The organism is Streptomyces sp. NPDC126510, from assembly GCF_040302345.1.
Classification (GTDB): domain Bacteria; phylum Actinomycetota; class Actinomycetes; order Streptomycetales; family Streptomycetaceae; genus Streptomyces.
In genome coordinates, this window is sequence record NZ_JBEORR010000018.1 from 57,672 (window position 1) to 170,737 (window position 113,066).

The window sequence follows — 113,066 nt, forward strand, 5'->3', positions numbered from 1 at the left end:
ACGCTCCTGATAAGGCGTCACGAAAGTCAGCGGCGAGCCGGTGTGAGCCCCGGAACACCTGGCGACAGCTGACCGAGAATGCGAACGGTTGTACGCTCCGGGGATCGCCCTAGACCTGCACCAAGCGGGCAGGGAGCCGTCTTCCAGGAGTTCAGCATGCTGCGCACCATGTTCAAGTCCAAGATCTAGCATCAGGACGTATGCGCAGGTCAGGGCCCTGTTGGCTCACCTTGGGTCAGCAAACGGTCAGCATGTGTCGCAGCCGGGTCTCCGATTGCTGACCTCCCGCTCGCTGCGCATACGCGGGTGCATGATCACTGACTTGCGCTCGTAATGTTCGAAACTCGCCCGACAGCCCTCGTGGCATGGGGGGCGTGCCTAGAACACGGCGGCCGCTGAAGGCGGACGACATCACTCCTGCGCATTCGGGCGGACCGCTTCCGCGTCGCCCTCGTCCCCAACGTGGCGTGAAGTGCTCGCGTTTTTGAGTACCTCCCGAATGCCTTTGCCAAGAGCCGCCGATTCCTGGCGAAGGCGGTCAACGTCCGATCGCGGTGCTGCCGTGATTGTTTGAAGTGAGACTCTTGTTAGTGAACGCGCCCAATTCTTTACAGCGGGGCGGGTCAAGTCGAGGTAGCGAGGGCCGCCATGAACGGATGGGCCAGCCTCAGTCTGGGCCTTGTCGGGCGAACACGCTCTCGGGTGAATGCTCAGTCGGCTGTGACCGTGCTTCGGTGACGATTACGGCCAGTGCATCGGTGCTCCGCACTTCGTCGAGGCGCTCCTTCACGCCACCATGGTCGGGACCGACCGAGTCGTCGGTTGTTATTCGTCGAGGACAGAGGGCGGGTATGGACATCCGGCAGCTGGAGTACTTCCTTGCGATTGTTGATCGTGGGGGCTTCAACCGTGCGGCGTCGGCTCTGTACGTGTCGCAGCCGTCGCTGTCGCAGGCCGTGCGGGCGCTGGAGCGTGATCTGGGCTCGGAGCTGTTCCATCGCATCGGGCGCAGGGCTGTGCTGACGGAGGCGGGAAGGGCCCTGATCGAGCCCGCCCGGGAGGCCGTACGGAGTCTGGAGACGGCGCGGGCGAGTGTTGCGGCGGTGCATGAGCTGCGTGAGGGGCGCCTGGATGTGGCGGCGATGCCGTCGCAGGCGGTGGAGCCGCTGACGAGCTTGGTCAGTGCCTTCAGCCGCCGTTATCCCGGCGTTTCCGTGGCGATCAATGCGGCGTTCAGGTCGCGTGATGTGATCGACATGGTGCGCACGGGTGCGGTGGAGCTGGGGCTCTTGGCGTCCGCCGGTCCTCTTTCCGACAAGGAGGTCGTCTCCCATGCGTTGGGGCGGCAGCGTTTTGTCCTGGTGGTACCGGCCGACGGCCCGTTCGCCGGCCGGACGGCGGTGGAGTGCCGGGAGCTTGCGGGACAGCGGCTGATCGTCGGGCAGTCGGGTACCGGGATGCGTGCCTACGTCGACGCGCTGCGGGAGCAGGGCATCGAGTTCGCCGTCGCCGTCGAGACCGAGCACCGGGTCTCGCTCATGCCCCTGGTGCTGGCCGGGGTGGGGCTGGCGGTGGTCACGGATTCCTGGCGGGGCCTCGCCGGGCGGCTGGGCGCCCGTGTCCTGGACATCGAGCCGGAGAACACCTTGGACATCGCCCTCGTCGCCCGCCGCGGCAGCCTGTCGCCCGCAGCCGCCGCGTTCGTCACGGCCGCGACCTCGCCCACCGACAGGTGATAGTCCCCGCTTATAAGGCAGATCCGCTTTGCGTCTTGGACGCCCCACGGACCGCCCTGCTGCAATCGACGCCATGACGACGAACCACCGGATCGCCCTGATCCCGGGCGACGGCATCGGCGCCGAGGTACTGCCCCCAGCACAGCAGGTGCTCCATGTTCTCGGCCGCCGCCACGGCTTCAGCCTGTCCTACACGTCGTACGACTGGTCGTGCGAGCGGTACCTGCGGGAGGGCGCCATGATGCCCGCCGACGGGATCGACCAGCTGCGCGACAAGGACGCGATCCTGCTGGGCGCGGTGGGATACCCGGGGGTGCCCGACCATGTCTCGCTGTGGGGGCTGCTGATCCCGATCCGACGCAGCTTCCGCCAGTACGTCAACCTCCGGCCCATCCGTGTCTTCGAAGGCATCGACAGTCCGGTGCGCGGCGCACGGCCGGGCGAGGTCGATGTCGTCGTCGTGCGCGAGAACGTGGAAGGCGAGTACAGCGAGGTCGGCGGCCGACTCAACAGTGGCTTCCCGGACGAGATCGCCGTGCAGGAGGCCGTGTTCACCCGAGCCGGCGTCACACGCCTGCTGGACTACGCCTTCACACTCGCCTCCCAGCGCGGCGGCCGCCTGACCTCCGCGACCAAGTCGAACGGCATCATCCACACCATGCCGTTCTGGGACCAGCTCGTCACCGAGCGGGCCGCCTCGTTCCCGCAGGTTGCCTGGGACCAGGAGCACATCGACGCGCTCGCGGCCAAGTTCGTCCTCGAGCCGGCCCGCTTCGACGTCGTCGTCGCCTCCAACCTCTTCGGCGACATCCTCAGCGACCTCGCGGCCGCCGTCGCCGGATCCATCGGTATCGCCCCGGCGGCCAACCTCAACCCCGAGCGGGACTTCCCCTCGATGTTCGAGCCGGTGCACGGCTCCGCACCCGACATCGCGGGCCAGGGCATCGCCAACCCGCTGGGCGCGATCTGGTCCGCGGCCATGATGCTCGACCACCTCGGCCATCCCGCCGCGGCCAGGGACATCACGGACGCGATCGCCGTGGTCCTGGCCAAGACCGATATCCGCACCCGTGACCTGGGCGGAACCGCGACCACCGCCGAGTTCACCGACAAGCTGATCGAGCTCCTCTGAGCCATCTCGCCCTGCCTCAAGGTGGCACACAGCGTTGACCTGCAGGTTTCCCGGGCTGATAGTGAACGCCACTCCCACGGGACGAACCGGAAGAAAGGAGCGACCTCATGAGCATCCCCAAGCGCGTCGCCGTGATCGGCGCCGGCAGCATGGGCAGCCAGGCCATGTGGCGACTGGCCGCCCGCGGAGCCGAGGTCATCGGCTACGACCGGTACGCACCGGGTCACGACCGCGGCGCGGCCGGGGGCGAGAGCCGCATCTACCGAGCCGCCCACCTCGGCGAACCCGGGTACATTCCGCTGCTGCGGCTCGCGGACCGGATGTGGGAGCAGCTCCAGGAGGAGACGGGCCGGTCGCTGCTACGCCGCAGCGGCAGCCTGGTGATGGGAGAGGCCTCCTCACCGTCCATGAGCCTCCTCCTCTCCACCAGCACCGCCCATGGGCTGGATCACGAGGTACTGGACCGGGAGGAACTCGCCCGCCGCTACCCCCAGCACCGGCTCCCGGACGGACACACAGCCGTCCTCGACCGGTTGGGTGCCGTCATCAGGCCGGAGGCGTCGATCCAGGCCGCCGCCGCCAGGGCCGAGCAGCTGGGCGCCCTGCTGCACCGCTACACCACGGTGCGCGAGGTCGTCCCCGCGGCGGGCGGCGGGGTGCGGGTGGTCACCGACCAGGGCACGGACCACGTGGACGCCGCCGTGGTGACCGTAGGCCCGTGGATCAACACCCTGCTCCCGGGCCTCCCCCGGACCATCGACATCCGCCGGGTGATCTGCTCCTGGCACCTGCCCACCCGGCACGACTGGTTCGCGGGCGGTGCCCCTTCCTTCGTGCGCGCCACACCCCACGACTGCTTCGGGATCCCGTCGCCCGACGGCATCTCCGTCAAGCTCGGTCTCTCCTTCAAATACCATGCGCCCGTGCCCGAGCCCGAACGGCTCGACCGTACGGTCCGCCCCGAGGAACTCGGCATCTTCCGCGAGCTCATCGGTGAACTCATGCCCGACCTGAACCCCGACCCCATCAGGATGTCGGCGTACATGGAGGGCTACACCAAGTCCGGGAATCCGCTCGTCGGCCATCTCCCCGGCGAGGACGACATCATCGTCATGGCCGGTTTCTCCGGCAGCGGCTTCAAGTTCTCGCCCGCGATGGGGGAGATCGCCGCCGACCTGGCGCTCGACGGCGCCACGGAGCACCCCGTCGACTTCCTCGCTCCGGCAGGAGTCGGCGCCGCCTGACCCCCGGCGGTCGCCGACGGCATCACCACGCATCCGTTCGCCCTGTCATGAGCATGCCCGAAAGGGCCGCGCCGGCCGTATCCCGTTCTCCGAAGCAGCAACAAGAAAGTGAGCACTTCCATGCCTATTCCCTCGTTCCAGTTCCGCCCGAAGTACGTCTCGTTCGACTGCTACGGCACGTTGATCGAGTGGCCGATGACCCCCATCACGCGTGAACTCGTCGGCGACCAGATCCCCGCCGAGCAGTGGAACCAGTTCGTCAAGGAGTTCCGCGGATACCGCTACGACCAGGTCCGCGGCGAGTACTACCCCTACGAGCAGGTGCTGCAGGACTCCTTCGAGCGGGTCTGCCGCAAGTGGGGTGTGAAGGCCGCCCCGGACGCGGGCAAGCGGTTCGCCGACGGCGTCCGCAGCTGGGGCCCGCACGCCGACGTGCCGGAACCCCTGAAGAAGATGGGCGAGAACTACAAGCTGGTGATCCTCTCGAACGCCGGTGACGCCTTCCTCGAGGAGAGCGTGCCCCGGCTCGGTGCGGACTTCCACGCGGTCTACACCGCGGAGCAGGCCGGCTACTACAAGCCCCGCTACGCCGCGTTCGAGTACATGCTCGACCAGCTCGACGCGTCCCCCGAGGACTTCGTGCACGTCTCCTCGCACACCCGCTACGACCTGATGCCGATGCACGACATGGGCTTCCGCAACCTCGTCCTCCTGGACCGCGGCTGCGACCCGGTCACCCACGGATACGACTACGTGACCGTCAAGTCCCTGAACGAGCTCAACCAGATGCTGGGCATCTGACGCGCGACGCACACCCAGTCACCCGGCACCTTCTCATCCCCCGTATCCCCAGCGTTCCCCAGGAGGCACCGCCATGGAAAGCAACCGGACAGGCCGTAGAACCGTACCCCGCACCGCAGGCACTGTGGCCGCCGCCATGCAGGTCAACAGACACGTGAGCATCCCGATCGTCACGACGGCCCTGGCCCTCGCGCTCGCCGCGTGCGGGGCGAGTGGCACCGGGCAGACGGTGGGGGCGAAGAGCACGAAGCAGGGCGGGGGATCGGGCTCGTCGGCCGAGCACACCGACGACATCTCGGTCGGTGTGAAGCCGGACGCGAAGGCGGTGAAGCTGCTGCCCGCGGCGGTGAAGGCCAAGGGCACGATCTCGGTGGCCATGGACCTGGCCTACCCGCCCACCTCGTTCATGGCGTCGGACAACAAGACCCCGATCGGGTTCAACCCGGACATGTCCCGGCTGATCGCCGCCAAGCTCGGCCTGAAGCTGCAGATCAACAACGTCAAGTTCGACACCATCATCACCGGCCTGCAGGCCAACCGGTACGACTTCACCGCCTCCACCATGGGCGCCACGAAGGACCGGCTGAAGGTGCTCGACATGGTCGACTACGTCAACGCCGGGACGGGGGTGTCCGTCCCCTACGGGAACCCGCAGAAGCTGACCACCCACACCCTGTGCGGGCACCGCGTGGCTGTCGCCTCCGGCACCACCGCGGAGCTGCAGTGGCTGCCCCAGCTGTCCAAGCAGGACTGTACGAGCAAGGGCAAGCCGGCCATCAAGGCGGTGACCCTGCCCAGCGTGAACGACGCTCTCACCCAGCTGGTCTCCAAGCGGATCGACGCGGTGATGAACGACTTCATCGCGCTCGAGTGGGCGGCCACGCAGCAGCCCAAGACGTTCGACGTCCTCAAGCCCCTGGTGGCCACCAAGCCCGCGACCGTCGCCCTGAAGAAGGACTCGCCGCTGACCCCCGCGGTGCAAGCCGCCATCCAGTCGATCATCGACGACCCGAAGTACGCCCAGGCGCTTGGCCGCTGGGGTTTCCAGGACCTCGGGATCAAGACTGCGGCCATGGCCGTCCCGCAGGACTGACATGTCCACGGATCTGATCGGTACGAAGACCAGGAGCCGACCGGTGTCCCAACTGCTGGCCGAAGAAAAGAAGCGGATCACGCCGAAGCGTCCGCGCGACTATGTCGCCTGGGTGGTCGCGATCGCGATCGTCGCCGCTCTGCTGTGGACCGCGGTGACGAACGAGAACTATCGCTGGCCGGTGGTGTTCGACTACTTCACCACTGAAACCATCCTCAACGGGCTGCTGATCACGCTGCTCCTCACCGTGGCCAGCATGGGTCTGGGCACCCTGCTCGGGCTGGTGCTGGCGGTGATGCGCATGTCGCACCAGCGGCCCGTCTCCGGGCTGGCCCAGCTCTACATCACCTTCTTCCGCGGCACCCCGGTACTCGTGCAGCTGATCTTCTGGTTCAACATCGCGGCGCTGTACCCGCACCTGTCGATCGGCATCCCCTTCACCGACATCTCCACGCCGGTGAACGTGAACGCGATCATGACTCCGATGACCGCGGCCGTAGTGGGGCTCACCCTGAACCAGGCCGCGTACATGTCCGAGATCATCCGCGGCGGGTTCGCATCGGTTCCTCGCGGACAGCACGAGGCCGCGGAGTCCCTGGGCATGTCGGGGTTCACCAAGCTTCGGCACGTGATCATCCCGCAGACCATGCCGGCGGTCATTCCGGCCACCGGCAACCAGGTGATCGGCATGCTCAAGGAGACCTCGCTGGTGAGCGTGCTCGGCGTCGCCGACCTGCTGCAGAGCGCACAGGCGATCTACGCCCGCAACTACCAGACGATTCCGCTGCTGATCGTGGCCAGCCTCTGGTACCTGATCATGACGCTGGTGCTGAGCGTGCCGCAGTCCATGATCGAGCGCTGCTTCTCCCGCTCGACCCGGGCGCGGCTGACCCCGGCCGCCACCTCGGCCGAGCCCGGGGGCGGCCAGCCAGTTCCCACCACGAGGGAGTCCCTGCTGTGAACGCCGACGGAACGATCGTCGCACGCAAGCTGTGCAAGAGCTTCGGACGTCACCAGGTCCTGCGTGACATCGACCTCACTGTCGCGGCCGGGGAGATCTCCTGCATCATCGGGCCCAGCGGATCGGGCAAATCGACACTGCTGCGGTGTATCAACGGGCTGGAGACCGTCGACCGCGGTGTCCTCAAGGTCAACGGTGAGGACTTCGGCTACGTCGAGAAGGACGACGCCTACCACGCGGTGCGCCCGCAACGGCTGGCCGAGCAGCGCGCCCGCATCGGCATGGTCTTCCAGCAGTTCAACCTGTTCCCCAACATGACCGCCGAGAGAAACGTCATGGCCGGACCGGTCCTGGTGCACAAGAAGGACCGCGCCGCCTGCCGGGAGCGGGCGCGAGAACTGCTGGCCAGGGTGGGCCTTGAGGGGTGCGGCCACAAGTACCCCGCCCAGCTCTCCGGCGGCCAGCAGCAACGCGTGGCCATCGCCCGCGCGTTGGCGATGGACCCCACCATCATGCTGTTCGACGAACCCACCAGCGCCCTGGACCCCGAACGTGTGGGCGAAGTACTCGCCGTCATGCGCGACCTCGCCGGCAACGGCATGACCATGCTGCTCGTCACCCACGAGATGGGCTTCGCCCGCGAGGTCGCCGACGAAGTGCTCTTCATGGACGAAGGCATCGCCGTCGAACGCGGCGACGCCCGTGAACTATTGGGCAATCCCCGTGAGAAACGAACCCAGGCGTTCCTCGAAAGGGTGCTGTAGCAGTGACACCGACAGGCCTCAGCGGTTCCGGCAGCGAGGTTGGAGAAGCTGCTGGTCGACTGCGGCTGACGTGACACTCGCACCCTGCCGGTCCTGGTCTTCGACGCCCGCCAGTTCGACGTCGACCCGCTCGTCACCGCCGTCAGCGGTCCTCGTCGCCCTGGCGACCCTGGCCCCCCTTGGTCGCCTCGGCGGCCACCGGGGCGGCCGGAACGTCCACCCCGTAGAACCCCTCACCTGAGCCTTGCGCCGGCACGAGCCGCGCCACCGCTGACAGCGCCGTCGGCCCGGGCCCTGGTGATGTCGGCCGCCCCTCACTACGAAACTCCCCGCAGAGGACCCGAAATGAAGACGATTCCCTACTGGATAGAAACCGCTGGGGCATTTCCCGACCGGTCCGGCAAGCCGCTGACCGAGGACACCGACCTGGTGGTCGTCGGCGCCGGCCTGACGGGTCTGTCCACCGCTCTGCACTCCGCCCGCAAGGGCGCCCGTGTCACCCTCGTCGAGAAGGGCCAGATCGGCTCCGGTGCCTCCGCGCGCAACGGCGGCATGGCCAACCTGGGCTTCACCATCGGCGTGGGTCAGGCCATCCGCCGGTACGGCCACGAGCGGGCCCGCGAGATCTACAACTCCTACGGCGAGGCCGTGGACACCGTCGAGCGGCTCGTGAACGAGGAGTCCATCGACTGCCAGTTCCGCCGCGTCGGACGCCTGGGCGTCGCCTCCCGCCCCGCGCACTTCGAGAGCAAGAAGGCCCAGCAGCGCGACCTGGCCAAGTACTTCGGACACGAGACGACGCTGATCGGCAAGTCCGAGCTGCGTTCCGAGATCGGCTCCGACGCCTACCACGGCGGCCTGCTCGACCCGTTCAGCGCCGCCCTGCACGTCGGCCGCTTCGTGCGCGGGATGGCCGAGGCGTGCGAGCGCACCGGTGTCGAGATCCACGAGCGCAACGCGGCCATCGGCGTGCGGCGTACCGCCGCCGGCCGGTTCGAGGTCAGCACCGAGCGCGGTGTGATCCGTGCCGGGCAGGTCATGATGGCCACCGACGCCTACACCGACAAGAACTTCCCGTGGCTGCGCCGCCAGCAGGTCTGCGTGGGCAGCTTCATCATCGTCACCGAGCCGCTGGGCGAGGAGCTCGCCCGGGACATCATCCCCAAGGCCCGCCTCATCGTCGACTCCAACAAGGTCTGCCACTACTTCCGGCTCACCCCGGACAACCGGCTGCTGTTCGGCGGCCGCGCCCGCTTCGCGCCATCCGACCCCACCTCGGACAAGAAGAGCGGACAGGTTCTGTTCCGTGAGATGTGCGCGATCTTCCCCCAGCTCTCCCGAACGAAGATCGAGTACGTGTGGGGCGGCTCCGTCGGCTTCGCCATGGACCGCATCGTGCACGCCGGGCAGAGTGCGGACGGCGTCTACTACTCCATGGGATACGCGGGCCACGGTGTGCAGATGGCCACCCACATGGGGCAGGTCATGGCCGAGGTGATGGACGGCCACCCCGAGGTCAGCCCCGTCCGCGACATCGCCCCGCCCCGCATCCCCCTCTACAACGGCACCGCCTGGTTCCTGCCCTTCGCGGGCGCCTACTACAAGACGCTGGACCGCATCCGCTGACCGATCGACAGCCGGCCCGGGCAGCATCGGCAGCCAAGGAGGTCCGCCGCCGACCGCGCGTGGCCCAACTGCTCAGTACAAGGGCCTGTTGCTCCGCCAAGAGGCTCGCCGACCTGCTGCGCGCCGTGACCGTGGAGCGCAGCCGTCAGGCCCTGGTCCCAGGTGCACGTTGAGCCTGGTCGAACTCGACCCGGTGACGCTTGGTGTGTCCGTTCTCGATTCGCATCGATCCCGAAACCAACAGAGGAAAAAAAGCATGTCGCTCCTGAAGACCATCGACACCGATCCCTCCTTCGCTCCCAGCGAGTCCGGCCCGCTGCCGGAACGCTTGATCTCCGGCGACCCGACTTACAAGACCTGGGCCCAGGACACCGCCCGTGAGGGAACGATCAACACGGGTGTCTGGGAAGCGACGCCCGGCGAGACGCGCTCGATCAAGGGCGAGACCTTCGAGTTCTGCCACATCCTTTCCGGCGTCGTCGAACTCACGCCGGAAGGTGGTGAGCCGGTGATCTACAAGGCAGGCGACAGCTTTGTCATGAAGCCGGGCTACGTCGGTGTCTGGAAGACCATCGAAACCGTGCGCAAGATCTACCTGACCGTGTCGTAACGCCGACGCGCGACGGGGTATGTGCGATGGGACCGGCGGCTGCCGCCCGGTCCCATCCGTACTGCTCGGCGTCGCCGCCAGTTCTCCAGCGCCTCGCGCAGGCGGCGGCGGAACAGGGCGGCCGGCTCGACGGAATGGTCCGGCCGAGCGTGCGAAGCACCGTAGGGGCAACGGTGCGCACCACCAGCAGAAAGCCACCGGCAGCTTCAATCCTCGTGATCTCCCTGCACGGGATCGATCTGCGACGGACAAGTGTGGAGAACTGCAACCGATCAGGCGCGAGAAGCGTTCGGCCATATCCGCGTTCGGCCACAGAGAAGAGTGAAGCCAGCCGAAGACCGCTGGTGCGGTGCGCTCCTCTCCAGGGTCGTCAGCATGGAGGGTGCGGCTACGGCCTGGGCGGTGAGGCGGGCAGGTGGTGCAGCTTCATGCGGATCGTTTGCGGCTCGGCGACGACGAGTTCCGGCTCGTCGTGCGGGAGAAGGAGCAGGGTCCAGTTTGATCCCTTTCACGCGGTCCTCGACCTCGGCGTGACCACGGTAGAGGTCGGGCGGTCAGCTTCTTCGCATCCCGCCGTGAGGGCTTGAGCCGGCGCTCGGCGTCCTGGTAAGGAACCATGTCGCCGCGGGTCCCTTGATCTCGTGGACCTTGCCGTCCTGCCGCAGCGCGGCCATCCCCACCTTCGCTGGCAGCAGCGCGATGGTCTGCTCGTCCGTGGCGTTGACAGCCCAGCCGGTCACCCAGCGCACCCGGCGCCGGCTCGGGAACAGCTGTTCGCACTCAGCGGCATGTGACCGAAGCTGCCTTTGAAGGTGCCCGCCGCGTCCGCGTCCAGGACGTACCAGTTGGCCAGCTCGCGGCCGCACACCTAGATCCATGGGAAGCCGCCGGGTCGCAGGGCGAGCAGCGTCCACACCACGCGGCGGATCGCGGCGCGGGCGCGCTCGATCCATGCCCGCGATGAGGCGTCGATCGCCGCCGAAGCACGGCGCAAAGTGCTCTCCGAGACCGGTCGGCCGAGCACTGCCTGCCAGTGGTACTGGAGTTGCTCGGCCTCCAAGATGTTCGTCGTGCCGAGCATGATGGCGCAGGCCGGCTGAACCAGCGCCGTGCCCCTGTCCCGCCGGCCTGGACCGGTGCCCCTCGGCAATGCCGCATTCAGGGAAGTGGCCAGGCCGACGCGGTCGGCAACCTTCCGCAGGAGCACCACGCCCGCCTGGCCGATCAGGTTCTTGCCGTCGGCCCGCACGGCCAGCCGATGATCCCAGCCGGTACTCTTCGCCCGTCGGATGCCTAATCCTCGCGATCTTCTTGATCTAGAAAGTCCAGATCGTCGCAGGTGGGAGGTACCCTTTTGTTTTCAGGGTGTTATTCCTCCGGCCGCGCCGCTGCCCGGGAGTCGCGCTCGGTGCGGAAGGCGGTCATCGCACCACGTCGGTGATGTGGTTGATGCAGACGACTTTGGGCTGGGTCATCTCCTCGAAGGCGAAGCGCACGCCCTCGCGGCCCATGCTGCCGTATTTGAAGCCGCCGAACGGCATGGCGTCGAAGCGGTAGTCGGAGGAGTCGTTGATCATGACGCCGCCGGCTTCCAGCAGCCGGGCCGCGGTCAGGGCGCGGTCCAGGCGGGAGGTGAAGATGCCCGCGTGGAGGCTGTAGTCGATGGCGTTGGCTTGCTCGATGGCGTCCTCGAACGATGTGAACGGCTGCAGCACGACGACCGGGGCGAACACCTCCTTCTGCCAGACCGAGCAGGTCGCCGGGACGTCTTCCAGGACGGTCGGCGCGTACAGGGAGCCGGTGACCTCGTTGCCGCACAGCAGCACCGCGCCCTGGGCCACCGCCGTGTCGACCTTGGCCCGGGTGGCGGCCGCGGCGCCCGGGGTGATCATGGGGCCGACGTCGGTGCGCTCGTCGAGCGGGTCGCCGACGCGCAGCAGCTGGGTGCGGGCGACGAAGGCGTCGCGGAAGCGCTCGTAGACCTCGGCCGCGATGAGGATGCGCTGGGTGCCGATGCAGTTCTGGCCGGCGGCCCAGAACGCGCCGGAGACACAGGAGGCCACGGCCTCGTCGAGGTCGGCGTCGTCCATGACGATGACCGGGGCGTTGCCGCCCAGGTCCATGGCGAGTTTCTTCAGGCCGGCCGTGCGGGAGATGGCCTCACCGGTGGCGAATCCGCCGGTGAACGACACCATGCGCACGTCCGGGGCGGCCACGATCGCGGCGGCGATATCGGCGTCGCCGTTGACGACGGTGACGATCTCCTCGGGCAGGCCGGCCTCGATGAGGGTGTCGACGAGGCGCAGGGCGGACAGCGGCGTCAGCGCGGACGGTTTCAGAATGACCGCGTTGCCCCCGGCGATGGCCGGGCCGAGCTTGTGGGCGACCAGGTTGAGAGGGTCGTTGAACGGCGTGATCGCGGCGATGACGCCCAGCGGCTCACGGGTGAACCAGCCCTGCCGTTTCTCGGAGCCCTCGTAGGAGTCGAAGGGGATCACCTCGCCGGCGTTGCGCCGTGCCTCGGCCGCGGACAGGGACAGGGTGTTGACCGCGCGGGCGACTTCCTTGCGGGCCTGGGTGATGGTCTTGCCGGCCTCACTGACGATCAGCTGGGCGAAGGACTCGGCACGCCGCTCGACCAGGTGGGCGGCGCGTTCCAGGACCGCGGCCCTGGAGGCGCGGGACAGAGCGGCCGCGGTGCGTCGTCCGCACCTGGCCTGTTGCAGGATGGTGCCGACGGCGCCCGCGCCGACGGTGGGCACCGAGGCGATGACCTCGCCGGTGTAGGGGTTGTGCACGGGCGCCGTGTCGGCGCCGAGCTCGATGCTGGGGGGTACGACGGTGTCAGACACGGTGAGTCTCCTTAAAGAACGGGGCGCGTGGGCGCGGCGTAGTCGTCGGCGTGGCGCTGGCGGGTTGCGATGAGGTCCGACAGCTGGGCGTAGGCGGTCTCGATGCGCCCGGCGCCCGGCCCGGACGCCGTGACGGTGCCGAGGAGGCTCGGGTCGTGGACGTCGATCGTGCCTCGGGCGCCCGCCCGCTCGGCCGCCGCCGATGCGGGCCACGGCCTCATGGGCGGCGGCCCGGGCGGGCGAATCGGCGGTGAGGAGTTGTGTGGTGGAGGTTTGGCCAAGGTGACCAGGTCAGGGTCGAGGCCCTACCGCTCATCCTCATGCGCCTTCTGCTCGGTGGCTGCGGAAGTCGTCGAGCCAGCCAAGACCTTCGCTCGTGCCGGCGCGGGGGCGGTACTCGCAGCCGGTCCACCCGTCGAAGCCCAGCTCGTCGACCACGTCGAGCAGGTGGCGGACGTTGAACTCCCCCCGGTCGGGCTCACCCCGGTCGGGCACGCCCGCGATCTGCAGATGACCGACCCGGCCGGTCGGCAGGTCGCGGCGCAGTGTCGTGGTGAGGTCGCCCTCGACGATCTGGCAGTGGTAGAGGTCGAGCTGCACCTTGAGATTGTGGGCTCCCACCTCCTGCACCACGGCGTGGGCCTCGGCCTGGGTGCTCAGGAAGTACCCCGGCATGTCGCGGCCGTTGATCGGCTCGATCAGGATGTCGACGCCTGCCGCATCGGCCCGTTCCGCGGCCCAGGCCAGGTTGGTCAGGTACGTGTCGCGGTGCTTGGCCCGCTCGGCCGTTGTCGCGTCCGGTCGGACCAGCCCGGCCATCAGGTGCACCCGAGGGCAGGCCAGCGCCGCCGCGTACTCCAGCGCCCGGTCCACCCCGGAACGCACCTGAGCCTCACGTCCGGGCAGTGCCGCCATCCCGCGCTCTCCGGACTCCCATGCTCCTGCAGGCGCGTTGAAGAGCACCTGCACCAGGCCGTGCTCGTCGAGCCGGCGGCGCAGCTCGGCAGCGTCGTACGCATAGGGGAAGAGGTACTCGACCCCCGGGAAGCCATCAGCCGAGGCCGCGGCGAAGCGGTCGAGGAAATCGTGCTGGTTGTACATCATGGACAGGTTCGCTGCGAACCTCGGCATGCTGGCTCCTGTGTTCCGGCCGGGGGAGGCCACGGTCAGTGGTTCAATCACCTCGCTCCGCAGCCTCCCTGCCATTGCGTGGTCTCAAAGGCCCTCCCTGTGGCATGGGCAGGTTCAGCCGTCTGCTCGTGCAGCACACGCACCGCGTTCTCCGTTCCGCTGCGCGGGCTGGAGAGCACGGGCTTGCCGACCGCTTCGGCGATCGCGGGAGCCAGCGGTGCCATGGACGCCTGGGCCAGCACGATCACGTCGGCCTCCTTGGCCAGCGCCCGTGCCCCGGCCAGCACCATCGCGTCGTGGCGGTCGCGGTCACCGGACATCAGCACCGAGAAGGCGCCCTCGCAGAGCAGCTCCTGGACGGTGATGTCGCGGCCGGCCACCCGGGCCTTCTCCTCGACGAGGGCACGGGTCGGCGGCAGCGTCGTGGGGACCGTGGCAAGGACGCCGACGGCGTCCGCGGTCTCGACCGCGGACGCGGTCATCGCGTCGTCGATCTTGACGATCGGGACGGAGACGAGGCGTCGGGCCACGTCGATGGCCGGGCCGACCGAGGAGCAGGCGGAGAAGATGACGTCGGCGCCCGCGGCCTGCGCGGCTTGGGCCAGGTGCACCATGCGCTGCGTGCTGACAGGCGAGATCTCGCCGTCGCGCACCACGGCTGCGAGCATGTCGCTGTCGACGAAGTGCAGGACCCTGGCGTCCGGCGCGAGTTCCGAGAGGTACTCGTTGATGACCGAATCGGCGTCGACGAACAGCAGGCTGGTGTGCAGTACGGCGATCGTGGCAGTGGTGGACATGATGTCTCCAGCAGGGTGTGTTGTCGGCCCGCGTGCCCAGGAGGGCACGAGAGTGCGGGGCAGAGCGGTGCGAACCGCGCGCAGCGCACGGCCGGGAGGGTGGACGACGGTCCCGTATCCGCCGGTGCGGTGCGGCTCCAGGCGGCGGGGACGAGTTCAGGTCATGCGTCTGCCCCCTCGGTGCGGGGGCTCAGGCGGCCGATGACGTCCAGGGCGGCGTCCCGGACCGCGTCGCGGCCCGCCGCCCACAGGGAGACGACGTCGGCGCCGGGCAATGCGGACGGCAGGGTCACGCGGGTGGCCTCCAGGTAGGCGCGGCGCAGTTCGGCGTTGACGTTGACCTTGGCGACGCCTCGGGCGAGGGCGCCGTGCAGTTCCGCGACGGGCAGACCGCTGGCGCCGTGCAGGACGAGTGGGACCGTTACGGACTCGTGGATCGCGGCCAGCCGCTCCAGGTCCAGGCGGACCGGGTGCTTGGTGAAGCCGTGGACGTTGCCGACGGCGACGGCGAGTGCGTCCACGCCCGTGGCGGCCACGAATTCGGCCGCTTGCTTCGGGTCGGTCATCGCCGCGGTGTGCGCGACGGCGTCGGTGGAGACGTCCTCGTCGCCGGGGAGGGCACCGAGTTCGGCCTCCGCCCAGGCGCCGTGGTCGCGGGCCCGGCGGACCGCCTCCTTCGTCAACGCGATGTTCTCGACGAACGGCAGGTGGGAGCCGTCGACCATGACGGAGGTGTAACCCGCCTCGAGGCAGGCGGTGATCTCGTCCAGGTCCCGGCTGTGGTCGAGGTGCACCCCCAAAGAGGCCGTGGAGCGTGCGGCGGCGTCCAGCGCCAGCCGCATCAGGGCCTCGCGCCCGGCGTACTTGAACGAACTGGAACCCGCCTGGATGACGACCGGCTCTCCGGCGGCCTCGGCGGCGGCCGTGACGCCCTGGACCGTCTCCAGGTTGTAGGCGACGAACCCGGGCAGGGCGTGACCGGCCGCCGCCGCCTCCTTCAGGGCATCGGTCCCATGCAGCAGCATCAGGCACTCCTGAGCAGGTCGAGGGCATCGGCGAGGGCGTCGGCGCCCCCGACGTTCCCGGCGAAGACGATGTAAGGGATGCCGGCAGCGGGGCCGTCCACGGGCTCCCAGAGCGAGACGATGCCCGGCAGCAGCGTGCCCCGGGCCCAGGCACGGCGGATCCCAAGGCCGTGGGTGGCGGTGTCGCTGGAGGTGATACCGCCCTTGGCGACGACGAAAGCGGGCCGCCGGGCGGCGTTGACCTGGCGCACGGCCTCAACGAGCGCGGCGGAGACCCGGCGGGAGATCGCCAGGCTGTCGTCCGCGTCGGCACCCGTCACCAGCACCCGAGAGGTACGGATCACCGAGTCGGCCGAGTCCAGCGCGCCGGCGGCCGCGGTCGCGACCTCGGCGATGTGGGCGTCACACCGCTCCTCGTCGAGCAGCAGGGCCACGTCCAGCTCGTACTCGGCGATCCCGCCGCGCTCCCGCAGCCGGTCCAACTGCCGCGTCGTCAGCGCCACATGAGACCCCACGACAATGAGACCGTGCGGCGCGTCGCCGCGCGGCGGGCGCAGTTCGGCCGGGGTGAGCGGTGCCCGCCCGGCCTGTCCGGCGCGGGCCCTGACGAAGGACGGCCCGACCCGGTACAGCAGCCGCATGCCGTTCCCCTCCGCCTCCGCGAGGGCCAGGGCGAGCACCCGCAGGTCGTCGTCGCACACCGCGTCGACCACGGCCGTACGTCCGCCGCGCAACGAGGACAGCAACCGCGCCGTGTGCGCCGGACCGCCGCCGCGCAGGTCGTCGAGCGTGACGCGCAGGACCTCGTCCGCGGGGACGCGTCCGCCCGTCTTCTCCTCGACCCACTCGGGCAGCGACGAGCTGCGGTAGCCAAAGGTGGCGTCACGGGCGAACTCGCTCGTCCCGACCGGGAGCAGTCCGTCGGCGGTCCGCATCCAGTGGTTCGAGCCGACGGTCAGCCGGCCCGCCTCGATGTAGGCGGGGACCAGCACCACGCCGTCTGGAGCTTTGCCGTCCAGGCTGGTCAGCTCTTCGGCGAGGACGTCGGTTTCCAGCGGGAAGTGGCCGCGCAGCGTGGAGTCGCCGCGGTTGGCCAGGACGTAGCCGGTGCCCTCGGACGCGGCGGCCGCGTGCAGGGCGCGGACCACCTCGCGGTTGCGCGCGGCGGCGTCCTCAGCAGACAGGCTGCGGGTGTTGGTGAGGACGAAGAAGACGGCGCTGTCCTGGCGCAGCGCCCATCGCAGGTCGTCCACCGTCCAGGACGTCAGGACGGGCACGTCGGCGACCGTCTGGGTGCCGGTCGGATCGTCGTCGAGGACGACGAGACGGGGGCCGCCGGATATCCGGGCGGCCACTTCCGCGGCGCTCACCTCGCGCACCGGGGGCAGCCCTTCCAGCACCGCCGCCTCGGGGACGGGCAGCGTCTGGGCATGGAGGGGTAGGGGCATGGCGAATTCCTGCTCTATCACGGGTAGTTGGGAGGGGGAACGTCAGTCGAGGTCGCGCTTACTCACGTCACACCAGGGCCTGACCGGGTCCCGCGACGGCCTCGGGACGGAGCAGCTCGGCGAGGGCGCCGGCGGGCAGCAGGCCCTTGTCCAGGACGAGTTCGGCGACCCCGCGTCCGGTAGCGAGGGCCTCCTGTTCAGGCGTGCGGGTGCGTGGGGTGCGGCAAGAGGGAGAGTGAGCACGACCCGCCAGGGAAGGACGACTCGTCCTTCGCCTTGTCGCAAGCGCCGCCGGACGGCAGGAACCAGGCGGTGCCGCCGTAGCAGGGGACGGGCGCCTTCGGCCATCGCCGGGCGGGCGGCAGGACCTCGGCCCGGAGGCCGTCACCGGGGGCGAGGGCGAGGCGGTGGTTCTGGTTCGTCATTGGCCGATTGCAGCAGCGGGCCGGGCAACACGTCCAAGACTCAATCCCGATGTGCCTTATAAGGAGGCCTTATAAGGAGGCCTTATAAGGTCCAGGAGGTGTCGCCGCGGGGGACCAGCGGGCCCTCGCGGCCGTGGCCCACCCGCAGTCGGCGGAGCCCGCCTGATGACGCCTCACAAACGTCAGCAACGGGTCAGTGTGAGCCCTGGAACACCTGAGCACAGCTGACCGCACATGTGAATCGTTGTACGCTCCGAAGACCGCCCTTGACCTGCAGAAATCAGGCAGGGAGCAGACAAAACGGGGGTATCGCCTTGCTTCGTAACATGTTCAAGTCCAAGATCTAGCGGTTGGGTGTTTCCGCAGCTCAGGACCCTGATCGCCGCCTCCGGGTCAGCAAAAGGTCAGCATCGGGCCGGACGGGTTCCGGCTTGCTGGCCTGCGCCCGCGGCAGGGGGCTCCCGCCGCACCCATGAGCACCGCCTGGACCGGCCGCGGGAAGCCGGCCTGCCCGAGGAACACCTCGCACGCCTGCACTCACCGATCGGACTCGACCCCGGCGCCCGCACATCTGAAGAGACGGCCATCTCCATCACCGCGGAGATCGTCGCCCACACCCGCAACGGCACCGGTCTGCCCCTGTCCCGAGGCGCCGGTCCCATCCACCACTCCGTCCCTGGGGCCCAGGGACCGTCACATGCCGCGTCCCTGGCCGCGTGACAACGCGCCGGCGAGCCGTCGTGGCTCGCCCTGAGAGTCAGAAGAACCGCCGAGTCGGCGCTGCACGTACTCCATGCCGGAGCAGGGCCCGCAGTGGCTCGCCAGGCCGGATCTGTTCACCGATGACGAGGTCGTCCGCCTCATCGCCATCGCCGTCCGTCGATTCGCCACCCAGGAGGTGCGCTTCACCTACGGTGAGCCGCTGTTGCGCCCCGGCCTGGCCGGCATCGTCTGAGCGTGTGACTCCCAACCTCACAGCCGTGGCGGCTGTCCGGCTACCGTGGACTCAGCCCTCGCTGTGAGCGTCATCCCCCGCGGTCGCCTGGCCCTTGTCGGACTCTCCGCAACGGCTCGGTGAAGCCGGGCGTGGCCATGCCCGTCCGCGTCCGCCATCGGTGGACGAGCGCCCGGGACACGATGAGGACGACCAGTGCGTCGAACAGGTGCCAGAGGAAGTGTGTGCCCAGCGGGAAGGAGCCGCAGACGCTCTCGTCCACGGTACGGGCGAGCAGCGCGACCGCGAAGCAGGCGGTGGCCCATGCGAACGTCTCGCTGTAGGAACGCAGAGACGCCGCGCGTGTGGTACGCAGGTGGGCCGTCAGTCCGATGAGGAGCAACAGCACCGGGACGTAGGTGCCGGACTTGTTGGGAACGTGCGCTCCCGCCGCGGCGACGAAGGCGCCGAGGAAGCCGACGAAGCCGGCGACACCGAGTAGGCACCGCCTCCAGGACAGACCGTGGAACCAGTGGAGAAAACCGGCCAGGTACCAGAGGACGAACAGCCCGATCGGCGCGACGTCGAGGATCTGGGCCCACCGCGTGGCCGCGGTGTGGAACGCGAAGCTGCCCAGGCCGATGCAGGACATCAGCGGGACGGTGAAGCCGACGCTCACGGGAATGGCCCGATCCGGTGTGAGTCGGTCCTGGCCGAGCATCCGCCAGACGGCCCACGCCGCGACCATGAAAGGCAGATTGCTGAGCGCGTTGACGGGTTCGGACCAGAAGGCGGTGGACGCGCGTTCGCAGTACTGGAAGACGTGTTCGTTCAGGTTCATCGTCCGCTTCCTGTCGTTTCCCTGCTCAGTTCTCGGCCCACACAGGCATCCTTCTGCGACGGCGGACTGCCTTCGCCGGACGACAGGGCGACACCGAGCCGGCGGAATCCGGCAGCGGTCCGGCCTGGCCGTGATCACCGTGGGGACGGCGGGGGGACGGGCCTATCCGGTCAGCAGGGCGGTGATGGTGACGCGCACGGCCTGGAGCGCGGCCGGGTCCCCGGAGGTACGGCTGAGCAGGAGCGCGCCTTCGATCGCTGAGAGGAGCACGAGTCCGAGCCGGTCTGCATCGTCCGCCGGATATCCCTCGTCGCGCAGCGCGGACGAGAGCGTGGCGCCCCATGCGGCGAATTGGGCGGCAGCCGCACGCTGCAGGGGCCCGCTGGCCGTGGGAGCCTCCAGAGCGAGCGGGGCGACGGGGCATCCGTCCAGGCCGTCGCTGGCCTCCAGCGCGCGGATCAGCCACGTGATCCATCGATCCAGTGCGGCGTGCACGCCGTCGGAGCGGTCCAGCAGCGCTTTCAGCGCGGCCCCGACCTCCTGCCCCGCCCCTTCCACCACCGCTACCGCAACCTGTTCCTTGCCGCCCGGGAAGTGGTGATACAGGGAGCCGGTCACCGTGCCGCTGTCATCGAGCAGTTGTTTGACCCCGGTCGCCGCGTAGCCCTGCCGCCGGAACAGCCGCGCCGCGCTCTCGACCAGCCGGTCTCGTGCCTGTTGGCTCACTTGACACCTCCTGTTAGAGCGATCATTCTAGCCGTCCATCCGCATTAGAACGACCTCTCTAGCAGCCCAGGAGGACGCATGCGTGCGCTCTGGTACGTCCGGCCCGGTCAACTTGAATGGCGGGAGTCGCCCGAGCCACAGATCACCGACCCCGCAGCGGCGATCGTGCGGCCGGTCGCGGTCGCCACCTGCGATCTCGACGGCTGGCTCGTCAGGGGGGAGATCCCGGTGGCCGGCCCCTTCCCGGTGGGCCACGAGTTCGTGGCGGAGGTGGTCGAGGTGGGAGAGGCCGTCACCGGCATAGCCCCTGGCGACCGGGTCTCGGTGCCGTTCCAGATCAGCTGCGGGCGGTGCGCGCCCTGCCGCGCGGGCCGGACCGGCCGCTGCCGGTCGGTCCCCGCCGGTTCGGCCTACGGCATGGGGCCGCTCAGCCACGGCCTGCAGTGGGGAGGCGCGGTCGCCGACCTGGTCCTCGTGCCGTATGCCGACGACATGTGCCTTCCTCTTCCCGCCGGCCTCGACGCCGCCGCGCTGGCCGGGCTGTCGGACAACCTGGTCGACGGCTGGCGGACGGTAGCCCCCTATCTGGGTGGCCCGGGCGAGACGGCCGACGCCCGTGTGCTGGTCTTCGGAGGCGGTTCCGGCGGCCTCTACGCCGCGGGCATCGCCGCGGCCCTGGGCGCCGAGGTGACCTACGTCGACCGGGCCGAGAGCCGCTGCGCGATCGCCGAGCGACTCGGCGCGCGAGCGATCTGCGAGCCGGCCGGCAACAAGTACCCGTCCCATCCCATCGTCGTCCACACCAGCCAGGACCAGAACACCCTCCGTACCGCTCTGCTTTCCACCAGTTCGGCCGGGGTGTGTACGGACACCGGGATCTTCTTCAACGGCGATGTCCCGCTTCCCTTGCTGGAGATGTACACCAAGGGCGTCACCTTCGTGACGGGCCGCATCGACGCACGCGCCGCCATGCCCGCGGCTTTGGACCTCATCACCTCCGGCCGCCTGGACCCCAGCCCGGTGGTCGGCGAGACGGCACCCTGGGGCGAAGCACCGGTCGCCTGGGCCGAACACACCGGTCGTCTCGTGCTGACCCGAACCTGACGCATGACTGAGGGAGGTCCACGCCGGGCGGACGGGCCGGCCCGGTCGGGCGTCCCCGCGGAATCTGCCGGGAACTCCGACGCGCCGCATTACCGGAACATCCAGCACGCCGGTCCCGGCCCTACGGTGCTGGCGGGGCGACCGCTGTCCCCTTCAAGGCGCCGGAACTTTGCGATGCTACGTCCGAGGAGTGGAGGACTGGATGTCTGCTGACGTCTTGTCCGGTGAAGAGGCGACGTCCGGGCTGGACCCGCGTGCCGAGTTGAGGCAGTTCCTGCGTTCTCACAGGGCTCGGCTCAAGCCGGAGGACCTGGGGCTGCCGTCGTACGGGCGGCGCCGGGTTCCCGGGCTGCGGCGTGAGGAGCTGGCGCAGTTGGCGGGGGTGTCGTTCGCGTACTACTCGCGGCTGGAGCAGGGCTACGGGGACACCGTTTCTGCCGAAGTGCTGGGCGCCGTTGCCCAGGCTCTGCGCCTGAGCGAGCAGGAGCGCGATCATCTGTTCCGGCTGGCCCAGCCCGAACGGCAGAGCACCCCGCAGGCCACACCTCCTGCGCCGCAGCAGCTGCACCCCGCCACTCAGAACTTGCTTCACGTGCCCGGCGTACCTGCTTACGTCGTGGGTCGGCGTATGGACATCCTGGGGTGGAACCGACTCGCGACCGTCGTGTTCGGGGACTGGGCACACCTGCCGCCGGAGGAACGCACCTGGCCCCGGCTGTTCTTCCTGTCGTCCACGACGCTCGGCGACGGCCGCCAGGCCAAGCGGCCGACACTGCTTCCAGTGGCCGCGTCCGCTGGAACACCTCCCCAACGGTGTGATGCTCCGGGTTGTGACGACGCCGGTGGCACCTCGCGCCGAACTCCCTGCAGCGCACGGTAGTCGGACACAGCAAGGCCACCCAGGCCGAGCCGCCGTTGCCGTGCTGCCAGTGCTCGTCATCGGCGGCATGCTCGCCGCCAATGTCAGCCCGGCTGCCGGAAAGGGTGACCCCATGACCCCCATGACCACCCGGCGAAGCCGAGGGTGAGGGACTCGCGGCCGACCTGGACGGGGCGGTCCCGCAGCGGCCGTATGAGATCGCCGGAGGCCCCGCAGGGCGAACAGGCAGCAGCCGTGTTCCGGGAGAGCGCCATCGCCATGGCCGAGGTCTCAGCAGGCTGAGAGGGCCACCCGGCGAAAAGAGCATCGACCAGGCGGTAGGCGTTCTCCCGCGCCACCGGTTCCATGGCGCGGCTGCGCGCGACCAGCTCGTCCGGATCGATGCCGAGCCTCGCGCACTGCTGCGCGCCGCCGAAGTCGACCCAGCGCCGGACGACGGCCGGGGTGGCCTCGGGGTGGAACTGGACGCCGAGCGAGTTCCCCACCCGGAACGCCTGCGTGCACACGGAGTTGCGGGCCGTCTCCTCGGCGCCGGGCGGGGGGACGCAGCGGTCGTAGTGCCACTGTCGCGGTTGCGGTGGGAGCCGCCAGGCTAGCGGGTGGAGGCCCGGTGGGCTCGGTTGAGCCGGTCCGCCAGTCGCCCCAGCTCCTCCACCAGCTCCGCGGGCTCGTGCACCATGAAGTCGTGGCCGAGCAGCGCCAGGTGCATCACCATCTGCGGGAGCGAGTCAGCGCCGATGGTCAGCAGGCAGCTGTCAGGGTCGGTCGCTTCGATGATCCCGGTGCCCAGCGACACCCGCTCGGCGACGGTGGCGGCCGGCGCCCGCACCAGGATGCGTGCGCGGTGACGGTAGGGCGCGGCGGTGACCGCGTCGGCTACGTAGGCCGCCGCGTCGGGCGGGTCGCGGGGGACGAACCGGGCCCCCGTCGAGCGGGGATCGTCGATGCGGTCCACGCGGAAGGTGCGCCAGTCGTCCCGGTCCTGGTCGCGGGCGACCAGATACCAGCGGCGGCCTGTGTGCACCAGCCGGTGCGGCTCCACCCGGCGGGAGCTGGTTCTGCCGTCGTGGGCGCGGTAGCCGAACGTGAGCAGGTGCGGGGCCTGGCACGCCTCGGCGAGCGCCGTCAGCACCTGCGGGTCCGCCGTGGGCGCCTGGCTGGTCAGGGCGATGGTGGTGTCCCGGAGGGCGGCGGTGCGCCGGCGCAGCCGCACCGGGAGCATCCGCTCCAGCTTGGCCAGGGCCCGCAGTGACGTCTCCGCGATGCCGGTCACGGTGTGACTGGTGGCCGTGCGCAGGCTCAGTACGATCGCGACCGCCTCGTCGTCGTCGAGCAACAGCGGCGGAAGCGTCGACCCCGCGCCGAGCCGGTAGCCGCCGGCGACTCCCACTGTGGCCTGGACCGGGTAGCCGAGCTCGCGGAGCCGGGCGATGTCCCGGCGCAGCGTCCGGACCGTCACCTCCAGCCGCTCGGCGAGCTCCGGGCCGGCCCACTCGGGCCGGCTTTGCAAAAGGGACAGCAACCGCAGCAGGCGTGCCGATGTGTCGAGCATGACATCAAGTCTGTCAGCAAACGAGGACAGAAACTGACCTCGATTGGGGCTAGCGTGCAGATATGAAGGCACGGACGGTCTGGATCATCCTCTTCCGCGGTGTTGGCGGCGCGACGCGGCTGCCCGTCGCTCCGCTGCGCCGGAAGCTCGCCGAGGCGGGCTTCCAGAAGGTCGCCACCTACATCAACAGCGGAAACGCGATCGTGGGGAGCGACCTTGCGCGGGAGGCGGTGGTGGAGCGAATCGCCGGCATCTGTGCGCGCGAATTCGGCTTCGAGAAGGACATCCACGCCGTCTCGCTCGCCGAATGGGAGGCGCTGATCGAGGCCAACCCGTTTCCGGACGCCGTCGCAGTGCCGAAGTTCCTCCTCGCGGCGGTCCTGGCCGGGGATCCGGAGCCGGAGAAGGTCTCCTCGCTGCGCGCCTCGGCGGCGCCCGGCGAGGGGTTCGCCGTCATCGACAAGGTCACCTATATCCACACGCCCGGCGGCTTCGACGGCCGGAACCTGGCGGCAAGGTTCGACAAGGGCATCGGGGTGCCCAACACGGCGCGCAACTGGAACACCGTGCTGAAGCTGGCCGAGCTGGCGCGTGCGGCCGCCACTTGACGTCGCGTCAGCCGTGATGCCGGTCCAAGCCGTCAAGGAGCACGTTCACATAGCTGTCTGATCCCGTCCGTCCCAGAGATCCATCGATAGTTCGCGCAGGAGACCTCGCGCCGAACTTCCGGCCGTCAGCGACGACGAGCTGTTCCCCTGTCGTTCCCCTTTGCCCGTCCCCAAGACCGAAGTCCCGAAGGGGGTACACCCATGTCTCAAACAGCCGCAAAGGCTCTCGCCCCACCGGACGCCAACCGCTGGAAGGCGCTCTTCTTCATCGCGCTCGCCCAGCTGATGGTCGTCCTCGACTCCACCATCGTGAACATCGCGCTGCCCTCGGCCCAGCATGACCTGGGCATCTCGGACGGCAACCGGCAGTGGGTCGTCACGGCCTACGCCCTCGCCTTCGGTGGCCTGCTCCTCTTCGGCGGCCGGATCGCCGACCTGTGGGGCCGCAAGCGCGCCTTCGTCACCGGCCTCGTGGGCTTCGCCGTCGCTTCCGCGCTGGGCGGCGCGGCCACCAACGAGGCCGTGATGTTCGGCGCCCGCGCCCTGCAGGGCGCGTTCGGCGCCCTGCTCGCGCCCGCCGCGCTCTCCCTGCTCGCCGTGATGTTCACCGACGTCAAGGAACGCGCCAAGGCGTTCGGCATCTACACCGCGATCTCCGGCGGCGGCGCCGCCATCGGCTTCATCCTGGGCGGCGTGCTCACCGAGTACCTGGACTGGCGCTGGACGTTCTTCGTCAACATCCCCTTCGCCCTGATCGCGGCGGCCGGCGCGTATTTCGTCATCCGCGAGCCCGAGGGCGGGCGCAACCCCTCGCCGCTCGACATCCCGGGTGTCGTGCTGTCCACCCTGGGCCTGGTCTGCCTCGTTTACGCCTTCACCCGCGCCGAGACCGACGGCTGGGGCGACTCGACGACAGTCGGGCTGTTCGTCGCGTCGGCGGTGCTGCTCACGGTCTTCGTCCTCGTCGAGGCGAAGTCCAAGGCGCCGCTGCTGCCGCTGCGTGTGCTCACCGAGCGCAACCGCGGCGGCGCCTACCTCTCCCTCGCCCTCGCGATCACCGGGATGTTCGGCACCTTCCTCTTCCTGACCTACTACCTGCAGATCGTGAAGGGCTACTCGCCGATCAGCACCGGCTTCGCCTTCATGCCACTGGTCGTCGGCATGACCACGGGCGCCTCTCAGGTCGGCGCCCGGCTGGTGACCCGCCTCGCGCCCCGGCTCGTGATGGGCCCCGCTCTCCTGGTCGCCGCGCTGGGCCTGTTCCTGCTGACTCAGCTGAAGACCGGCTCGTCGTACGTCGCGCTTGTGCTGCCGGGAATGCTGCTGCTCGGTCTCGGCATCGGTACGGCGACCATGCCCGCCATGTCACTGTCCGCCCAGGGCGTCGAGCCGCGGGACGCCGGTGTCGCCTCCGCGATGGTCAACACCTCGCAGCAGGTGGGCGGCGCGATCGGCACGGCCCTGCTGAACACGATCGCCGCCTCCGCGACCGCGTCCTACCTCACCGACCACATCGCCGGGGCGACCAGCAGGCCGCAGCAGCTGGTCCAGACACAGGGAATGGTGCACGGCTACACCATCGCGATCTGGTGCGCCGTCGGCATCCTCGTCCTGGCCGCCGTCATCGCCGTGACCTTCGTCAACACCGGCCGTCCGGGCGGCACCACGGCCGCCGGGACCGGCGAGGCCGTCCAGGACGAGCCGGCGGCGCCGGTCATCGCCCACTGACGGCGCCTGGCCGGCCGTACCCGGCCATCACAAAGATCAATCAACAGTTCGCAACAGGAGACCGTTATGACAAGCCTGGACGTAAAGCCCTTCACCATCGCGATTCCCGAGGCCGAGATCGACGACCTCAAGGACCGCCTCGCCCGCACCCGCTGGCCGGACACGATCCCCGGCTCCGGCTGGACCCACGGCATCGATTTGGCCTGGACCCAGGACATGGCCGCCTACTGGCGCGACGGCTTCGACTGGCGCAAGCAGGAGGCGGCGCTCAACGCCTTCCCCCAGTTCACGGCCACCATCGACGGCCAGACCATCCACTTCATCCACGTCCGCTCGCCCGAGCCGAACGCACTGCCGCTGATCCTGACCCACGGCTGGCCGAGCAGCTTCGCCGACTTCGCCGAGATGATCGGCCCGCTGACCGACCCGCGTCGGCACGGCGGCGACCCGGCCGACGCCTTCGACGTGGTCATCCCCTCCATCCCGGGCTTCGGCTTCTCGGGCCCGACGCAGGAGCCGGGCTGGGACAGCGCGCGCATCGCCAGGGCCTGGGACACGCTGATGCACGGCCTCGGCTACCCGCACTACGTCGCGCACGGCGGCGATGTGGGCTCGTTCGTCACGCGCCAGATGGGGATCGCACAGCCCGACGGGCTGCTCGCCATCCACGTCCTGGAGATCTGGGCCTTCCCGACCGGCGCACCGGGCGAACTGGACGGCCTCACCGGTAACGAGAAAGAGCGCATCACGGCCATGGCGGAATTCAACGACCTCTCCAGCCACCAACGAGTCCACCAGACCCGGCCCCTGACCCTCGCCTACGGCCTCAGCGACTCGCCCGTCGGCCAGCTCGCCTGGATCAACGACCCCCTCATGGGCCTCGGCCGCTTCGCGCCCCCCGAGCCGCGCGACCGCGACGTACTGCTCACCAACACCTCGATCTACTGGTTCTCCAAGACCGCCGGATCGTCGGCACGCTGGTACTTCGAGGACGCCCGAAGCGGTGCCGGCGACCCCGAAACACCCAACCCGACCCCCACCGGCCTCGCCCTGTTCCCCTACAACTTCCAGTCGGTGCGCAAAATCGCCGAACGCGCGAACAACATCGTCCACTGGTCGACCTTCGACCGCGGCGGCCACTTCGCCGCACTCGACGTACCGGACCTCCTCGTCGGCGACCTCCGGCAATTCTTCCGCCACTACCGCTGACCACATCCCCCAAGGTCCACCTCCGAGATGGGAACTCAACGCGCGCGACGCTCGCTCGGAAGTTGTTGTTGCAGCGGGAAACGCTCGGAGTCGAGGAAGCCGTACGGCGCGTGGTCGCGCCGCAGGCGTAGCAGGGTGCCTCGCCCTCCCTCGCGCTGTGGAACCCGGCTCGCCGGCTGCGACGCGGCCTTCGCAGGCCACGCGGTCGTCAAGTCGGGCCCGCGCCGGTGGCGACGTGGCGCAGTTCGCGCTGGTGCAGCGAGGCAGGGTCCGCAAGGCACTACAGGTACTCGCCGGTGACCGCCCTGGTGTCCTTCTCGTCCACTTGCGCCGGCGCTATGGGCCTCGGCTTCGGCACCGTCGTCATTTCCGACACCGAGACCGAAGCCGCAGCCCACTCCATCGCGGCGGTCCTCCGCGTGACCTGCTGCGTCACCATCACCCGCGCCCCGCGAGCGGGCTGGTCCTAGGCCGGCAGGACAGCCGGTTAGGCGATGTCGGTGCCCGACAGATCGAGGCACATCGTCCGTGGGCAGGGGGTCTCCCGCATCTTTGATGGCTCATCAGGTAAGTCAGCATCCGGTCAGCATGAGTCGCCGGGTTTTCCGGAGGATTGCCTGAACAGGCGCCGGTGCGGCGCGAAAGCCCAGGCGTGAAGCCGTCTCGCCCGAGCGGAGCGATGTTCCTCACAATTCTCGACCGGCGTGTCCCGGTGTACAGTCGACACCGCCCTTGACCTGCACAAAGCAGGCAGGGAGCCGTCTTTCAGGAGTTCAACATGCTGCGCACCATGTTCAAGTCCAAGATCCACCGAGCCACCGTCACCCAGGCCGACCTGCACTACGTGGGATCCGTGACCATCGACGCCGACCTGCTCGACGCCGCCGATCTGCTGCCCGGCGAGCTCGTGCACATCGTGGACATCACCAACGGCGCCCGGCTGGAGACGTACGTCATCGAGGGGGAGCGCGGCTCGGGCGTGATCGGGATCAACGGGGCCGCGGCCCATCTCGTCCACCCCGGCGATCTCGTGATCATCATCAGCTACGCCCAGGTGACGGACGCCGAGGCGCGGGCACTCGTCCCCCGGGTCGTGCACGTGGACCACGACAACCGGATCGTGGCCCTGGGCGCCGACCCGTCCGAGCCGGTGCCCGGCTCGGACCAGCAGCGCAGCCCGCAGGCCGTCGGGGCCTGACGGACGTATCCGAAGCAGCAGAGCAGAGGAGGAGCGTGTCCATGAGCGACCCGGAGATCCGCGACGACCGTGCGGCGGGCCGGCTGGAGGCCGTGTCCGGCGGTGAAGTCGTCGGCCGCATCGAGTACTTCGTACTCGAAAGCCCCGAGCGTGCGCTCGTGCCCGTCCACACGATCGTCGAGCCGGCCCACGAGGGCAAGGGCATCGCCGGTTCGCTCGCACGCGAGCTGTACGCCGTCGCCGGCCGCGAGCACAGCGCCGTCGCCTCGCTCTGCCCGTACGTCACCAAGTGGGCCGAGCGCCACCCCGACGAGGCCTCGCCGGCCGATCAGGACCTGCTCGCGGCGGCGAAGGACTGGCTGAGGGCCCATCCCGGGCGTTTCTGACCCGGTCCAGCTCTCCGCGGGCGGCACCCCGCCCCCACGTCCCTGTCCCTACCTGGTCCATGCGGGTCCCGCTGCCCGCGGCGGCACCCCGCCCCGGCCTCCCTACCCCCACCTGGTCCATGCCGGTCCCGCGGGGGAGTGACTGCGGAGGCGGGTGGCCGGGTAGGCGGGGATGAGTCCAGAGCCGGAGCCGACCCACTGGCTGGAGGACCTGATGACGAACCCGATTCCCGATCCCGTGCCGCCGGCGCCGACGCCGGGTCCGGATCCCCAGCAGCCGGACCCGCACCCCGACCCGGTGCCGAACCCGCAGCCCCCGCCGGGCCCGGAGCCGACCCCTCCGCCACCCGCGCCCACCCCGCCGCCGGGCCCGACCCCGCCGGCGCCTCCGGGCCCCGACCCGGTGCCGGGTCCCGACCCGTCGCCGATCCCGCCGGGACCGGAGCCCGTACCGAACCCGGAGCCCGGCCCGCCACTGTCCTGACCCCTGTACGCGAACGGGGCGGTGGACGGCCACTCGTGCCGTCCACCGCCCCGCTCACCTTACGGAGCGTGCAGCGCCTACGCGGAGGTCTCCGACCGGTCTCCGCCCCACAGCGTGTGGAACGAGCCGTCGCGGTCCACCCTGCGGTACGTGTGCGCACCGAAGTAGTCCCGCTGCCCCTGCGTCAGCGCCGCCGGCAGCCGCTCCGCGCGCAGGGCGTCGTAGTAGGCGAGGGCCGCGGCGAAACCGGGCGTCGGGACACCCTGCCGGGTCGCGGCGACCAGCACCTCACGCCAGTCGTCCTGGGCGTCCGCGATCTCCTGCGCGAACGTCGCGTCCGACAGCAGGCTCGGCAGGTCCGGCCGGGTGTCGTACGCGGACCGGATCCGGTCCAGGAACGCCGCGCGGATGATGCAGCCGCCCCGCCACAGCGCCGACACCGCACCGAGGTCGATGTCCCAGCCGTACTCGTCGCGGGCCGCGTCGATCTCGTGGAAGCCCTGCGTGTACGACACGATCTTCGACGCGTACAGCGCCTGCTCGACCCGGTCCGCGAACGCCCGGGCCTCCGCCTCGCTCAGCGGCTGCGCCTTCGGGCCGGCCAGCTCGCGCGAGGCCTCCCGAAGTGCCGCGTGGCCCGACAGGGACCGCGCGAAGACCGCCTCGGCGATACCCGACACCGGCACACCCAGGTCCAGGGCGATCTGCACCGTCCAGCGGCCGGTGCCCTTCTGCTCGGCCTGGTCGACCACGACGTCCACGAACGGCTTGCCCGTCTCCGCGTCCACGTGCGACAGCACCTCGGCCGTGATCTCGATCAGATACGAGTCGAGGCGGCCCCGGTTCCAGGTCCGGAAGATCTCCGCGATCTCGGCGGGGGAGTACCCGGCGACGTCCCGCAGCAGCTGGTAGGCCTCGCCGATGAGCTGCATGTCGGCGTACTCGATGCCGTTGTGCACCATCTTCACGAAGTGCCCGGCACCGTCCGGACCGACGTGCGAGACGCACGGCGAACCGTCGGCCGCCTTCGCCGAGATCCTCTCCAGCATCGGGCCGAGCGAGTCGTACGACTCCTTCGGGCCGCCCGGCATGATGCTCGGCCCGTTCAGCGCGCCCTCCTCGCCGCCGGAGACGCCCATGCCGACGAAGTGGATGCCCTGCTCGCGCAGGTCCCGCTCCCGGCGCCGGGTGTCCGCGAAGTGCGCGTTGCCACCGTCGATGATCATGTCGCCGGGCTCCAGCAGCGGCGCGAACTCCTGGATCACCGCGTCGGTCGGCTCACCGGCCTTCACCATCACGACCAGGCGCCGCGGCCGCTCCAGCGCCGCCACGAAGTCCTTGGCGCTCTCGCACGCGACGAACTTTCCTTCGCCGCCGAACTCCTCCACCAGCGCGTGCGTACGTGCGGGCGTCCGGTTGTGCACCGCGACCGTGTAGCCGTTGCGGGCGAAGTTGCGGGCGAGGTTGCGGCCCATGACCGCGAGACCGGTGACGCCGATCTGCGCTGTACTGCTCATTCGGTTCGCTCCTAAAGACCTCGGTATCGGTGCTGCCGGTGGGGCCCCACAAGCATGCCCCCGTCGACCATCCTGACGTGCCGCTACTTCGTCCGCACGCGCGGGTCGCACGACATCGCGCAGGCTGATACGGACGGGAGCCCCGTCGCACTCAGCCGACGCACGCGTCCCCGCGCACGGCGCACCCGCGCACCGGGTGCCGTACACGGTGCACCGCCGAGGCGCACGTCGCGCAACAGGGGCCTCATACCGGCCATTTGGGCTCCCGGGCGGCGAAAAGGCGTCTTGTTCTGGCCGGTTCGCAGCGCTTACTTTTGCCCCTCCTGACGCATGTCTAGGGGGGCTTTCGATGGCCGTACGCGGCCGGCACCGCCGGTATCAGCCGAACAGGATCAACCGCGCCTCACTCACCGTCACGGCGGGCGGCGCGGGCATGGCACTGCCGTTCATGGGCACCGGCGCCGCTCAGGCGGCGGACATGGACACCTGGAACAAGGTCGCCGCCTGCGAGTCCACCAGCAACTGGAGCATCAACAGCGGCAACGGTTTCTACGGCGGACTGCAGTTCACCCAGTCCACCTGGGAGGCATACGGCGGCCGGGCCTACGCGGCGCGCGCGGACCTGGCGAGCAAGGACCAGCAGATCGCCGTCGCCGAGAAGGTGCTCGACGGCCAGGGCCCGGGCGCCTGGCCGGTCTGCTCCGTGCGGGCCGGACTGACCCGGGGCGGCGGCGAGCCCGGCGTCCGGCCGGCCGCCGAGCGCACGAAGCAGAGGGAGACGAAGCCGAAGACCTCCATCGAGGACGTACGGCCGCAGTCCACGCCGCAGTCCCGGGCGGGCAACGCCGAGATGTACACCGTGGTTCACGGCGACACCCTCTCCGGCATCGCGGACGACCAGGACGTGCGGGGCGGCTGGCGGGGCCTGTACGCCGCCAACCGGTCGGCCATAGGGCCCGACCCCGACCTGATCGTGCCCGGCCAGCGCCTCGCGCTGCGCGGCGAGGGCGCCACGAAGACGCGCCCGGCGCACAAGCCGGCCCCGTCGGCCGGGCCCTCGACGAAGAAGCCGGCACAGGACCGTGCCCAGGAGCGGTCGAAGGAGCGGTCGCAAGACCGCGCCAAGGACGCGAACAAGGAGCGGGCCGGCCGGTCCACGGCCACCCGGCAGGGCCTCGTCGCCCCCGTCGGCGCCTCGCTCGGGACGCCCTACCGCAAGGCGGGCTCCTCCTGGTCGAAGGGCTACCACACCGGCATCGACTTCCCCGTGCCCACGGGCACCTCGGTCAAGTCGGTCGCGGCGGGCAGCGTCGTCAGCGCGGGATGGGGCGGCTCGTTCGGCTACCAGGTCGTCGTGCGCCACGCCGACGGCCGGTACAGCCAGTACGCCCACCTGTCCGCGATCTCCGTGCGGGACGGGCAGCCGGTGAGCGCAGGCCAGCGTATCGGCCGCTCCGGTTCCACCGGCAACAGCTCGGGCCCGCATCTGCACTTCGAGGTGCGGACGGGGCCCGGTTTCGGTTCGGACGTCGACCCGGTGGCGTACCTGCGGGCCGGCGGCGTCAGGATCTGACGCGTATGCGGTGCCGGTCGACCGTGGGGAGCGGGACGTACGGGATGCCGTGGAAGGGGACGTAGGAGAGCGGGCGTTCGTCGTCGGCGGCTGCCGCCGGCGGCTCCCCGCTCTCGTACGCGGCATCCGCAACGGCCGCCGCGGCCGACCCCGGCCTTGATGCGAGCACCGCGACCGGTGCGTCCGGCTCCGGCACGAAAACCGCGAGCGGTGTCTCAGGCCCGGATACGACAACCGTCGCCGACCGCGGTCCGGGCCCGGGCACGAACACTTCCGCCACGAGCGGCCGCCCACCGTCGGGCACGGACTCGACCATGGCGGGGACCGGCCCCGACAAGGCCACCGGCTCGGACGCTGCGACCCGCTCGGACCCGGCCACAGGCCGGGGTGCGACCCCAGGCTCCGGTGCTGTGACCGGCTCGAGCACAGCCACCGGCCCGGGTGCCGCGTCCGCCGGCTGCCCCTGCGTGAGCCGCTCAGCCGTCAGCAGGATCAGGCCACCCGCCGCCACCACACCGCAGCTCAGCGCGAGCGCCGTCCCCGTCGTGCCGTAGCGGAAGGATTCTCCGAACATCGTGATGCCCACCGCGGCCGCCACCACCGGGTTGACGACCGTCAGCGTGGCCAGCGGGGCGGCGAGGCCGGCGCCCCGGTAGGAGGCCTGCGACAGCAGCATGCCGGCCGTGGCGAGGACGCCGATCACGGCGAGGGAGGGCACGTCCGCGCCCGACACACCGCCGGTCCAGTCGACGGCGACGGTCTTGGTGAACACCGAGGACATGCCGAACGCGATGCCGGCACCCGTCGCCAGCAGCATGCTGCGCACCGCCGGGTGCCGGTGCGCGGCACGGGCGGCGATCATCAGCGAGACGACCACACCGGCGGTGACGACGGCGACGGCCACCCGCTGTGCGGTGTCCAGCGACCGCGCGTCGGACGCGGCGACCAGGGAGAGCAGACCGGCGAGCCCCACCGTCGCCATGATCGCGCCCCGCCAGGCCGTGGCACCGGCCTTGCGGCCGACGAACAGTGCCGCCATGGGCAGCGCCACCACGATGGTCAGCGCGCCGAGTGGCTGCACCAGGCTCAGCGGACCGTAGGCCAGAGCCACCACGTGCAGCAGTCCTCCGAGGCCGTTCAGCCCGACCGCCGCCCACCAGCCCGGCCGGCGCAGCGGCGCGTACTGCTCGCCCGGCGAGGACTCCGCCACCCGCTCCTGCACGATCGCCCCGCCCGCGTAGGCGAACGCGGAGACGAGCGACAGCAGGACGGACAACGCGAGGGCGCTCATCGGCTGCTCCTCTGCGTGAGGCGGGGGCGATCGGCCCGGCGCGGCGAAAGGGGGGCTTTCATGACCAACACCCTGCCGTGTCCAGGTCTTCCCGTCGTCGTCCCTGAGCACTCATTGGGTCCTACTGCCGATGGAGTACGAGGGGAGCACCGTCATCCCCAGGGTGGGCGGGTCCGGTCGGGGGCCACCGGGTCGCGTCCCTTAGGGGTCTTGGTACTACTGCTCTTCGTGGACCTCGACCCCGACCTCGCCGCGCTCCGCCCGCTCGCCGGCTTCTTCGTGCTGCGCACGGATGGAGCACCGGCCGGGTCCCTTCCCACTCTCGCACAGGCGTATGCCACAGCGGCACCGGAAGTGTCGGTAAATCCCCTGATTTTTCGCGTACGGAAGGTCGCGACCGCTCTACGTGCCCCGGAGCCGCGTGTCGCCGCGTCCGTGACCCATCTGGGCCTCGCGGCCCGGCTCTGGTCGATCGCCCTCGGCTGCGCCGCGCTGTACGGGCGCGTCCCCGATTTGGACCCCCGGTGGCTGCACTGGGACGTCGACGGCAGCGCCCCCGACGACCTGTGGCTCACGGACGTCAGGCCCCTCCCCGGTGACGCGCCCACGGTCGCGGAGGTCGTCCTGGACGGCCACCTCGTCCCCCTGGCGGCGGCCCTGCGCGCCCGTCACGGCCTCGCTCCCGGCCTGCTGCGGGGCAACGCCGCCTCCGCGCTGGCCGGCGCCGCCCGTGCATTGGACCGCTGGGCCCGGCGACACGGCCGTACGGACGTCGCCGCCCGGGGCCGCTCCCTGGCCGCGGAACTCCTCGCCCATCCGCGGCTCACCGGCGCCGGAACCCTCACTGGTACCGCCTTCCGGCGCCGCAGCTGCTGCCTCTACTACCGGGTTCCCGGAGGGGGCGTCTGCGGCGACTGTTGCTTCCCACGACCGCCCCGCTCTTCCCCACGCGCCCCATCTGGGTGACCATGAAAGGGAACGGCCGCTGAGAGCAGGGAGTTGCGGGTGCGCGTCGGACTGCTGACCCGGGAGTACCCGCCGGACGTGTACGGCGGTGCAGGTGTCCATGTGGAGTTCCTCGCACGCGAGCTGCGACCACTGGTCGACCTGGACGTGCACTGCTGGGGCGAGGGCCGCGCCGACGGTGTGCGGCGGCACCGGCCCTGGTCCGCGCTCGACGGCGCCAACGACGCGCTGCGCACGTTCTCCGTCGACCTCGCCATGGCCGCTGCCCTCGAAGGCCGCGAACTGGTCCACTCCCATACCTGGTACGCCAACCTCGGCGGCCACCTCGCCAAGCTCCTGTACGGCATCCCGCACGTGATGACCGCGCACTCCCTGGAGCCCCTGCGCCCCTGGAAGGCAGAGCAGCTCGGTGGCGGCTACGACCTGTCCAGCTGGGCCGAACGCACGGCGATCGAGGCCGCCGACGCGGTGATCGCCGTGTCCGGCGCCATGCGCGAGGACATCCTCGGCTGCTACCCGGCGCTGGACCCGGAGCGGGTACACATCGTGCACAACGGCATCGACACCACGCTCTACCGTCCCGACCCCGGCACGGACGCGCTGGATCGGATCGGCCTCGACCGCTCCCGCCCGTACGTGCTGTTCGTCGGCCGGATCACCCGCCAGAAGGGCGTGCCCCACCTGCTGCGCGCGGTGCGCGACATCGACCCGGCCGCGCAGGTCGTGCTGTGCGCGGGCGCCCCGGACACGCCGGAGATCGACCAGGAGTTCCGCGAGCTGTTCGGTGAGCTGAGCGGGGTCCGCGACGGGGTGTTCTGGATCCCGAAGATGCTGCCGCGCCCGGAGGTGATCCAGCTCCTCACGCACGCCGCCCTCTTCGTCTGCCCGTCGGTGTACGAGCCGCTCGGCATCGTGAACCTGGAGGCGATGGCCTGCGGCACGCCGGTGGTGGCCTCGGCGGTCGGCGGCATCCCCGAGGTCGTGGACGACGGCACGACAGGGCTGCTCGTCCCGCCCGGCGACGACTTCGAGGCGGGACTCGCCCGGGCCATGGACACCGTCCTGGGCGATCCGGCGGCCGCCCGGCGGATGGGCGAGGCCGGGCGGGAACGCGCGGTCGGCGAGTTCGGCTGGGACGCGGTGGCCCGCCGCACGGTCCGGCTCTACGAGGAGATCGTCAAACAGGCTTAGCGGGTACTGCTCAGGGGCAGGCATCGGGAAATCGGCGTGAGGGGAGCGGCCATGCGTGGTGGTGGTCCTTCGGTCCTGGGGATCGTGCTGGCGGGCGGCGAGGGCAAGCGGCTGATGCCCCTGACCGCGGACCGGGCCAAACCGGCGGTGACCTTCGGCGGCACGTACCGCCTGGTCGACTTCGTCCTGTCCAACCTGGTCAACGGCGACATCCTGCGCATCTGCGTCCTGACGCAGTACAAGTCGCATTCACTCGACCGGCACATCACGACCACCTGGCGGATGTCCAACCTGCTGGGCAACTACGTCACGCCCGTGCCCGCCCAGCAGCGCCTCGGCCCGCGCTGGTACCTGGGCAGCGCCGACGCGATCCTGCAGTCGCTGAACCTCGTCTACGACGAGCAGCCCGAGTACGTCGCCGTCTTCGGCGCCGACCACGTCTACCGCATGGACCCGCGCCAGATGCTCGCCCAGCACATCGAGAGCGGCGCGGGAGTGACGGTCGCCGGCATCCGGGTGCCGCGCACCGAGTCCTCGTCCTTCGGGGTGATCACGCCGGCCTCGGACGGCCAGACGGTGGAGCGCTTCCTGGAGAAGCCGACGGATCCGCCGGGTCTGGCGGACGATCCGAGCTGTGTCTTCGCCTCGATGGGCAACTATATCTTCACCACCAAGGCCCTCATCGAGGCGCTCAAGAGGGACGCGGAGGACGCGTCCTCCGTGCACGACATGGGCGGCTCGATCCTGCCCCAGCTCACCGACCGGGGCGAGGCCGCGCTGTACGACTTCAGCGCCAACCACGTGCCCGGCGAGACCACCCGTGACCAGGGCTACTGGCGGGACGTGGGGACGCTGGACGCCTACTACGAGGCCCACATGGACCTGATCGCCGAGCGCCCCGCCTTCAACCTGTACAACCGCAGCTGGCCCATCTACACGCACTCGTACCAGCTCTCGCCGGCCCGCTTCAACGCGGGCGGCATCGCCAGCGAGTCCATCATCAGCGCCGGCTGCCTGGTGCGCGGGCAGGTCACGCGGTCCGTGCTGTCGCCGGGTGTGGTGGTCGACCCGGGGGCCGTGGTGCAGGGCTCGGTGCTGCACGACAACGTGCACATCGGCCGGGGCGCGGTGGTGCGCGGCGCCGTCCTCGACAAGAACGTCGAGGTGCCGCCGGGCGCGACGATCGGCGTCAACCCGGAGCTGTACACCGTGTCCAAGGGCGGGGTCATCGCCCTGGGCAAGGGGCAGTTGGTCACCTGACGCCGGACGGGCCGAACATATTGTCCGGACATACGCGTGGCGCGGCGGCACCGTCGGTCCATGACGCCTCCCGGGTGACTCCCACGGGGTGCCCGGCGACGCAACCTGTGCTGAACTGACGGCACATGCACCATAAGTCCCGCCCCTTCCACCGGGGCGGGACTTAATCTGCTGTTAACTGTACGTAGCCTGATCGTACTTGACCGTAATCGGCTGGGGGCGGTTGACTGCTGGCCCACCCGTCGTCGACGCGAGGCAAGCCCTTGACTGCTGATCTACTCGCTCCTCTCGACCTGGCGTTCTGGAACCTGGAGTCCGCCGAGCACCCCATGCACCTCGGCGCGCTCGGGATCTTCTCGGCCCACTCGCCCGCCGCGGGCGCCCACGCGGCGGACCTGCTCGCGGCCCGGGCGGCCGGGGTCTCCGGGCTGCGGATGCGCATCCGCGACGTGTGGCAGCCGTTGCCCTCGGCCCTGCGCCGGCCGCTCGCCTTCGGCGGCGCGGCCCGCGAGGCGGACCCGGACTTCGACCCCCTGAACCACGTACGGCTGCACGCCCCCACCGCCGATTTCCACGCGGTGGCGGGCCGCCTCATGGGGCGCCCCCTGGAGCGCGACCGCCCGCCCTGGGAGGCCCATGTCCTGCCGGGCGAGGACGGCGTCTGCTTCGCCGTGCTGTTCAAGTTCCACCACGCCCTGGCCGACGGGCTGCGGGCGCTCACCCTCGCCGCGGGCGTCATGGACCCCATGGACATGCCCCCGCCCCGGCCCCGCCCCGCCGCACCCCCGCGCGCTCTCGTGCCGGACGTGCGCGATCTGCCGGCGATGATGCGCGGCGCCCTGTCCGACGTGAGCCGCGCCCTGGACATCGGCGCCTCCGTCGCCCGCTCGTCCCTCGACGTGCGCTCCACCCCCGCGCTCACCTGCGAGCCGAGCGGCACCCGCCGCACCGCCGGGGTGGTGCTCGACCTCGACGACATCCACCGCGTCCGCAAGACCGTCGGCGGCACTGTCAACGACGTCCTCATCGCGGTCGTCGCGGGCGCCCTGCGCCGCTGGCTCGACGAGCGCGGCGACGGCAGCGAGGACGTGGCGCCCCGCGCGCTGATCCCCGTCTCCAAGCGCCGCCCGCGTACCGCGTACCCGCAGGGCAACCGGCTCTCCGGGTACTTGATACGGCTTCCGGTGGACGATCCGGACCCGCTGGCCCGTCTGGCCTCGGTCCGGGACGCCATGGATCGCAACAAGGACGCCGGCCCCAACCGGGGCGCGGGTGCCGTCGCCCTGCTCGCCGACCACGTCCCCGCCCTCGCCCACCGGCTCGGCGGGCCCCTGGTCGGCCAGGCGGCCCGGCTCTGGTTCGACCTGCTGGTCACCAGCGTGCCCCTGCCCAGCCTGGGCCTCAAGCTCGGCGGCCACCCCCTCACCGCCGTCTTCCCCTTCGCTCCGCTGGCCCCCGGCCACTCCCTGGCGGTCGCGGTCTCGACGTACCGGGGGAGCGTCCACTACGGCCTCGTCGCCGACGGCGAGGCCGTCCCTGACCTCGACCTGTTCGCCACGGCCGTCTCCAGGGAGGTGGCGACACTGATCAAGGCCTGCCGGTCGTGATCAAGACGACTTTGGCGGTGCGGCCCGGCGCTCCGTAGAATTCGCCCTTCGAATGCGGGCGCGACCGGCGCGCCACGACGGCAGAGCAGGGAACGACAGCGGCGATGACGGTGACACAGGACGGCCCGCAGGCCATGGACGAGGCCGGCGGGCTCTCGTACGGACCCGGCATCGACCCCGAGCGCCTGGCCGTCTGCCTCAGCGTGCTCGAGGAACTCGACAAGCTGGAGGTCGACCACCCGGACGCCATCGCGGTGCGCCGGGCCACGGCGGGCGTCTACCGCACGGTCAAGCAGCGCCGCCGCCAGGAGCGCCGGGCCGCCAAGACCGCCCACGACAAGGCGGTCACGGAGGCCACCGCGACCGGCTCCGCCCAGCGCATCGACGACGAGACCGAGGGCCTGCTGCCGTCGTCGGCCACCGAGGAGGGCAGGGTCGCGGGCATACTCCAGCGCCCCCGCTCCTGCTACACCTGCAAGACCCGGTACGTGGAAGTCGACTACTTCTACCACCAGCTCTGTCCGGACTGCGCCCGCGTGAACCGCGAGAAGCGCGACGTCCGCGCCGACCTCAGCGGCAAACGGGCCCTGCTCACCGGCGGCCGGGCCAAGATCGGCATGTACATCGCGCTCCGGCTGCTGCGCGACGGCGCGCACACCACGATCACCACGCGCTTCCCCAAGGACGCCATCCGCCGCTTCAAGGCCATGGACGACTCCGCGGACTGGATGCACCGCCTGGAGGTCGTCGGCATCGACCTGCGCGACCCCGCTCAGGCCGTGGCCCTCGCGGAGCAGGTCGCCGAGGCGGGCCCGCTCGACATCCTCGTCAACAACGCGACACAGACCGTGCGCCGCCTGCCCTCCGCCTACGCCGCGCTGGTCGAGGGCGAGAGCGCCCCCCTGCCCGCCGGTGAGCTGCCCGCCCACCACGTCATCGGCGCCTTCAACTCCGGCGCGGTCGACGGCATCGCCGCGCTGCCGCTGGGCACCAGCGGCCTCGACGCCCAGAAGGTCGCCGATCTCGCCCTGGTCGCGGGCAACGCCAGCGTCGAGCGGCACCTGGACGGCACGGCGATCGACGCGGGTGGTCTCGTGCCCGACGTGGTCGACTCCAACACCTGGGTGCAGACGATCGAGCAGATCTCGCCCGTCGAGCTGCTGGAGACGCAGCTGTGCAACTACACGGCGCCCTTCATCCTGATCAGCGCGCTCCGGCCGGCCATGGCCGAGGCCGCGAAGAAGGCGGAGAGCGGGCGCGCGTACGTGGTGAACGTGTCCGCGATGGAGGGTGTCTTCGGGCGCGGGTACAAGGGAGCCGGGCACCCGAACACCAACGCCGCGAAGGCCGCGATGAACATGGTGACGCGGACCAGCGCGCAGGAGATGTTCCAGACCGACGGCATCCTGATGACCTCGGTCGACACGGGCTGGATCACGGACGAGCGGCCGCACTACGACAAGCTGCGGCTCGCCGAGGCCGGGTTCCACGCGCCGCTCGACCTGGTCGACGGTGCGGCCCGGGTCTACGACCCGATCGTGCGGGGCGAGGCCGGAGAGGACCTGTACGGGGTCTTCCTGAAGGACTACGCGCCGGGTAAGTGGTAGGCGGGGCCCTGTCGGACGTCAGCGGGCGGCGTGGGGGCGGGCCGCGCAGTTCCCCGCGCCCCTGAGTCGGTCATGCAGGGCCCCGGGCGACGAGCACGGCGTTTCCCTCCAGTGGCGCCCGTCAGTCCAACGCTTCGAGCCGGGAGTTGCGGGCCGGGCGCGTACCGCGTCGGCCGGGCGTCCGCTGCGCAGCTCCACGCCTCGGTCCCCCGCAGGACGGCCGTTGCCGTACGGCAGCAGAACATGGCGGGCTTTCGACTCGGCCAACGGCACCTGAGCTGCGCACCGTCCGAAAAGCGCCGTCGTCGACGTACGCCGTTCGAGTGATTCACGAAACGCCGGAATGGCCACGAATCGGTACGTAAACCTGAGTTGAACGCGGGATGACGCGCGATCGTTACCGGTTGTTTTCAGCCCCATCGAGCGGGGCCCTGCTCATTTGGTTAGTCTGATGCGGACGGACAGCAGCACGGGGTCCTACCCACACCCACGGTCCGTCATGGGACCAGCCGGTTCACCACGGCCTGCTCTCCCGTGAGTCGACCGGCGCCACCGCGTCCGAACTGCATTTGGCATAGAGGCCCGAGTGGGCGTCAGGCGCAGCAGGACCGGCGCGTACGTCCCGAGGGTGACCGACACATAAGGAGTGCGCGGTGACACCGGAGAAGACGAATCGCGATCAGCGCCCCAAGGAACGCGGCGAGCGCGCCGGCCGACGGGCCGACGAGCTCGGCAGCCTCGACGTGTGGGCCCGTTCGGCCCCGATCCGCCTCGCGGGCTACGAGGACGACCTCGCAGAGCCTCACATCCTGCCCAGCGTCGACTGACATCGGGCGCACCCCTCCGCGACCTCCGAGCGCATGGCCGTGCCAGACTCGCGACCATGCTGATCAGGGAAGCAACGGCTGACGACTGGCCTCGCATCTGGCCGTTCTGGCACCGCATCGTCGCCGCGGGCGAGACCTACGCATGGGACCCGGGCACCTCCGAGGAGGAGGCCCGGGTCCTGTGGATGAATCCGGCGAAACGCGTCTACGTCGTCGAGGACGACAGCGGTGCCGTGGTGGCCTCCGCCTATCTCACCCCCAACTACGGTGGCCCCGCCGCCCGTATCGCCAACGCCGGCTTCATGGTCGACCCCGGCCAGGGCGGCCGGGGCTACGGGCGGGCCCTCGCCGAACACCTCCTGATCGAAGCCCGGGCCGCCGGCTACCGGGGCATGGTGTTCAACGCCGTCGTCGAGACCAACCCGGCCGTGTCACTGTGGACCACCCTCGGTTTCACGATCCTCGGTACGGTGCCCGACGCGTTCGACCACCCCCGGCACGGCCGGGTGGGGCTGCACATCATGCACCGGGCGTTGTAGGGCGACCGGGAGGGCGCGGTTCTCAGGGGCGGGCGTACGGCCGGATCATGATCTCCATGTTGTGGCCGTCCGGGTCGTCGAAGTAGGCGCCGCGACCGCCGAAGAGGTCGTTCACCCGGCCGGGCCGGGTGTGGTTCGGGTCGGCGTAGTAGGTGACGCCGATCGCCTCGAGACGCTCGATCATGCCGTCGAACCGGTCCTCGGGCACGAGGAACGCGTAGTGCTGCGGCTGGATCGGCTCGTCGGTCTTCTCGTAGTAGTCGAGGGTCACGCCGTTGCCCAGGTCCAGGGGCAGGAACGGGCCGAAGGGGGCGCCCACCTCCAGGCCCAGGACGGCCGCCAGGAAGTCCACGGACAGTTGGCGGTGGGAGGCGTAGACGACGGTGTGATCGAGGCGGGCGATCGCGGCCGGCGGTTCGGTGGCATGCGGGGTGTGGGACATGCGTGGGTTCTTCTCCGAGTCTCGGGATCCGTGAGGAAGCGCCCAGGGGCGCGGGGACGAGGACACGAAGACGAGAGGCGGGGCGCGTGCCCTCTCCGGCTCTCGGGCGGGCCCGGGCGGGGTCACCCCCGCCGCGCTCACTCCGAGGCCGGGCGCCTCACTCGTGCATGGCCTACGGCCGACCCGGCAGTCACCCGGCCGACCCTAGTCCATCGGCGCCGTACGCTGCCACGGGTTTCGCTCCTCCAACTGCCCGGCCAGAGCCAGGAGTCGGGACTCCGTGCCGGGGCGGCCCACGAGCTGCACGGCGCACGGGGCGCCCGAGGGGAGGGTGCCGAAGGGGACGGACATGGCGGGCCAGCCGGTCAGGTTCCACGCGGGTGTCAGGGGCGAGTAGTTCGTGTTCGCCAGTACGTTGCTCAGCCAGCCCCGCTCGTGCCACGGCCCGGCCTTCGGGGAGCGGCGGGCGAGCGCGGGCGTGAGCAGCACGTCGTGCTCGGTGAAGAACGGCTCCAGCCGCCGGCGCAGCCGCTCGCGGCTCGCCCCGGAGCTCACGGTGCGCAGGAAGGGCCGGCCGAGCCGGGCGTGGACGCGGGTGCGTCGGGTCAGCAGCCGGGGGTCGAGCGGCCGGGCGTCCGCGGCGGTGCCCGCCGTCCAGTGGGTCAGGGAGGTCGTGGCGAGTGACATCGGGTAGGGCGGGTCGGCACGCCGGACCTGGTGGCCCGCCCTCATCAGCAGCCCCGCCGCGTCCCGGGCGGCCGCCGCGTAAGGACGGCTGATCGTGGAGCCGGCCAGCGGGCTGCGCAGCGACACGGCGATCCTGAGGACGCCGGGCGGGGGCACGAAGCCGGGCTCGGTGCCGGGTTCGGTGCCGGCGAGGACCGAGAACATCAGGCGGGCGTCCTCCACGGTCGTGGCGAGCGGCCCGTTCTCCGCCATGCCGAACCAGGTGCTGTCGCCCTCGCCGGTCGGGATCACTCCCTGCCCCGGCTTGATGGTGACCAGGCCGCAGTTGGCGGCCGGTATGCGCAGGGAGCCCATCCCGTCGTTGCCGAGCGCGATCGGCACCATTCCGGCGGACACGGCCGCCGCGCTGCCGCCCGACGAGCCACCCGCCGAACGCGTGGGGTCCCAGGGGTTGCGGGCGATGCCGAGCACGCCGTCCGTCGTGCCGAAGACGCACAGTTCGGGGACGTTCGTCACCCCCACGACCACCGCGCCCGCCGCACGCAGCCGGGCCACCGTCACATGGTCCCGCGCAGCCGGCGTGTCCGGCGTCGCGGCCGAGCCGATCCGCCGGGACTCACCGCGCACCGCGAGGTTGTCCTTGACGGCCACCGGCACTCCGGCCAGGGGCAGTTCGGCGAGGTCGCCGCGCGCCGCCACCTCCTCGGCCTCGGCCAGGGCCGCCTCGGCGCGCACCGCGCGGAAGGCGCCGACCCGGCCGTCGAGCCGCTCGATCCGGGTGAGGTGCTCGGCCACCACCTCGCGGGGCGTGACCCGCTTCTCGCGTACGGCGGCGGATATCTCGGCGGCGGTGCGGCCGGCCCACGTGGTCACAGTGGCTCCTCGGAGGGGAGAGGGCGGACTTACTGATGAGTACGTTGGGAGAACTGTGCACCCGGCGAGCACCGTGCGTCGAGGTCGCGACCGGACCGATGCCGTGAGGGCGGCCGGTTCAGCGCAGGTGGCGTGCGAGGAAGGCCTCGGTGACGTCCATAGAGGCGGCCCACTTGGGCCCGAACGTGTGCCCCTCGCCTGAGACTGTGCGGAGTTCGACGTCCTTGCCCGCCTTCTCGAACGTGCCGGCGGCCTCGCGCGACCACGTCAGGGGGCAGGTGCTGTCCTCTGTGCCGTGCTGGATCAGCAGGGGCTCTCGCACGCGATCGGCGTGGCTGAGCGGGGAGACGCCCCGCCAGAACGCCGGGTCGCCCTCGGGTGTGCCGTGCTTCTCCTCGATCTCGTCGACGACGGGGTCGCCGTCGGGCCGCTGGAAGTGGTCGATGTTCTCCTGCGGTCGCGCGCTGACCGGGGCGTACGCCACCGCCGCGTCGAACAGGCCCGGCGCCACGACCAGCGTGTTGTACACGACCCCGCCGCCCATGGACCGCCCGAAGAGGCCGATGCGGTCACCGTCGATCTCCGGGCGCCCGGAATCGCGCAGGGCCAGGGCGGCGCCGATGACGTCCTCGGTGTAGCCGAGGCGCAGGTTCACGTCGTTGTCCGGGTCCTTGTCGGAGCCGGCGTGATTGCGGTAGTCGGTGTGCAGGACGACGTAGCCGTCACGGGCCAGGCGGTCCTGCTCGCGCGGCATGCCCTGGCCGCTGACGTACACGTCCGGGTCGATGTAGCCGTGCGCCAGCACCAGCGCCGGGAAGGGGCCCTCGCCCGCGGGGATGTTCATGATCCCCGAGATCGTCAGGCCGTTCGCCTCGTAGGTGACGGCGTAGCGGGTGTAGGCGGACGTACGGTCGAGCACCGCGCCGAGGCGCAGGCCGGAGCCGGTGTGCTCGCGCTGCATCAGGGCCTGGAGGGAGACGGGATCGGCCGGGGTGGGGGAGGGGGAGGCGCGGGGGCCCTCCTCGGCGGCCCGGGCCGGTGCCGTGGAGGTCACGGGCGCGTCGTCCTCCCCACCGCCGGTGCAGCCCAGCGCGACGGCCAGCAGCAGTCCGGCGGCCGCGCAGGCGGTGCCCCGAGGCCGCATACGCCCAGTGTGACGCGGCGGAGCAGCGCGGGACAGGGTCGGCCTACGCGCGAAGCCCCGCACCGGGCCCGTATGGCACAGGTCACATACGCGCATGTCACATCGAGATCAGCCGCTGCCTCATAGGGGTGTACGCACCGACAACGGCAGAGGAGCTCACCATGAGCGCACGACTGGACGTCTTCGCCATCCCGAGCGCGAGCAAGCTCATCAAGCAGTTCTACTCCCTGGGGCGGCTGGTGGTGGAGTCGCCGCTGCCGGCCGCCACCCGGGAACTGGTCTCGCTGCGCACGAGCCAGATCAACGGATGCGCGGTCTGCGTCGACATGCACACCAAGGAAGCCACCGCGGCGGGCGAGAGCTCCGTACGTCTCCATCTCGTCGCGGCGTGGCGGGAGGCCACGGTCTTCACCGAGGCCGAGCGAGCCGCGCTGGAGCTGGCCGAGCAGGGGACCCGGATCGCCGACGGAGCCGGCGGCGTGCCGGACGCCGTGTGGCGGCGGGCCGCCGAGCACTACGACGAGGAACAGCTCATGGCGCTGGTGACCCTGATCGCCTTCATGAACACCGCGAACCGGCTGAACGTCATGCTCGAGCAGCCGGCGGGCGACTACAAGCCCGGTCAGTTCGCGTAACCGCCGGGGCCGGGGCGGGGCCGCCGTTACGGCCTCTGCCCCTGTCCCGCCAGCCGCGTCGGCGGCAGGTACTCCCTTACGTACGTTCGCTCCCAGCACGCGCCCGTCGCCCGCAGCTCGCGCCACGTCGTGTAGCGGTAGCGGAACAGGCGGGCGCGCACGTACCGAGGGGGTGCGTCCGGCGGGAACGGCGAGCGGCGCAGCAGCTTCAGGGTGTCCCGGTCGTTCTCCAGCAGCCGTTCCACCAGCGTCCCGAACCAGGATTCCGCGTAGGCGGGGGAGAGGGCCGCGAACCACATCAGCCAGTCGAGTCGCAGATGGTAGGGCGCGAACTGGCGCGGCCAGCGCCTCGGATCGCCCGGCTTGCCCCTGAACTCGTACTCCCGCCAGCCCGAGTCCGTGTGCGGCACATCGTCCGCGGTGCCCTCCACCACCACCTCGTACCGCACCCGGCTCACACTGCCGAACGCCCCGTAGGTGTTGACCAGATGGAGCGGGTCGAAGGAACGGTTCATGACCTGGCGCCGGGAGACCATGTTGCGGACCGGCCGGTAGCCGAGGCCCAGCAGCAGCGCCGACACCGCGAGCACCACGGCGACGTACCACGGCGGGGCGTCGGGGACCTCCGGCGGATCGGCCGGGAACCGCACCGCCGACAGGGCGAGCGCGATCGTGATCCAGTTCAGCCAGGAGAAGTTGCCCGACAGCACCAGCCAGAGCTGGGTGAGGATCATCAGCGACGCGGCGGCCGCCGCGACGGGCTGCGGGGTGAACAGCAGGAACGGCACCACGAGCTGGGTGACGTGGTTGGCGGCCACCTCGACACGGTGCAGGGGCCGGGGCAGATGGTGGAAGAACCAGCTCAGCGGGCCCGGCATCGGCTGGGTCTCGTGATGGTGGTCCAGGCAGGTGAGCTTGCGCCAGCAGGCGTCGCCGCGCATCTTGATCAGCCCAGCGCCGAACTCCACGCGAAAGAGGATCCACCGCAGCAGGAACAGCACGACGACCGGCGGCGCCACCTCGTCGTTGCCGAGGAACACCGCGAGGAATCCGACCTCCAGCAGCAGCGACTCCCAGCCGAACGCGTACCAGGTCTGCCCGACGTTGACGATCGACAGGTACAGCGCCCACGGCACCAGCCACAGCAGCATGCCGCCCCACAGCGGCAGCAGCGAGTCCAGCCCGGCCAGCAGCGCCGCCGCCACCGCGCAGCCCGCCCAGGCGCAGAGCGCGAAGAAGCGGTCCGAGTAGTGCCACTGGAACAGGCTCGGCGCCCGCTTGAACGGCACCCGCTCGACGAACCGCGGCACCGGCAGCATGCCGCGCCGACCGATCAGCGCGCGGAACTGCAGCGCCGCCGTCAGGAACGCCACCAGGTACATGGCCGCCAGTGCCCGCTGAAAGACCAGCCGGGTCAGCCAGTAGTCGGATGCGGCGAACCATTCCACGGCCGTTCGGCCCTCCTTCCCGTGCGGCGCCGGGCCCGGGCGTCACGCTCGGTGTCCCGTCACTGCGGTTGCGTGACCAGAGCGACCGGGGCAAACAATAGTCCCGGGCCGACGTCGTACGGGACAGCCCCGGTCCGCCCGGCGGAGCAGGACTGATTTTCCGACGACAGGGCCGCCGACCGCATCCCCGGCGGCCCCACGGGCGTCTTCAGTGACCGAGGGTCGATCCGGCGCAGCGGCTCGTACACTCGGCACATCCGCTCGAAGAATCGGACGAACCCTGGCAAGGTGGGCCCATGGCTGATCGGGGAGCGAGAGCCCTGTCCCTTCCGGACGACTGGCCCGCCCACCCGGACCCGATCCTCGCGCTCAACCGGATGGGCAGCTTCGACTGGGATCTGGACACCGGCCTGATGCAGATGGACGCCCAGGCCCACGAGGTCTTCGACGTGCGCTCCGACGAGTACGACGACCACCCCGAGACCCTCGCCAAGCGCGTACCGCCCGACGAGTCCCGCCGCCTGGACACGGCCGTCTCGCAGGCGCTCAAGGACGGCAGCGAGAACTACGGCGCCTACTTCCGCATCCGCTGCCGCGACGGCAGCCTGCGCTGGACCCACACGCAGGGCTACATCCGGCGCGACGACACCGGCCGTCCCCGCCGCATCATCGGCATCATCCGGGACGCCACCCAGGAACTCGGCGAGATCGACGCCCGCCGCGACCAGGCCGCCCGGGACGAGGCCCGCCGGCAGCAGACCAGCGTCGTCGAGCTCACCACGGCCGCCCTCGCCCACGCCCGCACCGTCCAGGACGTCATCGACGTCCTCAAGGACACCCACGGTCTCGTCCACCTGGGCGCCACCAGTCTCGTCATGGGCCTGGTCGAGGCCGGCCGCATCCGCCTGGTCGCCGAGGGCCCCGCGGACAGCTTCGTACCCGGCACCCGCGTCACCCGGATCGACGAGCCCTACCCGATGAGCGAGGCCGTGCGCACCCTCGGCCCGTGCTTCATCGAGTCGCCGGAGGAGTTCGCCGAGCGCTACCCGGTCCTGTGGCCGCACATCACCGGCCTCGACATCACCTCGGCCGCCTATCTGCCGCTCATCGTCCAGGCCAGGCCGATCGGCGCCATGGGCCTGCTCTACAGCGACCGGTACGGCTTCACGTCCGAGGAGCGCAACATCCTCGTCGCCCTCGGCAGCAGCATCGCGCAGAGCCTGCAGCGGGCCATGTTCTACGAACAGGAGATGGACCTCGCCCAGGGCCTCCAGCAGGCCATGCTGCCCCGCACCATCCCGAGCGTGCCCGGCGCCGACGTCGCCGTGCGCTACCGCGCCGCCACCATCGGCGGCTCCGTCGGCCGGGACATCGGCGGCGACTGGTACGACCTGATCCCGCTGCCCGGCGGCCGGGTCGGTGCCGTCATCGGCGACGTCCAGGGCCACGACACGCACGCGGCCGCCGTCATGGGCCAGCTGCGCATCGTGCTGCGCGCCTACGCCGCCGAGGGACACCCCCCGGCCACCGTGATGGCCCGGGCCTCCGTCTTCCTGCACGAACTGGACACCGACCGCTCCGCGACCTGCCTCTACGCCGAGGCCGACCTGTCCACCGGCGTGCTCCAGATGGTCCGGGCCGGCCACATCGATCCGCTGGTGCGCCACCCCGACGGATCCTGTCGCCGCGTCACCGTGCCCGGCGGGCTGCCGCTCGGCCTCTCCGCCGAGTTCGGCCGCCTCGAATACCCCGTGACCACCATGGAGCTCGACCCGGGCGACACCCTGCTGCTGTGCACCGACGGTCTGGTGGAGCAGCCCGGCGCCGACCTCGACGACGGCATGCGCACCCTGAGCGCGCTCGTCGCCACCGGCCCCGACGACGTACGGGACCTCGCCGAGCGGCTCATCGACGTGGCCGCCGAGCGCGGCGGCGACGACGACGTGGCCCTGCTCCTGCTGCGCCGGCGCGGACCCGAGGGCCCGCAGTCGGGTCGCCCGCTCCAGCGGCGCGTGGCCCCCGGCGACCCCGGAGCCCTCGCCGAGACCCGGCACATGATCCGCACCGCGGTCGCCGCCTGGGGAGCGGGCGATCGCGCCGACGAGATCGAACTGGTCGCCGACGAGCTGATCACCAACGCCCTGATGCACACCGAGGGCTCCGCGCTCGTCACCCTGCGGGCCTTCACCGGCTCCGAGCCCCGGCTGCGCGTCGAGGTCGCGGACTCCTCCAGCGCCCTGCCGCGCCGGCGCGAGGCGGGCGAGTCGGGTGTCTCCGGGCGGGGCCTGCTCCTGGTCGAGCTGCTCACCGACGTGTGGGGCGTGGAGGCCCGGGGCGGCGGCAAGGCCGTGTGGTGCGAGTTCGTGGTGCCCGGCCGGGACTGACCCCACGTGGCACTCTGGACCTATGCCGGAACTCCCCGAGGTCGAGGCGCTCAAGGACTTCCTGACCGAGCACCTCGTCGGCCACGAGATCGTACGGGTGCTGCCCGCCGCGATCAGCGTCCTGAAGACGTACGAACCTCCCCTGTCCGCGCTGGAGGGCCACGAGGTGGCCGCCGTACGCCGCTACGGCAAGTTCCTCGACCTCGCGACCGCGGACGGCCCGCACCTCGTGACGCACCTGGCCCACGCGGGCTGGCTGCACTGGAAGGACCGCCTCCCCGACGGTCCGCCGCGCCCGGGCAAGGGCCCTCTCGCGCTGCGCGTGGCCCTGGAGACCGGCGCCGGGTTCGACCTGACCGAGGCCGGTACCCAGAAGCGGCTCGCGGTGTACGTCGTGGGCGACCCGCAGGAGGTCCCGGGCGTCGCCCGGCTCGGCCCGGACCCGCTCGCCGACGACTTCGACGAGCGGCGCCTCGCGGAACTGCTGGCCGGTGAACGGCGGCAGCTCAAGGGGGCGTTGCGCGACCAGAGCCTGATCGCGGGCGTGGGCAACGCCTACAGCGACGAGATCCTGCACGTGGCGAAGATGTCGCCCTTCAAACGGGCGGCGTCCCTGAGCGAGGAGGAGACCGGACGGCTGTACGCGGCCCTGCGCGACACGCTCACCGAGGCGGTCGAACGCTCCCGGGGCGTGGCGGCCGGGCGGCTCAAGGCCGAGAAGAAGAGCGGGCTGCGCGTGCACGGCCGCACCGGCGAGCCCTGCCCGGTGTGCGGCGACACCATCCGTGAGGTGTCCTTCAGCGACTCCTCGCTCCAGTACTGCCCGACCTGCCAGACGGGCGGCAAGCCGCTGGCGGACCGCAGGATGTCCCGGCTGCTGAAGTGAGCGGGACCGGGTTTCGCGGCTACCGGGACGGCGGCGACCACTCGAACATCAGGATGGTCGCGTCGTCCCGCAGTCGGCTCGTCGGCGAGTCCAGGATGGAGTGGATGAGCCGCCGCAGTGTCTCGGACGGCAGCTCGCCCGCGGCCGTCGCCCCGATGATGTAGTCGGCGAACTGTTCGAGCCCGAACTCCGCGCCGTCGGCGGCCCTGGCCTCCGTGACCCCGTCGGTGTACATCAGCACCCGGTCGCCGGGCTGCAGCGCGATCTCGTGCGTCTCCCGCCTCCGCTCGGTGAGCAGGGACGGCATCCCCATCGGCAGGTCCGGCTCGCGCCGCATGGCGTCGACCAGCGGCCGCCGGTCGCGGATGAGCAGCGGGGTGGGGTGCCCGCAGTTGACCCACCGCAGCATCCCCGAGGCCAGGTCCAGCTGGGCCAGGACACCGGTGCAGAACTGGTCCGGGAGCCACTGCGACAGGGCGTCGTCGACGCTCTCCACCAGCTCGGGCAGATCCGCCCCGGTGCGCCGGGCGTTGCGGCACGCGGCCAGCGACACCGCCGTGGTGAGGCCGGACGCCAGGTTGTGCCCCATGGCGTCGAGCACCGTGACGTGCAGCGTGGTCTCCGTCAGGGAGTGGTCGAACGCGTCGCCGCCGAGTTCGTAGGCCGGCTCCAGCACGGCCGTGGACACGACATGTGAGGTGCCGATCGTCCGGGGCGGGAGGAAGGCCCGCAGCATCTCGGCGGGCAGGCGCATCGGCCGGCTGCGCAGACGTCGTACGAAGGAGTCCTGGTACGCCCGCGCGGACGTGATCATCATGGCGACCAGCTTCGCCAGGGCACGGCCGCGGCGCAGCACGTCGGGTGTCAGCGCGGGGGAGTTCACCGCGATGACGCCGAGGCGTTCGGCGCCGTCCACGAGCGGGATCCACGCCGTCATGCCGCCCGTCTCGGACACCGCCACGCGCAGGGACTGGGTGCGGTAGGTCCAGCCCGCGAGGGAGCCGTCGACGAGCAGGGGGGAGGCCGCGTCGGTGAGCGGTACCAGCCGGCGCTGCTGGATGTCCGAGAGGTAGACCACGGAGCTCTGGAGCCCGAGGGCCTTGGTGCAGCGGGCCGCCGCCATGGGCAGATCCAGGGTCGCGTTCTCCGGATCGGCGAGGAACTCCTCCAGCCGGCCGCCCCCGGCCTCTGCCGTCACCTCGTCTCCCCTCGCCGGGACCGCGGGCACCCCGCGCTCTTCCGGGTGCGTCGTCCAGCAGTCTCACACCGGGACCCGCCCGGCGCCCGGCGGCAGGGGCGGACGGATGGTCAGCTCGGCTGGATCCTCCACAGGACCTCGCCGGCCGCCGAGCGGATCTCGTAGCGGGCGATGTCCTCCGCATGCAGGGAGGAACTGGCCATCATCGTGTTGGGGTGGTCGTCGTGGCCGGGTCCGTGCCAGCTGGTCGCGGTCTCCTCGGTGCCGTCGTGGCCGATGATCACCAGGTGGCAGGCGCGCGGGCCCGAGCCGTCCTTGACCTTCAGCTCGACCTGGCTGCCCGAGGCCTCGTCCTCCGTCGTGACCTGCGCCCACACTCCCGTCCGTGTGTCGGTCGCCGCGACGGTCCGGGGCTGCTCATCGGCGCTACCCTCGGCCATCATCGCGATGCCGGGGACCGACGCCGCGAAGACGACCGAGGCGGCCAGGGCGAACAGCAGACGTCTGCGCCCGGCCCGGCGCCGTGTCGCCACCTCGGCCAGCAGCCCGTCCAGCATGCGCGGCCCGGGCTGCGCCATGGGGTGCACGAACCGTGGTGTCGACCGCCGGTACAGCATCAACTGCCGTGTGGTGGGGCCGAATTCCGTCACCTCTGCAGCGCACCGAGGGCACTCCATGAGGTGGTCCTCGAAGCGGAAGGCCTCCGCCTCGTCCAGCACGCCGAGCGCGTAGGCCGCGACGTCGCGATGCCTCTCCAGGGACCTCATGCCGAATCCTCGTGCCGTTGGGTGCGGGTGGGGTTACTCCTTGCTCCCACCGGTACGGACCAGGCAGCCGAATCACTCAAGCCGGTGACACAATCGCAACCAAAGGATTCGGAGCCCTCCGGCTCCCGGATTGGTCCGGGGCCGCAGAAATCTAAAAAAGATGGATCGCGAGGTGTCCCAGCGGCAGTCCGAGCTGCCAGGCGGGCGTCCAGACCTTCGGTCCCTCGTCCTCACCGGCCACCGGAGCGCCGCCCGGGACCGCGTTGAGATCGGGCGCGAGCAGTTCCGTCTCCTGCAGCCAGCGCCAGGCCTCCTCCGCGAGATCCAGGTCCGGCGCGGGCCGGCCCGACGACGCGGCGCCGGCGACGAGCTCGGCCAGCCGCTCACGCACCCACTCCTGCCACGGCTGGTCGTACGCCGTCAGCGACAGCCACGTCTCCAACTGGGTGACGACCCGGATGCCGGACAGCTCCCCGTCGGTGTCGGACAGGAAGATGGTCAGCGCCAGGGCATCCCGCCCGGCACGGAACTCGAAGGACGTCGGCGGCATCAGATCGCCGGTCCGCAGCAGCTCGTCGGCGATGTACTCGGCGTACAACCACGCCATGGGGACGGTCAGTTCGCCGTCGGCACCGTCCGTGTTCCCCTGCTCTTCGTCCAGCATCCCTTCCTGCCTTCCTCCGGTACGTGCGCGTCGCCCGACACCGGGTTCCGAGGGCGCTGACGGCCCCCTCCGGAACACGGATGGGAACAGCCGATTACTCAACCGGGGTCATCGGCAAGGCGCTTTACGGAGGCTTGACCCACCCATTGGTTTCATCGCAGGTCGGTGGCGTATCCCGGGAGCACCCTGCGCAGGGCACGCAGCGCGTAGTACGCGCGGGACTTCACGGTACCGGGCGGAATCCCGAGGGCCGTCGCGGCTTCCGCCACACTCGCCCCCTGGAAGTACACGAGCACCAGGACTTCACGGTGCTGCGGAGTGAGTGTCTTCACAGCCTCGCGGACATCCAGCATCGCCGCCGCCCGCTCGGCGTGGTCGGCGATGACCCGCGCGTTCTCCAGCACCGCGTCGCCGACCTCGGGCGGACGGGCCTGGCGGGCCCGCCGGGCGTCGATCGCGAGCCGCCTCGCGACGGTCATCAGCCAGGGCCGCACCGAGTCGAAGTCGTCGGCGCGCAGGGCCTCCGGGTGCTGCCAGGCACGCACCAGCGTCTCCTGGACCAGGTCCTCGGCGCGCTGCCGGTCGCCGTCGCAGAGCCGCAGCAGCAACGCGAAGAGGGGCCGGCCGTGCTCCCGCTGCAGTGCGGCGAGCTCGTGCTCGGCGGTCGTTCCGTTCGTGAGAGTGGATCCGGCCGTCATGGCCGTATGCCACCGCAGGGCGCGGCCCCGGCACAGGGCACGTACCCGGCTGTGCGACGGACGGTCGATCGCGTCGACGAACGGTTCGACGAACGGTCGCGGCACCCGGCCATGCGGGTGCCGGACGGGCTGATGAGCGTGTCGGAGACGCGTGGGACACCAGGAGCCTTCTTTCCTGATGGTGCGTAAATATGACCACAACGCCCACAGTGGGGTGAATGCATGCTCACGCGCAGTCGACAGATCGCCCTGGCCCTGACCGTCCTCCTCGCCGCGGGCGCCGCCTGCCAGGCCCGCGGCCACGACGAACCCGACCGCGGACGCCCGGCACCGGCCGCCGGGTCGCGCGGGTTCACACTGGTCGCCTCCGGTGACGTCCTCCCGCACAGCACGATCATCGACCGGGCCCGCTTCGACGCCGGCGGCACCGGCTACGACTTCCGGCCCATGCTCGCCGGGATCCGCTCCGTCGTCGCCCGCGCCGACGTGTCCCTGTGCCACATGGAGACCGTCTACGGCGCCAACGGCGTGTACACCGGCTACCCCACGTTCAAGTCCCCGCCCGAGGTGGCCGAGGCCCTGGCCGCCACCGGCTACGACGGCTGCTCCACCGCCTCCAACCACACCCTGGACGACGGTGCCGACGGCATCCGCCGCACCCTCGACGCCCTCGACCGCGCGGGCGTCCGGCACGCGGGCTCGGCACGTACCGAGGAGGAGGCCCGCACGGTCACGGTCCTCGAGGCCGGCCCGGCCGAGGTCGCCCACCTCGCCTACACCTACGACACCAACGGCATCCCGCTCCCCGTGGGGCAGCCCTGGGCCGTCAACCTCACCGACGAGGCGAGGATCGTCGAGGACGCCCGGGCCGCGCGCCGGGCCGGCGCCGACGTGGTCGTGGTCTCCCTGCACTGGGGCACCGAATGGCAGGACGCCCCCGACGACCGGCAGCTGAACCTGGCCGGGAACCTCACCGCCGCGCGCACCGGGGGCCGCCCCGACATCGACCTGATCCTCGGCACCCACGCGCACGTCCCGCAGGCCTACGAGAAGGTCAACGGCACCTGGGTGATCTACGGCATGGGCGACCAGATCGCCGGTGAGATGACCAACCACGAGGGTGCCAAGGACCCGCGCGGCAACCAGTCCACCCTCGGCCGCTTCACCTTCGCCCCGCCCGCACGGCCGGGAGAGCGCTGGAAGGTGACGAAGGCGGAGTTCGTCCCCCAGCTCTTCGACGTCGACGCCGGCCGGGTCGTGAACCTCAACCGGGCACTCACCCAGGGCGCCGACGTCCGAGCCGTCCGCGACCGCATCCGCGACATCGTCCTCAGCCGCGGCGCGGCGGAGGACGGACTGGTGATGGGGGAGTAGCGCCTCCTGCGACTGTGGTTCGGCCGCCTCGCCGATCAGCGGGAACCCGGCGATGGCGGCCGGCCCCACCGTGACGGTCCGGGACGGATGGCTGCCTCAGCCCGACACGGCGTAACTCAGGTCGTGCGTCACGAGCGACACCGGCTCCATCCGAAGCCACACCGAACCGCTCGTCCCACCGCTCCTCGGCCGCCCCCAGATAGCGGACGAGCTTGCGCCGCCCCCGCTCGACGTCGAACGGCAGCAGCTCGGCGCGGCCCCGGGCGATCACCTGCCGCACCAGCCCGGTCGCCGGCTCGCACTCGTCCACGACCAGCGCGACCTCCGGGTCGGCCCGCACCCGGTCGAACAAGCGGGCCCAGGGACCGGTCAGGACCAAGAAGGCGCCCTCCTCCCACAGAAACCACACGGGCCGGACCGTCGGCCCGTTCGTGGCGAGGCGCGCGGTGAGCGGCCGGCGCAGGAAGGCGTCCACATCGAAGGCGTGAGGAGTCATCGCAGCATCCTCGGGCCCCGGTGCTGCCCTGCCTACCGACCGGAGACCTAGGTCCCGCTACGGCACCACCGTCACCGGCCACCGGCCCGCCTTCACCAGGCGTACCGCCACCGAGCCGACGATGCGGTGGCCCGCCTGTTCCGAGGCGCCCACGACCACCGCGTCCGCCTTGAGTTCGTCGGCGGCCGTCACGAGGCCGTTGTACGGGTCGCCGCGGAACGTGTGGAACTCCCAGCGGACCTCGAATATCCCCTTGAGCCGCTCGGCCGCGTCCCGGATCTGCGCCACCAGGTCCTCGGCGATCTCGTCCGTCGTCCCGGCCACCGGCGCCCCCAGCGCCGCCCCCGCCGCCAGCACGGGCTGCACGTACACCACGGCGAGCAGCGCGTGCTGCCGGCGGGCCAGGCCGGCCGCGTAGGCCGCGGCCCGCAAGGAGGAGTCGGAGCCGTCCACCCCGGCCACGATCACCTTCGGCCCGTCCGTGCCCCGCTCGAACTGATGGGAGTGCTGTTCCGTCACAGCCGCGAGGCTATCGGAACCCCCAGGTCCGGCTGCCGGGCGGGACGGGACCGGCGCGCGACGCCCCGGGTTTCCTGTGCCGCACGGGGCACGAGCGCTCGACGGGCGCGCAGGCGCGGGTGTTCCTAGAGTCGAAAGCATGAGCGTCATCGCCGACCCCGGGACGGCCGAGGACACCTCGGGAGCGATACGGCCGCCGCACCGGGCGCGCGGCTTCCTGAGCCGGGTACCGCAGAGCTTCGCCGTCTTCTTCGGCGCCCTCGGTCTGCTCTGCGCCCTGCTGGCGCTGATCCCGCCGCTGCGCACCGGGCTGCGCCCCCTGGTCCACTTCCTGGACCTGCTGCTCGTCCCGGTCAGCGCCAACCTCGCCTACGCGGTCTTCCTGTTCCTGCTCGCCGCCGCGACCGGCGCCCGCAAGAAGATCGCCTGGTGGCTGGTCGTCGTCTACCTGGGCCTGCTGGTCCTCACCGACATCCTCGGCATGGCCGTCGGCGAGTTCGCCCAATCCGTCCCCTCGTTCGTGGTGTGCGGCCTCGCCCTGATCCTGCTGATCTACGCCCGCAAGGAGTTCTACGCCGCCTCCCGCCGAGCCGCCGTACGCCGGGCCCTGGCCGTCCTGGTGGCCGGTCTGGTCGTGGCGATCCTGGTCGGCTGGGCCCTCGTGGAGGCGTTCCCGGGCAGCCTGCCCAGCAGCGAGCGGCTGCTCTGGGCCGCGAACCGGGTCTGCGGCGGCCTGGTGCCCGCCGGCTCCTTCGAAGGACGTCCCCCGCACGCCCCGTACTTCCTGCTCGGCCTGTTCGGCGCGCTCGCCCTGCTGAACGCCGCCGCCGCCCTGTTCCGCTCCCAGCGCCTGGAAGCCGCCCTGCACGACGACGAGGAGGCGCGTATCCGTGCCCTCCTCGGCCGCTACGGCGACCAGGACTCCCTCGGCTACTTCGCCACCCGCCGCGACAAGGCCGCCGTCTTCTCACCCAGCGGCAAGGCCGCCGTCACCTACCGCGTCGAGGCCGGGGTGTGCCTGGCCAGCGGCGACCCGGTGGGCGACCGGGAGGCCTGGCCGCACGCGATCGCCGCCTGGCAGGAGGTCGCCCGCCGCTACGCCTGGGTCCCGGCCGTGATGGGTGCCTCGGAGGAGGGCGCCCGGGCCTTCGTCCGCGCCGGGCTCGGCGCGCTCCAGCTCGGCGACGAGGCCATCCTGCACGTCCTCGGCTTCGACCTGGACGGCCGCGACATGCGCGTCACCCGCCAGGCCGTCAACCGGGTCCGCCGCACCGGCGTCACCTGCCGGGTCCGGCGTCACTCCACCCTCGACGAGGAGGAGATGCGCCGGCTCGTCGAACGGGCCGACGCCTGGCGCGACACCGAGACCGAACGCGGCTTCTCCATGGCCCTGGACCGCCTCGGCGACCCGGCCGACGGCGACTGCCTCCTCGCCGAGGCCCTCGACCGGGACGGCCGGCTCCTCGCCATCCAGTCCTTCGTGCCCTGGGGCAAGGACGGCGTCTCCCTGGACCTGATGCGCCGTGACCGTACCGCCCCCAACGGCGTCATGGAGTTCATGGTCGCCGATCTGTGCGCCGCCGCACCGAAGCTGGGCGTGCGCAAGATCTCGCTGAACTTCGCCGTGTTCCGCTCCGTGTTCGAGGAGGGCGCCCGCATCGGCGCCGGGCCGGTGCTCCGCCTCTGGCGCCGCCTGCTGCTGTTCTTCTCCAAGTGGTGGCAACTGGAGGCCCTGTACCGCTCCAACGCCAAGTACCACCCCGAGTGGTACCCCCGTTTCCTCTGCTACGCGGAGGCTGCCTCCCTCGCCCGGGTCGGTCTCGCCTCCGGCATCGCCGAGGGCTTCGTCTCCGTACCGTCGATGCGCACGTTGTGGGGCCAAGGGAAAAGGGCACCCGAAGGGCGGGCAGCGCCCCGCCACCACGGCGGGGCTGCCGTCGTTGGCGGCGCTCGGCCTCGCCGGAGGGGACGGGACCGAGCCCGCCGACCCCCTCTCCGGCCTGTCCGACCAGGTCCGCGTCCGGCACCACAGGCTCGACCGGCTGCGCGCCGACGGCACCGACCCCTACCCGGTGGGCATCCCGGCCCGCACCCACACCCTCGCCGAGGTCCGGCAGGACGAGCAGGTCACCGTCGCCGGCCGGATCATGCTGGTCCGCGACTTCGGCGGCATCGTCTTCGTCGTCCTGCGCGACTGGTCCGGCGACCACCAACTCGCCCTCACACGCGACCGTTCCGGACCCGCTCTGGACCGCTTCACCGCCGACACCGACATCGGCGACCACGTCATCGCCACCGGCCGGGCGGGCGTCAGCGACCGGGGCGAGCCGACCGTCTTCGTCACCTCCTGGCAGCTCACCGGCAAGTGCCTGCACCCGCTGCCCGACAAGCGCAAGGGTCTCGCCGACCCGGAGGCCAAGGTCCGCCGCCGCTACCTCGACCTGGTCGCGAGCCCCGACGCCCGCGATGTCGTCCGGGCCCGCTCCACCGCCGTCCAGGCACTGCGCCAGGGCCTGTTGGACCGCGGCTACCTCGAGGTCGAGACCCCGATGCTCCAGCAGATCCACGGCGGCGCCAACGCCCGCCCCTTCACCACCCACATCAACGCCTACGACCTCGACCTCTATCTGCGCATCGCCCCCGAGCTGTACCTGAAGCGGCTGTGCGTCGGGGGCCTGGAGAAGGTCTTCGAGATGGGCCGCACCTTCCGTAACGAGGGCGTCTCCTACAAGCACAACCCCGAGTTCACGATGCTGGAGGCCTACCAGGCCTTCGCCGACTACGACGTGATGCTCGACCTCGTCCGCGAACTCGTCCAGGGCGCCGCGACCGCCGCCTTCGGCGTCCCCGTCGCCCACAAGGACGGCACCGAGTACGACATCTCCGGCCAGTGGCCCGTCAAGACCGTCCACGGCGCCATCAGCGACGCCCTCGGCGAGGAGATCCACCCCGGCACGGAGCTGCCCCGGCTGCTCCGGCTCTGCGACCGCGCCGGAGTGCCGTACACCCCCGACGACGGCCCCGGCGACGTCGTCCTGGAGATGTACGAGCGGCTCGTGGAGGAGAAGACCCGGCTGCCCACCTTCTACAAGGACTTCCCGACCGACGTCTCCCCGCTCACCCGGCAGCACCGCACCGACCCGCGCCTCGCCGAACGCTGGGACCTCGTCGCCTTCGGCACCGAGCTCGGCACCGCCTATTCGGAACTCACCGACCCCGTGGAGCAGCGCCGCCGCCTCACCGCCCAGTCCCTGCTCGCCGCCGGAGGCGACCTCGAGGCGATGGAACTCGACGAGGACTTCCTCGACGCCCTCGAATACGCCATGCCTCCCACCGGCGGCCTCGGCATCGGCGTCGACCGGCTGGTCATGTTCCTCACCGGACTCACCATCCGCGAGACCCTGCCCTTCCCGCTGGTGCGCCGCCACTGACCCACCGTGTGCGCCGAACGGGTGAATGTGTGCCGCCGCACCGGTGTTGCTCGTGTGCGTCGGCCTTCCGCCGGGCGACTCATGAGTCATGAAGAAGGATCAGTTGCCCGCCCGGCTGTTCACCAGGCGTCACGCGTTGATCGCGGGCGCCGGCGCGGTGGGAGCGGCCGCGACGGCCGGAGTGGTCACGGCGGTCACCGGGGACGGACCCGGCACCTCGACCCCTGCCTCGGGTCCCCAGGCCCGCCGCCTCGTCAAGTCCTCCGCGTACCGGCTGCAGCCCCTGACCGGCTTCGGCCCGCCGCGCGCCGCGCCCCGCCGGACCCTGGTTCACCGCGCGGCGCCGCTGCGCGTGTCCGGCCGGGGCCGCATCATGGTGCTCACCTTCGACGACGGCCCCGATCCCCGCTATACCCCGCACATCCTGGACACCCTGGCCGAGTACGACGTGCGGGCGATGTTCTTCGTGTGCGGCGAGATGGTCGCCGGCGGCAGGAACCTGCTGGCCCGGATGGCCGACGAGGGCCATGTCGTGGGGAACCACACCTGGTCCCACCCCCTGCTCACCAGCCTCACCCGACGGCAGATCCGCTCCGAGATGGAACGCACCAGCGACGTCATCGAGGACGCCTACGGGGAGCGCCCCGAGTGGTTCCGCGCCCCCTACGGCGCCTGGAACCGCACCGCCTTCCGGATCGGCGCCGAGCTCGGCATGGAACCCCTCGGCTGGACGGTCGACACCCTCGACTGGGCCACCCCCGGGGTCCGGTCCATCGCGAACCGGGTCGAACGCGGCGCCGCACCCGGCGTCGTGGTGCTGTCGCACGACGCGGGCGGCGACCGCTCGCAGAGTGTGCGGGCCCTGCGCCGCTATCTGCCCGAACTGCTGGACTCCGGCTACCACGTCACCGTGCCCCGGCGGAACTACGCGTGAGGGACGCCTCCGGGCTTTCGCCCGCCGGGCCGGGAGCGCTCAGCGCACCGCGACCAGGCGGGCGAAGGCGACGACATTCCCCGCATAGCCGCCCTGCTTGGAGAAACCGCCGCCACAGGTGATGACCCGCAGTTCCGGCGCGCCCTTGGAAGCGTAGACACGGTCGCCGGGGAAGTTGTCCTTCTCGAACACCTCGACGCCGTAGATCTCGAACTCGGCGGTCTTTCCGTCCTGCCGGGCGACCTCGACGCGATGTCCCTGCCTGAGTGCCCCGAGGCCGTAGAACACGGCGGGACCCTGCTGGTTGTCGACATGGCCGACCACGACCGCGGTGCCCTTCTCGCCGGGGGTGACGGCACCGGTGAACCAGCCGGCCAGGTTGGGGTCCTCCGGCGGCGGCGCGCCGACCCAGCCGTCCGTGTCCAGGCCCACGGGGATGATCGGCGCGTCCACCTGGATCGCCGGGATCCTGACCCGGTCGGGGAGGGCGTAGGGCAAGGGCCGGACGCTTCCCGCGAAAGTGCCGCCGGGCACCCGGCTGTCCGCCGCGGCAGCGCTCGCCGGCTGTGGCGGGCCCTCGTCGAACTCTCCCGAACCGTTCCGGATGAGAGCGAGGCCGGTCAGCAGAACCAGCGCTATCACGCCCCACGGGGCGCGCTTCCTGGGCCGCGCCTCCTCTTCCGCCTGGGCCAGCTCGGACGCAGACATTCGCCATCCCCTCTCGACGCGGCCGTCGCCGTGTCCATCGCGCATAGCGACACGCTAAGTGGCGTGCGTGAAACCGGCGACGGGGCGGCGGCGAACGGGTGGCGGGGGCCGTGAGGGGTGAGTGCGGGGATATGAGGTGAGCCATCCGAGTTGCCACCGTGAGGAAATTTCTGACGGTCTGTGACCTGCGGCGATATCCGAATGGACGCTTTTCCCGCAGCGCCTTCTCTCACCGGTACGGACCATTCCCGAAATGCGCCTCGGGGCACGGCAACTGACTGTCTTTCTGGGAGGCGCTTTCTCGCCGATCGACCGGGGACGGGTCCCGGGGCGTCTTCCGCGGAGGTTCACATGCGTAACACTCGTGCCCTGGCGGTCGCCGGCGCAGCGGTCGCCGCCCTCGGTCTCTCCGCCCCCGCGGCCGTCGCGTGGGACACGCCGAGCAACATCACCGCCCTGCCCAGCGTGATCGCCCCCGGCGGCCAGCTGACCATCACCGTCGACGGCTGCCGGGGCGGCGGCACGGCGACGTCCAACGCGTTCTCGCCGACGCGGCTCTCGCCGGTCGGCGGCGGCGGCAAGGGCAACGAGGGCGACCGGGGCGGCGGCGGCAACGGGACCGCGCGGGGCACCGCCATCATCAACAGCAACGCCCGCCCCGGCTCCTACGACATCACGGTCGACTGCAACGGCAGGCGGATGACCAAGCCGCAGGCCTTCACCGTCATCGGCGGTGTCCGCGGCGGCATCGGCGGCAGCAGCACCACCGGTGCGACTCCGACCGACATGGCCATCGGCGGCGGTCTCGTGGCCGCGGCGGTGGTCGGCGGCGGTGTGTTCTGGATGCGCCGCCGGGCCGAGCGGCGCATCTGACACGGACGCCTCGCCGCGCGCCACTTCGAGGAGGACGCGGACGCCTCGTCACGCCGCTTCTTCGACGAGTCGCCGCCCCGCACGTGAACGCACTTCGCCCCGGCTCCTTCTCTCACCAGGGGAGCCGGGGCGAAGTGCCTGCCTGCCGGGAATGGGTCGGTCAGCCGGCGTCCCCGTCGGTGCGGCGGCGCGAGAAGTGGTAGGCGACGCCGAGCGACCCGGCGATCAGTGCGGCGCCCAGCCCGACCTCCTTGAGGTCGAAGCCGGCGAGGGTGCCGCCCTCTCCGGCGTGTACACCCTTGTGAGGGTGGCGCGTCGGGTGATGGGCGGGGTGGTGGTGCGGCCGGCCGCCCGCGATCGTCAGCCGCGCGATGCCGGTCGACCCGTCACACTCGAACTCGACCTCGTAGACGGCGCCGGGCTTGGCGTCCCAGTCGACGACCGCCGTCGTCCAGGACTCGTCCCGCGGGATGGTGACCGGGTCGAAGGCCGGTGAGTCGACCGCCGCCTCCCCCCGGCATGCCCGGTTGCGCGTGACGTGCAGGGTCACCTCACCCCCCGCCCTCACGGTGGAGGGCAGGAGGCTGAAGCCGAAGTCGGTCTGGATCGCCGCGTCGGCGGCGGGCACGCAGGAGGTGAGGGCACCGGCACCCAGCAGTACGGCCGAGGCGAGGCATATCGCGCGCATGGTGAATCCTCCGGGTCCCCGAGGAGCAGCCGCGGACCTGTTCCGCTCACGTCACACATGCACCTCGATGCCCGAAACGCTAAGAAGACGCGCGCGACGGCGCGATCGCAGTAGCGCGAATGGGGCACGGGGGTGCGCCGCTCGGGGGAACACCGCCCCGGCGGCCGGGGGACGGCGACGGCGTGTCGCGCGTCCCCCGGCCGGGACCGGTGCTGCGGGGCGCCGTCAGTCGCCGACGCCCGGGAAGAGGTTCAGGAACGGATCCGCCGAGGCGGTCACGCCCCTGCTGTAGGGCGAGTCGAAGTCCCAGATCAGGAAGAGCAGGAAGGCGATCAACGCCGAGAAGAGCCCGGCGAGGACCAGTTCGCGTGTCGTTCTGCGGATCTGCAGCGCGAAGATCATCCCGATGGTGATGACGGCCCCGGCGACCAGCCCGAACCACACCACGCCCGGCATCGTCTCCCCGGTCGACTCGGCCCGGGCGATGCGGGCCTGGTTCGCCGCGGTCACCTGGTCCAGCAGCGGCTGGTAGGCCTGGGCCTCGAAGTCCGTCGCCGGCTCGTAGTCGGTGACGTCCTCGCGGATCCGCTCGAAGAGCTCGGCACCGCGCCCGGTGACCTCGCCCTTGTCGGCCATGGTGTCCCACTCGGTGGTCACGACATGGCTCACGTAGGTCCGGATGTCGTCGCGGATGCGGTCGCGTTCCTCGGCCGGATAGACCCGCACCCGCTCCGAGATCTCGTGCAGCGCGGTCGCCTCGGCCTGGACGTGGTCCTGTGCGGCGCTTCGCCCCTCCCAGACGCCGGCGATCGCCAGCCCCAGGACGATGGCGTACACGACGCCGATCCACATCGTCATGTACTCGATGACGTCCGGGGTCTCACTGGGGTCCTCGTCCTCGGGGGCCGCCCGGTGGCGGACGAAGGTGATGACGACCACCACGGCACAGGCGGCCAGCATCGCGAGGGTGAGAACAAGCCATTCCGGCAAGAGGTACCTCCAGGGCTTCAGGGGGTTCAGCGCGCACGCAGCGCGGCGACGGCCACCACCGCGGGCACCGTGACGAGCAGGACGAAGGTGAGCGGCGACAGCGTGCCCTTCGCCGGCCGTGGCCGCGGTGGTGCGGCGCGGTAGCGCGGGTAGTGCACGGGCGTCGCGGACGGGGCGGGCGCGGGGGTGGCCGGCGGCGCCGGCGGCGGGGGAGCGGGTTCCGGTGCGGGGGGCGGGGGCGCCGGCGGTACGGGCCTCGGGGCCGGCCGCGGCGGGGGTGGTGCGGGGCGGGGGGTGGGCGGTGCCGGCGGCGGCTCGGGCCTGGCCGTGGGGGTCGGATCCGGGGGTGGGGGCTTCGGTGGGGGCGGCGGGTCCGGTGTCGGCTTCGGCGGGGGCGTCGGCTTCGGCGGGGGCGTCGGGGTCGGAGTCGGCGTCGGGGAGGGGGTCGGCGTGGGTGTCGGGCACGGCCACGTCTTCTTGCTGCCCGCGTACGCCACCGCCTCGGTGCCGTCCGGCCCCGTCGAGGCGTACGCGCAGGCGTCGGCCACCGCGACCCCGGCCGGTGCGCCGACGAGCGCCCAGGTCAGCGTCGCCGCCGCCAAGGCCCGTCTCGCAAAGGCGGATTGAGTCGATAGGGGTCCATACACGACGAAGATCATGAGCCCTCCGTCGCCCGGACGGGCCGGAGTGCAAGGGGATTGCCCCGTACGAGGGATATCCGGGCATCACCGGTTTGATCCGCGGTCGCCCGCAGGTGGCTCGAAGTGCACTCGTGTGCGATGACTCGCGGTGCTCGACACAGGTTCCCGAAAGAAATTTGGCCGACGGTTGAACACAATCGCCGCCCCCATGCGTACTCATGACCGTGCGGCGGCGCAGCAGGGCGCTGCAACACCCTTGCGATTATGGGGAGTTGACGATGAAGACCTCCTGGCGGAGCGCCTCACTCGTGGCGAGCGCCGCGGCGGTCCTGGCGCTGACGACGGCGTGCGGTCAGGACAGCCCACCGGCGGCCAGCCAGAACGTGGGCGCCACGGCCGCGCCCGGGGACTACGGAAACATCGGCTCGGGCACCGCGGGCGCGGCGGGCGGCACCGCGACGAGCCAGCCGGCGGCACCGAGTGCCTCCAGCCCGTCCAACCCCGCCGGCAAGCTGTCCGTCTCCACCGCCGAGAAGGTCGGCAAGGTGGTCACCGACAGTCTCGGCCTCACCCTGTACCGGTTCGACCAGGACACCGAGCAGCCGCCCAAGTCGAACTGCGACGGTGACTGCGCCAAGACCTGGCCGCCGGTTCCGGCCGACGACGCCGAGGCCGGCGAGGGCATCGACAAGGCACTGCTCGGCTCGGTCACCCGGGCCGACGGCACCAAGCAGCTCACGGTCGGCGGCTGGCCCGCCTACCGCTACGCCAAGGACGTCAACGCCGGTGACGTCAAGGGTCAGGGTGTGGGCGGCAAGTGGTACGCGCTCGCCCCCGACGGCAAGAAGGCGCAGGGCGGTGCGGAAGCCGGCGCGGAGGGCGGCGGCGAAGCGGTGCAGGCCGGGCTGTCCACGCGCAACGACCCCAAGCTCGGCGAGATCGTCGTCGACAAGAAGGGCATGACCGTCTACCGGTTCAAGAAGGACGAGGCCTGGCCCAAGCCGGTCTCCAACTGCTCCGGTGCGTGCCTGGAGAAGTGGCCGCTCGTGGAGCCCGTCGACTTCGCCGACACCAAGGGCATCCAGAAGAAGGGCTACATGATCTTCGACCGGACCGACGGCAAGGGCAAGCAGCAGACGATCAACTGCTCGCCCATCTACACCTTCGCCGGCGACAAGGCCCCCGGTGACACCAACGGCCAGGGCGTGGGCGGCACCTGGTACGCCGTCCGGCCCGACGGCAAGCTGGTCGGCGCCTCGGAGTAGGAGAGAAACCTCCCCAGGGTGGATCAGCCCGTCCACCCGAAGCGCAGCCCCGGTCCACCCCTCCGTGCTCCACGGGGGGGTGGACCGTTTTGCCGTGCTTCATCTGAACTCGGCGAATTCCTGACACTCTCCCCCTCCCGAACCGGAACGCTCCGGAATGCCCCGGGCACTGTTCGTCATGTGTTCGAAGGGCATGCGCAGGGGTATCAATTCGGCACGTGCCGCAGGCAGTGACCGGGAACGGATGGTCAATTTCCGTTTCGGGTCGCTCCATTGGCGGGCGATCAGTAGCCTCTGCTCGAACACCGGATCGCCTACGCCTTGGAGAGATAGATGGAGCGTCCCGCCTGGGCCCCACGGAGCATCGACATCTCGGTGCCCAGCGTTTCCCGGATGTACGACTACTACCTGGGCGGATCGCACAACTTCGAGGTCGACCGGGAAGCGGCCCGCAGGGCCATGGAGTTCATGCCGGGACTTCCCAAGGTCATGCAGGCGAACCGCGCGTTCATGCGCCGCGCCGTGCGCTACGCGGCCGACGAGGGCATCTCCCAGTTCCTCGACATCGGCTCGGGCATCCCCACCTTCGGCAATGTGCACGAGGAGGCGCAGACCGCCCGTCCCGGCGCCCGCGTGGTGTACGTCGACCACGACCCGGTGGCCGTGGCGCACAGCCAGGCGGTCCTGGACGGCAACGAGGACACGGGCGTCGTCGCCGCGGACCTGCGCAAGCCCCAGGAGATCCTGCGCAGCCCCGAGGTGGAGCGGCTGATCGACCTGAATCAGCCAGTGGCGCTGCTCCTCGTTGCCATACTGCACTTCGTGGAAGACGAGGACGACCCGTACGGGGCCGTGGCCGAACTGGGCGAGGCGCTCGCGCCGGGCAGTCTGCTCGTGCTCACCCACGCCTCCTACGAGGGGATCCCGCTGCCGCCGGAGCGGGCCGGGGGCGCGGTGGACGTGTACAGGGACATCCGCAACCCGCTGATCATGCGCTCGCGCGAGGAGATCGCGCGGTTCTTCGAGGGGTACGACATGGTGGAACCCGGACTGGTGCCGCCGCCGCTCTGGCGGCCCGACACCGCACCGGACGACGAGGATCCGTACGCGTTCTCCGGGTTCGCGGGCGTGGGGCGTACCGCGTGACCGCGGAACCGGACGGGCCGGAGGGCAGACTGCGCCGGTTCGCGACGATCTGGAGCCGGGCCGTCTTCCCGGTGACCTCGACGTCGTCGACCCGGCCCGAGTTCGAGGCGCAACTGCTGCCCCAGGCGCGGCGGCTGAGCGAGGCACTGCTGGCCCGGAACTTCGACTCCGAGGCGGGCAGGGCGGTCGGAGCCGCCCTGGTGAACGTGCACTGCACCGATCCGGAGGCGCTCAGCCGCACCCTGGACTGCGTCGACGCCTACCTGGTCCTGTACTGCGGGGGCGACGGCGACCAGGAGGACTTGCGGGCCCGGTGCGCACGGCTCCAGCACGCGATGGCGGCCGGTTTCGCCCGGGCGCTGCGCGAGCGGACCCTGGCCGAGCAGGAGGCCATCGCACAGGCCGCCCTCCAGGCGCAGGGCGTGGTGGCGCAGGCCCTGCACGCGAGCGAGGCGCGTTTCCGCGCCGTCTTCGAGGGCGCGGCCATAGGAATCGGCATGGCCGACCTCGAAGGCAACATACTGCAGGTCAACGGTGCGCTGCTGCGCATGTTCGGGGTCTCCGAGCAGACGCTGCGCAGCCGCAACGTCCGGGAGTGGACCCATCCCGACGACGCTCCCCAGACCTGGCGGCTCTACGACGAACTCGTACGGGGCGAGCGGGAGCACTACCACCTGGAAAAGGCGTTCTACCGCCCCGACGGAACCGTCCTGTGGACGAACCTGACGGTCTCCCTGCTGCGCGACGCCGACGGAGACCCGCAATACCAGCTCGCCCTCATGGAGGACACCACCGAGCGGCGGCTGCTCAACCTGCGGCTGCGCTACGAGGCCACGCACGACGCGCTGACCGGGCTGCCGAACCGCACGTTCTTCTTCGAACGCCTGGAGAAGGCCCTGGGCGCCGGGCAAGGCCAGCGGTTCGGGTTGTGCTACCTGGACCTCGACGGGTTCAAGACCATCAACGACAGCCTCGGCCACGCGGCCGGCGACCGGCTGCTGGTGGAGGTCGCCGACCGGCTGCAGGCTTGCGCCACGGCACCGGGCGAGATGGTCGCGCGGCTCGGCGGTGACGAGTTCGTGGCGCTGACCACCGGGCCCGACACCCAGCGCGACGTCGACGAACTCGCCGGGCGCATCATGAACGCGCTGCTGGCGCCGATCAGCGTGGACGGCCGGGAGCTCACCGTGCGCGGCAGCATCGGCATCGTCGAGGGCCCGGCCGGGGAGCGCAGCCCGGCGGAGGTGCTGCGCAGCGCGGACATCACCATGTACCGGGCCAAGTCGGCGGGCGGTAACCGCTTCGAACTCGCCGATCCGGAGGCGGACGCCCGGGCCATCACGCGTCACGGGCTGACCACGGCGCTGCCGACGGCGCTGGAGCGGGGCGAGTTCTTCATCGAGTACCAGCCGCTGGTGCACCTCGGCGACGGCAGCGTCCGGGGCGCCGAGGCCCTGGTGCGCTGGCTGCACCCGCAGCACGGGGTGCTCGGCCCGGACCGGTTCATCCCGCTCGCCGAGCACACCGGCCTGATCGTGCCGCTGGGCCGGTGGGTGCTGGAGCAGTCGGTGCGCCAGGCCCGCGAGTGGCAGGAACTGCAGGGCGGTGCCGAGGCGGTGGGTCCGCTGCGGATCAACGTGAACCTGTCGCCGTGCCAGTTGACGCACCCCGGACTGGTGCAGGACACGGTCGACATCCTGGAGCGCACGGGCGTCGAGCCGGACGCGCTGTGTTTGGAGGTCACGGAGTCGGCGCTGATCGGGGCGGACGACGATCTGCTCAAGCCGCTGCGGCGGCTGGCGGAGATGGGTGTCGACATCGCCCTGGACGACTTCGGGACGGGCTACTCCAACCTCGCCAACCTGCGCCGGCTGCCGGTCAGCATCCTGAAGCTGGACCGGTCCTTCACCCAGAGCATGCAGCAGTTCCCGGCGGACCCCGTCGACCTGAAGATCGTCGAGGGGATCGTCTCCCTGGCCCACAGCCTGGACCTGGCCGTGACGGTGGAAGGCGTGGAGACGGGAGCCCAAGCCGACCAGCTGCGCATCCTGGGCTGTGACACTGCCCAGGGCTGGTACTACGCGAGGCCGGGCCCGCCGGAGCGGCTGCACGAACTGGCACTGGTGGACGCCACGGGGTGACGCCCGGGGCCGCTGCGCGGAGCCGGATCAGGCGCCCAGCCCGCGCAGCAGCAGTGCGAGGCCGCCCCGTGGCCGGTCGACGAACTCCTGCACCTGGCGTCCTCCCACCGGCCGATCGCCGGCCACCCACCGGTGCGATAGCCGCAGCCGTACGGCAGCAGGGCGTCCGCGCGTCGTCACGGCCCGCGGGGCTCACCGCTCCAGCAGCATCCGCTGCAGCTCCCGCGCGGCCCGGGGCGGCGCCACGTCGCTGCGGTGGGCCAGCGCGATCGTCCGGTGCAGGCCGGGCCGGGCCAGTGGCGTCACCCGCAGGCCGCGACCCGACCTCGCCGCGACCATCCGGGGCACCACGGCGACGCCCAGCCCGGCCCGTACGAAACCCAGCACCGCGTCCATCTCCCCGCCCTCGACGGCGAAGTCGGGTTCGAACCCCTCGGCCCGGCACGCCGCCACGGTCAGCTCGCGCAGGTCGTAGCCGTGCCGGAACATCACCAGGCGCTCGCCCTCCAGGTCGGAGATGCGAACCACGCGGCGATCCCGGCCGGGACGCGGGGTGTCCGGCGAGGAGACCACGACCAGGTCCTCACGCAGCAGTTCCACCGTCGTGAGCGCGGGCGACGGGGTCGGCAACGGCAGCACCACCAGTGCCAGGTCCAGCGCGCCGCGCGCGAGTTCCCGCACCAGGTCGTGCGAGCCGCCCTCCTCGATCAGCAGCCGGATGCCGGGATAGCGGTCGTGGAAGGCCCGCAGGACGTCCGGCAGCAGCCCCGTGCACAGACTCGGCGTCGCCCCCAGCCGCACCCGGCCGCTACGCAGCTGCACCAGTTCCTGCACCTCGTGCCGGGCCGTGTCCGCGTCGGCCAGGATGCGGCGGGCCAGTGGCAGGAGTGCCTCCCCGGCGTCCGTGAGCGTGATGTTGCCCCGGGCACGCAGGAACAGGTCCGCGCCCAGCTCCCGCTCCAGCGCCTTGATCTGCTGCGACAGCGACGGCTGCGCGACATGGACCAGATCGGCGGCCCGGGTGAAGTGCCGGGTCTCGGCGACGGCCACGAAGTACTGGAGCTGCTGGAACTGCATCCTCGTACGATAGCCGTTCCCTATGGAATCAAGCCGGACCATGTCTTGGACCGATCGCTCCCCCGTCCGTAGCGTGCTGTCCATGGCTCTGGCAACGCGGACGGACCGGCGGCCGTCCTTCGCACGCACCGTGTGGGACTCCACCGTCGGCAAGAAGACCGTGATGGCGGTCAGCGGTCTGATCATGCTGCTGTACCTGGTCGTCCACATGATCGGAAACCTGAAGATCTTCTTCGGGGCGGGCGAGTTCAACCACTACGCCCACTGGCTGCGCACCGTCGGCGAGCCGTTCATGCACTACGAGTGGACGCTCTGGCTGGTCCGCGTGGTGCTGGTCGTCGCCGTCGTCGCCCACGCCACCTCGGCGTACCAGCTCAGCCGCCGCGACATCAGGGCCCGGCCCGGCAAGTACGTGCACAGGAAGGCACAGGCGAGCTATGCGACGCGGACCATGCGCTGGGGCGGCATCATCCTCGGCCTGTTCATCGTGTGGCACATCCTCGACCTGACGACCGGCACCGTGCACGCCGGCGGCTTCCAGGAGGGCCACCCGTACCAGAACGTCGTGGACACCTTCTCCACCTGGTACGGCAACGTCGTCTACATCGTCGCGATGCTCGCGCTCGGCCTGCACATCCGGCACGGCTTCTGGAGCGCGGCGCAGACCCTCGGCGTGGGCAGCCGCACCCGCGACCGCGCCCTGAAGACCATCGCGAACGTCCTCGCACTGCTGCTCACGGCCGGCTTCGTCGCCGTACCCGTGGCCGTCATGACCGGAGTGGTGAGCTGACATGACCTCTTACGCGGACTACGTGACCGGCGAGCCGGTCGTCGACTCCAAGGCCCCCTCCGGCCCTGTTCACGAGCGGTGGGACACACGCCGCTTCGAGGCCAAGCTGGTCAACCCCGCCAACCGGCGCAAGCACACCGTCATCGTGGTCGGCACCGGCCTCGCCGGCGGCTCCGCCGGGGCCACCCTCGCCGAACAGGGCTACCACGTCGTCCAGTTCTGCTACCAGGACTCGCCGCGCCGCGCCCACTCCATCGCCGCGCAGGGCGGCATCAACGCCGCGAAGAACTACCGCAACGACGGCGACTCCGTCCACCGGCTGTTCTACGACACCGTCAAGGGCGGCGACTTCCGGGCCCGCGAGTCCAACGTCCACCGGCTGGCGCAGATCTCCGTCGAGATCATCGACCAGTGCGTGGCCCAGGGTGTGCCGTTCGCCCGTGAGTACGGCGGGCTGCTCGACACCCGCTCGTTCGGCGGCGTGCAGGTCTCGCGCACGTTCTACGCCCGCGGCCAGACGGGCCAGCAGCTCCTCCTCGGCGCCTACCAGGCGCTCAGCCGGCAGATCGCCGCCGGGAACGTCGAGATGCACCCGCGGACCGAGATGCTCGACCTGGTCGTCGTCGACGGGCGGGCACGCGGCATCGTGGCCCGTGACCTCGTCACCGGACGCATCGACACGTACTTCGCGGACGCGGTCGTCCTCGCCTCCGGCGGCTACGGCAACGTCTTCTACCTGTCGACGAACGCCATGAACTCCAACGCCACCGCGATCTGGCGGGCCCACCGGCGCGGGGCGTACTTCGCCAACCCGTGCTTCACCCAGATCCACCCCACCTGCATCCCGCGCACCGGCGACCACCAGTCCAAGCTGACGCTGATGAGCGAGTCGCTGCGCAACGACGGACGGATCTGGGTGCCGCGAGCGAAGGGCGACCAGCGGCCCCCGAACGAGATCCCCGAGGACGAGCGCGACTACTACCTTGAGCGCATCTACCCGTCCTTCGGCAACCTCGTCCCGCGCGACATCGCCTCCCGCGCCGCGAAGAACGTCTGCGACGAGGGCAGGGGAGTGGGGCCCGGCGGCCAGGGCGTGTACCTGGACTTCGCCGACGCCATCGAGCGGATGGGGCGCCAGGCCGTCGAAGCCAAGTACGGCAACCTCTTCGACATGTACCAGCGGATCACCGACGAGGATCCGTACGAGGTGCCGATGCGGATCTACCCCGCCGTGCACTACACGATGGGCGGCCTGTGGGTCGACTACGACCTGCAGACCACGGTCCCCGGGCTGTTCGCGATCGGCGAGGCCAACTTCTCCGACCACGGCGCCAACCGGCTCGGCGCCTCCGCGCTGATGCAGGGACTCGCGGACGGCTACTTCGTCCTCCCCTCGACGATCAACGACTACCTGGCCCGCAACCCGCACCACGAGTCGGTGACCGACGAACACCCCGTCGTCCAGGAGGTGCTGGCCGAAACACAGGACCGGCTCAACCTGCTGCTGTCCGTGGACGGCGACCGCACCCCCGACTCCTTCCACCGCGAAGTCGGCGAACTCATGTGGGAGTTCTGCGGCATGGCCCGCACCGACTCGGGACTGCGCAAGGCACTGGAGCGCATTCCGCAGATCCGCGAGGAGTTCTGGCGGCGCATCAAGGTGCCCGGCACCGGCGAGGAGTTCAACCAGTCGCTGGAGAAGGCCAACCGCGTCGTCGACTACCTGGAGCTCGCCGAGCTGATGTGCCTCGACGCACTGCACCGCGAGGAGTCCTGCGGCGGCCACTTCCGCGAGGAGTCCCAGACGCCCGACGGCGAGGCCGCCCGCAAGGACGAGGAGTTCGGCTACGCCGCCGCCTGGGAGTTCACCGGCACCGGCGAGGCTCCCGTCCTGCACAGGGAAGACCTGGTCTTCGAGTACGTCCACCCCACCCAGCGGAGCTACGCATGAAGCTCACCCTGCGCGTCTGGCGGCAGAAGAACGCCGACGCCGACGGCACGATGTCCACGTACGAGGTGGACGGCATCTCGCCCGACATGTCGTTCCTGGAGATGCTCGACACGCTCAACGAGGAGCTCATCGTCAAGGGCGAGGACCCCGTCGCCTTCGACCACGACTGCCGCGAGGGCATCTGCGGTGCGTGTTCGCTCGTCATCAACGGCGATGCGCACGGGCCCGAGCGGACCACCACCTGTCAGTTGCACATGCGCTCCTTCGAGGACGGCGACACGATCGACGTGGAGCCGTGGCGGGCGTCGGCGTTCCCGGTGATCAAGGACTTGGTCGTGGACCGGTCGGCGTTCGACCGGATCATCCAGGCCGGCGGGTACATCACCGCGCCGACCGGGGCGGCGCCCGAGGCGCATGCCACGCCGGTGCCGAAGCCGGATGCCGACCTCGCCTTCGAGCACGCGGAGTGCATCGGGTGCGGGGCGTGTGTGGCGGCCTGTCCCAACGGGGCGGCGATGCTGTTCACGTCCGCCAAGATCAACCATCTGAACGTGCTGCCGCAGGGGGCGCCCGAGCGGGAGACGCGGGTGCTGGACATGGTGGAGCAGATGGACGAGGAGGGGTTCGGGGGGTGCACCCTCGCGGGTGAGTGCGCCACCGCCTGCCCGAAGGGCATCCCGTTGATGTCCATCACGAGCATGAACAAGGAGTGGTTGCGGGCGGCGCGGAAGGTGAAGCGGTAGCCCCGCAGCGCCGTAAAGGCTCCGGTGCTGCGGCGGCTGCGGGCGGGGTGTGGCTGGTCGCGCAGTTCCCCGCGCCCCTTGCCGGGGCGTCGTCACACGCCGGGGTCCGCCAGGAGGGGGCCGAGCGGGCCCAGGTCCAGGTTGAGGTCGCTGCGGCGCAGGCCGTGTTGCGCGCAGAGTTCGTCCATGCGCTCGTCCAGCAGCATCAGCGCTGTGCCGAGCCGGTCCTCCTGCTCGGCGCTGAGCGTCCCCTCGTCGAAGCGGCGCACCGCCTGGCGTTCCATGAGCTGCCGCAGGAGTTCCACGACGGTCAGGACCAGGGCCGCCAGGTCGTTCGTGACCCGCTCGGGGTCGAGGTCCAGCGCGTGGGTGCGCGGCGCGGTCACAGCGGCCCGCTGTCCGGCCAGGGGGCGGGAACCCGGTCGCTGACCGATGCCAGCAGGGCGTGCAGGGAGATCCGCACCAACGGCACGTCGGCGATGGCCAGCACCAGGTCACCGCTGATCACGACGCCGGTTGCCAGCACCCGGTCGAGCAGGTCGACGAGCGGCACCCCGACGGGCGCGTACGGCTCCTCCCCGTCCCAGGGCACCGCCGTGCGGCCGGCGCCGCCGGCCACCGGCACGGTCATGCGCCGGCCTCCTGGTGTGCGGCGCCCGCCAGCTCGTCCGGCCGGACGAAGGAGTACGGGATCCAGGGCCCTGACATGGTGACCTCCACGGCCGAAGGGCGGGTGTCGCGGGCCAGTTCGCCGACGGCCCGGACGAACGCGTCACGCCGTGCGTCGTCGACCAGATAGGCGGCATTGAGGAGTTGGGGCACGCTCCGGCCGGTCAGCTGCTCGCTCTGCGGCCGGTGCCGTGTCGCGGCGACCGCGTACCGTCGCAGCTCCCGGTCGACGGCGTGCGCCTGCGCCAGGGCCCGCTCGCGCGACTCGCGTTCGGTGCGCCGCCTGTCGCTCGCCCGCCGCAGGTACGACCGCCCGCCGACGGGTTCCGCCCCGGCGGCAGCGGCGGCCGAAGCGGTGGTGCCGGGGCCGTGCACCTTCACCGCCCACTCGGTGCGGTCGCGCAGCCGGTCCAGCAGGGCGCGCAGGGACGTCTCCCGGGCGGACACGGCCCGGACCGCGTTGCCGTCGTCCAGATACAGCGTCGCCATCGGCAGGGGTACGACGGTGCCCGCGCTCGCGGCCGTCTCCACGCCCCGGTGGTGGGCGCGGGCGCAGCGCTCCAGCTCCTCGGGCCGGCCCAGCCGCTCCGCGAGCGCCGCCTCGCCGAAGTCCGCCGCCGGAACGTCCTGCACGACCAGGTGGAGCGGGCCTGTGGCCAGGGTCCGCAGCGGGCCGCCGCCGTCATGGCCCGGCGTCACCGAGAGCACCTCGTCCGGCGGAGGGGCGTCCGTCACGGCGAACACGCAGGTGACGGTGGGGCGCGACGCGTCCGGTCGCGTCGCGGCCGCCCGGTCGGTCAGGGCCCCGCTCATCGGGTCACCTCCGTGGTGTCGGGACCGGCTTCCTCCAGGGCCTCGAGACGGGCACGCAGTTGGGCGTTCTCCTCGCTGAGCGCGTCACGCGCGGCGCGCGAGGACAGCGCCGGGTCCGTCTCCCACCAGTCGATGCCCGCCTTCTTGGCCGTCTCGACCGAGGCGATGAACAGGCGCAGCCGGATGGTGAGCAGTTCGATGTCGAGCAGGTCGATCTTGATGTCGCCGGCGATGACGATGCCCTTGTCCAGAACGCGTTCGAGCAGGTCCGCGAGGCTCCCGCTGGGCGGCCCCGCAGGCTGCGCTCCCGCCCCGGGCCAGGTGCCGAGGTCGGTCACGAAGCGCCCCCGCGGTAGTGGTGGCCGGTGTACCGGACGGGGCTGTCGAGGCGGGCGAGCAACCGCTCCTCCTCTTCCTCGAAGGCCGCCTCGTCGATGGCGCCCTCCTCCAGGGCCCGGTTGAGTGCCGCCAGGCGTGCCTGCACCGCACGCGGGTCGCCCAGTTGCCGTTCGGCCTCCTGGAGCAGGTGGTCGGCGACCCAGAGCGTGCCGCGCACCGGGGCCAGCGGCAGCAGCAGGAGCCCGCTCACGAGTCCCACCGCGTCACCGTCCGGCCGGGGCGGACTGCGCGTCGACGAAGCTGTAGCACGGCAGCGGGCCGGTCACACTGAGCGTCAGCCTGTCCCCGACGTCACGAGCCTGCGCGGTCACGGCCTGCCGGAAGCGCTGCTCGTCGGCGGAACGCACCAGGAACGACGTGCTCAGCACCTGCTCGTCGTCGACCGGTCCCGGCGCCGTGCGTACGGCGAGCGGGGTCAGGCGGGCCAGCACCTCCCGGGCCGCGTCCCGGGCCGCGCGCGCGACCCCCTTGGCGAGCGCCTCGCCGAGCCGTACGTTCGCCTCGTACCCGGGGCGCCGGCGGGTGCGGCGGGCGAGCGCGCGCAGGGTGTCGTCCCGGCGTACGAGATCGGCGAAGTGGCCGGGCACTACGGCGCCCTTCACGTTCATCTCGACGCAGCCCCGTACCCCGTCGAGCTGTGTGGTCAAGCGGGTCCGGTCGGAGCGCAGTTGGACGCACAGCGCCGCCGCGTCGGGGGTGAGGACCGCGAAACGCATGGGCAGCACGGGGCCCTGCGCGGCGAGTTCGCCGAGCACGGCCTGATGCGCCATCAGGTCCCGTCGCCTCGCCCGGACCGATGCCGGGGCGTCCGAGACCGCGGCGCACAGCCCGGCCTCGGTCAGCAGCCGCACCGCCGCACCGTCCACCCCGGGCGCCCGAGGGGGCCGGACGCCCGCGGAGGCGATGCCGTAGACGTACAGGGTGCCGAGCGTGCCGGCGGTGGTGGGGGCGGCGGTGGCCGTCACGGTCATTCCTCCTCGGCCTTGCGGCGACGGGGCCGCGGGCGGTCGTCGTCACTGCGGCGCCTGCGCGCCGGCCGCGAGGCCCGCTCGGCGCGGGCGTCGGCATCGTCGTCGACCACGTCGTCCTCCGGCTCGTCCTCCGGGCTGAGGACGTCGCGGACCTTGTCGGTCAGGGAGCGGGCGGTGCGCTTGGCACCCGCCTTGCCGACGGTCCTGGCGACCGGTCCGCCGAACAGCTCGGGCACGGTCTTGGAACGCGCATCGTGCTCGAGATCCAGGCGGTTGCACGCCTCCGCGAACCGCAGATAGGTGTCGACACTCGCGACCACGATGCGGGCGTCGACCTTGAGGATCTCGATCCCGACCAGGGAGACGCGCACGAAGACGTCGATCACCATGCCGCGGTCGAGGATCAGCTCCAGCACGTCGTAGAGGGTTCCGGCGCGGGGCGCACAGACGATCTCGTCGCTGTAGACGGTCATGCGGCGGTCCTTCCGGTCGGCGGTTGCGGCGGTCCGGTCACTGGTCCTGGGCGCCGCGCCGGAAACGCGCGATCCGGCGGTACTGCACCAGCTCGCCCGCCGCGTCCAGCTCCACCCGGTACGTCGCGAGCAGACTCGTGGTGTCGGGGATGCGGGCCAGTTCGAGCACGTCGACGTCGACGACCCAGCCGTCGTCCTCGCCCCTGCACACCGCCGAAACCCCCTCGAGGCGGTGGCTGATCAGCTCCGCCAGCGCCTCGGCGGCGTGCCGGGCCGCCTCCCCGGCACCGCGCACGGGGCGTCGCCGCTTGGTGGACGAGGCCGAGCCGCCTCGTCGCTCGTCGCCTCCGTGTTCTGTCATGCAGCTCACTCTGGCCGCAGCGGCGCCGGTGCGCGTGTCCGGCTGGGCCATCCGGGCCCTGCCCGGGGCGCGAGCCGTTCAGCAACCTCACACCCGTTCTCTCGGCACATGACACGCGACGGTCAGGCGGTGTCGGGAGAACAGAGGCGAAGGCCCGCTCAGCGCCCCGCCTCACCGAACCGGCCCGTGACCAGGAGAGAGCCATGACCGGCGTACTGACCGTCGACCGCCCCGCGCAGCCCGCGGCCCCCACCCGCTACACCGTCGCCCTCGCCCGGAACGAGGAGGACGTGCGGGCCGCCCAGCGGCTGCGGCACGACGTCTTCGCCGGGGAGCTGGGCGCCCTGCTGGCCGGCCCGCAGCCCGGCCTCGACGTCGACTCCTTCGACGCGTACTGCGACCACCTGCTCGTCCGGGAGGAGACGACCGGCCAGGTCGTCGGCACCTACCGGCTGCTGCCGCCGGAGCGCGCGGCGGTGGCCGGACGGCTCTACTCCGAGGGCGAGTTCGATCTGAGCGCGCTCGACGGGATCCGGCCGCAGCTCGTCGAGGTCGGCCGCTCCTGCGTGCACCCCGACCACCGTGACGGCGCGGTCATCAGCCTCATCTGGGCCGGCATCGCCCGCTACATGGTCGACCGCGGTCACGAGTGGCTGGCCGGCTGCTGCTCCGTCCCGCTCGCCGACGGCGGCACCCTCGCCTCCGCCACCTGGGACCGGGTGAGCGGCCGGCACCTCGCCCCGGAGGAGTTCCGGGTCCGGCCGCTGCTGCCGTGGACGCCGGGCCCCGCGCCCGCGACCCGCGTCGAACTGCCCGCCCTGCTGCGCGGATACCTGCGCCTCGGTGCCTGGGTGTGCGGCGAACCGGCCCACGACCCGGACTTCGGCGTCGCCGACCTGTACGTGCTGCTGCCGATGAGCCGCGTCAACGCGCGCTACCTGCGCCACTTCCTCTCCCTCGTACCGGCCTGATGAGCGCCTGGCTACCCACCGCACCCTGCACGCCCGAGGCCTGTGTCCGGGCGCCGGCGGCCGTGCGGGTGCGGGACGTGCCGCGTGCCGTGCTGCGGCTCGGCGCGGTCGTGCTGCTCCTGATCGCGGGGATCGCGCTGACACCCTTCGGCGCCCGGATACCGGCGTCGCTGGTCCGGCGCTGGTGCCGGTGGATCGTACGGGCCGCCGGCGTCCGGATCCGGATCACCGGCGACGCCGCCCCCACCGGGGGTCTGCTGCTGGTCGCCAACCACATCTCCTGGCTGGACATACCGCTGCTCGCCGCCGTACGCCCCGCCCGGATGCTCGCCAAGACGGAGGTGCGGCACTGGCCCGTCGCCGGTGCGCTGGCCGCGCGCGGCGGAACCCTGTTCATCGACCGGGACCGGCTGCGGGCCCTCCCGGACACCGTCGCCCGGATCGCCGCGGCCCTGCGCGAGGGCACCGCGGTCGCGGCCTTCCCCGAGGGCAGCACCTGGTGCGGCCGGGCCCAGGGCACCTTCCGCCGGGCCGTCTTCCAGGCCGCCCTGGACGCCGGCGTACCGGTCCAGCCGGTCCGCCTCGGCTACCGGCTGGGTGACGGCAGGGCCACCACGGTTCCCGCCTACGTCGGTGAGGACACGCTGCTGGCCTCCCTGTGGCGGGTGACGACGGCCCGCGGCCTGATCGCGGAGGTCGAGGTACGCGATGCCCTACCGCCGGGCAGCAGCCCCGACCGCCGCGCCCTCGCCCGCGCGGCACAGCCGCAGGAGACAGCCCCGCCGGCCTGGACGCACACGGTGCTGGTGGCGTAGAGGCGCCCGGCTGTCAGCTGGGCCCACCGGCATGAGCGGCACCGGACTTGAGCGGGGCCCGGCGTGCATGCGCGGCACCGGATGCCGGCGGGGCCCGGCGCGCAAGCGCGGCATCGGACTTCAACGGGTCGGCGCGGGAGCCGCGCTACCGGACTTCGGCGGGCGGGCGTGTGCGCCCCGGACCTCAGCGGCCCCCGGACAGCGCACGGGCCAGATACGGTGCCGTCCGGCTGTTCGCCGAGCGGGCGACGTCCGCGGGCGGGCCCGCGGCCACGACGCGGCCTCCCGCGTCACCGCCGCCCGGGCCGAGGTCGATCACCCAGTCCGCGCCCGCGACGACCGACATGTCGTGCTCGACGACGATCACCGTGTGCCCTGCGTCGACCAGGCCGTGCAACTGGCGCATCAGGACGTCCACGTCCGCCGGGTGCAGCCCGGTCGTGGGCTCGTCGAGGAGGTACAGCGTGTGGCCGCGGCGGCCGCGCTGCAGTTCGCTCGCCAGCTTGATGCGCTGGGCCTCGCCTCCGGAGAGCTCGGTCGCGGGCTGGCCGAGGCGGAGGTAGCCCAGGCCGACGTCGAGCAGGGTGCCGAGGCTGCGGGCCACGGCCGGGGTGTCCGCGAAGAACTCCGCCGCGCTCTCCACCGTCAGATCCAGCACCTGCGCGATGTCCCGCCCCCGGTGCGTCACCTCCAGCGTCTCCGGGTTGTAACGGGCCCCGCCGCAGTCCGGGCAGGGCGCGTAGGTGCTCGGCAGGAACAGCAGCTCCACGCTGACGAACCCTTCGCCCTGGCAGGTCTCGCAGCGCCCGCCCGCCACGTTGAAGGAGAACCGCCCGACGCCGAAACCGCGTTCGCGCGCGCCCTCGGTGGCCGCGAACACCTTGCGTACGACGTCGAAGAGGCCGGTGTAGGTGGCGAGGTTGGAACGCGGGGTGCGGCCGATGGGCTTCTGGTCGACCGAGACCAGCCGGCCCACGCCCGCCGAGTCCTCTGTGATCTCGCCGATGAGCGTCGACTTGCCGCTGCCGGAGACGCCGGTGACAGCGGTGAAGACGCCGAGCGGGAACTCCGCCGTCACACCACGCAGGTTGTGCCGCGTGGTCGGGCCGGTCCTCAGTCGGCCCGTCGCCTCGCGCACCTTCCGGGCCGGGGCGGCACAGCCGCCGAAGAGGTAGCGGGCCGTCGCCGACTCCTCGACCCCCGCCAGCCCGGCCACCGGGCCGCTGTGCAGCACCCGCCCGCCGTGCTCACCCGCGTCCGGACCGACGTCGACCAGCCAGTCGGCGGCGCGCACCACGTCCAGGTGGTGCTCCACCACGAACACCGAGTTCCCGGACGCCTTCAGCCGCGCCAGCACCGTGAGCAGCGCCTCGGTGTCCGCCGGGTGCAGTCCGGCCGACGGCTCGTCGAGGACGTAGACGACCCCGAACAGGCCGGAGCGCAGCTGGGTGGCGAGGCGCAGGCGCTGCAGTTCGCCCGCGGAGAGGGTGGGAGTCGGCCGGTCGAGGCTGAGGTAGCCGAGCCCCAGCTCGACGACCGGCGCGATACGGGACCTCAGGTCGTCGGTGAGCACCCGGGCGGCCTCCGAGCCCGCGTCGAGACCGGCGGCCAGTTCCACCAGCGGCAGCGCCGCCAGCTCGCCGATGGTCCGGCCGCCGAAGGTCACCGCCAGGGCCTCGGGGCGCAGCCGGCTGCCGCCGCACGCCGGGCAGGGCGCACTGGTGAGGAACCGCTCCGCCCTGGCCCGCAGGGTTGCGCTCTTGGAGTCCGAGAACGTCTTCATCACGTACCGGTGGGCGCTCATGTACGTGCCCTGGTACGGCCGTTGGATCCGGTCGGCGTCCCGCACGGGGTGCACCGTGACGACCGGCTGCTCCTCCGTGAACAGGATCCACTCCCGTTCGCCGGCGGGCAGCTCCCGCCACGGCCGGTCCACGTCGTGGCCGAGCGCGTCGAGGACGTCCCGCAGGTTCTTGCCCTGCCAGGCCCCCGGCCACGCCGCGATCGCCCCGTCGCGGATCGACAGCGACGGGTCGGGGACCAGCAGTTCCTCGCTCGTACGGTGCACCTGCCCGAGCCCGTGGCACTCCGGGCAGGCCCCCACCGCCGTATTGGGCGAGAAGGCGTCGGAGTCGAGCCGCTCGGCGCCGGGCGGATAGGTGCCGGCCCGGGAGAACAGCATGCGCAGGGAGTTGGAGAGGTTGGTGACGGTGCCGACGGAGGAGCGCGAGGTGGGCGCCGCGCGGCGCTGCTGGAGCGAGACCGCCGGGGGCAGACCCGTGATCTCCCCGACCTTCGGCGCGCCGACCTGGTGGATCAGCCGGCGTGCGTACGGCGCCACCGACTCGAAGTAGCGCCGCTGCGCCTCCGCGTAGATCGTGCCGAACGCCAGCGACGACTTGCCCGAGCCGGACACGCCGGTGAACACGGCCAGCACGTCCCGGGGGATGTCGACGTCGACGCCCCGGAGATTGTGCTCGCGTGCTCCGCGGACACGGACGTACGGGTCATGAGGGTCGCGGTCGTGCATGGGTAACGACTCTAACCGGATCTAGCCGGAGGTGATCGCGGCCAGCCGCCGGTAGGAGTCGAGCAGGGCCTCGCGGTCGTACGTGCTGGTCGTGACGAGGACCTCCTGGGGGCCCGTCTCCTTCAGCAGCGTCTCCAGCTCGTGCGCCACCTGGTCCTCGGTGCCGGCGATGTGGCCGGTCAGGCCCGACTCGTAGAAGCCGCGCTCCTTGGCCGTCATCGTGCGGGTCTCCACGAGCTCGGCGGGCGGCAGCGGCGGGAAGGTGCCGTGAGTGCGGGAGTGCGCCATGGACCAGGCCTCCGGGATCAGCAGCCGCCGCGCCTCCTCGGGGGTGCCGGCCACGGCGATCGTGCCGGAGACCACGACGTAGGGCTCCGCGGCCCAGGGGGAGGGGCGGAACATCTCGCGGTAGTGGTCGATGCCGCGCCGCATCCTGTCCCGGTTCCGGAGGTCGCCGATGACCATGGGCAGGCCCGCGCGGGCGGCGATGCCGGCGCCCTCGCCCATGGCCAGGACGAACGGCGGCACGCTCAGGCCCTCGGCGGGCCGGGCGTGGACCCCGGTGGGGGAGGTGCCCCGGAACCACCCGAGCAGCTCCGCCAGCTGGGCCTCGAAGTCGTCGGCGTCGTCCTTGCCGCGGCCCAGGGCCCGGCGCACCCCGTCCGTGAAACCGACGGACCTGCCGAGGCCCATGTCGATCCGTCCGGGGAACAGCGACTCCAGCACGCCGAACTGCTCGGCCACGACCAGCGGCCGGTGGTTGGGCAGCATCACCCCGCCGGTGCCGACCCGGATCGTCCGGGTCGCGCCCGCGACGGCCGCGGCCAGCACGGTCGGAGCGGAGCCGGCGACCCCGGGCACGCCGTGGTGCTCGGAGACCCAGACGCGGTGGTAGCCGAGCCGCTCCAGCTCCCGCGCCAGCCGCACGGTGTCGCGCAGCGCCTCGGGGTGGGTGTGCCCCTCGCGGGTGCGGGAGCGGTCGAGGACGGACAGGCGCACGGGATCCATGCCAGGTTCTACGCCGGGCGGCCCCGCCGGTATTCCGCCGCCCCGCGTGGACCGTCACCGGAAAACCGGGTGACCGCGTCCGGGCACGTCAGGACAATGTCGCGGTACCTCGTAGCGAAAGGCGGCCGACCGTGACCGTCCCCAACGTCCTGCTCTCCGGCATCGTCGGATCGACCGCCTACGGCCTGGCCCGCCCGGGCTCGGACGTCGACCGCCTCGGCCTGTTCGCCGCGCCGACCGAAGAGCTGCACGGTCTGCACCGGCCGAAGGAGTCGCACGTCAGCACGGCGCCGGACCGGACCCTGCACGAGGCCGCCAAGTGGTGCCGGCTGGCCCTCGGCGGCAACCCGACCGCGATGGAGCTGGTGTGGCTCCCGGACGATCTGTACGAGGTGCGCACCCCGCTCGGCGACGAACTCATCGGCATCCGGTCGGCGTTCCTGAGCGCCAAGCGCGTCCGGGACGCCTATCTCGGGTACGCCACCCAGCAGTTCCGGCGGCTGGAGGCGCGGGGCGACGGTTCGTTCTCCGCCGACACCCGTAAGCGCACGGCGAAGCACGCCCGGCACCTCAAGCGGCTGTGCGGGCAGGGCCTGGAGCTGTACACCACGGGGCGGTTGACGATCCGCGTCGAGAACCCGGACGAGTACCACGCCTTCGGCGAGCGCGTGGCCGCCGACCCCGCGGCCGCCCTGCCCCTGCTCCGGCACCACGAGGCCGCCTTCGACGAGGGCCCCACGGCACTGCCGGACGAGCCCGACGAGGTGCCGGTCGAGGCCTGGCTGCGCCGGGTCCGGGCCCATTGCTGGGCGGAGACGGCGTGCTCAGCCGTCGGGGCGTAGCAGACCGCGTTCGTAGGCCTTGACGAGGTTCTGCGGTACCAGGTGACGGACGCCGTCCACGGTGACGGGGACCAGCGTGGGTGTGACCGCCTTCCACTGGGCGCGGCGGTGACGGGTGTTGCTGCGGGACATCTTCCGCTTGGGGACGGCCATGGAGCTCCTCCTCGGTGGTCGGGCACCGAGACGCTACATGAAAATGGATACCATTAACAATATGCGTCCCGATGCCGGTCACCGCCGCCCCGAGGACCACTTAGGCTGGGCGGCGTGAGTGACGACCGCAGCAAAGCCCCGCTGGCCGTGTTCGACCTGGACAACACCCTCGCCGACGCCACGCACCGGCAGGGGTTCCTGGAGCGCAGGCCGAAGGACTGGGACGGCTTCTTCTCGGCGGCGCCGCAGGACCCGCCCGTCCCGGAGGGCGTGGCGCTGGTCCGGGAGCACGCGCGGGAGTGCGAAATCCTCTACCTCACCGGGCGGCCCGAACGCTGCCGGCGCGACACACTCGACTGGCTCGCCGCCCAGGGGCTGCCCGAAGGGCGCGTGTTCATGCGGCGGGACGCCGACCGGCGGCCCGCGCGGTTCACCAAGCTGGAGATCCTGCGGCGGCTCGCCCGCAGCCGCGAGGTCCGCGTCCTCGTCGACGACGACGAACTGGTCTGCGCCGACGCCCGGCGCGCGGGCTTCACCGTCGTACGGGCCGACTGGGTGACCCGGTCCGCCGAGATGAAGGCGGCACAGGAGCGCGAAGGACGCACCTGACCGTGCCTGCCGGGGGAGAGCCCGCGCCCCCGGTTACTCGGACTCGTCCAGCCGGAAGCCCACCTTCAGGCCCACCTGCCAGTGGGCGATCTGCCCGTCCTCGAGCTGGCCGCGCACCTGCGTCACCTCGAACCAGTCCAGGTTGCGCAGCGTCTGCGAGGCCCGGTCGATGCCGTTGCGGATGGCCTGGTCGACGCCGTCCGGTGAGGTGCCGACGATCTCCGTGACCCGGTACGTGTGGTTCGACATGCCGCTGCTCCTCTTCCGGTGGCGTTCCCGTGACGGGAGTGTCACGCGTCATTCCACCGTGCCCCAGGCGGCGGCGAAGCGCGAGACGTCGTCTTCCGCCGGCGCCGCCGCCCAGGCCTCACCGGGTCAGCGCGCCACGCTCAGCGACAGCGCGAACCGGCCCGGGCCGTCCGTCCACCAGTGCGTCAGGTCCAGGCCCGCCGCCGACAGTTCGGCGCGCACGCCCTCCTGCCGGAACTTCGCCGACACCTCGGTCCGCATCTCCTCACCTGCGGCGAAGTCGACGGCGAGGTCGAGCGCCGGCACCTTCACCGTCTGTGCCGTGCGGGAGCGCAGCCGCATCTCGATCCACTCGTGCCCGGCGTCCCACAACGCGACATGGTCGAACGCGGCGGGCTCGAAGTCGCCGCCCAGCTCGCGGTTGATCACGGTCAGGACGTTCTTGTTGAACGCGGCCGTCACCCCGGCCCCGTCGTCGTACGCCCGGACCAGCACCTCCTCGTCCTTGACCAGGTCCGTGCCCAGCAGCAGGGCGTCGCCCGGGGTGAGCAGGGCGCGTACGGACGCCAGGAACGCGGCGCGTTCGGCGGGCAGCAGATTGCCGATCGTGCCGCCGAGGAACGCCACCAGCCGGGGCCCCGGCGTGTCCGGCAGGGTGAGTTCCGCGGTGAAGTCGGCGATCAGCGCGTGCACGTCCAGGCCCGGCCGCTCGGCGGCGAGCGCCTGTCCGGCCGCGGCGAGCGCGCTCTCGCTGACGTCGACGGGGACGTAGGTGTGCAGGTCCGTGAGGGCGTCGAGCAGATGCCGGGTCTTCTCCGAGGAGCCGGAGCCGAGCTCGACCAGGGTGCGGGCCCGGGTCGCCGCGGCGATGTCGCCGGAACGCGCGAGGAGGATCTCCCGCTCCGCGCGCGTGGGGTAGTACTCCGGCAGTTCCGTGATCTCCTCGAACAGATCGCTGCCGTGGGCGTCGTAGAACCACTTCGGCGGGAGCGACTTGGGGCGGCCGGTCAGACCCCGGTGGACGTCGGCGCGCAGCGCGGCGTCCGTGGCGTCCTCGGGCAGGGTGCGGGTGAGGCGGAACGGGCTCACGTACGGGGCTCCTTCGCGGGTGCGGGCACGGAGGTGTCGGCCGGCTCTTTCAACGGCGTGAGCAGCACGTCGGTGCGGCTCGCCACGAGCAGGGTGCGGTCCGGGACCTCCTGCCAGTGCGGATCGTCGTCGTAGGGCTCGGAGGCCACGACGGTGCCGCCGCCGGGCCGGGCGAGGTACCAGAGGGCGTCGCCCCAGGCGGTGGCGGTGATGGTGTCGCCGTTGGTGAGGAGGAGGTTGAGCCGGGAACCGGGGGCCGCCGCGGCGACCTCCAGGACCGTGTCGGCCATCGCCTGGCCCTCCTCGTCGCCGCCTCGCAGCCGCGCCAGCACCAGCGCCCAGACGAGCGCCGAGTCGTTGCGGGCCTCCAGGGACAGCAGTTCCTCGTGCGGCAGCGACCGGGACACCGCCGCCAGCGAGCCGGGCCACCCCCGCACCGCCCCGTTGTGGCTGAACAGCCAGGTCCCGGCGGCGAACGGGGCCGCGGCGGCCTCCGCGTCCGCGCCCGACAGGGTCGCGTCCCGCACCGCGGCGAGCAGCCCGGTGGACCGTACGACCCGGGCGAGATCGGCGAACGACAGATCCGCCCAGATCGGCCCGGCCCGGCGGTAGCGGGCCGGCACCGGGTCGCCCTCGGCGTACCAGCCCACGCCGAAACCGTCGGCGTTGACCGTCCCGTACTTCTGGTGGCGGGGCGCCCACGACTGCCGGTACAGCCCGTGCGGGGGTTCCACCAGGAGCCGGCCCAGCGCCTCCTCGGGCCCCACGTACGCGACATGACGGCACATCAGACGTCCTCCGACCGGGCCGTGCGGAAGCCGGAGAAGATCTGCCGCCGGATCGGGTAGTCCCAGTTGCGGAAGGTGCCCCGGCAGGCCACCGCGTCCACGGCGAACGAACCGCCGCGCAGCACCTTGTGCTCGAGTCCGAAGAAGACCTCCGAGTACTCCTTGTACGGGAACGGCCGGAACCCCGGGTACGGCAGGAAGTCGCTCGCCGTCCACTCCCATACGTCGCCGATCAGCTGCCGTACCCCGAGCGGCGACTCACCCGCCGGGTAGCTCCCGGCGGGCGCCGGACGCAGGTGCCGCTGGCCCAGGTTGGCGTGCTCGGGCCCCGGGTCGGCGTCGCCCCAGGGGTAGCGCATCGAGCGGTCGGCGGCCGGGTCGTGGCGGGCGGCCTTCTCCCACTCGGCCTCCGTGGGCAGCCGCCGTCCCGCCCAGCGGGCATACGCGTCGGCCTCGTACCAGGACACGTGCACCACGGGCTCGTCCGCCGGTACGACCTCCGTGACGCCGAACCGGCGCCTGAGGAACTGCTTCCCGCCCCGCCGCCAGAACAGCGGCGCGTGGATCCCGTACTCGCGGATGTGCGCCCAGCCGTCGGCCGTCCACCACCGTCGGTTGTCGTAGCCGCCGTCCTCGATGAACGCCTGGTAGGCGCCGTTGGTCACCGGAGTGGTGTCGATGTGGAAGGACGCCACCTCGCGCCGGTGCGCGGGACGCTCGTTGTCCAGGGCCCACGGTTCGCCGGAGGTTCCCATCATGAACGGGCCGCCGGGGACCAGTACTTCGGACGGGCCGGTGAACAGCGGCGCCGGCTCCGGGTCGGGTGCCGTCAGGGCCGGCGGGCCGGTGCGGAGCTGATGGGTGATCAGCATGGTCTCGTCGTGCTGCTGTTCGTGCTGCGCGATCATCCCGAAGGCGAACCCGGCCTCCGTCAGCCGCGTCCCGTGGAACGCGGCCTTCTCCAGCACGTCCAGCGCCCGGCCGCGCACGTCGGCCGCGTAGGTGCGGGCCTCGGCCGGTGACAGCAGGGGCAGCTTCGGCCGTTCGGCGCGGGGGTGTTCGAAGGCGTCGTAGAGGCCGTCGATCTCGGGGCGTATCGCCTCGTGCCCGGCGACGGCCCGCAGCAGCCACTGCTCCTCCTGGTTGCCGATGTGCGCGAGGTCCCACACCAGCGGCGACATCAGTGGTGAGTGCTGCGCGGTCAGATCGGGATCCTCCACGCAGCTCGTCAGCAGGGTGGTGCGGTCGCGGGCGACGACGAGGGAGGCGACCGCCCGCTCACGGAGCACCTCGGGGTCGACGGCCTGGGCGTCGACAGCGGATTCGGTGTCGGTCATGGGCGGAAGTCCTTCCCGCGGGCGCGACCGTCCGCGCCGCGCTGTCGGTCGAGCAGGTCGTCCGCGGGGCAGCGGCCCAGGACGACGTAGCGGTCCAGATAGGCCGTGACGGCCTCGATGACCTCGGGGCCGGCGCCGAGTCGGGGCAGGGCGTCCAGCGCGGTCGTGAAGCACGTGACGGCCACCTCGCGCAGTTCCGCGTCGGCCAGACCGCCGCGGGCCGCGTCGAACCACAGCGGGTTGTGCGGCGCGGGCAGCCCCAGTGTCCGCTCGGTCAGCGGCTTCACGGCCCGGTAGGCGGTCTCGGCGGCCTCCGGGTCGTCGAACAGCGCCGCCGTCACGGCCAGCGGCACGATCCAGCCGTCGTCCCCGGGCTGCGCGTCGATCATGCGCAGTTCGAGATGGCCGCGCGGCCTGACCGGCGGGAACAGCGTCGTGATGTGGTAGTCGAGATCCTCCCGGGTGGGCGGCCGGGGCACGCCGGTGCGGATCCAGTCCCGGAACGTGAGTCCCTCGGGGACGTCCCAGGGCCCGCCGTCCCGTCGTATGCACATCACGGGGGAGTTCAGCACGTGCTGGGCCCAGGCGCCGCGCGGGTCGGTGTCCAGCCGCGGTCCGCCCGCCCGGCCTGCGCCGATCCGGGTCCACGTCAGCTGCCGGGTGGACAGCCAGCCGGTCGGCCGGTTGCCGGCGAGCGGGGAGTTGGCGAACGCGGCCACCAGGACCGCGCCCAGATGGTGGGCCAGCCACCAGCGCCGCACCAGGCCGAGCGGCCCGGGCTCCTCGTGACCGGCGTCCAGGCACACCTGCACGGAGGCGGAGGTGTACATCATGGCGCGGCCGGCGGGGCCGGTGCGGTCCAGGCACGCTTCCATGGCGTCGTAGCGCGGTTCGCGCAGGAAGCGGCGGGGTTGGTGCCAGGGGTCCTGGCCGAGGCCGACGAGGGCGAGTCCGTCGTCGCGCAGCACCGCGCGGACGGCGTCGAGGTCGGCGGAGACGGTACCGATGACTTCTGTCAGCGACGCGGCGGGGAGCGAGCTCAGCTCCAGCTGGCCGCCGGGTTCCACGGTGAGCGCCGACTTCAGGGGAACGGTACGCAGTGCGGCGTAGGCCGCTTCGAGTCGTTCGGGTGCGACGGGGAGCTGCGGTGCGCGCAGCTCGTGGACGAGCCATTCGACCTCCACACCGAGGCGGCGCGGCGGGCCGGTCTTGAAGCAGATGCCTCGGACCAGAGCCTCCACCTCGGCTTCGGACAACGACGTGCGTGGCCGGGTACAGCCACTTACCGAATCGGACATGTCGGGATCCTCCTGAGATTCCACCATGCCACCGGTCCGGGCTCTTCGGCGGCCCGGGCCGGGATCACCGTCCCACCCAAGACGTTCATGCCGCTCGGCACAAGGGGGCGAAGCGGGGCGTTCCCAGGCGGTCACGCGGCCCGGCCCGGCGTTTCCAGGGACTTTCCCCGGCGTTCTCCCTGGGCGAAAACTCTGTTGCAGCGGGGATCGGACATCACGCACGATGCCTGCGTGAGCACGACAAGACGAGCCGCGCGGGGCGCGCTCACGGCGCGTACGGGGGTCGCGCCGTGAGCGCGCGTCTGCGCGGTATCGCGCGGGAGACCGAGCAGATCGTCGCGGTCGGGGCCTACCGCGCGCCGGACGGGCGGGAGGTCTCGATCGCCGAGGAACTGCGGGCGGCGCGCGAGGGCACGCGCGTGTACGGGCCGGAGCCGGTGCCGGTGCCCGCCGATCGGGTGACGGGCGCGCGGAAGACGCTGGTGGAGGTCACGGGCGAAAGCAGCCTGGAGGCGGCCCGCCGGCTCGGCGGCCACGTGGCCGTGCTGAACTTCGCCTCCGCCCGCAACCCCGGAGGCGGCTACCTGAACGGCGCCCAAGCCCAGGAGGAGGCCCTGTGCAGGGCCTCCGCGCTGTACACCTGCCTCCTGGAGGCCCGCGCCTTCTACGACCACCACCGGGCCCACCGCGACCCGTTCTACACGGACCGTGTCATCCACTCACCGGCCGTGCCCGTCTTCCGTGACGACCGGGGCGGCCTGCTGGCCGAGCCGTACACCGCGGGCTTCCTGACCTCGCCGGCACCGAACGCGGGTGTGGTTCTCCGCACGGCGCCCGAACGGGCCGCCGAACTGCCGCGGGCCCTCGCGTCCAGGGCCGAACGCGTCCTGGAGACCGCCGCCGCCCACGGCTACCGCCGGCTCGTCCTGGGCGCCTGGGGCTGCGGAGTGTTCCGCAACGACCCCGCGCGGGTGGCGGAGGCGTTCCAGGGCCTGCTGGGGCCGGGTGGCCGGTTCGCCGGGGCCTTCGAGCACGTGACGTTCGGAATCCTGGACCGGACACGCGACCGTGCAGTGTTCGGCGCCTTCGAGAAGACGTTCAGCTCCAGCCGTAGCGCTCCCGGAGCCGGCGCCTGACCGTGCACCAGGCGTCCATCGCCTGCCTTCCGCACCCATTACGGTGATCTCCCGGGCGTTCGGATGCACACCGCCGAGGCCGGAGCATCAGGGAAGGTGGCGGAGTGAGGCGACCCCGACCGAACGGCACTTGCCCCACCGGAAAGCTCCGCTACCGCGACCGCATCGCCGCCCTCCTCGCCCTCGGCCGCATCGACAACATCGACCCCCGCCGTGGCGAGAAACGGGCCTACCGATGCCCCCGCTGCCGTGGCTGGCACCTCACCAGCAAGCCACCGCAAGGCAACCGATGACCATGATCACGCGAAACCCCCACCCGATCCCCGGGTGGGGGCTTTCCGCTCTCCGCCTGCGCGGCTTCCTCGATCACCAGCGGCCCGGCCGCAGCGCCGCGACGAACCACCAACTGGAGGGGAATAAGGCGGACGTGGCGCTCAGCTCCAGCCGTAGCGTTCCTGCAGACGGCGCCTGACCAGGTTGAAGCGCATGCGGTCCAGGGCGCAGGCCTCCCGGCGCATGCCGTCCTCGTGCAGGCGCAGCACCCGGTCCACGTCGACCCACGAGTCCCGGCCCGTCCGGTCCCACGGCCCGCTGCCGATCGGCACCCACTCCCGGTCGCCGTCGTGCCGCTTGCTGGACAACTGCACGGCCAGGAACGTGCCGCCGGCCTCGCGGGCCACCACCAGCACCGGGCGGTCCTTGCCGCGCCCGTCGTTCTCCTCGAAGGGGACCCACGTCCAGACGATCTCCCCGGGGTCCGGGTCGCCGTCGTGGGCGGGGGAGTACTCCGTTTGGACCCGGCCCACCTGGCGGGGGTCGGCCTGGACCGTGGCGGAGGGGCCGTGACGGCCGGGGACGTTCTCGTCGGCAAACGTGCTCACGGGGGCACCTTAGAGGCTGCCCCCGAGAGCTCACCGCCCGGGTCACTTGTCGTCCATCGGTACCTTCTGGGCGTGCCCGTTGAGGGCGGAGGCGTCCTGCGGCGCCTGCCCGCTGTGATCCATCGACGCGAGCAGCTGACGGGCCAGGCCCAGCCCCGTGCCGCCCATGGTGAGCGCCTTGGCGAACAGATCCGCCATGCCGTCGGCGCCGTTCAGCAGCACCATGTTGTCGACGTTGCCGAACGCGGACGCGCCGGCCTTGACGATCTCCGGCCAGTTCTCGGCGAGTTGCTGCGCGACGACGGCCTCCTGGTTCTCCGCCAGGGCGGCGGCACGGGCCTTGATGGCCTCCGCCTCCGCGAGGCCCTTCGCCCGGGCCGCCTCGGCCTCGGCCAGCCCCCTGGCCTGGGCCGCCGCAGCCTCGGCCTCACCGGTGGCCCGGGTCGCCAGCGCGGCCGCCTCGCCCCGTGCCTTGGTCGCCTCCGCATCGGCGCCCGCGGCGGTCTTCACCCGGGTCGCCTCGGCGGCCGCAGCCAGTTCCGTCTCCTTCGCCTGCGCCTGGGCCGACGAGATGCGCGCGTCGCGGTCGGCCTCGGCCAGGGTGCGCGTCTCGTAGGCCGCCGCGTCGGCGGGTTTACGGACGTCCGCCTGGAGTTGCTGTTCGCGCCGGTGCGCCTCCAGCTCCGCCACCCGCGTCTCCTGGACGACGACCTCCTGCCGGGCCCCGGCCTCCGCGAGCGGTCCCGCCTGCCGGGCCTTGGCGGCCGCCTTGTCGCGCTCGGCCTGGTAACCGGCCTGGAGGATCTCGCTGTCCCGGGTCGCCTCCGCCATCCGCGCGAACGACTGCTGCTCGGCCTCGGTGGCCAGCCGGTTCGCCTCCGCCTGCGCGATCCGCGCGTCGCGCTGCACGGCCGCCGCGTGCGGCATGGCGAGGTTCTGGATGTATCCGGTCGGGTCCTCGATCTCGTGGATCTGCAGCGAGTCCACGATCAGGCCCAGCTTCTCCATCTCGGTACCGCAGGCGGCTCGCGTCTGCCCGGTGAGTTTCTCCCGGTCCCGGATCATGTCCTCGACCGTCAACCCGCCCACGATGGACCGCAGATGACCGGCGAAGACGTTGTGCACCCGCTCCGACATCAGCTTCTGCTGGTCGAGGAACCGGCGGGCCGCGTTCGCGATCGACACGAAGTCGTCGCCCACCTTGAAGATGACCACACCCCGCACCTTCAACGGAATGCCCTGGTGGGTCACGCAGTCCACCTGCAACTCGGTCTCGTTCAGGTCGAGCGAGAGCTTGCGCACCGCCTGCACCCCGGGCAGCACGAGCGTGCCGCGCCCGGTGACGATGCGGAATCCCATGCCCTCCTCGAGGCCCTCCGTGCGGTGCTTGGAGCCCGAGATGATCAGTGCCTCATTGGGTTCGGCGACCCGCCACATGAGTTTGAACAGACCGATCAGAACGAGGACGGCGGCAACCGCCACCCCCGCAACGACGCCGACGACCATCGGCATTCGCCCCCTCTGCATGGTGCCCTCTCGGCACCGAACGAAGGGGAGTGTGCTCCTCGGCGGAGCCCGGGTACAGACACCGGCGCATCCTTGGCCGAAGCTTGACGCGTGCGCCTCTCACCTGCGTCGCAGCGGGCTCAACTGTCGTACGCCGCCGTGACGTAGACGGTCCTGGGGGGCAGGTATTCGACCACCATCACGACCGTGCCCGTCTCGATACGGTCGGCCGCGGAAGCCGGGTGGGCGAGGAAGTGCTCCGCGCCGCCGCGCACCCGGACGATCACCTCGCCGACCAGCCCGGGCCCGATCGTTCCGGTCACCCGCCCCATGAGCCCGACCATCGACGCGTCCGCCATGAGGACAGCGTACGGTCGCTCAGGCGGCAGCGGAACGTGCCGTGACCGGCGGCGACGGCCACTTCTCCGACCAGCGCAGCTCCGCCTCCAGCTGCGCGGCCACCTGCACCAGGAGCGGCTCGCTGTTCGCCGGTCCCAGCAACTGCGCGCCGACCGGCAGCCCGTCCGGTGTGAAACCGGCGGGCACGTTGACCCCGGGCCACCCCAGTACGTTCCACGGCCAGGCGTACGGACACGCGGCGATCATCGCCCGGTCGGTGGCGAACCCGCTGAGTTCGAGCAGGGCCCCGATCCGGGGCGGCGGAGCGGCGGTCGTGGGCGCGAGGACGACGTCGTACGAGGTGAAGAAGCCGCCGATACGCCGGTGCAGCACGCTCTCCGCGCGCCGGGCCGCCCGCAGCGGGGCGCCGCCGAGCAGCCGGCCCAGCCGGGCCGCACCCCGGGTGCGCCGGTCCAGCAACGCCGGGAAGGGCGCCTCGCCCACGCGCTCGGCGATGCCGGCCGTGGCGCGCGGCACGAAGGTCAGCCCGATCTGCCCGTATGGCGGGTCCGCCTCCTCGACGATGTGCCCCGACGCGGCGAGCCGTTCGGCCAGTTCGACCACCCGGGTGCGGACCTCGGGCAGGAGCCGGGCGGGCACGGCCGTGAAGGGCGGCTTGAGGGAGAGCGCGATGCGCAGCCGTCCGGGGTCGCGGCCGACGGCCCGGGACACCTCGAGGGCCGGGGGCCGGTGCGGGTCCTGCGGGTGGTTGCCGCTCGCCGCGTCCAGCAGCAGGGCCGCGTCGGCGACCGTGCGGGCCAGGGTGCCGTTGACGGTGATGCCCTGGAAGGACTCGCCGCGCGGCCAGGTCGAGACACGGCCGCGCTGCGGCTTGATCCCGACCAGATGGGTCCAGGCGGCCGGGATCCGCACCGAGCCGGCACCGTCCGAGCCGAGCGCGGCGGGCACCAGCCCGGCGGCGACCGCGGCGGCCGACCCGCCCGAGGAACCGCCGGGCGTGTGGTCCGTGCTCCAGGGGTTGCGGGTCGCGCCGAAGGCGGGCCCCTCGGTGAAGGGCCACTGTCCGAACTCGCAGGTGTTGGTCTTGCCGATGATCACGGCTCCGGCGGCGCGCAGCCGCCGCACCGCCTCACCGTCCTCGGCGACCGGAGGGAACTCGCCACAGCAGCCGAACGCGGTCGGCTCACCGGCCACGTCCATGTCGTCCTTCACCGCGACGGGCACGCCGAGCAGCGGCTTGCGTGAGCCCTTCGAGGCCAGCTCCCGGTCCGCGGCGTCGGCTTCCGCGAGCGCGGCCTCGGCTCGGACGATCCGGAAGGCGTTCAGGCTCCCCTGGGTCGCCTCGATCCGGGCCAGCGTCCGCTCGGCCAGCGCCCGCGCCGTCACCTCGCCCTCGGCCAGCGCACGGGCGGTCTCCGCCAGGCCTTCGCAACGGTCGAGCGTCATACGGACACCTCCGGAAGCTGCTCCTCTACCGAACGGTAACGTCCGGCGGCCGGTGGCGTCATGCCGACGGCGGAAGTGGATGTTCACCCACCGGCCGCTTCCTCCTCACTGGGTGCGTCGGGCCCGGTTCAAACCATTGACCGCCCTCCGGCTCGCCCTTACCTTCTGAGCCCCCACGTCTGATCGGTTCGCCGAACCTGGTTCGGCATATCGAACCCTGGTGTTCAAGGGAGAGTCGCCCGTGACCCCACCCCCCGCCGCCCCGTCCCGCCGTACGCTGCTGCGCGCCCTGGCCGCCCTGCCAGCCTCGGCGGTCCTGCTCGGCGAATCCCCCGGACTGCTCGGCAGCGCCCTGGCCGCCGCACCCCCCAACGGCTCGGCCACCCGCTACACCATCGTGCCGTTCCTCAACAGCGACGACGGCACGGTCGACGTCTACCAGTCGGACGACGCCACGGACTTCCGGCTGCTGCGCTCCGCCGCGTACACCCCGCCCGCGAACCGGATCCGCGATGCCAGTGTCATCCGACACACCGACGGGTTCTACTACCTCACCTACACGACGCACACGTGGCAGGACCCCAGTACGACCATCGGCTTCGCCCGCAGCTCCGACCGCGTCAACTGGACGTTCCTCTACGACTACACCGTGCCGGTCGCGCGTCTCTCCCGCGCATGGGCGCCCGAGTGGTTCGTCGACGGCGACGGCAGCGTGAACGTCATCGTGTCCTGCTCCACCACGAACGACGAGTGGATCTTCACGCCGTACCTGCTGAGGGCGACGAACTCGGCGCTCACGGCATGGAGCGCGCCGGTCGCCCTCTCGGGCATCGGCGCCAACCACATCGACACGTTCATCGTGAAGATCGGCTCGACATACCACGCCTTCCCGAAGAACGAGACGACGAAGTACATCGAATACGCCATCGCCTCGCAGCTCACCGGTCCGTACACCATCCGCCGGACGGGTGACTGGGCGGGCTGGGGCAGCTACCGCGAGGGGCCGGCCCTGGTGCAGCTCGACAACGGCGGCTGGCGGATGTTCTTCGACGGCTACGGCGACGGCAACTACTACTACAGCGACAGCTACGACACCTTCGCCACCTGGTCGGCCCCGGCCGCACTGCCGGCGATCTCCGGTACGGCACGGCACTTCACGGTCGTCAAGGAGACGGTCGCGGGCGGCCCGGCCCTGGCCCGGAGCGGCACCCGCTCCTTCCGCTCGGTCAACTACCCCACCCGCTACTGGCAGCAGCGGTCCTCGCTGCTCGACCTGCCCGTGGTCAGCTCCTCCAGCACCACCGCCGAGAAGCGGTCCGCCACCTTCACGGTCGTCGCCGGCCTCGCCGACGGCAGCGGCTGCTCCTTCCGGGACGCGACCGGCGCCTACCTGCGCCACTGGGACTTCCGCGCCCGCTTCGACCCGAGCGACGGCACGAGCACCTTCGCCGAGGACGCCACATTCGTCCTCCGGGCCGGCACGGCCTCGGGCTCCGTCCGCTTCGAGTCGTACAACTACCCGGGCCGCTACCTGCGCCACTACGCCTATCAGCTCCGCGTGGACACCTCCGACGGAACGGACCGGTTCCGGCAGGACAGTTCGTTTGTGCCGGTGACGGCCTGGGCGTGACCTTGGGGCTGACTACGCTGCGTGGAACTCGGCATGTCGCCCTGCTCGGACAGGGGCTCACCGGCTGGTTGCCGTCGGTGCGCCTACTGGCGAGGCCACGGTTGTCCAGCTGGGCAGCTCCTCTCGCTTATGCGTCGGCGATGCGGCATGACCAGTCCTGGGCGAGACGCGGGCGTCCCTGGACACCAGACGGTCTACTGATGTTCCGCCGATCCAGCGGTCGGCCTCTTTGGGTAGGGGGAGCCTCTCATCGGCGTGGAAAACGACTGCGTCCTTGGTGGCGGAGGCTGTTTCGGCGCGGACCATGCGGCGCGGCTGGCGTTCGAGGTTCTCGCGGTTCAGAGCGTCGTCGCCGAGCACACGCACTGGAACCTCCTCGCCGCCGACGAGGACTACTGCATCGCGGTGGCGCGGTGACGGCCCGCACCGCCGCAAGGCCCCCTCGCTGTCGTGACCGACCTGGCGAGGGGGCCTCCTTTCATGCGGGGTGTCCTCACTCGTGCGGGTGGAGCACGACCTTGGTGTAGCCCTCGACCCGCTTGTCGAACTTCTCGTAGGCCGACGGCGCCTGGTCGAGGGGGAGTTCGTGCGACACCACGAAGCTGGGCGTCGCGCGGCCCTCGATGATCAGGTCACGCAGCTGGCGGTTGTAGCGCTTGACGTTGCACTGACCGGTGCCCATCCGCAGCCCCTTCTCGAAGGCGCGTCCGATGGAGACCAGCAGCATGCCCTGCTTGGCCTGCTCGTCCGGCCCGCCCGGGTCGCGCGGGACGTACAGTCCCGGTATGCCGAGGGCGCCCGTCGGCCGGACCGTCTCGACGAGGGAGTTCAGCACGATCGCCGGCTCCTCGCGGTCCGCCTCGTGCGCCTGGGCCTGGTAGCCGACGGCGTCGATGCCCTTGTCAGTGCCTTCTCCTCCGGTCTGTTCCTTGATCTGCTGCGCCGCGTCGCCCTCGGTGAAGTTGATCGGTACGGCGCCGATCTCCTCGGCCTTCTGCAGCCGCTCCGCGACCCGGTCGACCACGAACACCTTGCTCGCGCCGCGCACCATCGCCGAGTAGGCCGCCATCAGGCCGACAGGGCCACCGCCGTACACGGCGACACTCTCGCCGGGACGCACGTCGGCCAGTTCGTTGCCGTGATAGCCGGTCGGGAAGATGTCGGCGAGCAGGACGAAGTCGGTCTCCTTCTCGGTGCCCTCCGGCAACTTCAGACAGTTGAAGTCGGCGTACGGCACCCGTACGTACTCGGCTTGCCCGCCCACGAACGGGCCCATCGCGACATAGCCGTAGGCGCCGCCCGCGAAGCCCGGGTTCACCGTCACGCAGAAACCCGTGTAGCCGGCCGTGCAGTTCTTGCAGAAGCCGCATGCCACGTTGAAGGGCATGACCACCCGGTCCCCGCGGCTGAGCGACGTCACGCCCTCGCCGGCCTCCTCGATGACACCGAGGTTCTCGTGACCGAAGACTATGCCCGGCTCGGCGGCGGTACGGCCCTCGTACATGTGCAGATCCGAGCCACAGATCGCGGTGGACGTGACCCGTACGATCACGTCGTTCGGGTGCTGGATCCGGGGATCCTCCACCTGCTCGACCGCTACTTCGAACGGTCCCTTGTACACAACGGCCCTCATCCTTGAGCACCTCCACTGCCCGTGATGGACCGGTCACGCACTGGAGCGGCAGTGTCGGGAACCCGCTGCATTCACCGCGAGAAAGACCCCGGCCCGCAGCTCGGCCGGTCTTGTGTGGTATGCCTCATAGTCCAGACTGGTGCATGATGCGACGATTTGCACCCAGGGGCTTCTTTCGCCTGTTCGTGCTCTTCGGAAGGATCGACTGTCTTGTCACGACGTCTAGGCTCACTGCTCGTCCCGGTCTGTGGCCTTTCCGGCACCACATATCCGGTGGGAACCCGCGTGGCCATACGCGGCAACGGAGGATCCGTCGACGGCTTCGTCGACGGAGACTGGCTGCCGCTCGCCTGGTGGGAGTTCGCGGACATCCGGGAGGACTCCCGGGAGGGGTGATGCGGATGCCGACGGCCGCGCGTCCGTCAGGACTGCGCCGCACCGGGCCGCCGCTGCGGGAGCACCACGTACTTCGGGTCCTGAGCGGACGCGAGGCCGGCTTCGAAGACGCCGAAGCGCGTACACAGGCCCGCCACCAGGTACGCCGCGCCGGCCAGGGCCGATGCCACGGGGCTGCGGCGGCCGAGCAGTGAGAGCCCCGTCCCCACCGCGGTCAGGGACTTGCTCAGTTTCAGCAGCCGCCCCGGCCGGCCCGTGACGTACGGTTCGCCGGTCAGCCCGAGCCGCTGCTCCATCCTGCGCAGGGCGGCGAGCTCCATGCCGGCGCCCAGCAGTCCCATCCGGGTGGGGGGCCGGTGGTCGACGCCGGGCACGCACAGCGCGGCGCCCGCACCGCAGGCCAGCGCGCTGCCGCCGAAGACGAGGGGCAGCTCGGGATAGGCCTCGTGCCACGCCGGTACCGCGGTGTCGGCGAGCAGCACCGCGGTGTAGGTGCACATCGCCGGACCCAGCACGCCCGAACCGATCCCCGCCAGCCGGCCCGGCCGCGAGAACGTCCCGGTCAGCTCGGCGGCCGCCGAGGCGGTGGCCAGCGCGGAGAACGGCCCGATGATCCAGGATCCCACCGACAGCGGAGAGGTCGGTTTGAAGACCCTGAGCATGTTGAGGAAGCGCTCGGGTCGGCCGAGGTCGTGGATCAGCGCGGCCACGCTGGCGAGCGCACCCACCGCGGCCACACTCCGGCCCACCCTTGCCAGCTCCGGGCGCGAGGTCAGGTCGGCGAAAACCGCCATGGTCGCCGAGGCGCCCGCCGTCCCGCCCAGGAACAGGTAGCCCGGCACGTCCGGCACCTTCCACGTGGGACGCTTCAGGATCGGACGGCCGTAGTAGGAACGGAACTCCGCCTCAGGAACCACGGTGCCCTCCCGGCGGCCATGTCGCGTCACGGCATCCTCCTCTCCTCTGGCTCCCCCCACCTCACGGTCACCGGCGCCGCCCGGCGAAGGACAGTGCCACGCTCGCCGCCACGCCGAGTGCCGCCACCGCCGCGTGCCGCCACATCGACGGCAGGTCACGGGTGGTGACCACCGGGTCCGGCGGCAGTCCGTACACCTCCGGCTCGTCCAGCAGCAGGAAGAACGCCCCGTCACCGCCCACGCCGTCCTGCGGGTCCCGGCCGTACAGCCGCGCCTCGGGCACGCCGCGTCCGTGCAGCTGGGCCACGCGCTGATCGGCCCGCTCGCGCAGCTCTTCCAGCGGGCCGAACTGGATCGAATCGGTCGGGCAGGCCTGGGCACAGGCCGGTTCCTGGCCGGCGCCGAGACGGTCGTAGCAGAGCGTGCACTTGAACGCCCGGCCGTCACCGGGCCGGAGGTCGAGCACTCCGTACGGGCAGGCGGTCACGCAGTAGCCGCAGCCGTTGCAGATGTCCTCCTGCACCACGACGGTGCCGAACTCGGTGCGGAACAACGACCCGGTGGGACACACGTCCAGGCAGGCCGCGTGGGTGCAGTGCTTGCACACGTCGCTCGCCATCAGCCAGCGCATCCCGCCCTCGCCGGGCGTGTCCGGCTCCGGCGGGCCGAGTGCCGGCATCCCCAGGTCGACCGGCTGCCGGGCGGGCACCTTCTGCTCGATGAACGCCACATGCCGCCACGTGTCGGCCGACAGTGCGCCCGTGTTGTCGAACGAGTCCCCGAGCAGATCCGGACCGTCCGGCTCGGGCGGGAGGAGATTCCACTCCTTGCACGCCACCTGGCACGCCTTGCAGCCGATGCAGACCGAGGTGTCGGTGAAGAACCCCATCCGGGGCGGATGCGACTCCGGGTAGCCGGCGTCCGAGCTGGGGTCGGCCAGCGGGCCGGACAAGCGGTTGGCGTCGGTCGTCATGGCTGCGTGTCTCCTCCCGCACCGGGGTCTGCGTCCTTTGAGGTGCCCGGCGGCCGGGCCTCCTCGGGGAGACCGGCGCGCTGCCGGTAGCGCGCCACGTAATCCAGCAGTTCCGGACCGCGAGGGCGCCGGCCCGGACGGATGTCGCAGGTCGCCGCCTTGGATTCCTGGATGTGCACGTTCGGGTCGAGTACCACGGCAAGCAGTTCGTTCGCCGCGTCACCGGTGGACAGGCCGTTGGGGCCCCAGTGGTACGGAAGGCCCACCTGGTGGATGGCCCGGCCCCGGACCCGCAGCGGCTTGATCCGGTCTGTCACCAGCACTCTCGCCTCGATCGCCGTGCGCGCCGTGACGATGGTGGCCCAGCCCCGGTGCTCCAGGCCTCGTTCCGCCGCCAGTTCGGGGGAGACCTCGCAGAAGAACTCCGGCTGGAGCTCGGCCAGGTAGGGCAGGGTACGGCTCATGCCTCCGGCGGTGTGGTGCTCGGTGAGCCGGTACGTGGTGAACACGTAGGGGAACACCTCGCTGCGGCTGGGGTTGTAGCGGTTGTCCCGGCGGTCGTACGCCTGGAGCGTCGGGTTGGTCTGCTGCCGGTACAGCGGGTTGTCCACCGGTGACTCGAACGGCTCGTAGTGCACGGGCAGCGGGCCGTCGGCCAGGCCGGCCGGGGCGAACAGCCAGGCTCGCCCGTCGCTCTGCATGATGAAGGGATCGGTGCCGGCCAGCGCTGCCTGGGCCCGGGCCTCCGGCGGCGGCCGGTAGTCCGGCGGCTTGTCGGCCTCGAAGTCCGGGACGTCTTCGCCGGTCCACCGGCGCTGCTCGGCGTCCCACCACACATAGCGCTTGCGGTCGCTCCAGGGCCTGCCCTCCGGGTCGGCCGATGCCCGGTTGTAGAGGATGCGGCGGTTGGCGGGCCACGCCCAGGCCCATTCGGCGGCGACCCAGCTCTGTTCGCCGCGTGGCCGGCGGTTGGCCGCCTGGTTGTGTCCTCCGGCACGGATCCCGCAGTAGATCCAGGTTCCGCAGGAGGTGGAGCCGTCGTCCCTCAGCTGGGTGGAGGTCGACAGGGGGCCGTCGGGTCCGTAACCGTTGATCTCGGCGAGCACCGCGTCGGCGCTCGGTTCGTCCAGTGGTCCCTCGGTGGGGTAGTCCCAGGTCAGGGCGAGCAGCGGGCGGTCGCGCGGATCGGTGGAGCGGGCGAGCTTCGCGCGGATGATGCGGCCTAGGTGGTAGTAGAACCACAGGTCGCTGCGCGCGTCGCCCGGCGGTTCGACGGCCGCGTGGTGCCACTGCACCAGCCGCTGCGTGTTGGTGAAACTGCCGTCCTTCTCCGTGTGGGCGGCGGCCGGCATGAAGAACACCTCGGTCGGGATCTCCTCGGTGCGCAGCTCACCGGTCTCGATCTCCGGGCCGTCCTTCCAGAACGTCGCGCTCTCGATGAGCCGCAGGTCCCGCACCACGAGCCAGTCCAGGTTGGCCATGCCGAGCCGTTGCAGCTTGGCGTTGGCGGAGCCGACCGCCGGGTTCTCCCCGACGAGGAAGTAGCCCTTGCACTCTCCGGCCATCTGATTGAGCACCGTCTGATAGGAGCCGTGGTCCCCGGTGAGGCGCGGCAGCCAGTCGAAGCGGAAGTCGTTCTCGGCGGTGGCCGCCTCGCCCCACCAGGCCTTGAGCAGGCTGACGACATACGCGCGCATATTGCCCCAGAAGCCCGTCGTCGCGGCGTCGGCGGCCACGAATCCGTCCAGGTCCTGGTGCTGGTGCGCGTGCGGCATGGGGATGTAGCCGGGCAGCAGGTCGAACAGTGTGGGGATGTCCGTGGAGCCCTGGATGCTGGCATGCCCGCGCAGGGCGAGGATGCCGCCCCCCGGCCTGCCGATGTTGCCCAGCAGCGCCTGCAGGATGGACGCGGTGCGAATGTACTGGGCGCCCACCGTGTGCTGGGTCCAGCCGACCGAGTAGCACAGCGCGGTGGTGCGCTCGCGGCCCGAGTTGGCGGTGATCGCCTCGGCCACCTTCTCGAAAAGCTCTCGCGGAACGCCGCAGACGTCCTCGACCATCTCCGGTGTGTAGCGGGAGAAGTGCCGCTTGAGCACCTGGTAGACACACCGCGGGTGCCGCAGCGTCGGGTCCGTCCTCGGCTTGGTCCCCAGACCGGGGCCGCCGCTGCCGTAGCTCTCGGAGCGGGCGGTCTCCCGGTGTTCCGCGCCGCCGTGCTGCTCGGTCGTCCGCATGTCGTCACGCGCCGCCCAGCGTTCCCGGGCACCGGCGGCCGCCGCATGGTCCGCGCCCTCGTACATCCACGTCGTGGGGTCGTAGAAACCGCCGTCCGGATCGAACCCGGAGAACAGCCCGTCCAGGTCCTCGGCACCGGCGAAGTCCTCCCGCAGGATCGCCGCCGCGTTGGTGTACGCCACCACGTACTCGCGGAAGTCCTTCCCGTTGGTCAACACGTGGTTGACCAGGGCGCCGAGGAACGCGATGTCCGTCCCGGGCCGCAGCGGCACGTACAGGTCCGCCAGCGCGCTGGTCCGCGTGAACCTGGGGTCGACGTGAATGATCGTCGCGCCCCGCTGCTTGGCCTCCATCACCCACTGGAAGCCGACCGGATGGCACTCGGCCATGTTCGAGCCCTCGATGAGGATGCAGTCCGCGTTGGCGAGATCCTGCTGGAACGTCGTGGCTCCGCCACGGCCGAACGAGGTTCCCAGACCGGGAACGGTGGAGGAGTGTCAAATGCGGGCCTGGTTCTCGATCTGGATCGCTCCCAGCGCCGTGTAGAGCTTCTTCATCAAGTAGTTCTCTTCGTTGTCCAGCGTCGCTCCGCCGAGACTGGCGATGCCGAGCGTGCGCCGGACCGGGACGCCGTGGAAGGACTCCTGCCAGGTCTGCCGACGGGTGTCGATGACCCGGTCGGCGATCATGTCCATGGCCCGGTCGAGCGGGAGCCGCTCCCACTCCGTGCCGTGCCCACGGCGGTGGAGCACTGTGTGGACCCGGTCGGGGCCCGTCACCAGTTGCTTGCTCGCCGACCCCTTCGGGCACAACCGGCCCCGCGAGACCGGAGAGTCGGGGTCGCCTTCGATCTGGACGACTTCCTCGTCCTTCACGTAGACGCGCTGGCCGCAGCCGACGGCGCAGTACGGGCACACGGAGCGGACGACCCGGTCGGCCTGCTGGGTGCGGGCGCGCAGCTGCTCGGTACGGGGGGAGCGCGCGGCCGCCCCCCGGCCGAGGTCGTCTCCACTGGCGAGCTGCCGGTACACCGGCCAGCCCTCGATCCACTGCCGCAGGCCCATGGCGATCTCCCGCCTCGCGCGGTACTCCGCCCGACCAACGTAACGCCCGGTGCCCAGGGACGCATGCGGTGCCACTCGTTCCCCTGCCCGGGGCCGTGTCCCGTCGCAGGTCACAGGGGTAGGCCGGCGCGCACCCGGCGAGTGCTGTCCGGGAGCCGCTCGGTGATCCCCTGACGGTCCAGCAGCTCCAGCAGCGGCACCGCCACCCGCCGCGTGGTGCCGAGGGCCTGGCGGGCCTGGCTGAGGGTGAACGGCTGGCTGAGCCCGGAGAGGAGCTCACCGGCCCGCCGCTCGCACCCGGGGAGGAGAAAGACACCGTCGGTCACCTTGAGCAGGCGACCGGCGCGCACCGCCGCGGCCAGCTCCCTGGCGCCGAGCCGCAGCGCCGTCAGCCGGCCGGCGTCCGGCGCCGCGAACGGAGTCCGGCTCAACTCGGCGGCCAGCTCGTCCACCGCCGCCTCGACCGATACGGGCAGTACCGCGCGCTGACCGGGCGCGCAGACCCGCCCGTCCACCACCACGAGCGAGGCGGCCTCGGCGAGCAGGTTCACGACCCCCGTCCCGGGCAGCCGCAGCCGTTGCCGCACGGCGTCCACCGGGACGCCGGGCTCCAGCGGGTGGTCGCCGCGCCAGCCGTCGACCAGCCGGCACAGTTCGCCGGTCAGCTCACGCCACACCCCGGGGTGTACGCGCCAGCCGTCGCCGACCGGCCGGCCCACCACCGGCAGTCCCATCGCGCGCAGTTCCCCCGCGGTGACGAACCCCCGGCGACGCAGCACCGAGTCAGCCACCGGCAGCCGCCGCGGCCCGGCCAGGGCGGCCAGCTCCTCGCCGCGCCGCCGTGCCGCCCCCCGGCGGACCAACTCGGGCGGGCACACGTCGAGCACGTCGACACCGGCCGCGACTCGATGCCGTCCCGCGTCGCGCAGCAACGCCCGGTCACCGATGCGCAGCGGCAACGGCCGGGCCAGCCGGAGCCGGGCGGTGTCCGGGCCCAGGGGCCTGACCCGGACGGGGACCGCTGCGGATCCGATGTGCAGCACGAGCTCGCGGGGCAGCTGGCCGGTGTCGTCCCCACGCAGTGCCACGTCGGCCTCGCCCGCGGCCAGCCACCTGTCCGGCGTGAGCAGAGCGTCGCCGCGGGTGAGGGCGTCGCGTTCGATACCGCGCAGGTTGACCGCGGCCCGGGCGACCGCGCGTACCGTGCCGGCGTCCTGGCCCAGGGTCTGCAAGCCTCGTACCCGCGCTGCCGTACCGGAGGAGGCGAGCACCAACCGGTCACCCACCCGCAGGGTCCCGGCCGTCAGGGTGCCGGTGACCACGGTGCCGGCGCCGGTGATGCTGAAGGAACGGTCCACCCACAGCCGGACGTCGGCCTCGGGATCGGCCGGCGGCAACGCACCGACCAACCGGGCCAGAGCGGCGCGCAGCCGGTCCAGGCCCTCGCCGGTCCGCCCGCTCACCGTCACCGAGTCGACCCGCCCGAGGCCGGTGCGGGCGACCCGGGCGAGAGCCTGGTCCCTGGCCGGCTCCGGGTCCGCCAGGTCACATCGGGTGACGGCGAGCAGCCCGTGCCGGACGCCCAGCGCGTCCAGCGCCTGGAGGTGCTCGGTGGACTGCGGCATCCACCCCTCGTCGGCGGCCACCACGAACAGCACGGCGGGGACCGGGCCGACACCCGCGAGCATGTTGGGCACGAACCGTTCGTGACCGGGCACGTCGACGAACGCGACCTGCTCGCCGCCCGGCAGGGTGGTCCAGCCGAAGCCCAGGTCGATGGTCAGGCCGCGGTCGCGCTCCTCCGCCCAGCGGTCGGGCTCCATTCCGGTGAGCAGCCGGACCAGGGTGGACTTGCCGTGGTCGACATGGCCGGCGGTGGCGATCACGTGCACTGCGGGTCGCCTCCGTCGCCGCTCCGGTGGATCGCGGGGCCGGTCCGGCCCCCTTGCCCGCGGCTCCCGTCGTCGATCCGGCCGTCGCTGCTCTCCGGCCGGTTCTCCGACGGCCGCGCCGACCGGTGAGCCGCGAGCACCGCGCCCAGCAGGGCGCCGTCCTCGGCCTCGGGGACGGTACGCAGGTCCAGCAGGCACCGGCCGTGTTCCACCCGGCCCACCACCGCGACCGTGCCGGTGCGCATGAGGCGGCCGAACTCCTCGGGCAGGCCGACAGCGACGCTGGGCAGCCGTACTCCCGGTGCTCCGCCCCCTCCCACGGCCGCGGCGGTGTGCACGACCCCGGCCCGGACGTGCTCGTCCCGCAGTCGCCGCACCAGCGCGGACGCGCGGTCGTACAGGGCGCTCTCGGTGGTGGCGAGTGCGACGCGCACCGGCGGCTCCGGGCCGCGCAACGTGGCCTCCAGCGCGGCGAGGGTCAGCTTGTCCACTCGCAGCGCACGCGCCGCCGGATGCCGCCGCAGCCGCTCGACGATCTCGGCATCGCCGAGCAGCAGACCGGCCTGCGGGCCGCCGAGCAGCTTGTCCCCGCTGGCGGTCACCAACGCGGCACCCGCCCGCAGGGCCGTGGCGGCGTCCGGTTCTTCGGGGAGCAGCGGATGCGGCGCCAGCAGACCGGAACCGATGTCCACGATCACCGGTGGTCCGAGCGCCGCCAGTTCGGCGACACCGGCGGCGGCCGTGAAGCCGGTCACCCGGTAGTTGGACGTGTGCACCTTGAGCAGGAACGCGGTGTCGGGACCGAGAACCTCGGCGTAGTCCCGCACCCGGGTGCGATTGGTGGTGCCCACCTCGCGCAGTCGGGCGCCGGTGCTCGCCAGCAGTTCGGGGATGCGGAAGCCGTCACCGATCTCGACCAGCTCGCCGCGGCTGATCACGATCTCCCGGTCGCCGGCCAGCGCGATGGCGCACAGCAGCAGAGCGGCCGCGTTGTTGTTCACCACATGCACCGCCCCGGCGTCCGGCACGGCCTCGGACAGCGCGGCCGTCACCCCTCGCCCGCGTCGGGCCCGGCGGCCCGCCACCAGATCGAACTCGACGTCGGTGCAGCCGGCCGTGGCCCGCACCGCGTCCTGGGCGGCGTCCGACAGGGGCGCCCGGCCGAGGTTGGTGTGCACCAGCACGCCGGTGGCGTTGATCACCGGTCGAAGGCTTCCTACCCGCTCCGGAAGGCTCTCCACGGCCATATCGGCCACGTCCTCCGGGGCGATCTCACCCGCTCTGGCCCTGTGCTGCGCCCGGGTGATGGCCGCCTTCACCAGCGGGCGTCCCAGCGTCCGCGTCGCCCTGGCCAGCCGCGGCTCGGCCAGCAGGGCGTCGGTGCTGGGGATGCGGCGCCGGGGATCGCTCACCGCAGCACCTCCCGGACCGGGGTGGCGGAGGCGGACGGGAATCGAACCCGCCGACGGCAGCTCCTGCCGTCCGAACGGTTTTGAAGACCGCGCCGGTCACCAGGCCGGATACGCCTCCTCGTACCACTCGGTCATCTCACCTCGCGGTCCGTTTCGCAAACGCGCCGGAGGAATGCCAACCCGCACGATGGGCACCCCGGTGGCTGTGAGCACCACGAGTTCCGGGAACCGCATCCGGCTCACCCAGTACGCGCACGGCGGCGGCTGCGCCTGCAAGATCCCGCCCGGCGAGCTGGAGGAGGTGCTGCGCGGCCTGGGCGACGGCGTGCCGGTCCGCGATCCCGCCGGTGAACTGGTCGTCGGGCTCGACGAGGGCGACGACGCCACGGTGGTGCGGCTGCACGATGGCCTGGCGGTGCTGGCTACCACCGACTTCTTCACACCGGTGGTCGACGACCCGTACGACTGGGGGCGGATCGCCGCGGCGAACGCCCTGTCGGATGTCTACGCCACCGGCGGGCGCCCGCTGGTCGCGCTGAACCTGCTGGCCTGGCCGCGGGGAGTACTGCCCTTCGAGCTGGCCCGACAGGTGCTGCGCGGGGGTCTGGAGGTGGCGGCGGAGGCCGGCTGTCATGTGGCGGGCGGCCACAGCGTGGACGATCCGGAACCCAAGTACGGAATGGCCGTGACCGGCGTGGTCGACCCCGACCGCGTCCTGCGCGGTGACGCCGGTGAACCCGGGGCGCCGCTGTCGCTGAGCAAACCGCTCGGCACAGGCGTACTCAACTCCAAGCACAAGGCCACCGGCGAGGTGTTCCCGCACGCCGTGGCGGCCATGACCCGGCTCAACCGGGAGGCCGCCGAGGCGGCACTGGCCGCCGGTGTCACCTGCGCGACCGACGTCACCGGCTTCGGGCTGCTCGGCCATGCCTACAAGCTGGCCCGGGCGAGCGGAGTCACCGCGGTGATCGACTCCGCCGCGGTGCCCTACCTCGACGGCGCCCGCCAGGCCCTGCGCGAGGGCCATGTCAGCGGCGGCACCCGGCGCAACCTGGAGTGGGTGCGCGCCCACAGTGACCTCTCCGCGGTGACCGAGGAGGAGGCGCTGCTGCTCGCCGACGCGCAGACCTCCGGCGGGCTGCTGGTGGCCGGCGAGATCCCGGGTGCGCCGGTCGTGGGGGAACTGACGCCCCGCGGAAACCACGTCCTGGTGGTGCGCTGATGAGCCGGTGAGGTTCAGGCGAGGGCCCAGGCGAGGTCCCTGAGCAGGGCGTGCCGCCAGCCCGCCCGGCCGTGGCCGGAGGCCGACCGCGAGACGCGTACGGTCGCACCGGCCTGTTCGGTCAGGGATTCGGTCAGTTCACAGTGGGGCAGCATCCGTCTCTCGTGCTCCCCGACGTCGAACGCGACTCGCAGACCGGACAGCCCGGGGTGTTCCCGCCCGCGGGCCTCCCTGACCTGATGTGGGCACGTGCCAGGGGTGTCATGGTTCCCGTCACGGTGACCTTCCGGGATCTGCGGGACTTCATGGACGCTGTCCTGATCGCCGCCGGCGATCCACCTCGCAGTGTGCAGGCTCGGATGAGGCACTGGACGCTCGCCGTGAGCTGGCCGCTGCCATTGTGCACGCGATGTGCACGCGGTCCTGCGCGATGGGGCTACCACGCAGGTCAGCGCGGTGCCGAGAAGCGTCAGGACGTTCCCGGCAGGACAGCTCGTTCCTGCCGGTGACGGTTTGGGCCTGACCTGCACCCTTGCTGACCGTGCGCTGCATGTGCCGTCCCCGCTTCCGCCTCACTCCCGCCCGGCGATATTCCAGGGTGAGAAGGCGTTCTTCACTCCGGCCAGTGCGGTCCGCAGATCCGGGTGGTGGCGCAGCAGTACGGTCCCCATGGTGTTTTCGTCGATCCAGCGCAGCCCGGCCTTCGAATAGACCTCGGGCGTGTAGTACTCGGTGAAGAACCGATCGCTGTTGAGCCGGCGCGAGGCCATGAGGATGAAGATGCGGAACGCGGTGTCGCTGAAGGCGAACCCGGCGGGGAGTTTCTCCGCGTACAGGCCCACGGTCAGGTCCACCTTCTCGATGTCGCCCCCGTAGACCCGCTTGATCTGCGAGGCCCAGTCCCGGTTCTCGGTGAGCTCCTCGAAACTCGCGGCGGGCTTCAGGCGCAGCAGTCGGCGGAACTCGTTGTAGCGGGGGACACCGAGTTCCCTGCTGCGCAGGATGTCCGTGGCCGCGAGGTCCTGCAGGTGACCGTCCGGCCGCTCGAACTCCTGCAGGAACTTCGGGAAGTTGTGCATGGTGACCAGGCCCGGGTGCAGCGTGCCGAAGCTGTAGAGCAGGTCACCCATGGGGATGGTGTCCAGGACCTTCAGCACCTCGGGACCGGCGAGATCGCGGAAGGTGGCCTCCCGCAGCGTCGCGTCGTCGGCCGCGGCCCGCAGATGCCAGTCGTCGCGGACCAACGGGTGCATACGGTAGACGGCGACGAACTCCTCGGTGAGCGTGTACGGCACGCCGTAGTGGTCGGTCTCGGCACCGGGGATGCCGCTGATCACCTCGGAGTCGCTGATCCGTCCGAAGAGGTTGTGCGCGCGCTCGCCGGCGAGCCCCCACCAGTTGGTGCGCAGCGCGGTGACGGTGGTCGGGTGACTGATGACTGCCGGGGTCCACTCCACCGTGTGGATCTTGGCGAGGAGGGCGGCGTTGACCAGCCTGGCGCGCTGGAAGAGCTCCTCGTCGTCCCAGCCGGGGTACTGCGTGTGGAGGTGGTCGCAGATGGCGTTGTGCTCTTTGGCGAACAGCGTCTGCATCATCGCGAGCCCCAGCCAGAAGCCGGGCACGCGGGAGGGGTCGCGGTCCGGGTCGGACGGGAAGGGTGTCCCGTCGTCGCCCCACAGACGCAGCTTGCCGTTCTCCCCGGTGCGCAGGGCACGCTGCTCCTCCTCGCTCGACCCGTAGATCTGGGAGGCGTCCCACCAGTGCGAGGAGACGTTGACGCGCGTGTCGGGGGTGCCGGCCGGGGCCTGCGGGTCGCGTGTGGGGTCGTCGGGGGTGCGCATGATCTGCATGGGGCGTTCGGGCCACGGGTCGTCGTCGCGCAGAGGGATGGTCCACGGCCGCTCCGCGGGGCTTGTGCCGTGGCTGAACCAGTCGCGCACCATGAACTGCAGCCAGGCCGCCACGAGGGAGTTCACCGTCTCGGCGGGGATGAACTCTTCCCGGGTGAGCAGTTCGCGGCTGACCACGCGCGGGTCGGGCGAGGAGAGCACGTCCGCGGCCGAGACCGGAGGGATCCGCTCCAGCGGGATGTTGCGGCCGAAGCGGGTGCCGGCCATGCCCATCCGCGGCTGGTCGAGGTCGTTGTAACTGCCGTCGGCCGTCCGGTTGACCAGGTATGACCTGCCGTTCCCCGGTGCCGGCTCGGGAACGTTCACCGCGGGGATCGTGTTGGTGTCGTGCAGGTTCTCCTGCCGCAGCTTCACCCGCAGCCCGAGCAGGGTGCCGAGTCCGAGCGGGACGGGCAGTCTGTCCCAGCCGATCCTGCGGTCCAGGAACTCGGAGACGCCGGTGACGACACGCCAGGGCAGTGTGCGTCGGTAGCCAGACCTCGCGTTGCGGATGGGCGGTCGCTTGTCGGTCATCGGATCCTCCTGGCAGACGGTTCGACGGTGCTTGTGACGCTGGGTGGCGGGGCTTCGGCGAGGATCACGTCACCGGCCTTCTCGCTGATCATGTAGATCGGAGTGGCGACGAAGAATCCGGGAATTCGGGGGAAGACGGAGGCGTCCACGACGCGCAACCGCTGCACGCCGCAGACCCGGAACCGGCTGTCGACGACGGAGGCGGGATCGTCGGGACGCCCCATCGGGCAGGTGCAGGACGCATGGTGGCCCCACGCCTCGTCCCGCACCCAGCGGCGGATCTGCTCGCGGGTGCGGACCCCCTCGCCGGGCCACAGCTCCTTCTTGATCACGTCTCCGGCGCGGCGGTTCATGCCGCGCACGAATTCGACGGCGTCGACCATCGCGTCGAGGTCCGCGCCCGCCTTGTCGGTGCCCTCCGCGAAGTAGTGGAAGTTCACGTGCGGGGTGTCCAGGGGATCGGCCGACCTCAGGCGCACCCGTCCTCCTGTGTTCCGTGTCCCGGCCTTCAGGACCGCCCAGGTGAAGCGGTCCTTGTGCAGCAGCCCGTCCCGGGAGTAGCCGGGGTAGTAGCCGCGGAAGTCGGCGGGCAGCCCGAAGACGAACAGGTCCGGTGCGTCCAGATCGGCACGGGACTTGCGGGTGATGCCGACGACGGCTCCGTTCGTGGTGTAGAGCCCCTTGCCGCGCTGCCAGTCGCGATAGCAGCGGTCGGGTGGCGTGCCGGGCTCGGGCGCGTGGAAGGAGCAGCCTCTGATGATCGGGAACTCCCGGGCCATCTCGCTGACCACGCCGACCTCATAGCGGTCCTGGAGGTTCCGGCCGACGCCCTGCAGGTCGACGCGCACCGGGATGCCATGCCGCTCCAGCTCGTCGCGCGGGCCGATCCCGGACAGCATCAGCAGCTGCGGTGTGTTGAAGGCACCAGCGGCCAGGATCACCTCCCGCCCGGCCAGCACCAGCTGCGGCGACGGCAGGTGCGGGTCCCCGTCGGCCGCGGGATCGGCCCGGTAGGCGTGCTCGCGGGCGAGGTACTCGACGCCGACCGCCGCCTGGTTCTCGTCCAGCACGACTCGGGTCACCAGCACGTGCGGCCGTACGACGAGCCGGTCGGGGTACCTCTCGCGTACGGCCCCGACCCGCTCGCGTACAGCACTGCGCCGCCCGTCGGCTGTGACGGACATGGGAATCTGCCACAGGCCTTCGAGCGCATCGGTCTGCACACGCCAGTCATTGGGGTCGACCAACGCGCCCAGGCCCTCCAGAGGCGACAGCGGCCTCCCGAGGAAATCGGCGAGCTCGCCCTCCGCCGCGTTCAGTACGACCTTCAGCAGCTGCTTGTCCTGAATGATCAGCCCGGGGTCGGCGAGCCGTGTGGGCAGCCAGCCGTCGAAGCCGTGCCTCGACCCGTTGACGTACCGCCCGGAGACGAACGGCAGCGCCCGCAGCAACGCCGCCAGCAGCCGGTTGGACGGCAGCGTCCTGGGACGCCGCCGGTACTCGCAGCGCTCCAGCCGCTCGAAGTAGGCGCGCATCGACGCGCTGCTCCAGGAGTCGTCCCCGGTCGCCCGGGCGATCCGGTCCCAGTCCGCGTTGTACGGGTAGACGGTGATCAGCGCGTGATGGGCGGAGCAGCCGCCGATCGCCCCGGCCCGCGGGTAGAGGATTCCCTTGCCGGGGACGGCCTTGGTGTCCCGCTGGTGCTGTTCCTCGTCCGCGTAGTGGCGCACGAAGTAGTCCCAGCGCTGCACGGGGTCCTCGGTGGCGTCGGGGTGGAAGGCGGGCACGAGATAGTTGTCGTTGGTGTGTTCGCCGCCCGCGTCAAGGAGCAGGACCCGCATGCCGGCCTCGGCGAGGCGGGCGGCGAGCGGGCCGCCACCGGCCCCCGCCCCCACCACGACGTAGTCGAACCCCTCCACGGCGGTCGCCGTCACGTCTTCTCCTGGCCGCCGGTCAGGGCACTGACGGCCAGCGCCGTGTTGACGGCGGAGATCAGGGTGGTCAGGGCAGCGGTGCGGGGCGCCAGATGGCCGCGCAGTCCGAGCATGGCCGCAGTGACCGTGTCGCTGCCATGGATGAGCACACCCTCCCGCAGGTCCTGCGTGAGGCGCTCGCCGCGGCTGGTGAGCAGGTCGAGGCCGAGCAGGACGGTGCGGATGCCGAAGAGCCGGAAGGCGTAGACGGCGGCGGGGTTGGGCTCGGAGTCCCGGTCCAGTCTCTGGATGAGGAGCGTGGGGGCGAGCAGACCTGCGGCCCCGTTGAAGAGCCGGATGCCGGCCAGCCCGAGAACCGCCGCCGAACGAACTTTGGCGACACGCTTTCCTGTCATGGTGTTCTCCTTGTAAGGGACTACGGGGCGGCACAGCTCACCCAGGTAGTTGTCCCTGCCGGACGCGTCGCGACAACGGCCACCTGCGAGAACCACCCGCTCGGCCCTCGGAGCGGCAACGCGAGATGACGTCGTCACGGATGGTTCGTTCGGGTGGTCCACTCCCGAGGCGATCTGGTCCGGCCGAGGATTCGCACAGCCTCAGGTGACGCGGGAAGAGCGGTACGAGAGGGTGGGACGGGGATCCAGGAAGTGGCCGGAGGCGGAGAATGCGGCTGCGTTGAAGCCCTCTTCTCGCAATTCGACCGCCGGGAATTCCTTACAGGCGGTCTGCGGCTGGGCCGTGGACTCGCCGAACCGGCAGGCGACGCCGGTGAGCCTGATCGTGATGAAGTCCGCGATCTGCGATCCGAACTCGATGGGCCTTCCGCCGATGGTGATGTCCCCGACGGCAAAGCCCTTGTCCGCGGGCACCGCGTAGACGGCGCGGACACGATGCTCCGAGTCGCCTCTCAAGTACGTCCAGTATCCCTTGGGATCGGAGCCGTCCGGGGTCTCCCAGCCGTCCGTGGACAGGTCGTCGAAGTACAGGCCCACCGGGTCGGCGAGGGTGAGGTCGGCCTTCTGGCGCGCCAGGGCGTTGACTCCCGCCCCGATGTGCGGATCGCTGTTGCGCTCCGCGGCACCGTACTTGCTGCAGGCGATCAGCTCCTGCTCGGTGGTCAGTTCCTCGCCGTCGATGACGCGCCGGATGGTGGCCGCAGCGGCAAGTTCGATTTCCGCGCCCAAGGTGTTGTTCGGCTGAATCAGGTGCATGGCGCCGTGGCTCGTGGAGTTGTTCCACTTATTGCGCGGCTGGTATCGACCGCTGGACGAGAACAGATCCTCCTTGCGCACGTCCGGACTGATGAATTCTTGGTAGAGCTCAAGCGTCTTGTCCGGGTTCGTCTGCGCCAAGATCTCCCAGTAC

At 71.4% G+C, this 113,066-nt stretch carries 106 protein-coding genes, 1 tRNA gene and 7 pseudogenes (1 of these 114 only partly in view); 51 read left to right on the top strand and 63 right to left on the bottom strand.

Annotated features, from left to right (window positions below):
- The first annotated feature begins 851 nt into the window (after window positions 1-851).
- The 9 genes from ABTX60_RS24850 (at window position 852) to ABTX60_RS24890 (ending at window position 9,967) form a co-directional block, all read left to right on the top strand.
- Entirely contained in the window at window positions 852-1,736 is an 885-nt protein-coding gene (locus ABTX60_RS24850) for a LysR family transcriptional regulator (protein ID WP_352099210.1), read from the top strand.
- 73 nt (window positions 1,737-1,809) lie between these two features.
- Complete coding sequence (locus tag ABTX60_RS24855; protein WP_352099211.1) at window positions 1,810-2,868, top strand: tartrate dehydrogenase; 1,059 nt, start codon at window positions 1,810-1,812, stop codon at window positions 2,866-2,868.
- Between the two features lie 107 nt (window positions 2,869-2,975).
- A complete protein-coding gene (gene solA / locus ABTX60_RS24860) occupies window positions 2,976-4,112 on the top strand; it encodes an N-methyl-L-tryptophan oxidase (RefSeq protein ID WP_352099212.1) in 1,137 nt (378 codons plus the stop codon).
- Between the two features lie 120 nt (window positions 4,113-4,232).
- The gene (locus ABTX60_RS24865; protein ID WP_352099213.1) at window positions 4,233-4,913 is read left to right on the top strand and encodes a haloacid dehalogenase type II; all 681 of its coding nucleotides are present in this window, start codon (window positions 4,233-4,235) and stop codon (window positions 4,911-4,913) included.
- Window positions 4,914-5,067: 154 nt separating this feature from the next.
- A complete protein-coding gene (locus tag ABTX60_RS24870) occupies window positions 5,068-6,006 on the top strand; it encodes an ABC transporter substrate-binding protein (RefSeq protein ID WP_352099214.1) in 939 nt (312 codons plus the stop codon).
- A gap of 1 nt (window position 6,007) precedes the next feature.
- Window positions 6,008-6,967, top strand: a complete 960-nt coding sequence (locus ABTX60_RS24875; RefSeq protein WP_352099215.1) for an amino acid ABC transporter permease — start codon at window positions 6,008-6,010, stop codon at window positions 6,965-6,967.
- Window positions 6,964-7,731: an amino acid ABC transporter ATP-binding protein gene (locus ABTX60_RS24880; protein WP_352099216.1), complete on the top strand. Its 768-nt coding sequence runs from the start codon at window positions 6,964-6,966 to the stop codon at window positions 7,729-7,731. The genes ABTX60_RS24875 and ABTX60_RS24880 overlap by 4 nt, the downstream gene beginning before the upstream one ends.
- Window positions 7,732-8,076: 345 nt before the next feature.
- A complete protein-coding gene (locus ABTX60_RS24885; RefSeq protein WP_352099217.1) occupies window positions 8,077-9,357 on the top strand; it encodes an NAD(P)/FAD-dependent oxidoreductase in 1,281 nt (426 codons plus the stop codon).
- 169 nt (window positions 9,358-9,526) lie between these two features.
- Window positions 9,527-9,967, top strand: a complete 441-nt coding sequence (locus ABTX60_RS24890; RefSeq protein WP_352099218.1) for a cupin domain-containing protein — start codon at window positions 9,527-9,529, stop codon at window positions 9,965-9,967.
- A 554-nt stretch (window positions 9,968-10,521) separates the two neighbouring features.
- Here ABTX60_RS24890 and ABTX60_RS24895 read toward each other — a convergent pair.
- From ABTX60_RS24895 to ABTX60_RS24940, 10 genes and pseudogenes are all read right to left on the bottom strand, one after another.
- Window positions 10,522-10,707: a hypothetical protein gene (locus ABTX60_RS24895; protein ID WP_352099219.1), complete on the bottom strand. Its 186-nt coding sequence runs from the start codon at window positions 10,705-10,707 to the stop codon at window positions 10,522-10,524.
- 128 nt (window positions 10,708-10,835) lie between these two features.
- A complete protein-coding gene (locus tag ABTX60_RS24900; RefSeq protein ID WP_352099220.1) occupies window positions 10,836-11,216 on the bottom strand; it encodes a hypothetical protein in 381 nt (126 codons plus the stop codon).
- A gap of 172 nt (window positions 11,217-11,388) precedes the next feature.
- Entirely contained in the window at window positions 11,389-12,819 is a 1,431-nt protein-coding gene (locus tag ABTX60_RS24905) for an aldehyde dehydrogenase family protein (RefSeq protein ID WP_352099221.1), read from the bottom strand.
- Window positions 12,820-12,830: 11 nt separating this feature from the next.
- Window positions 12,831-13,040, bottom strand: coding sequence for a hypothetical protein (locus ABTX60_RS24910; RefSeq protein ID WP_352099222.1), 210 nt, complete (start codon window positions 13,038-13,040; stop codon window positions 12,831-12,833).
- Between the two features lie 97 nt (window positions 13,041-13,137).
- A complete protein-coding gene (gene otnI / locus ABTX60_RS24915; protein ID WP_352099223.1) occupies window positions 13,138-13,950 on the bottom strand; it encodes a 2-oxo-tetronate isomerase in 813 nt (270 codons plus the stop codon).
- Window positions 13,951-13,997: 47 nt separating this feature from the next.
- Window positions 13,998-14,747 (bottom strand): aspartate/glutamate racemase family protein, encoded by a 750-nt coding sequence (locus ABTX60_RS24920; protein ID WP_352099224.1) that lies wholly within the window; start codon window positions 14,745-14,747, stop codon window positions 13,998-14,000.
- A 161-nt stretch (window positions 14,748-14,908) separates the two neighbouring features.
- Window positions 14,909-15,772 (bottom strand): class II fructose-bisphosphate aldolase, encoded by an 864-nt coding sequence (locus ABTX60_RS24925; RefSeq protein ID WP_352099225.1) that lies wholly within the window; start codon window positions 15,770-15,772, stop codon window positions 14,909-14,911.
- Window positions 15,772-17,220, bottom strand: a complete 1,449-nt coding sequence (locus ABTX60_RS24930; protein ID WP_352099226.1) for a four-carbon acid sugar kinase family protein — start codon at window positions 17,218-17,220, stop codon at window positions 15,772-15,774. The genes ABTX60_RS24925 and ABTX60_RS24930 overlap by 1 nt, the downstream gene beginning before the upstream one ends.
- A gap of 67 nt (window positions 17,221-17,287) precedes the next feature.
- Window positions 17,288-17,416, bottom strand: a pseudogene (locus ABTX60_RS24935) (aspartate ammonia-lyase); the annotation flags it as partial.
- 1 nt (window position 17,417) lies between these two features.
- On the bottom strand, window positions 17,418-17,645 hold the full coding sequence (locus ABTX60_RS24940) for a hypothetical protein (RefSeq protein ID WP_352099317.1): 228 nt from the start codon (window positions 17,643-17,645) through the stop codon (window positions 17,418-17,420).
- 450 nt (window positions 17,646-18,095) lie between these two features.
- Between ABTX60_RS24940 and ABTX60_RS24945 the strand changes: the two are divergent.
- Window positions 18,096-18,365 (top strand): annotated as a pseudogene (locus ABTX60_RS24945) (XdhC family protein); the annotation flags it as partial.
- A 58-nt stretch (window positions 18,366-18,423) separates the two neighbouring features.
- Window positions 18,424-18,597, top strand: a pseudogene (locus ABTX60_RS24950) (GTP 3',8-cyclase MoaA); the annotation flags it as partial.
- Between the two features lie 73 nt (window positions 18,598-18,670).
- On the opposite strand, the gene ABTX60_RS24955 reads toward ABTX60_RS24950, so the two are convergent.
- Entirely contained in the window at window positions 18,671-19,420 is a 750-nt protein-coding gene (locus ABTX60_RS24955; protein ID WP_352099227.1) for a ceramidase domain-containing protein, read from the bottom strand.
- 162 nt (window positions 19,421-19,582) lie between these two features.
- Window positions 19,583-20,146, bottom strand: a complete 564-nt coding sequence (locus tag ABTX60_RS24960) for a TetR/AcrR family transcriptional regulator (protein ID WP_352099228.1) — start codon at window positions 20,144-20,146, stop codon at window positions 19,583-19,585.
- Between the two features lie 78 nt (window positions 20,147-20,224).
- On the opposite strand from ABTX60_RS24960, the gene ABTX60_RS24965 reads away from it, so the two are divergent.
- Together ABTX60_RS24965 and ABTX60_RS24970 are read left to right on the top strand one after the other, a co-directional pair.
- Entirely contained in the window at window positions 20,225-21,250 is a 1,026-nt protein-coding gene (locus tag ABTX60_RS24965) for an alcohol dehydrogenase catalytic domain-containing protein (RefSeq protein WP_352099229.1), read from the top strand.
- 202 nt (window positions 21,251-21,452) lie between these two features.
- Window positions 21,453-21,977 (top strand): annotated as a pseudogene (locus ABTX60_RS24970) (helix-turn-helix domain-containing protein); the annotation flags it as partial.
- A gap of 236 nt (window positions 21,978-22,213) precedes the next feature.
- Here ABTX60_RS24970 and ABTX60_RS24975 read toward each other — a convergent pair.
- Window positions 22,214-22,615 (bottom strand): hypothetical protein, encoded by a 402-nt coding sequence (locus tag ABTX60_RS24975; protein WP_352099230.1) that lies wholly within the window; start codon window positions 22,613-22,615, stop codon window positions 22,214-22,216.
- A gap of 107 nt (window positions 22,616-22,722) precedes the next feature.
- On the bottom strand, window positions 22,723-23,682 hold the full coding sequence (locus tag ABTX60_RS24980; RefSeq protein WP_352099231.1) for a helix-turn-helix transcriptional regulator: 960 nt from the start codon (window positions 23,680-23,682) through the stop codon (window positions 22,723-22,725).
- Window positions 23,683-23,744: 62 nt separating this feature from the next.
- Here ABTX60_RS24980 and ABTX60_RS24985 point away from each other — a divergent pair, with 62 nt between their 5' ends.
- The 6 genes from ABTX60_RS24985 to ABTX60_RS25010 all read left to right on the top strand — a co-directional run bounded on the left by ABTX60_RS24985 (window position 23,745) and on the right by ABTX60_RS25010 (window position 28,811).
- Complete coding sequence (locus tag ABTX60_RS24985; RefSeq protein WP_352099232.1) at window positions 23,745-24,290, top strand: DUF1697 domain-containing protein; 546 nt, start codon at window positions 23,745-23,747, stop codon at window positions 24,288-24,290.
- Between the two features lie 201 nt (window positions 24,291-24,491).
- Window positions 24,492-26,018: an MFS transporter gene (locus ABTX60_RS24990; protein WP_352099233.1), complete on the top strand. Its 1,527-nt coding sequence runs from the start codon at window positions 24,492-24,494 to the stop codon at window positions 26,016-26,018.
- A 66-nt stretch (window positions 26,019-26,084) separates the two neighbouring features.
- On the top strand, window positions 26,085-27,227 hold the full coding sequence (locus tag ABTX60_RS24995) for an epoxide hydrolase family protein (RefSeq protein WP_352099234.1): 1,143 nt from the start codon (window positions 26,085-26,087) through the stop codon (window positions 27,225-27,227).
- Window positions 27,228-27,523: 296 nt separating this feature from the next.
- Entirely contained in the window at window positions 27,524-27,697 is a 174-nt protein-coding gene (locus ABTX60_RS25000; RefSeq protein ID WP_352099235.1) for a hypothetical protein, read from the top strand.
- Between the two features lie 308 nt (window positions 27,698-28,005).
- A complete protein-coding gene (gene panD, locus ABTX60_RS25005; RefSeq protein WP_352099236.1) occupies window positions 28,006-28,425 on the top strand; it encodes an aspartate 1-decarboxylase in 420 nt (139 codons plus the stop codon).
- 41 nt (window positions 28,426-28,466) lie between these two features.
- Complete coding sequence (locus tag ABTX60_RS25010) at window positions 28,467-28,811, top strand: GNAT family N-acetyltransferase (protein WP_352099237.1); 345 nt, start codon at window positions 28,467-28,469, stop codon at window positions 28,809-28,811.
- Between the two features lie 561 nt (window positions 28,812-29,372).
- On the opposite strand, the gene gnd is transcribed toward ABTX60_RS25010, so the two are convergent.
- Window positions 29,373-30,812 (bottom strand): NADP-dependent phosphogluconate dehydrogenase, encoded by a 1,440-nt coding sequence (gene gnd / locus ABTX60_RS25015; protein WP_352099238.1) that lies wholly within the window; start codon window positions 30,810-30,812, stop codon window positions 29,373-29,375.
- Between the two features lie 349 nt (window positions 30,813-31,161).
- Here gnd and ABTX60_RS25020 point away from each other — a divergent pair, with 349 nt between their 5' ends.
- A complete protein-coding gene (locus ABTX60_RS25020) occupies window positions 31,162-32,385 on the top strand; it encodes a transglycosylase family protein (RefSeq protein ID WP_352099239.1) in 1,224 nt (407 codons plus the stop codon).
- On the opposite strand, the gene ABTX60_RS25025 is transcribed toward ABTX60_RS25020, so the two are convergent.
- Window positions 32,375-33,676 carry a DMT family transporter gene (locus ABTX60_RS25025; RefSeq protein ID WP_352099240.1) on the bottom strand — a complete coding sequence of 434 codons (1,302 nt, stop codon included), beginning with the start codon at window positions 33,674-33,676 and terminating at the stop codon, window positions 32,375-32,377. The genes ABTX60_RS25020 and ABTX60_RS25025 overlap by 11 nt on opposite strands.
- A 210-nt stretch (window positions 33,677-33,886) precedes the next feature.
- Here ABTX60_RS25025 and ABTX60_RS25030 point away from each other — a divergent pair, with 210 nt between their 5' ends.
- The 7 genes from ABTX60_RS25030 (at window position 33,887) to ABTX60_RS25060 (ending at window position 41,673) form a co-directional block, all read left to right on the top strand.
- Window positions 33,887-34,642 carry a (2Fe-2S)-binding protein gene (locus tag ABTX60_RS25030; protein ID WP_352099241.1) on the top strand — a complete coding sequence of 252 codons (756 nt, stop codon included), beginning with the start codon at window positions 33,887-33,889 and terminating at the stop codon, window positions 34,640-34,642.
- Between the two features lie 39 nt (window positions 34,643-34,681).
- The gene (gene glgA / locus ABTX60_RS25035; RefSeq protein WP_352099242.1) at window positions 34,682-35,833 is read left to right on the top strand and encodes a glycogen synthase; all 1,152 of its coding nucleotides are present in this window, start codon (window positions 34,682-34,684) and stop codon (window positions 35,831-35,833) included.
- 51 nt (window positions 35,834-35,884) lie between these two features.
- A complete protein-coding gene (gene glgC / locus ABTX60_RS25040) occupies window positions 35,885-37,093 on the top strand; it encodes a glucose-1-phosphate adenylyltransferase (protein ID WP_352099243.1) in 1,209 nt (402 codons plus the stop codon).
- A gap of 263 nt (window positions 37,094-37,356) precedes the next feature.
- Window positions 37,357-38,700, top strand: coding sequence for a wax ester/triacylglycerol synthase family O-acyltransferase (locus tag ABTX60_RS25045; RefSeq protein ID WP_352099244.1), 1,344 nt, complete (start codon window positions 37,357-37,359; stop codon window positions 38,698-38,700).
- Window positions 38,701-38,804: 104 nt separating this feature from the next.
- Window positions 38,805-40,307, top strand: coding sequence for an SDR family NAD(P)-dependent oxidoreductase (locus ABTX60_RS25050; RefSeq protein ID WP_352099245.1), 1,503 nt, complete (start codon window positions 38,805-38,807; stop codon window positions 40,305-40,307).
- Between the two features lie 653 nt (window positions 40,308-40,960).
- Window positions 40,961-41,134: a hypothetical protein gene (locus ABTX60_RS25055; RefSeq protein WP_167526749.1), complete on the top strand. Its 174-nt coding sequence runs from the start codon at window positions 40,961-40,963 to the stop codon at window positions 41,132-41,134.
- Between the two features lie 56 nt (window positions 41,135-41,190).
- Window positions 41,191-41,673: a GNAT family N-acetyltransferase gene (locus tag ABTX60_RS25060; RefSeq protein ID WP_352099246.1), complete on the top strand. Its 483-nt coding sequence runs from the start codon at window positions 41,191-41,193 to the stop codon at window positions 41,671-41,673.
- A gap of 22 nt (window positions 41,674-41,695) precedes the next feature.
- On the opposite strand, the gene ABTX60_RS25065 is transcribed toward ABTX60_RS25060, so the two are convergent.
- The 3 genes from ABTX60_RS25065 to ABTX60_RS25075 form a co-directional block, all read right to left on the bottom strand.
- The gene (locus tag ABTX60_RS25065; RefSeq protein ID WP_352099247.1) at window positions 41,696-42,115 is read right to left on the bottom strand and encodes a VOC family protein; all 420 of its coding nucleotides are present in this window, start codon (window positions 42,113-42,115) and stop codon (window positions 41,696-41,698) included.
- Window positions 42,116-42,319: 204 nt separating this feature from the next.
- Entirely contained in the window at window positions 42,320-43,675 is a 1,356-nt protein-coding gene (locus tag ABTX60_RS25070) for an amidase (protein ID WP_352099248.1), read from the bottom strand.
- Between the two features lie 118 nt (window positions 43,676-43,793).
- Window positions 43,794-44,819 (bottom strand): alpha/beta hydrolase family protein, encoded by a 1,026-nt coding sequence (locus tag ABTX60_RS25075; protein WP_352099249.1) that lies wholly within the window; start codon window positions 44,817-44,819, stop codon window positions 43,794-43,796.
- A 161-nt stretch (window positions 44,820-44,980) separates the two neighbouring features.
- Here ABTX60_RS25075 and ABTX60_RS25080 point away from each other — a divergent pair, with 161 nt between their 5' ends.
- The gene (locus ABTX60_RS25080; RefSeq protein WP_352099250.1) at window positions 44,981-45,454 is read left to right on the top strand and encodes a carboxymuconolactone decarboxylase family protein; all 474 of its coding nucleotides are present in this window, start codon (window positions 44,981-44,983) and stop codon (window positions 45,452-45,454) included.
- Window positions 45,455-45,480: 26 nt separating this feature from the next.
- Here the strand turns inward: ABTX60_RS25080 and ABTX60_RS25085 are convergent, their stop codons facing one another.
- Window positions 45,481-46,902: a lipase maturation factor family protein gene (locus ABTX60_RS25085; RefSeq protein WP_352099251.1), complete on the bottom strand. Its 1,422-nt coding sequence runs from the start codon at window positions 46,900-46,902 to the stop codon at window positions 45,481-45,483.
- 296 nt (window positions 46,903-47,198) lie between these two features.
- Between ABTX60_RS25085 and ABTX60_RS25090 the strand changes: the two genes are divergently transcribed.
- Together ABTX60_RS25090 and ABTX60_RS25095 are read left to right on the top strand one after the other, a co-directional pair.
- On the top strand, window positions 47,199-49,286 hold the full coding sequence (locus ABTX60_RS25090; RefSeq protein ID WP_352099252.1) for a SpoIIE family protein phosphatase: 2,088 nt from the start codon (window positions 47,199-47,201) through the stop codon (window positions 49,284-49,286).
- 22 nt (window positions 49,287-49,308) lie between these two features.
- Window positions 49,309-50,172, top strand: coding sequence for an Fpg/Nei family DNA glycosylase (locus ABTX60_RS25095; RefSeq protein ID WP_352099253.1), 864 nt, complete (start codon window positions 49,309-49,311; stop codon window positions 50,170-50,172).
- A 19-nt stretch (window positions 50,173-50,191) separates the two neighbouring features.
- On the opposite strand, the gene ABTX60_RS25100 is transcribed toward ABTX60_RS25095, so the two are convergent.
- The 4 genes from ABTX60_RS25100 to ABTX60_RS25115 form a co-directional block, all read right to left on the bottom strand.
- The gene (locus ABTX60_RS25100; protein WP_502992384.1) at window positions 50,192-51,370 is read right to left on the bottom strand and encodes a PP2C family protein-serine/threonine phosphatase; all 1,179 of its coding nucleotides are present in this window, start codon (window positions 51,368-51,370) and stop codon (window positions 50,192-50,194) included.
- Window positions 51,371-51,480: 110 nt separating this feature from the next.
- On the bottom strand, window positions 51,481-52,137 hold the full coding sequence (locus ABTX60_RS25105) for a zf-HC2 domain-containing protein (protein WP_352099254.1): 657 nt from the start codon (window positions 52,135-52,137) through the stop codon (window positions 51,481-51,483).
- Between the two features lie 151 nt (window positions 52,138-52,288).
- A complete protein-coding gene (locus tag ABTX60_RS25110) occupies window positions 52,289-52,801 on the bottom strand; it encodes a hypothetical protein (RefSeq protein ID WP_352099255.1) in 513 nt (170 codons plus the stop codon).
- A 152-nt stretch (window positions 52,802-52,953) separates the two neighbouring features.
- Window positions 52,954-53,499, bottom strand: coding sequence for a sigma-70 family RNA polymerase sigma factor (locus tag ABTX60_RS25115; protein ID WP_352099256.1), 546 nt, complete (start codon window positions 53,497-53,499; stop codon window positions 52,954-52,956).
- A 222-nt stretch (window positions 53,500-53,721) separates the two neighbouring features.
- Between ABTX60_RS25115 and ABTX60_RS25120 the strand changes: the two genes are divergently transcribed.
- Window positions 53,722-54,873, top strand: a complete 1,152-nt coding sequence (locus tag ABTX60_RS25120; protein ID WP_352099257.1) for a CapA family protein — start codon at window positions 53,722-53,724, stop codon at window positions 54,871-54,873.
- Here the strand turns inward: ABTX60_RS25120 and ABTX60_RS25125 are convergent.
- Together ABTX60_RS25125 and ABTX60_RS25130 are read right to left on the bottom strand one after the other, a co-directional pair.
- Window positions 54,830-55,369, bottom strand: a complete 540-nt coding sequence (locus tag ABTX60_RS25125) for a pyridoxamine 5'-phosphate oxidase family protein (RefSeq protein WP_502992385.1) — start codon at window positions 55,367-55,369, stop codon at window positions 54,830-54,832. The two genes, ABTX60_RS25120 and ABTX60_RS25125, sit on opposite strands and share 44 nt — an antisense overlap.
- Before the next feature lie 57 nt (window positions 55,370-55,426).
- Window positions 55,427-55,888 carry a universal stress protein gene (locus tag ABTX60_RS25130; protein ID WP_344465088.1) on the bottom strand — a complete coding sequence of 154 codons (462 nt, stop codon included), beginning with the start codon at window positions 55,886-55,888 and terminating at the stop codon, window positions 55,427-55,429.
- A gap of 139 nt (window positions 55,889-56,027) precedes the next feature.
- Between ABTX60_RS25130 and lysX the strand changes: the two are divergent.
- A pseudogene (gene lysX / locus ABTX60_RS25135) lies at window positions 56,028-59,319 on the top strand (bifunctional lysylphosphatidylglycerol synthetase/lysine--tRNA ligase LysX).
- A gap of 88 nt (window positions 59,320-59,407) precedes the next feature.
- Window positions 59,408-60,253 carry a polysaccharide deacetylase family protein gene (locus tag ABTX60_RS25140; protein WP_352099258.1) on the top strand — a complete coding sequence of 282 codons (846 nt, stop codon included), beginning with the start codon at window positions 59,408-59,410 and terminating at the stop codon, window positions 60,251-60,253.
- A 39-nt stretch (window positions 60,254-60,292) separates the two neighbouring features.
- Here ABTX60_RS25140 and ABTX60_RS25145 read toward each other — a convergent pair whose 3' ends face one another.
- Window positions 60,293-60,961 carry a class F sortase gene (locus tag ABTX60_RS25145; protein ID WP_352099259.1) on the bottom strand — a complete coding sequence of 223 codons (669 nt, stop codon included), beginning with the start codon at window positions 60,959-60,961 and terminating at the stop codon, window positions 60,293-60,295.
- Between the two features lie 351 nt (window positions 60,962-61,312).
- On the opposite strand from ABTX60_RS25145, the gene ABTX60_RS25150 reads away from it, so the two are divergent.
- A complete protein-coding gene (locus tag ABTX60_RS25150) occupies window positions 61,313-61,834 on the top strand; it encodes a hypothetical protein (protein WP_352099260.1) in 522 nt (173 codons plus the stop codon).
- Between the two features lie 160 nt (window positions 61,835-61,994).
- On the opposite strand, the gene ABTX60_RS25155 is transcribed toward ABTX60_RS25150, so the two are convergent.
- Window positions 61,995-62,522 carry a hypothetical protein gene (locus ABTX60_RS25155; RefSeq protein WP_352099261.1) on the bottom strand — a complete coding sequence of 176 codons (528 nt, stop codon included), beginning with the start codon at window positions 62,520-62,522 and terminating at the stop codon, window positions 61,995-61,997.
- Window positions 62,523-62,747: 225 nt separating this feature from the next.
- The gene (locus tag ABTX60_RS25160; protein WP_352099315.1) at window positions 62,748-63,482 is read right to left on the bottom strand and encodes a bestrophin-like domain; all 735 of its coding nucleotides are present in this window, start codon (window positions 63,480-63,482) and stop codon (window positions 62,748-62,750) included.
- Between the two features lie 480 nt (window positions 63,483-63,962).
- Here ABTX60_RS25160 and ABTX60_RS25165 point away from each other — a divergent pair, with 480 nt between their 5' ends.
- The 4 genes from ABTX60_RS25165 to ABTX60_RS25180 all read left to right on the top strand — a co-directional run bounded on the left by ABTX60_RS25165 (window position 63,963) and on the right by ABTX60_RS25180 (window position 68,705).
- Entirely contained in the window at window positions 63,963-64,139 is a 177-nt protein-coding gene (locus ABTX60_RS25165) for a hypothetical protein (protein ID WP_352099262.1), read from the top strand.
- A gap of 292 nt (window positions 64,140-64,431) precedes the next feature.
- Entirely contained in the window at window positions 64,432-65,418 is a 987-nt protein-coding gene (locus tag ABTX60_RS25170; RefSeq protein ID WP_352099263.1) for an SCO0930 family lipoprotein, read from the top strand.
- 333 nt (window positions 65,419-65,751) lie between these two features.
- Window positions 65,752-66,564 carry an SAM-dependent methyltransferase gene (locus ABTX60_RS25175; protein ID WP_352099264.1) on the top strand — a complete coding sequence of 271 codons (813 nt, stop codon included), beginning with the start codon at window positions 65,752-65,754 and terminating at the stop codon, window positions 66,562-66,564.
- Window positions 66,561-68,705 (top strand): putative bifunctional diguanylate cyclase/phosphodiesterase, encoded by a 2,145-nt coding sequence (locus ABTX60_RS25180; protein WP_352099265.1) that lies wholly within the window; start codon window positions 66,561-66,563, stop codon window positions 68,703-68,705. Before ABTX60_RS25175 ends, ABTX60_RS25180 begins: the two co-directional genes overlap by 4 nt.
- Before the next feature lie 27 nt (window positions 68,706-68,732).
- Here ABTX60_RS25180 and ABTX60_RS25185 read toward each other — a convergent pair whose 3' ends face one another.
- Together ABTX60_RS25185 and ABTX60_RS25190 are read right to left on the bottom strand one after the other, a co-directional pair.
- Window positions 68,733-68,885, bottom strand: a complete 153-nt coding sequence (locus ABTX60_RS25185; protein WP_352099266.1) for a hypothetical protein — start codon at window positions 68,883-68,885, stop codon at window positions 68,733-68,735.
- A 12-nt stretch (window positions 68,886-68,897) separates the two neighbouring features.
- A complete protein-coding gene (locus tag ABTX60_RS25190) occupies window positions 68,898-69,782 on the bottom strand; it encodes a LysR family transcriptional regulator (protein ID WP_352099267.1) in 885 nt (294 codons plus the stop codon).
- An 82-nt stretch (window positions 69,783-69,864) separates the two neighbouring features.
- Between ABTX60_RS25190 and ABTX60_RS25195 the strand changes: the two genes are divergently transcribed.
- From ABTX60_RS25195 to ABTX60_RS25205, 3 genes are read left to right on the top strand one after another with little or no spacing between them, the layout of a single operon-like run.
- Window positions 69,865-70,572: a succinate dehydrogenase gene (locus ABTX60_RS25195; RefSeq protein WP_352099268.1), complete on the top strand. Its 708-nt coding sequence runs from the start codon at window positions 69,865-69,867 to the stop codon at window positions 70,570-70,572.
- A gap of 1 nt (window position 70,573) precedes the next feature.
- Entirely contained in the window at window positions 70,574-72,523 is a 1,950-nt protein-coding gene (locus ABTX60_RS25200) for a fumarate reductase/succinate dehydrogenase flavoprotein subunit (protein WP_352099269.1), read from the top strand.
- Entirely contained in the window at window positions 72,520-73,266 is a 747-nt protein-coding gene (locus ABTX60_RS25205) for a succinate dehydrogenase/fumarate reductase iron-sulfur subunit (protein ID WP_003994568.1), read from the top strand. The genes ABTX60_RS25200 and ABTX60_RS25205 overlap by 4 nt, the downstream gene beginning before the upstream one ends.
- Window positions 73,267-73,358: 92 nt before the next feature.
- On the opposite strand, the gene ABTX60_RS25210 is transcribed toward ABTX60_RS25205, so the two are convergent.
- From ABTX60_RS25210 to gvpO, 8 genes are read right to left on the bottom strand one after another with little or no spacing between them, the layout of a single operon-like run.
- Entirely contained in the window at window positions 73,359-73,652 is a 294-nt protein-coding gene (locus tag ABTX60_RS25210; protein WP_003994569.1) for a gas vesicle protein K, read from the bottom strand.
- Complete coding sequence (locus ABTX60_RS25215; RefSeq protein WP_352099270.1) at window positions 73,649-73,897, bottom strand: gas vesicle protein; 249 nt, start codon at window positions 73,895-73,897, stop codon at window positions 73,649-73,651. The genes ABTX60_RS25210 and ABTX60_RS25215 overlap by 4 nt, the downstream gene beginning before the upstream one ends.
- Window positions 73,894-74,748: a GvpL/GvpF family gas vesicle protein gene (locus tag ABTX60_RS25220; RefSeq protein WP_352099271.1), complete on the bottom strand. Its 855-nt coding sequence runs from the start codon at window positions 74,746-74,748 to the stop codon at window positions 73,894-73,896. The genes ABTX60_RS25215 and ABTX60_RS25220 overlap by 4 nt, the downstream gene beginning before the upstream one ends.
- Entirely contained in the window at window positions 74,745-75,086 is a 342-nt protein-coding gene (locus ABTX60_RS25225; RefSeq protein WP_352099272.1) for a gas vesicle protein, read from the bottom strand. The genes ABTX60_RS25220 and ABTX60_RS25225 overlap by 4 nt, the downstream gene beginning before the upstream one ends.
- Window positions 75,083-75,346, bottom strand: coding sequence for a gas vesicle protein GvpG (locus ABTX60_RS25230; protein ID WP_352099273.1), 264 nt, complete (start codon window positions 75,344-75,346; stop codon window positions 75,083-75,085). Before ABTX60_RS25230 ends, ABTX60_RS25225 begins: the two co-directional genes overlap by 4 nt.
- 4 nt (window positions 75,347-75,350) lie before the next feature.
- Window positions 75,351-76,118 carry a GvpL/GvpF family gas vesicle protein gene (locus ABTX60_RS25235; protein WP_352099274.1) on the bottom strand — a complete coding sequence of 256 codons (768 nt, stop codon included), beginning with the start codon at window positions 76,116-76,118 and terminating at the stop codon, window positions 75,351-75,353.
- Window positions 76,115-76,591, bottom strand: a complete 477-nt coding sequence (locus ABTX60_RS25240) for a gas vesicle structural protein GvpA (RefSeq protein ID WP_352099275.1) — start codon at window positions 76,589-76,591, stop codon at window positions 76,115-76,117. The genes ABTX60_RS25235 and ABTX60_RS25240 overlap by 4 nt, the downstream gene beginning before the upstream one ends.
- Window positions 76,592-76,628: 37 nt before the next feature.
- The gene (gene gvpO, locus ABTX60_RS25245; RefSeq protein ID WP_352099276.1) at window positions 76,629-76,952 is read right to left on the bottom strand and encodes a gas vesicle protein GvpO; all 324 of its coding nucleotides are present in this window, start codon (window positions 76,950-76,952) and stop codon (window positions 76,629-76,631) included.
- A gap of 203 nt (window positions 76,953-77,155) precedes the next feature.
- On the opposite strand from gvpO, the gene ABTX60_RS25250 reads away from it, so the two are divergent.
- Window positions 77,156-77,923: a GNAT family N-acetyltransferase gene (locus ABTX60_RS25250; RefSeq protein WP_352099277.1), complete on the top strand. Its 768-nt coding sequence runs from the start codon at window positions 77,156-77,158 to the stop codon at window positions 77,921-77,923.
- Entirely contained in the window at window positions 77,923-78,738 is an 816-nt protein-coding gene (locus ABTX60_RS25255) for a lysophospholipid acyltransferase family protein (protein WP_352099278.1), read from the top strand. Before ABTX60_RS25250 ends, ABTX60_RS25255 begins: the two co-directional genes overlap by 1 nt.
- Window positions 78,739-78,922: 184 nt before the next feature.
- Here ABTX60_RS25255 and ABTX60_RS25260 read toward each other — a convergent pair whose 3' ends face one another.
- Window positions 78,923-81,268, bottom strand: a complete 2,346-nt coding sequence (locus ABTX60_RS25260; RefSeq protein WP_352099279.1) for an ATP-binding cassette domain-containing protein — start codon at window positions 81,266-81,268, stop codon at window positions 78,923-78,925.
- 21 nt (window positions 81,269-81,289) lie between these two features.
- Complete coding sequence (locus tag ABTX60_RS25265) at window positions 81,290-82,276, bottom strand: LLM class flavin-dependent oxidoreductase (protein ID WP_352099280.1); 987 nt, start codon at window positions 82,274-82,276, stop codon at window positions 81,290-81,292.
- A gap of 116 nt (window positions 82,277-82,392) precedes the next feature.
- On the opposite strand from ABTX60_RS25265, the pseudogene ABTX60_RS25270 reads away from it, so the two are divergent.
- A pseudogene (locus ABTX60_RS25270) lies at window positions 82,393-83,118 on the top strand (nucleotidyltransferase domain-containing protein); the annotation flags it as partial.
- Here ABTX60_RS25270 and rpmF read toward each other — a convergent pair.
- Window positions 83,101-83,271, bottom strand: coding sequence for a 50S ribosomal protein L32 (gene rpmF, locus ABTX60_RS25275; protein WP_352099282.1), 171 nt, complete (start codon window positions 83,269-83,271; stop codon window positions 83,101-83,103). The pseudogene ABTX60_RS25270 and the gene rpmF sit on opposite strands and share 18 nt — an antisense overlap.
- A gap of 114 nt (window positions 83,272-83,385) precedes the next feature.
- Between rpmF and ABTX60_RS25280 the strand changes: the two genes are divergently transcribed.
- Window positions 83,386-83,880, top strand: coding sequence for a phosphatase domain-containing protein (locus ABTX60_RS25280; RefSeq protein ID WP_352099283.1), 495 nt, complete (start codon window positions 83,386-83,388; stop codon window positions 83,878-83,880).
- Window positions 83,881-83,913: 33 nt separating this feature from the next.
- Here the strand turns inward: ABTX60_RS25280 and ABTX60_RS25285 are convergent, their stop codons facing one another.
- The 5 genes from ABTX60_RS25285 to egtA all read right to left on the bottom strand — a co-directional run bounded on the left by ABTX60_RS25285 (window position 83,914) and on the right by egtA (window position 88,641).
- The gene (locus ABTX60_RS25285) at window positions 83,914-84,129 is read right to left on the bottom strand and encodes a dodecin (RefSeq protein WP_033307910.1); all 216 of its coding nucleotides are present in this window, start codon (window positions 84,127-84,129) and stop codon (window positions 83,914-83,916) included.
- 126 nt (window positions 84,130-84,255) lie between these two features.
- Window positions 84,256-85,218, bottom strand: a complete 963-nt coding sequence (gene egtD / locus ABTX60_RS25290) for an L-histidine N(alpha)-methyltransferase (protein ID WP_352099284.1) — start codon at window positions 85,216-85,218, stop codon at window positions 84,256-84,258.
- Window positions 85,215-86,006 carry an ergothioneine biosynthesis protein EgtC gene (gene egtC / locus ABTX60_RS25295; protein WP_352099285.1) on the bottom strand — a complete coding sequence of 264 codons (792 nt, stop codon included), beginning with the start codon at window positions 86,004-86,006 and terminating at the stop codon, window positions 85,215-85,217. The genes egtD and egtC overlap by 4 nt, the downstream gene beginning before the upstream one ends.
- Entirely contained in the window at window positions 86,006-87,343 is a 1,338-nt protein-coding gene (gene egtB, locus ABTX60_RS25300; protein ID WP_352099286.1) for an ergothioneine biosynthesis protein EgtB, read from the bottom strand. Before egtB ends, egtC begins: the two co-directional genes overlap by 1 nt.
- On the bottom strand, window positions 87,340-88,641 hold the full coding sequence (gene egtA, locus ABTX60_RS25305; RefSeq protein WP_352099287.1) for an ergothioneine biosynthesis glutamate--cysteine ligase EgtA: 1,302 nt from the start codon (window positions 88,639-88,641) through the stop codon (window positions 87,340-87,342). The genes egtB and egtA overlap by 4 nt, the downstream gene beginning before the upstream one ends.
- A gap of 290 nt (window positions 88,642-88,931) precedes the next feature.
- On the opposite strand from egtA, the gene ABTX60_RS25310 reads away from it, so the two are divergent.
- Both ABTX60_RS25310 and ABTX60_RS25315 read left to right on the top strand, forming a co-directional pair.
- Complete coding sequence (locus ABTX60_RS25310) at window positions 88,932-89,777, top strand: TIGR02452 family protein (protein ID WP_352099288.1); 846 nt, start codon at window positions 88,932-88,934, stop codon at window positions 89,775-89,777.
- Between the two features lie 104 nt (window positions 89,778-89,881).
- On the top strand, window positions 89,882-90,070 hold the full coding sequence (locus ABTX60_RS25315) for a hypothetical protein (protein ID WP_352099289.1): 189 nt from the start codon (window positions 89,882-89,884) through the stop codon (window positions 90,068-90,070).
- Between the two features lie 141 nt (window positions 90,071-90,211).
- Here ABTX60_RS25315 and ABTX60_RS25320 read toward each other — a convergent pair whose 3' ends face one another.
- The 4 genes from ABTX60_RS25320 to ABTX60_RS25335 form a co-directional block, all read right to left on the bottom strand.
- Entirely contained in the window at window positions 90,212-90,658 is a 447-nt protein-coding gene (locus tag ABTX60_RS25320; RefSeq protein WP_352099290.1) for a type II toxin-antitoxin system PemK/MazF family toxin, read from the bottom strand.
- A gap of 42 nt (window positions 90,659-90,700) precedes the next feature.
- Window positions 90,701-92,170 carry an SPFH domain-containing protein gene (locus tag ABTX60_RS25325; protein ID WP_352099316.1) on the bottom strand — a complete coding sequence of 490 codons (1,470 nt, stop codon included), beginning with the start codon at window positions 92,168-92,170 and terminating at the stop codon, window positions 90,701-90,703.
- 134 nt (window positions 92,171-92,304) lie between these two features.
- Window positions 92,305-92,523, bottom strand: coding sequence for an NfeD C-terminal domain-containing protein (locus ABTX60_RS25330; RefSeq protein ID WP_229855994.1), 219 nt, complete (start codon window positions 92,521-92,523; stop codon window positions 92,305-92,307).
- A gap of 19 nt (window positions 92,524-92,542) precedes the next feature.
- A complete protein-coding gene (locus ABTX60_RS25335; protein WP_352099291.1) occupies window positions 92,543-93,970 on the bottom strand; it encodes an amidase in 1,428 nt (475 codons plus the stop codon).
- Window positions 93,971-94,211: 241 nt separating this feature from the next.
- On the opposite strand from ABTX60_RS25335, the gene ABTX60_RS25340 reads away from it, so the two are divergent.
- Both ABTX60_RS25340 and ABTX60_RS25345 read left to right on the top strand, forming a co-directional pair.
- On the top strand, window positions 94,212-95,600 hold the full coding sequence (locus tag ABTX60_RS25340) for a glycoside hydrolase family 43 protein (protein WP_352099292.1): 1,389 nt from the start codon (window positions 94,212-94,214) through the stop codon (window positions 95,598-95,600).
- A 255-nt stretch (window positions 95,601-95,855) separates the two neighbouring features.
- Window positions 95,856-96,017, top strand: coding sequence for a hypothetical protein (locus ABTX60_RS25345; RefSeq protein ID WP_352099293.1), 162 nt, complete (start codon window positions 95,856-95,858; stop codon window positions 96,015-96,017).
- Between the two features lie 76 nt (window positions 96,018-96,093).
- On the opposite strand, the gene ABTX60_RS25350 is transcribed toward ABTX60_RS25345, so the two are convergent.
- Window positions 96,094-97,233, bottom strand: coding sequence for a glutathione-independent formaldehyde dehydrogenase (locus tag ABTX60_RS25350; protein ID WP_351637183.1), 1,140 nt, complete (start codon window positions 97,231-97,233; stop codon window positions 96,094-96,096).
- Between the two features lie 210 nt (window positions 97,234-97,443).
- On the opposite strand from ABTX60_RS25350, the gene ABTX60_RS25355 reads away from it, so the two are divergent.
- The gene (locus ABTX60_RS25355; RefSeq protein ID WP_352099294.1) at window positions 97,444-97,629 is read left to right on the top strand and encodes a hypothetical protein; all 186 of its coding nucleotides are present in this window, start codon (window positions 97,444-97,446) and stop codon (window positions 97,627-97,629) included.
- Window positions 97,630-97,655: 26 nt separating this feature from the next.
- On the opposite strand, the gene nrfD is transcribed toward ABTX60_RS25355, so the two are convergent.
- The 6 genes from nrfD to ABTX60_RS25385 all read right to left on the bottom strand — a co-directional run bounded on the left by nrfD (window position 97,656) and on the right by ABTX60_RS25385 (window position 106,240).
- Entirely contained in the window at window positions 97,656-98,576 is a 921-nt protein-coding gene (gene nrfD / locus ABTX60_RS25360) for an NrfD/PsrC family molybdoenzyme membrane anchor subunit (RefSeq protein ID WP_352099295.1), read from the bottom strand.
- Window positions 98,577-98,613: 37 nt separating this feature from the next.
- Window positions 98,614-99,519, bottom strand: a complete 906-nt coding sequence (locus ABTX60_RS25365; protein WP_352099296.1) for a 4Fe-4S dicluster domain-containing protein — start codon at window positions 99,517-99,519, stop codon at window positions 98,614-98,616.
- Window positions 99,516-102,818 (bottom strand): formate dehydrogenase, encoded by a 3,303-nt coding sequence (fdh, locus tag ABTX60_RS25370; protein ID WP_352099297.1) that lies wholly within the window; start codon window positions 102,816-102,818, stop codon window positions 99,516-99,518. Before fdh ends, ABTX60_RS25365 begins: the two co-directional genes overlap by 4 nt.
- 110 nt (window positions 102,819-102,928) lie before the next feature.
- The gene (selB, locus tag ABTX60_RS25375; protein WP_352099298.1) at window positions 102,929-104,710 is read right to left on the bottom strand and encodes a selenocysteine-specific translation elongation factor; all 1,782 of its coding nucleotides are present in this window, start codon (window positions 104,708-104,710) and stop codon (window positions 102,929-102,931) included.
- The gene (gene selA / locus ABTX60_RS25380; RefSeq protein ID WP_352099299.1) at window positions 104,701-106,122 is read right to left on the bottom strand and encodes an L-seryl-tRNA(Sec) selenium transferase; all 1,422 of its coding nucleotides are present in this window, start codon (window positions 106,120-106,122) and stop codon (window positions 104,701-104,703) included. Before selA ends, selB begins: the two co-directional genes overlap by 10 nt.
- Window positions 106,123-106,144: 22 nt before the next feature.
- Window positions 106,145-106,240 (bottom strand) — tRNA-Sec (locus ABTX60_RS25385).
- 69 nt (window positions 106,241-106,309) lie between these two features.
- Between ABTX60_RS25385 and selD the strand changes: the two genes are divergently transcribed.
- Complete coding sequence (gene selD, locus ABTX60_RS25390; protein WP_502992387.1) at window positions 106,310-107,344, top strand: selenide, water dikinase SelD; 1,035 nt, start codon at window positions 106,310-106,312, stop codon at window positions 107,342-107,344.
- A 14-nt stretch (window positions 107,345-107,358) separates the two neighbouring features.
- Here selD and ABTX60_RS25395 read toward each other — a convergent pair.
- The 5 genes and pseudogenes from ABTX60_RS25395 to ABTX60_RS25415 all read right to left on the bottom strand — a co-directional run.
- Window positions 107,359-107,571, bottom strand: a pseudogene (locus ABTX60_RS25395) (enterochelin esterase); the annotation flags it as partial.
- Between the two features lie 345 nt (window positions 107,572-107,916).
- Window positions 107,917-109,767: a peroxidase family protein gene (locus ABTX60_RS25400; RefSeq protein ID WP_352099301.1), complete on the bottom strand. Its 1,851-nt coding sequence runs from the start codon at window positions 109,765-109,767 to the stop codon at window positions 107,917-107,919.
- Window positions 109,764-111,701 carry a GMC family oxidoreductase gene (locus ABTX60_RS25405; RefSeq protein WP_352099302.1) on the bottom strand — a complete coding sequence of 646 codons (1,938 nt, stop codon included), beginning with the start codon at window positions 111,699-111,701 and terminating at the stop codon, window positions 109,764-109,766. The genes ABTX60_RS25400 and ABTX60_RS25405 overlap by 4 nt, the downstream gene beginning before the upstream one ends.
- Window positions 111,698-112,096: a hypothetical protein gene (locus tag ABTX60_RS25410; protein WP_352099303.1), complete on the bottom strand. Its 399-nt coding sequence runs from the start codon at window positions 112,094-112,096 to the stop codon at window positions 111,698-111,700. Before ABTX60_RS25410 ends, ABTX60_RS25405 begins: the two co-directional genes overlap by 4 nt.
- Before the next feature lie 201 nt (window positions 112,097-112,297).
- Window positions 112,298-113,066, bottom strand: the 3' portion of a protein-coding gene (locus ABTX60_RS25415; protein ID WP_352099304.1) for a DUF8225 domain-containing protein. 380 nt of this gene lie beyond the right edge of the window; 769 of the gene's 1,149 nt are visible here — the last part of the coding sequence; its start codon lies off the right edge, out of view; its stop codon occupies window positions 112,298-112,300.

Coding starts and splice junctions, on each gene's coding strand:
- ABTX60_RS24955 (WP_352099227.1), bottom strand. CDS start 19,420: ATGAACCTGAACGAACACGTCTTCCAGTACTGCGAACGCGCGTCCACC.
- ABTX60_RS25105 (WP_352099254.1), bottom strand. CDS start 52,137: ATGAGGTCCCTGGAGAGGCATCGCGACGTCGCGGCCTACGCGCTCGGC.
- ABTX60_RS25250 (WP_352099277.1), top strand. CDS start 77,156: ATGACCGGCGTACTGACCGTCGACCGCCCCGCGCAGCCCGCGGCCCCC.
- ABTX60_RS25140 (WP_352099258.1), top strand. CDS start 59,408: ATGAAGAAGGATCAGTTGCCCGCCCGGCTGTTCACCAGGCGTCACGCG.
- ABTX60_RS25110 (WP_352099255.1), bottom strand. CDS start 52,801: ATGCTGGACGAAGAGCAGGGGAACACGGACGGTGCCGACGGCGAACTG.
- ABTX60_RS24985 (WP_352099232.1), top strand. CDS start 23,745: ATGAAGGCACGGACGGTCTGGATCATCCTCTTCCGCGGTGTTGGCGGC.
- ABTX60_RS25170 (WP_352099263.1), top strand. CDS start 64,432: ATGAAGACCTCCTGGCGGAGCGCCTCACTCGTGGCGAGCGCCGCGGCG.
- solA (WP_352099212.1), top strand. CDS start 2,976: ATGAGCATCCCCAAGCGCGTCGCCGTGATCGGCGCCGGCAGCATGGGC.
- ABTX60_RS24865 (WP_352099213.1), top strand. CDS start 4,233: ATGCCTATTCCCTCGTTCCAGTTCCGCCCGAAGTACGTCTCGTTCGAC.
- ABTX60_RS25090 (WP_352099252.1), top strand. CDS start 47,199: ATGGCTGATCGGGGAGCGAGAGCCCTGTCCCTTCCGGACGACTGGCCC.
- ABTX60_RS24940 (WP_352099317.1), bottom strand. CDS start 17,645: ATGACGAACCAGAACCACCGCCTCGCCCTCGCCCCCGGTGACGGCCTC.
- ABTX60_RS25150 (WP_352099260.1), top strand. CDS start 61,313: ATGCGTAACACTCGTGCCCTGGCGGTCGCCGGCGCAGCGGTCGCCGCC.
- ABTX60_RS25220 (WP_352099271.1), bottom strand. CDS start 74,748: ATGAGCGGGGCCCTGACCGACCGGGCGGCCGCGACGCGACCGGACGCG.
- ABTX60_RS25115 (WP_352099256.1), bottom strand. CDS start 53,499: ATGACGGCCGGATCCACTCTCACGAACGGAACGACCGCCGAGCACGAG.
- egtA (WP_352099287.1), bottom strand. CDS start 88,641: ATGTCCGATTCGGTAAGTGGCTGTACCCGGCCACGCACGTCGTTGTCC.
- ABTX60_RS25195 (WP_352099268.1), top strand. CDS start 69,865: ATGGCTCTGGCAACGCGGACGGACCGGCGGCCGTCCTTCGCACGCACC.
- ABTX60_RS24875 (WP_352099215.1), top strand. CDS start 6,008: ATGTCCACGGATCTGATCGGTACGAAGACCAGGAGCCGACCGGTGTCC.
- ABTX60_RS25410 (WP_352099303.1), bottom strand. CDS start 112,096: ATGACAGGAAAGCGTGTCGCCAAAGTTCGTTCGGCGGCGGTTCTCGGG.
- ABTX60_RS25095 (WP_352099253.1), top strand. CDS start 49,309: ATGCCGGAACTCCCCGAGGTCGAGGCGCTCAAGGACTTCCTGACCGAG.
- ABTX60_RS24925 (WP_352099225.1), bottom strand. CDS start 15,772: ATGCTGCTGCATGGGACCGATGCCCTGAAGGAGGCGGCGGCGGCCGGT.
- ABTX60_RS25285 (WP_033307910.1), bottom strand. CDS start 84,129: ATGTCGAACCACACGTACCGGGTCACGGAGATCGTCGGCACCTCACCG.
- ABTX60_RS24965 (WP_352099229.1), top strand. CDS start 20,225: ATGCGTGCGCTCTGGTACGTCCGGCCCGGTCAACTTGAATGGCGGGAG.
- gnd (WP_352099238.1), bottom strand. CDS start 30,812: ATGAGCAGTACAGCGCAGATCGGCGTCACCGGTCTCGCGGTCATGGGC.
- ABTX60_RS25255 (WP_352099278.1), top strand. CDS start 77,923: ATGAGCGCCTGGCTACCCACCGCACCCTGCACGCCCGAGGCCTGTGTC.
- gvpO (WP_352099276.1), bottom strand. CDS start 76,952: ATGACAGAACACGGAGGCGACGAGCGACGAGGCGGCTCGGCCTCGTCC.
- ABTX60_RS24920 (WP_352099224.1), bottom strand. CDS start 14,747: ATGTCCACCACTGCCACGATCGCCGTACTGCACACCAGCCTGCTGTTC.
- glgC (WP_352099243.1), top strand. CDS start 35,885: ATGCGTGGTGGTGGTCCTTCGGTCCTGGGGATCGTGCTGGCGGGCGGC.
- ABTX60_RS25265 (WP_352099280.1), bottom strand. CDS start 82,276: ATGGATCCCGTGCGCCTGTCCGTCCTCGACCGCTCCCGCACCCGCGAG.
- ABTX60_RS25205 (WP_003994568.1), top strand. CDS start 72,520: ATGAAGCTCACCCTGCGCGTCTGGCGGCAGAAGAACGCCGACGCCGAC.
- ABTX60_RS25120 (WP_352099257.1), top strand. CDS start 53,722: ATGCTCACGCGCAGTCGACAGATCGCCCTGGCCCTGACCGTCCTCCTC.
- ABTX60_RS25010 (WP_352099237.1), top strand. CDS start 28,467: ATGAGCGACCCGGAGATCCGCGACGACCGTGCGGCGGGCCGGCTGGAG.
- ABTX60_RS24980 (WP_352099231.1), bottom strand. CDS start 23,682: ATGCTCGACACATCGGCACGCCTGCTGCGGTTGCTGTCCCTTTTGCAA.
- ABTX60_RS25020 (WP_352099239.1), top strand. CDS start 31,162: ATGGCCGTACGCGGCCGGCACCGCCGGTATCAGCCGAACAGGATCAAC.
- ABTX60_RS25050 (WP_352099245.1), top strand. CDS start 38,805: ATGACGGTGACACAGGACGGCCCGCAGGCCATGGACGAGGCCGGCGGG.
- ABTX60_RS25235 (WP_352099274.1), bottom strand. CDS start 76,118: ATGACCGTGACGGCCACCGCCGCCCCCACCACCGCCGGCACGCTCGGC.
- ABTX60_RS25175 (WP_352099264.1), top strand. CDS start 65,752: ATGGAGCGTCCCGCCTGGGCCCCACGGAGCATCGACATCTCGGTGCCC.
- ABTX60_RS25335 (WP_352099291.1), bottom strand. CDS start 93,970: ATGACGCTCGACCGTTGCGAAGGCCTGGCGGAGACCGCCCGTGCGCTG.
- ABTX60_RS24995 (WP_352099234.1), top strand. CDS start 26,085: ATGACAAGCCTGGACGTAAAGCCCTTCACCATCGCGATTCCCGAGGCC.
- ABTX60_RS24990 (WP_352099233.1), top strand. CDS start 24,492: ATGTCTCAAACAGCCGCAAAGGCTCTCGCCCCACCGGACGCCAACCGC.
- ABTX60_RS25145 (WP_352099259.1), bottom strand. CDS start 60,961: ATGTCTGCGTCCGAGCTGGCCCAGGCGGAAGAGGAGGCGCGGCCCAGG.
- ABTX60_RS25075 (WP_352099249.1), bottom strand. CDS start 44,819: ATGCGGCCTCGGGGCACCGCCTGCGCGGCCGCCGGACTGCTGCTGGCC.
- ABTX60_RS24910 (WP_352099222.1), bottom strand. CDS start 13,040: ATGAGGCCGTGGCCCGCATCGGCGGCGGCCGAGCGGGCGGGCGCCCGA.
- ABTX60_RS25065 (WP_352099247.1), bottom strand. CDS start 42,115: ATGTCCCACACCCCGCATGCCACCGAACCGCCGGCCGCGATCGCCCGC.
- ABTX60_RS25330 (WP_229855994.1), bottom strand. CDS start 92,523: ATGGCGGACGCGTCGATGGTCGGGCTCATGGGGCGGGTGACCGGAACG.
- egtC (WP_352099285.1), bottom strand. CDS start 86,006: ATGTGCCGTCATGTCGCGTACGTGGGGCCCGAGGAGGCGCTGGGCCGG.
- otnI (WP_352099223.1), bottom strand. CDS start 13,950: ATGCCGAGGTTCGCAGCGAACCTGTCCATGATGTACAACCAGCACGAT.
- rpmF (WP_352099282.1), bottom strand. CDS start 83,271: ATGGCCGTCCCCAAGCGGAAGATGTCCCGCAGCAACACCCGTCACCGC.
- egtB (WP_352099286.1), bottom strand. CDS start 87,343: ATGACCGACACCGAATCCGCTGTCGACGCCCAGGCCGTCGACCCCGAG.
- ABTX60_RS25025 (WP_352099240.1), bottom strand. CDS start 33,676: ATGAGCGCCCTCGCGTTGTCCGTCCTGCTGTCGCTCGTCTCCGCGTTC.
- ABTX60_RS25400 (WP_352099301.1), bottom strand. CDS start 109,767: ATGACCGACAAGCGACCGCCCATCCGCAACGCGAGGTCTGGCTACCGA.
- selD (WP_502992387.1), top strand. CDS start 106,310: ATGGGCACCCCGGTGGCTGTGAGCACCACGAGTTCCGGGAACCGCATC.
- ABTX60_RS25200 (WP_352099269.1), top strand. CDS start 70,574: ATGACCTCTTACGCGGACTACGTGACCGGCGAGCCGGTCGTCGACTCC.
- ABTX60_RS25350 (WP_351637183.1), bottom strand. CDS start 97,233: ATGAGGGCCGTTGTGTACAAGGGACCGTTCGAAGTAGCGGTCGAGCAG.
- ABTX60_RS25215 (WP_352099270.1), bottom strand. CDS start 73,897: ATGACCGTGCCGGTGGCCGGCGGCGCCGGCCGCACGGCGGTGCCCTGG.
- ABTX60_RS25260 (WP_352099279.1), bottom strand. CDS start 81,268: ATGCACGACCGCGACCCTCATGACCCGTACGTCCGTGTCCGCGGAGCA.
- ABTX60_RS25190 (WP_352099267.1), bottom strand. CDS start 69,782: ATGCAGTTCCAGCAGCTCCAGTACTTCGTGGCCGTCGCCGAGACCCGG.
- ABTX60_RS25060 (WP_352099246.1), top strand. CDS start 41,191: ATGCTGATCAGGGAAGCAACGGCTGACGACTGGCCTCGCATCTGGCCG.
- ABTX60_RS25080 (WP_352099250.1), top strand. CDS start 44,981: ATGAGCGCACGACTGGACGTCTTCGCCATCCCGAGCGCGAGCAAGCTC.
- ABTX60_RS25365 (WP_352099296.1), bottom strand. CDS start 99,519: ATGACGACCGACGCCAACCGCTTGTCCGGCCCGCTGGCCGACCCCAGC.
- ABTX60_RS25155 (WP_352099261.1), bottom strand. CDS start 62,522: ATGCGCGCGATATGCCTCGCCTCGGCCGTACTGCTGGGTGCCGGTGCC.
- ABTX60_RS25125 (WP_502992385.1), bottom strand. CDS start 55,369: ATGACTCCTCACGCCTTCGATGTGGACGCCTTCCTGCGCCGGCCGCTC.
- ABTX60_RS25240 (WP_352099275.1), bottom strand. CDS start 76,591: ATGACCGTCTACAGCGACGAGATCGTCTGTGCGCCCCGCGCCGGAACC.
- ABTX60_RS24930 (WP_352099226.1), bottom strand. CDS start 17,220: ATGCCCCTACCCCTCCATGCCCAGACGCTGCCCGTCCCCGAGGCGGCG.
- ABTX60_RS25325 (WP_352099316.1), bottom strand. CDS start 92,170: ATGCCGATGGTCGTCGGCGTCGTTGCGGGGGTGGCGGTTGCCGCCGTC.
- ABTX60_RS24885 (WP_352099217.1), top strand. CDS start 8,077: ATGAAGACGATTCCCTACTGGATAGAAACCGCTGGGGCATTTCCCGAC.
- ABTX60_RS25160 (WP_352099315.1), bottom strand. CDS start 63,482: ATGCTGGCCGCCTGTGCCGTGGTGGTCGTCATCACCTTCGTCCGCCAC.
- panD (WP_352099236.1), top strand. CDS start 28,006: ATGCTGCGCACCATGTTCAAGTCCAAGATCCACCGAGCCACCGTCACC.
- ABTX60_RS24855 (WP_352099211.1), top strand. CDS start 1,810: ATGACGACGAACCACCGGATCGCCCTGATCCCGGGCGACGGCATCGGC.
- ABTX60_RS24850 (WP_352099210.1), top strand. CDS start 852: ATGGACATCCGGCAGCTGGAGTACTTCCTTGCGATTGTTGATCGTGGG.